Source organism: Actinokineospora diospyrosa (assembly GCF_024171925.1).
In the GTDB taxonomy this organism is placed as follows: Bacteria; Actinomycetota; Actinomycetes; order Mycobacteriales; family Pseudonocardiaceae; genus Actinokineospora; species Actinokineospora diospyrosa.
The window spans coordinates 224194-339289 of sequence record NZ_JAMTCO010000010.1 but is presented as its reverse complement, the minus strand read 5'-3'; the positions used below and the strand labels follow the sequence as shown (position 1 = coordinate 339289).

The window sequence follows — 115096 nt, the reverse complement described above, 5'->3', positions numbered from 1 at the left end:
GGCGCCGCGCCGGTCACGGTAGGGCCAAACAGGCGGGGTGTGATCGCGTGAGGCACCCCCGACAAGGCATTCTGTAGGGGTCGGGCGCAAGACTCAGGAGGGACGCCATGCTGGAGATGTCCACGGCCGACGGGTCGGACACGGTGGCGCGCGTGCAACGGGAACCCAAGTACTGGGGGCTCAAGCGCCACTTGCTCGACCTGCTCGGGTCGCTGCCTCCCGGCTCGCCCATCCCGACCGAACGTTCACTGGCCACCGAGTTCGACGTCTCCCGCACCACGGTCCGGCAGGCCCTCGCCGAGCTGACCGTCGAGGGCAGGCTGCTGCGGGTGCAGGGCAAGGGCACCTTCGCCGCCGAACCCAAGGTCGCCCAGCGGCTGCAGTTGTCGTCCTACACCGAGGACATGCGCGCGCAGGGCCGCGAGCCCTCCAGCAAGCTGCTGGAGGTCTCCGAGATCCCGGCCGAGGCCGATCTGGCCCGGCTGCTCGGCATCCGCGCGGGCGCCAAGGTGTTGCGGCTGCACCGGCTGCGGCTGGCCGACGGCGAACCCATGGCCATGGAGACCACGCACCTGCCGCTGGGCCGCTTCCGCGGCCTGCGCCGCTACGTCAGCGGTGGCGGCTCGCTCTACCAGGTGCTGCGTGAGCGGTTCGATGTCGAGATGGGCCACGCCGAGGAGACGATCGAGACCGCGTTGGCCGGTCCGCACGAGGCCGAGTTGCTCGGCGCGGATGTGGGCATGCCGATGCTGCTGCTGTCGCGGCACTCGTTCGACACGGAAGAGCGACCGGTCGAGTGGGTGCGGTCGGTCTATAGGGGAGACCGCTACAAGTTCGTCGCCACGCTCAACCGGCCGTCCTGACCGGTGGCCACCGAGGTCCGCTGGGGTTCGGCCAGTGCGCGCGGGGTGCTGGCAACCACGATCCTCGGATCGGGCATGGCGATGTTGGACAGCAGTGTTGTCAACATCGCCCTCCCCAGGTTGGGCCAGGAGTTGGGTGCGTCGGTCTCGGGCCTGCAGTGGGTCCTCGACGGGTACCTGCTCGCACTGGCCGCGCTGATCCTGGTGGCCGGGTCGCTGGGTGACCGGTACGGCCGCCGCCGGGTGTTCGTGGTCGGCGTCGTGTGGTTCGGGGTGGCGTCGGTGCTGTGCGGGCTGGCGCTGTCCACACCGATGTTGGTGGTATCGCGGGTTTTGCAGGGAATTGGCGGGGCGCTGCTGACGCCGGGGTCGCTGGCGATCCTGCAAGCGGTGTTCCACCGGGAGGACCGGGCGCGCGCGATCGGCACCTGGTCGGGTCTGGGTGGGATCGCCGCCGCGGTGGGGCCGCTGGTCGGCGGGTTGCTCGTGCAGCTGTGGTCGTGGCGGCTGGCGTTCCTGGTGAACATCCCGCTCGTGGTCGTCTGCGTGTGGCTGGCGCTGCGCTACGTGCCGGAGACGCGCGACGAGGAGTTCACCGGGCACCCGAACGTCCTGGACTCGGTGCTGGGCGCGGTCGGGCTCGCCGGGATCACCGCCGCGTTGGTGGAGGCACCGGTGCGCGGGGCGGATTGGCTGGTGGTCGGCTCCGGCGTGCTCGGCGTCGTGTCGTTCACGGCCTTCGTGCTCTTGCAACGGCGGCAGGCGAACCCGCTCGTGCCGCCCGCGCTGTTCGCCAACCACACGTTCGTCGTGGCCAACGCTTTGACGCTGGTCGTCTACGCGGCACTGACCGGCGTCATGATGCTGATGGGCCTGCAATTGCAGACCTCGCTCGGCTACTCGCCGACCGCGGCGGGCGTGGCCGGGCTGCCGATCACGCTGATCATGTTGGCCCTGTCGTCGCGGTCCGGGCAGCTGGCCGCGCGGTGGGGTCCGCGCTGGTTCCTGGTGCTGGGGCCGTTGCTGATCGCCGCCGCGATGCTGCTGATGACCAGGATCACCCCGGGCGCCTCCTACCTGGGGTCGGTGCTGCCCGCTGTCGCGCTGTTCGGCCTCGGGCTGTCCATTGTGGTCGCCCCGGTGACCGCGACCGTCCTGGCGGCGGCACCGGACCGCTACGTGGGTCTGGCGTCCGGTGTGAACAACGCGGTCGCCAGGACGGGTGGCTTGCTCGCTGTCGCCGTCCTACCGGCCGCGGCAGGTCTAACCGGTGCCGCTTATGCCGACCCGGCGGCGTTGACCTCGGGCTGGCGCACAGCCCTGCTGATCTGCGCTGGTCTTGCGGCTGTGGGCGGCTTCCTCGCGCTAAGCATCCGTGACAACGTGCTTGCGCCGTCGACCCCGCCACATTCGTGCGGGATCGACTCGCCACCCACCCAGGTCGCAAACAAGACCTGAGATCAGACCCGCAGCAGCTCGGCCAAGACGTCCGGGTCGATGTTGCCGCCGCTGAGCACGGCGACCGTGCGGCCCGCGGGCAGCTCGTCGGCGTGGTGCAGCACCGCGGCCGTGGTGACCGCCCCGCTGGGCTCGGCGACCAGGTGGGCCCGGCGGGCGAGCACCGCGACGGCCGAGCGGATCTCATCCTCTGAGACGGTGACGATCCCGTCCACCAGGGCCCGCTGGTGCGCGAAGGTCAACGGGGAGGGCTGGCTGCGCAGGCCGTCGGCGATGGTCCGGTTGCGGTCCTCGACCGGCCACGACACCAGCTCACCGCGCGCCAGGCTCGCTGCGGTGTCGGCGGCCAGTTCCGGCTCCACCGCCCACACCTGGGCCTGCGGCCGCAGCGCCTTGACCGCGGCAGCCACCCCGGCGATCAGCCCGCCGCCGCTGACCGGGAGCAGCACCAGGTCCACCTCGGGCAGGTCGGCGACGATCTCCAGGCCGATCGTGCCCTGGCCCGCGATCACGTGCGGGTCGTCGAACGGCGGCACCAGCGTCGCGTCCTGCCGCTCGACGATCTCGTACGCCTTCGACTCGCGCTCCCCGGTCCCGACCAGCACGACCTCGGCGCCGTAGGAGCGGGTCGCCTCGACCTTCACCGCGGGCGTGTCGTGCGGCACCACGATCCAGGCGGGCACCCCGAAGGCCTTGGCCGCGTACGCGACGGCCTGGGCGTGGTTCCCGCTGGAGTACGCCACGACACCGCGCTCGCGCCGCCCGGGCTCGATGCTGGCGACCGCGTTGTACGCGCCGCGGATCTTGAACGCGCCGACCGGCTGCAGGCTCTCCGGCTTGATCCACAGTGGCCGGTCCGCCCACGGCGCCGGGACCAGCGGGGTCCGCACGGCGTGCCCGGCGATCCGGTCGGCGGCTGCGGTGATGTCGGCAAGGGTGACCAGGTTCACCGCTCCAGTGTGGCCCCGGGCCGGGGCCCGCGCGGTGTCGCGCTGCTCACCCCGCACCGGTCACACCTCGTACCTCCACACCTGGTCAACATCACACTTCGTCGACCCAGTCGTAGTCGTCGTGGCTGGGCGGGGTGGTGCTCACCCCGATCGCGGCCAGGTCGTCCACGGTGAACACCCGGTCCGCCCGGTCGCCGAGCAGGTGCGCGACCAGGGTGTCCAGGATGTCCAGGTGCGCGGCCTTGGACTCGGCGTTGATCTCGGTGATCCGGCCCATGTCGCGCAGCACCACCTCGTGCGCGCCCACCTGCTCGAGGCGCTTGTGGATCAGGCCCGCCTCCAGGAAGCCGCTCATCGGCCCGGTGATCGCCAGGTACGAGCGGGCGGTGGCGCGGAAGAGCAGGAACAACGGCGGGTCCGGCGCTGCCTCGGCGGTCAGCTCGAGCTCGAACAGCCGCTCCAGCCCGGCGAGGAGCTCGGCCCGGTGCGTGCGCACCGCGTCGAAGTAGCCCCCGGGCTTCGGATCGGTGATGTCGGGGTCGTTGGCGTTCGCGTAGGCCAGCACGAACGCCTTGCGATCGTAGGTGTCCATTCCTCGCAGGCTAGGCCGCTCCCAGCCCGCGCGCCTGGGCTGAGCAGCGGGTTCACCCCTGGCGCAGTGCCGACGAGAGCGCCTCGGCCGCCGCTTTGGGGTCCTCGGCCTCGGTGATGGCGCGCACGACCACGGCCCGGCGCGCGCCCGCGGCCAGCACCTCGGGCAGCCGCCGCGCGTCGATGCCCCCGATGGCGAACCAGGGCAGTTCGGGCGCTGCGGCGGCGGTCGCCCGTACCAGGTCGAGGCCCGCGGCGGGCCTGCCCGGCTTGGTGGGGGTCGTCCAACAGGGACCGGTGCAGAAGTAGTCCACGCCCGGCTCGCCCGCCGCGGCGATGGCCTGCGCGAAGTCGTGCGTGGAGCGACCGATGGCCATCTCGTCGCCGACCACCCGGCGGGCGGCGGGAACCGGCAGGTCGTCCTGGCCCAGGTGCAGCACGTCCGCCTGCGCGGCCAAGGCGATGTCGGCGCGGTCGTTCACCGCGAGCAGCGCCCCGTGCGCGGCGCAGACCTCGGCGATCACCGACAGCGCGCGCAGCTGCGGGCCTGCCTCGAGCGACACCCCGGCCCGCTTGTCGCGCAACTGCACGACGTCGACCCCGCCCGCGAGCGCGGCGTCCACGAAGTCGGCGAGGTCGCCCTGCTCGGTCCGCGCGTCGGTGCACAGGTAGAGCCGCGCGTCGGCGAGCCTGCGCCTGATCTGGGTCCCGTCGAGTCCTGGCATGGAGTTGACGCTATCGCCTGCGCTACGGTGGGGGTCGGTCGCACGGGAGTCCGGGAACGGGCTGAGAGGGAGCTGAACCGCTCCGACCGTCGAACCTGATCCGGGTCATGCCGGCGCAGGGAGCGTGAGGACGTGGTGCACAGTGGCTGAACCAGCCGCCGCGGTCGTCGTCGTGGGCGGCGGGGTCATCGGGTTGTCGGTGGCCTGGGCCGTCGCCGACGCCGGGTACCGGGTGCGCTTGGTCGACCCGACCCCCGTGCGGGGCGCGTCGTGGCTGGCGGGCGGGATGCTCGCGCCGGTCACCGAGTCCTGGCCGGGGGAGGAGCACGTGCTCGAACTGGGCAGCGCGTCGCTCGCGAGCTGGCCGGATTTCGCCGCCCGGCTCACTGTGGCCGGTGGTGACCCGGGGTTGCGCCCGGACGGCACCCTCGCGGTCGCCTTGGACGCGGCCGACGCGGCCACCCTGGAGGTCCTCGCCGAGTTCCTGCGCGGACTCGGCCGCTCGGCGGTGCGGTGTTCGGCGCGGGAGCTGCGCGCGCTGGAACCCGGCCTGGGGCCAGGGGTCCGAAGTGGACTCCACGTGCCCGGCGACCTGGCGGTGGACAACCGGGCGCTGCTCACCGCGTTGCACACCGCGTGCCGCCGTTCGGGTGTGGAGTTCATCACGACCGCCGCCCGGCGGGTCCACCCGAACGCGGTGACCCTCGTCGACGAGTCCACTGTGGAATGTGCGGCGGTTGTCCTGGCCGCGGGCGCGTGGAGCGGGCAGCTGCACCCGGCGCTGGCGCCGCTGGTGCGCCCGGTCAAGGGCGAGATCCTCCGCCTGCGGGCCCGACCAGGAGCCCTGCCGGTCCCGACCCGCACGATCCGCGCGCACGTCGAGTCCCGACCGGTCTACCTGGTACCGAGGCACGACGGGGAGCTGGTCCTGGGCGCCACGCAGCTCGACGTCGGCTTCGACGAGGCCGTCACCGCAGGCGGTGTCCGCGACCTGTTGCGCGACGCCGAGCGGGTGCTGCCCGGCATCGCCGAATACGAGCTCACCGAGATCGCGGCGGGCCTGCGCGCGGGCAGCCCGGACAACCTGCCGCTGATCGGCACCCTCGAACCTGGCCTGCTGGTGGCGACCGGTCACCACCGCAACGGCCTGCTGCTGGCCCCGGTCACCGCGACCGCGGTGGTCTCGCTGCTGCGGGGGACCGCGGTGCCCGAGTGCGTGCGCGCCGCCGACCCCGCGCGGTTCACCGAGAGGAACACATGATCGTCACGGTCAACGGCGCCGACCGCGAGGTCGCCGAGGGGGCGACGGTCGCCGACGTCGTCGCGGCGCTCGGCTTACCCGGCAGCGGGATCGCGGTCGCGCTCGACGGGGAAGTGGTGCCGCGCGCGGCCCACGGCACGACCGCCGTGCCCGCCGGGTCCGCGCTGGAAGTGCTGACCGCGGTGCAGGGAGGCTGAGGTGGACGACCCCCTGGTCATCGCCGACCGGACCTACTCGTCGCGGCTGATCACCGGAACCGGTGGCGCGGCGAACCTCGCCGTGCTGGAGCGGGCGCTGGTCGCCGCCGGAACCGAACTCACCACGGTGTCGCTGCGCCGCGTCGACGCGCACGGCGGCACCGGTGTGCTCGACGTGCTGCGCAGGCTGGGCATCGACCCGCTGCCCAACACCGCGGGCTGCCGCACCGCGGCCGAGGCCGTGCTCACCGCGCGGCTGGCCCGCGAGGCCCTGGGCACGAACTGGATCAAGCTGGAGGTCATCGCCGACGAGCGCACCCTGCTGCCCGACCCGGTCGAACTCCTCGACGCCGCCCGCACCCTGGTCGACGACGGTTTCGTGGTGCTGCCCTACACCAACGACGACCCCGTGCTCGCCCTGCGCCTGGAAGAGACCGGCTGCGCCGCGGTCATGCCGCTCGGCTCGCCCATCGGCACCGGCCTGGGCATCCGCAACCCGCACAACATCGAACTCATCGTCGCCCGCGCAGGCGTCCCGGTCGTGCTGGACGCAGGCATCGGCACGGCGTCCGACGCCGCACTGGCCATGGAACTGGGCTGCGCCGCAGTGCTGTTGGCGACCGCGGTCACCCGCGCGAGCGACCCGGAAATGATGGCCTCCGCCATGCGCTCCGCCGTCCACGCAGGCCGCCTGGCCAGAGCAGCAGGCCGAATCCCGCAGCGCTTCTGGGCCCAAGCCTCCAGCCCACCCCGCTAGCGCTCGACCCAGAACGTCGACCAAGCCCCCGCCCCCCCACCACCTCTCACGTCCCGCCCTCACCCCCCCACCTCCTGTCCCTGCTCGATGGGGCGGACTTGTTTTGCGTGGGGGGACGGCACCCGTAGCGTTTCCTCGCGGCAGGGCCAGTCTTTTCGGCCCCTGCTGTGCGGACCTGTCACGGGTGTTGTAGGGGCCCCGCGCAAAACAAGTTCGCCCCATCGAGCCGACCGCATTCCCAACCCCCCCGCGGCCACACGCGATACCCATCCCATCGAGCCGACCGCACTCCCAACCCCAGCACGGACACACTGATACGTCGCTCCATCGAGCCGCACGCACTGTCAGCCACAGCGTGGACACACTGCTACCTCACCTCAGCGAGCCACACGCATTGCCAATCCCGGCGCAGACACACTGATCTTGGCCCCATCGGGCTCACCGCACTGCCAGTCACCCGTGGCCCCGCCACACACGACATCCCCCCGCGTCGAGCCACCAAGCACCCGTCAGCTTCCTGCCGGCGAAGCCCCCGGTGTGCTCATATGCGCGCCCGCGCACTTGTTGCGCCCCACGGGTGCGGGGCTCGCTGTGCGGCTCGGCGTGGGCCGGGTGGGGGTCGGGTCGTTGAAGTCCGCGGAGTTCCCGGCACAATGAGGTATGACGACATCGGCCGTTGAGCCCGCCGTCGGGGACGTGCCCGCCCGGTTGTACCTCGCGATCGGGCGGTTGTCCCGGGCGCTGCGCCGGTCAGGGTCCCCGGGCCTCGGGCACGGGTCCATCTCCGCTCTGTCCACTCTGGTCAACTGCGGCGAGCTGCGCCTCGGTGACCTGGCCGCCAAGGAGGGGGTCGCGGCGCCGACCATGTCCCGGATCGTGGCGAGCCTGGTCGAGTCCGGCTACGTCGGTCGCGAACCGGATCCGGTCGACCGCAGGGCGTGGCTGGTCCGGGCGACCGAGTCCGGTGAGCGCATCGTGTCCGGGGTGCGCTCGACGCGGGTGCTGGAACTGGGCAGGCGGCTCGACCGGCTGGCGCCGGAGGAACGCGAGCGACTGGTCGCCGCCATCCCGGTGCTGGAGTCGTTACTCGTCGACTGAGCTGTGCTCTGACCGGACCGGGTGCCCAGCCCGGCCAGAGCACGAACGCGCTAGCCCTCCAGCAGGAACGTGTCCGAGTCCGGCAGCCGCCACCGCGGCGACACCGGGCCGACGCCCGCGCCGAGCGGGTAGGCCTCCAGCACCGAGCGCTGGATGAAGGCCTTCGCCGCGCGCACGGCCGACACCATGTCCAGGCCCTTGGCCAGGGCCGAGGTGATGGTGGACGCCAGGGTGTCCCCGCTGCCGTGGGTGTGCTTGACGTCGTAGCGCGGGCCGACGAACTCGAAGAACTCCGACCCGTCGTAGAGCAGGTCGAGGCACTCGGTGTCGTCGAACAGGTGCCCGCCCTTGACCAGCACCCACTGCGGGCCGAACTCGGCCAGCGCCTTCGCCGCGTCCCGCTGCTCGCCCTGCGAGCGCACGTCGATCCCGGTCAGCAGCCGCACCTCGTCGAGGTTCGGCGTGACCAGGCTCGCCATCGGGAACAGCAGCGCGCGCAGCGCGTCGAGCGCGGCGTCGCTGAGCAGCGGGTCCCCGTGCATCGACGCCGACACCGGGTCGACGACGAACGGGGTGTCGCCGGACCGTCCGATCCGGACCCGCTCGCACGCGCCGGCGATGGCCTCGATGATCTCCGCGGTGGCCAGCATCCCGGTCTTGGCCGCCTGCACGCCGATGTCGGTGGCCACCACCTCGATCTGCGCGGCGACCACCTCCGGCGGGATGGTGTGGAACCCGCTCACCCCCAGCGAGTTCTGCACGGTCACCGCGGTGATCGCGGTCATCCCGTGCACCCCGCAGGCGAAGAACGTGCGCAGGTCGGCCTGGATGCCCGCGCCACCACCGGAATCCGACCCGGCGATGGTCAGCGTGCGCGGCGGTGTCGCCGGTGGGCTGGTCACCGGTCCACCACCGGGAGGTACACCTTGCCGCCGTGCTCGGTGAACTCGTCGGACTTGGCCGCCATGCCAGCCTCGATGGCCTCCACAGAGGACAGACCGTGCTCGTCGGCGTACTTGCGCACGTCCTGGGTGATCTTCATCGAGCAGAACTTGGGCCCGCACATGGAGCAGAAGTGCGCGGTCTTGGCCGGTTCGGCGGGCAGCGTCTCGTCGTGGAAGGCGCGCGCGGTGTCCGGGTCGAGCGCCAGGTTGAACTGGTCGGTCCAGCGGAACTCGAACCGCGCCCGCGACAGCGCGTCGTCGCGCTCCTGGGCCCTGGGGTGGCCCTTGGCCAGGTCGGCGGCGTGCGCGGCGATCTTGTAGGTGATCACCCCGGTCTTGACGTCGTCGCGGTTGGGCAGCCCGAGGTGCTCCTTGGGCGTGACGTAGCAGAGCATCGCGGTGCCCAGCCAGCCGATCTGCGCCGCGCCGATGGCCGAGGTGATGTGGTCGTAGCCCGGCGCGATGTCGGTGGCCAGCGGGCCGAGGGTGTAGAACGGCGCCTCACCGCACAGCTCCTCCTCCAGCCGCACGTTCTCCGCGATCTTGTGCATCGGCACGTGCCCGGGGCCCTCGATCATCACCTGCACGTCGTGCGCCCTGGCGATGTGGGTCAGCTCGCCGAGCGTGCGCAGCTCCGCGAACTGCGCCGCGTCGTTGGCGTCGGCGATCGAACCCGGCCGCAGCCCGTCGCCGAGGGAGAAGGTGACGTCGTAGGTGCGCAGGATCTCGCACAGCTCGGCGAAGTTGGTGTAGAGGAAGCTCTCCTTGTGGTGCGCCAGGCACCAGGCGGCCATGATCGACCCGCCCCGGGACACGATCCCGGTGACCCGCCGCGCGGTCAGCGGCACGTACCGCAGCAGCACCCCGGCGTGCACGGTCATGTAGTCGACACCCTGCTCGCACTGCTCGACGACGGTGTCGCGGTACACCTCCCAGGACAGCTTCGCCGGGTCGCCGTCCACCTTCTCCAGCGCCTGGTAGATCGGCACCGTCCCGATCGGCACCGGCGAGTTGCGCAGGATCCACTCCCGCGTCTCGTGGATCCGCTTGCCGGTCGAGAGGTCCATCACGGTGTCGGCGCCCCACCTGGTGGCCCACACCAGCTTGTCCACCTCGTCCTCGATGGACGAGGACACCGCCGAGTTGCCGATGTTGGCGTTGATCTTCACGTGGAAGTTCTTGCCGATGATCGCGGGCTCGGACTCCGGGTGGCACCGGTTCACCGGGATCACCGCCCGCCCGATCGCCACCTCGGCGCGGACGAACTCGGCCGAGACGCCCTCGCGCTCGGCGCAGAACCGCATCTCCTTGGTGGTGATCCCGGCCTTGGCGTAGGCCAGCTGGGTCACCGCACCGTTCACCGGCCCGCGCTCGGCCACCCAGTCCGCCCGCAGCTTCGGGAGTCCACTGTGGACGTCGATGGTGGCGTCCGCGTCGGTGTAGGGCCCCGAGGTGTCGTAGAGGTCCAGGTGCTCGCCGTTGGTCAGCTGGACCCGGCGGACGGGGATGCTCAGCCCGTCCTCGGTCCGCCGGTACGCCTTGGTCGAGCCGGAGATGGGCCCGGTGGTCACGGTGGGCCGCACGGAGCGGTCGTCAAGAGCGGTCACGAAAGATCCTCCCTACGCCGGCATTACCCGGTCAGGTTCATCGGTCGGCGGCACCGGGTCCTCGGATGGGACACCAGCCGCCCTCTCAGCCCGCCATGGCGCGAGCTCCCGCGCTGTGTTCACTTGTGCTGTGTTCATTTGTGGGGTGTTCGGTGTGTCGGGGCCGACCCTAGCCAGCGGCACCGGGGCTGCCAAGTAGCGGGCACGGGGGCAGCCGGGTGCGACGGCGCCGGGGCCGTCGCGGTGAGCACCAGAGCCGGGGTCGCCCAGTGCGCACTAAGGTTCCCCCATGCCGCCGTACCCGCCTGGAGCCCGGCTTCTGGCTAGACCCGAGGCGGTCGAGCCGTGCCCAACCTGCACGGATCCCCTCGGCCGCGGCTACCCGACCTGCCTGACCTGCGCCGACCGCGTGGACGCGCACTGGAAGGCGGACTGGGCGGTGCTGGCCGACGGCGCGGCCGACGAGCGCGAGCTCGCCGCCGAGGTGCTCGCCGCACCGCCGGGCACCCACCCGTGGACCTGCGTGGACTGGGCCATGCGGCTGCAGTCGTGCCCGGTGTGCCGGGCCGAGCTGGGCACCGGCCCGGCGTGCCTGCACTGCGCCAAGGCCGACCAGGTCCGCTGGGCCTGGGACCACGCCGCGCCTGCCGGGGCGATCACCGCCAACGAGCACGCGCTGCGCCTGGCCGTCGCCGCGCTGCGCGGTGCTGGCGAGCGGCGCGACACGGTGCTCGCGTTCTGGCGGCTCTCGTTGCCCTTCCTGCTGGTCGGCGCGGTCGCCACCCCGGTGCAGGTCGGCCGCATCCGGGTGCACCTCATCGCGGGCCGCGTCGACGAACTCGCCGAGGCGCCCGGCTTCGCGGCCATGGCCGCCCTCGCCGACCTGCCCTGGCGCAGCGACTAGCCCCGCCGCTGTGCCCGCCAGGCCGCTGTGTTCGCTAGGCCGCTGTTCGCTAGGCCTCGATGGCCAGCCGGATGCCCAGGCCGATCAGCACCAGCCCGGAGAGCCGCTCCAGCCGCACCCGCACCCCGGGTCGCTTCAGCCAGCCGAGCACCCGGCTCAGCAGCGCGATGATCAGCAGGTACCAGAGCGTGTCGATCACGACCCAGAGCCCGGCGAGGGCGACCAGCACCCACCTGCCCGCGCCGGGTTCGACGAACTGCGGCAGGAACGAGATCGCGAACACCGCGAGCTTCGGGTTGGCCACGTTGACCACCAGGCCCGCGCGGAAGCCCGACCCGCTGGTCGGTTCACCCAGCTCGACCTCCTCGTGCTTGCCGAACAGGGCCTTCACCCCGAACCACAGCAGCACGGCCACGCCGCCGATCCGCAGCCCCTGGTAGGCGACCTCCGAAGCGACCAGCAGCACCGACAGGCCGAACGCCGCGGCCACCGCCCACACCGCGACGCCGACCTCCATGCCCGCGACCGTGGCCAGCGCACCCCGGCGGCCGCCGCGGATCGACTGTCGCAGCAGCATCGCCGTGCCCACGCCGGGGACCATGGCGAGGATCAGGGAGGCCAACAGGAACGCGAGGAAGCCGGACCAGGTCATGGCGCGATGATGCGCCCGCCCCGCCGCTGATCGCGACCGGTTATCAGGCGAACGGGTCGTCGGAGACGGCCGGGTCCCAGGACAGGTCCGGCACGCCCCACTTGTTGGCCTTGAGCATCCGCTTGGCCTCGCGCTGGTTGCGCCCGACCAACCGGTCGAGGTAGAGGTACCCGTCCAGGTGGTCGGTCTCGTGTTGCAGGCACCGCGCGAAGAACCCGGTGCCCTCGACCTCGATCGCCGCGCCCTCGAGGTCCTGCCCGGTGACCTTGGCCCAACTGGCCCGCCCGGTCGGGAAGGTCTCGCCGGGCACCGACAGGCAGCCCTCGTAGTCGTCGTCCGGGTCCGGCATGCCCTCGGGGACCTCCGAGGTGCTCAGCACCGGGTTCACCACGACACCGCGGTGGCGCACCCCGTCGTCGTCGGGGCAGTCGTAGACGAACACCCGCAGGCCGACACCGATCTGGTTCGCCGCGAGGCCGACCCCGTTGGCCGCGGCCATCGTGTCGTACATGTCCTCGACCAGTGCCTTGAGCTCCTCGTCGAACCGCTCGACCGGCGTGGTCGGGTTGTGCAGGACCGGATCGCCGACGATGCGAATCGGGTGAACAGTCATGGCGCAAGGGTAGAGAGGCGGGTCGCCGGACGCGCCGTCGGACGTGACGATCACATCCGGCGGTGACGTGGTGTAATGGCCACCGGCGGGCGGTGCGCTGCTCCGCCGGAGCCGAACCGTGAGGCGAGGAGCCAGATGGACGCCGCTGAGTTGCCCCCCGAGCGGGTCGCGCCGCGCAAGGTCGCGGCCGAGGGGCTCAGTGAGCGCGACCGCGCGATCCTCGCCTTCGAGCGGCAGTGGTGGAAGTACGCGGGCGCCAAGGACCAGGCGATCCGCGAGCTGTTCGAGCTCTCCAGCACCAGGTACTACCAGGTGCTCAACGAGCTGATCGAGAAGACCGAGGCCCTGGAGGCCGACCCGATGCTGGTCAAGCGCCTGCGCCGGATGCGAGCCACCCGGCACCGCGCCCGAGCAGCCCGACGCCTGGGGATGGACCCGCGATGAGCACCGACTCCACCGGGCAGGCCCGCACCGCCCGCGTCGTAGGCCTGACCCTGCTGGCCGTGGCCGCCGCCGCCGCCGTGATCGGCGTGATCACCCTGTTCGACAGCGCGGAGGAAACCCCGCCCTCAGCCCAATCCGCGCTGCCCGCCATCACCACCACCCAACCCGCCCCACCCAGCGGCGACCTCACCAGCCTCCCCCCGCGCCCGACCTCTCCCGGCCAAACCAGCGCCCAGCCGACAACCACCCAACCCCCCGCCGTGACGTCAGCACCCCCCGCCAGCACAGCCCCACCCGCCGCCACCTCCAAGCCCGGCGGCACCGCCGACGCCCCCAGCGAACCGCTGCGCATCTACAACAACAGCACGATCACCGGCCTGGCCGCCCGAGCAGCCGAAGACATCGGCTCAGCAGGCTGGAACATCGCCCAAACCGGCAACTACTCAGGCGGCAAGATCCCAACCACGACCGTCTACTTCGAACCGGGAACGGGCCAGGAAGAAGCCGCTCGGCAACTCGCGGACCAGTTCGGCTTCCGCGTAGAAGCGCGGTTCGACGGGATCAAGGACTCTTCCCCCGGCTTGATCCTGATCGTGACGAACGACTACAAGGTCGTGAAGGAAAAGTAGAAGTTATCCACAACCCGGCCGCCTATCCACCGCCGCCGATTGCCGCTTCTGCTTTGTTGACGCTCCTCGGTAGGCTATATATCGGGGGCTCTTCATTCGGTTGATCTTGTTCGTCGGGCGGTTGTCCACAACGGCTTCTGCTGTCCACAGGTCCTGATCGCTGCTCCCGTTTTGTCAGCGCCCGTCGGTAGGCTGTGTATTCGGGGGCTCTTGGTGCGGATGATCTTGCGGGCGCTGGTTGCGGTTGTTGCTTGTCCACAACGTCTGCGGTTGTCCACAGGTCCCGTTCGCCGCTCCCGGGTTGTCAGTGTGCGGCGGTAAGCTGTGTATTTGGGGGCTGTCGATCAGGTTGATCTTGACGTAGGCCGTTGCTGGGAGTGCGTCGCAAGGGATTCGGGCCTCCGCCTTCGGCTCCGGGAAACGCCTCGTCGCCTGGCGGCAACATCGGCGGGAAACGCGACAATGCGACAAGCTCGATGGGGCGAACTTGTTTTGCGCGGGGCCCCTACAACACCCGTGGCAGAACCGCAAAGCAGGGGCCCAAAAGCAGGCCCTGCCGCGCGGAAACGCTACGGGTGTTGTCCCCCCACGCAAAACAAGTTCGCCCCATCGAGCCGGCCTGGCACCAGCGACTCCGACTGTCCACGCGCTGAGCAGGTGGGCTGAGGCGGACCTGACGGAAGGCCAGTTGGCACCGCCGGGTTCGACTGTCCAGGCGCTGGGTTGGCAGGGCCGACGAGAGCGGGCTGGGATGGCACCGCCAAGTCCGACTGTCCAGGTGCTGGGTAGGTGGGCTGGGGCGGACCTGACGGGGGGCGGGTTGGCACCGCTGCTTCCGAATGTCCAGGGGCAGGCGCCAACCTTGGCCCCTGCTCAACTCGCCAATCGGCCCCGCAAGGCTGACAGGTGCTATGTCCCTCGGTGACGGTCACTAGGCGCTTGAAGCTAGCGCCGCTGGGCCTTGCCCCCCACCTCGGGCAGCATTGCTGTTCTTTGGGCACTGGAGGGCAGATGATGCCGCCTCCCGGGAGGCGGCCAAGAATTCTCCGGAGCCCGGAGCCCGGAGCCCGGAGCCCGGAGCCCGGAGCCCGGAGCCCGGAGCCCGGAGCCCGGAGCCCGGAGCAGCGGCGAAAAGTCCTATAGGCGGTTGTTGGCGTAAGCCTCCAGGTCCGCCAGTTGCTGCGGATCCAGCGAAGGCCGGACGTTTTCGCGGGCGGATTCTAGGTGTTTGGCGGTGACCACGGTCGCGTCTAGGGATTCGCGCATGGCGGTTAGGGCTGCTTCGCGGATTAGGGCGGCGCAGTCGGCGGCGGAGTAGCCGGTGAGGGTGGTGGCGTAGTGGGCTAGGTCCACGTCTTCGGCTAGGGGGGTGTTTTTGCTGGTGGCGCGCAGGATCGCGGCTCGGGCTTCGGCGTCGGGTGGCGGCACGTAGATGAGGCGTTCTAGGCGGCCGGGGCGGAGGAGGGCGGGGTCTACGAGTTCGGGGCGGTTGGTGGCGCCGACCACCACTACGTCGCGGAGGGGTTCTACGCCGTCCAGTTCGGTGAGGAGGGCGGCGACGACCCGGTCGGCGACGCCGGAGTCGGAGGATTGGCCTCGGCGGGGGGCCAGGGCGTCGATCTCGTCGAGGAACACCAGGGCGGGGGCGGCTTCGCTGGCTTTGCGGAACAGTTCGCGGACGGCGCGTTCGGACTCGCCGACCCACTTGTCCATCAGTTCGGCGCCCTTGACCGACAGCACGTTCAGCTGACCGGTGCCCGCCAGCGCGCGGACCAGGAACGTCTTGCCCCCACCCGGCGGCCCGTACAGCAGCACACCCCGCGGCGGTGCGACGCCCAAGCGGGCGAAGGAGTCCGGGTAGCGCAGTGGCCACAGCACGGCCTCGGTGAGGGCCTGCTTGGTCGCCACCATGTCGCCGACGTCGTCGAGTTGGATGTCGCCGGTGCGGACTGAGGTTGTGCTGATAGAGGTCGGTCGGACCGACTGCAGTGCGCCGAGCACGTCGTCGAAAGCGATCGCGGTGGCCTCGCGGAGTGCGGCGCGGATGGCCGACTCGCGGCGCAACGCGATCAAGTCGGCGGCGACGAACCCCGGTGTGCGTTCGGAGATGACCGTGAAGTCCACTCCGGACTCGACCGGCAGATCGCGGTAGAGCACCCGCAGCAGTTCCGCGCGCGTCTTCGCGTCCGGTGACGGCAGCCGCAGTTCGCGGTCCACCAGGTCGACCCCGCGCAGCCGTGGATCTACCGCCTCCGGGTGGGCGGTGGTGACCACCAGCGCGACCCGCGCGACCCCGACCGCGGACCGCAGCGTGTCCAGCACGATCGTCGACAGCGGTGGCGGTGCCGTCGCGGGCAGCAGCACGTCGACGTCGTTGATCATCAGGACCGCGGCGCGCCCGGCCGCCGAGTGCCCCCGCACCTGCTCGACCGCGGCGCCGATCCTGGCCGCCGCCGCGTTCGCCTCCAGCACGGCGATCGTCGGACCGGCCAGCTCGACCACCGGCGCGTCGACCGAGTGCGCGACCGCCCGCACCGCGCTCGCCTTGCCGACCCCCTCCGGCCCGCTGACCAACACCCCGAGCTGGGGCGCCGCGCCGAGCCGTTCCAGCAGTTCCGGCCGCAGGAACGCCAACTCGAACCACTCGCCCAGGGTGCGAACCGCCTCCTGCGCGCCGACCAGGTCCGCCAGCGGCACCGGCTCGGGCGCCGCCACCGCGACCACCGCGGACTCCACCGGTTGCCCGGTCCGCACGACCACCTCGTCGCCGCCGACCGCGACGGCCGCCCGCTCACCCGTGCGCACGCCGTCCCGCCAACCGACCACAGTGGACGGGTGTACCGTCACCGCGCCTGCAGGCTCGACCGAGGTGACCGTCAGCAGCTCGTTGGTCCAGGTCATCCCGATCGCGCGGGACAGCTTGCCGCGCACCGCGGGCACGTCGGCGTCCGGCGGCGGCGCCAGGTCCTGCGGCAGCAGCGACACCGCGTCGCCGACGGTCAGCACCTTGCCGATCAGCGCCAGCCGCACCGTCTCCGGGGTCAGCGACGTGCTGGCCAGCCGGGAACCGGAGACCGTGACCGCCCGCGCCGCGGCGACCTCGACCGGCGACACCACGACTTCGGCCCCCTCGGTGACGCCGAGGTTGGTCAGGGTGACGTCGTCGAGCAGCAGCACCCCGGTGGCCCCCACCGGGTCACCCTCGGCGGCCAGCGCGGCGCTCACCCTGGCGCCGGTCAACCGCACCGCGTCCCACTGCCGCAGCCCGAGCGCGTCGAACACCTCGGGGTGCAGCCGGACGACGCCGCGGCGGGTGTCCAGCGCGGACGGCGTGAGCCGCGCGGTCAACGTGATCTGATTTCCCACGGGACCGAGAGTAGTTCCTCGGCGGAGATCACCGCGGAAGTTGTCCACAGCCGTCGACACGGCGGACTTCGCCAGCTCGGGTGGCCGACCGCGTCAACCCACGCCCACCCGGCTGGCCGCGACCCCGCCCAGATCAGCGGGGCTTGTTCTCGCCCGGCCGATCGTTCTTGCGCAGGCCCGTCCGCCGCCACGCTCGGCCTCGTGCGCCAGGTGGCCGGGGATCAGTGGGCAGTGAGATCCGCGGCCAGTCGCCGTTGCGCATCGGGCGCAAGACGGCACGTCGAGCTGCTCCGGCGACTCGGCGCAGTGGTGGGCGCAAGCCGAGCCTGCGACGCGAGCCATGCGCCCGGCGGATCGCCCGGCGTTCCCGGGGTGGTACGTCCCATGCTTCTGGGTGGTTCGCCAGCCAGTGCTTGCGCCGGACCGCGTAAGGGATGTGCAACAAGTAGACGACCAGAACCGCAGACAGGGTCACCAGCGGGTAGGTGATGACGGCAGCGGCAAGAAGTCCGACCAGGACCAACAGCGGTGCCACCGCGCGCGGTGACACGCGAACCGTCTTGACCGACAGCGTGGGAAGCCGGCTGATGGAAAGAGCAGCGACCGCGACCATCCACACCATCACCGCGGCCTTGGACTGCCACCAGTGGCCGTTGTCGCCGAACTCGTTGGTGAGGATCAGCGGCAGCAGCACCAAGAGCCCACCCGCGGGCGCAGGCACGCCGACGAAGAACTCCTTGGTATAAACCGGTTGTTCTGTGTCCTCTAGCAGCGTGTTGAACCGGGCAAGCCGCAACACCATGCAGACGGCGAAGAAGAGGGCGAACACCCAGCCGACCCGGTCACCGCCGAAGCGCCAGATGTAGAGCATGAGCGCGGGGGCGACCCCGAACGAGATGGCGTCCGCGAGCGAGTCGAGCTCCGCGCCCATCTTGCTGGTGGCGTCGAGCAGTCGGGCGATGCGCCCGTCGAGGCTGTCGAGCACGGCGGCGATGGCGATCGCTGCGATCGCGGCGTCGTACTGGCGGTTGAGGGTGAACTGGACGGCGGACAGGCCCGCGCACATGGCCAGGACGGTCAGCGCGTTGGGCAGCAGCCGCACACCGGGCGCGGTCGGGGCCATCGGTCAGCCCACCGGGGGCAGCTCGGCGAGCACGGTCTCCCCACCGATGGTCCGCTGGCCGGGCTCCACGAGGACGCGGCTACCGGCGGGCACGTAGAGGTCTACGCGCGAACCGAAGCGGATGAGCCCGTAGGTGGTGCCCGCGAGGACCTTGTCGCCATCGGACACGTGGCAGAGGATGCGTCGCGCGACAAGACCCGCGATCTGGACGACGGCGAGGTCGTGCCCCTCGTCCGTGCGCAGGTGCAGGCTGTTGCGCTCGTTGACCTCACTCGCCTCGTCGAGGTCGGCGGAGAGGAACTTGCCCGCCTTGTGCACAGCGCGGACGACCTGCCCGGTCCCGGGCGCGCGCTGCACGTGCACGTCGAAGACGGACAGGAACACGCTCACGCGCAGCATGGGCTCGTCGCCGAGGTCCAGTTCGGCCGGTGGGACCGCCTCGATGACGTGCGAGACCGTGCCATCAGCCGGTGCCACGGCGATGCCGGGGCGGCGCGGGGTGACGCGCTTGGGCTCGCGGAAGAACCACGCCAGCCACGCCGTGAACACGGCAGCGCCAACGCTGGCCCGCTTGGAAGCCAGTCGTACCGCCAGGGTCGCGCCGAGCGCGCCGAGGATGAACGGGCGACCACCCGGGTGCACCGGGGGGATGATGCTCTTGGTCAACTCGACGGCGTGCTGGAGCGCGCCTGCCTTCTTGGGCTGGTGAGCGGTCATCTGGTCGCGGTGTCCTCGTGTCTCGGCCGGATTTCCGCACACGCTACGCCAGACCGGGGTCAGCCCGGGGAGGTAGCCGCCACCTGGTCGGACGGGGGTTGCCCGGTGGCCGGGTATGCACCCCCCGACGGCACATACCCGGCCACCGGGCGCCCATCGTGGAACCCGTCCAGTGTAGCCGGCGGCCACCACGTGGATCAATGGCCGATTGTGAGGAATTGACTTGCTTGGCTCAGTATATGGTTACCTGGCGCCATCAGTCGAGTAGGACCAGGTCGACCTCGTCCCCGGCGGCCACCGCGGCGACCCCGGCCGGGATCTCGATCAGGCAGTTCGACGCGGCGAAGGACGCCAGCAAGTGGGAGCCGGGTCCACCCACTGGGACCACCTCGACGTGACCAGCGTCGTGGTGACCGCGGCGGTACTGAACTCGGGTCGGCGGCGACGACATCGCCGCGGTCGCGCGCGCCCGGGACCGAGGGCGCTCGGTCCGACTGTGGCCCATAGCGGCCAGCAGAGCGGGACGCACGAACAGCTCGAACGACAAGGCAGCGCTAACTGGGTTGCCCGGCAGCGTTAGCACCGGAAGCCCCGCGAACACCCCGCGTCCTTGCGGCCCACCGGGCTGCATCGCCACCTGCACGAACTCAACGCCATGCCCGGTCAGGGCATCCTTGACCACCTCATATGCGCCCGCGCTCACGCCACCTGAGGTCACCAGCACATCGGCTTCAGTGGCGTGTCGGGTGACAACGGCGCGGAACTCATCCACGTCATCCGGTACGAACCGGAGCACGGTGGCCTCGCCGCCGATCTCTTCCACCGCCGCGGCCAAGAGCACGCTGTTCGACTCATAGATCTGCCCCGGCGCCAACGACTCGCCAGGGGCGACCAACTCTGAGCCAGTGGAAAGCACAAGTACGCGCGGGCGCCTGCGCACGGGAAGCTCAGCCACGCCAACGGCCGCCGCTAGACCCAACTGCGGAGGGTGCAAAACCGTCCCCGCCCGCAGCACGACGTCCCCCGCGCGCACGTCCTCTCCGGTGAACCGCACGTGCGTGCGCGGGACCGCTGACGCGTCGATCCGCACGGTGTCGACCCCGCCGTCGGTCAACTCCACCTGGATGATCGCGTCCGCGCCCTCGGGTAGCGGTGCGCCCGTCATGATCCGCTGGGTCGTGCCGGGCGCGAGCGGGCGAACATCGGTCCGCCCCGCCGGGATGTCATCGGCGACCGGTAGCCGTACTGGGCTCTCGGCGGACGCACCGACCACATCGGACGCACGTACCGCGTACCCGTCCATGGCGGAGTTGTCGAACGGCGGTAGTGACACGCCCGCCACGACATCCTCGGCCAGTACCAGCCCCCTGCACCGCGCCAAAGGAAGCCGCACCACGGGGAGCGGTGGCACCAACGCCTCGACTTCGAGCCGGTACTCCTGCGGGGTCAGCACGCGCTTGGCCGTGTTCACCCCGTCAATCTTGCCCGCCCGTTGGTCGAACCGGGCGCGGCATTGGTCGAACCCGACGCGGCCGACACAACGCGGACGTTAGGCTCGTCTGCGTGTCGGAAGACCTAACCGGGCGTCGCCTCGGGCACTACCGCATCGACGGTGTGCTCGGTAAGGGCGGCATGAGCGTTATGTACCGGGCAACCGACATCCGCTTGGGCCGCAAGGTGGCCCTCAAAGTCATCGCTGAGCACCTCACCGAGGATCCCGAGTTCCGCGAGCGCTTTGTGGACGAGGCGCGCAACACCTCCGCCATCGACCACGCCAACGTCGTCCCGCTCTACGACTTCGGTGAGGTCGACGGCCTGCTCTACATCGCGATGCGGCTCGTCGACGGCTCTGACATGGCCAGCCTCATCAAGGACGGCCCGCTCGCGCCGCAGCGCACGCTGAACCTGCTCGCCCAGGTCGCCGAGGCCCTCGACAACCTGCACGAGCGCGGCCTGGTCCACCTCGACGTCAAGCCCGCCAACGTGCTGGTCACCACGCGCGAATCGGCGTCCGAGCACATCTACGTCGCCGACTTCGGCCTCACCCGCCGCGGCGCGACAGGCCACCGGACCCGGGGCGGGGACTTCCTCGGTTCCCCCACCTACGCCGCGCCGGAGCACCTACGCGGGGAGCCGGTCGACGGCCGCACCGACGCCTACTCGCTCGCGTGCGTCCTCTTCGCCTGCCTTGCCGGAAGGCCGCCCTTTTACGGTCAAGTGTCGGAAGTCATCCAAGGACACCTCAACCGTGACGTCCCGTCGCTGACCGACTACATCGCGCTGACCCCCGCGATCAACGACGTCATCCGCCGCGGCATGGCCAAGAACCCCGCGCACCGCTACGCGAGCTGCCGCGAGCTGGTCGCCGCCGCCCGGCAGGCGCTCTCCCGGCCCATGCCCCCGCCGCCGCGTGTGCCCAACCCCACCATCCCGGGCGTCCCGAACCAGACCCGCGTGACCAACCAGCCCCAGGGGCCCAACCAGACGCTGATGGTGCCCGTCGAGCCGGTCCGCCAGCAGTACCAGGCCCCGCAGCCGGAGCCGGTCCGATTGCGCCCACCCGCGCCGGTCCGCACGACCGCGTTCGACGAGAAGAAGAGCGGCACCCGCTGGATCGCCCCGGTGATCGTCGGCGTGGTCGCCATCGGCGCCATCATCGCCGCGATCCTGCTGCTCACGGGCGAGTCCGGGGGCGGGGACCCGGGGACCAGCACCGGACCGGCGGTGCCCTCGATCCCGGTGGGGCCCGCGACCGGCACGGTCAAGCCGAGCGCCCCGAGCTCGCCGCCGCGCACGACGACCGCGCGCCCGACCGGTCCGTCGTTCACGATCGTGCCACCCCCCTGAGCTGCATTTCTTGCACTCGCGTGCCCCGAGTGCTAAACACGAACTAGCACTCGGGGTCCCCGAGTGCCAAAAGGTCGGGACGGTGAGGCCGGTGTCGCAGCCGGTCGTCCGTCGCGGGCACCGAGCCTGGCCGCGCTTACGTGTATCCATCCGATGGAGGACCACACCGCAATGGCCAAGTTGATCGCGTTTGACGAGGAAGCGCGTCGCGGTCTCGAGCGCGGACTGAACACCCTCGCCGACGCCGTCAAGGTGACGCTCGGCCCGAGGGGCCGCAACGTCGTGCTCGAGAAGAAGTGGGGCGCGCCGACCATCACCAACGACGGCGTGTCGATCGCGAAGGAGATCGAGCTCGAGGACCCGTGGGAGAAGATCGGGGCCGAGCTGGTCAAGGAGGTCGCGAAGAAGACCGACGACGTCGCCGGTGACGGTACGACCACCGCGACCGTGCTCGCCCAGGCGCTCGTGCGCGAGGGCCTGCGCAACGTCGCCGCTGGCGCTGACCCGCTGTCGCTGAAGCGCGGCATCGAGCAGGCCGTCGAGGCCGTCATCGAGCAGCTGCACAAGTCCGCCAAGGAGGTCGAGACCAAGGAGCAGATCGCGGCCACCGCGTCCATCTCCGCTGGCGACACCACCATCGGCGAGCTGATCGCCGAGGCGCTCGACAAGGTGGGCAAGGAAGGCGTCATCACCGTCGAGGAGAGCAACGCCCTCGGCATGGAGCTCGAGCTCACCGAGGGCATGCGCTTCGACAAGGGCTACATCTCCGGTTACTTCGTGACCGACCCCGAGCGCCAGGAAGCGGTCCTCGAGGACCCCTACATCCTGCTGTTCGGCTCCAAGATCTCCTCGGTCAAGGACCTGCTCCCGCTGCTGGAGAAGGTCATGCAGTCCGGCAAGCCGCTGCTGATCATCTCCGAGGACGTCGAGGGCGAGGCGCTGGCGACCCTGGTCGTCAACAAGATCCGCGGCACCTTCAAGTCGGTCGCGGTCAAGGCCCCCGGCTTCGGCGACCGCCGCAAGGCGATCCTGCAGGACATCGCCATCCTCACCGGTGGCCAGGTCATCAGCGAGGACGTCGGCCTCAAGCTGGAGAACGCCGACATCGCGCTGCTGGGCAAGGCCCGCAAGGTCGTCGTCACCAAGGACGAGACCACCGTGGTCGAGGGCGCTGGTGACGCCGAGCAGATCCAGGGCCGGGTGAACCAGATCCGCGCCGAGATCGAGAAGTCGGACTCCGACTACGACCGCGAGAAGCTCCAGGAGCGCCTGGCGAAGCTCGCGGGCGGCGTGGCCGTCATCAAGGCCGGTGCCGCCACCGAGGTCGAGCTCAAGGAGCGCAAGCACCGCATCGAGGACGCGGTGCGCAACGCCAAGGCCGCCGTGGAGGAGGGCATCGTCGCCGGTGGCGGCGTGGCCCTGCTGCAGGCCGCCGAGGCCGCGTTCGCGGGCCTGAAGCTCGAGGGCGACGAGGCCACCGGTGCCAACATCGTCAAGGTCGCCGTCGAGGCGCCGCTCAAGCAGATCGCGATCAACGCCGGTCTCGAGGGTGGCGTCGTGGTGGAGAAGGTCAAGGGCCTCCCGCAGGGCCACGGCCTCAACGCCGCGACCGGTGTCTACGAGGACCTGCTCGCCGCTGGCGTGCCGGACCCGACCAAGGTGACCCGCTCGGCGCTGCAGAACGCCGCGTCGATCGCCGCGCTGTTCCTCACCACCGAGGCCGTTGTCGCCGACAAGCCGGAGAAGGCTTCGGCCCCGGCTGGCGGTGGCGACCCCACCGGCGGCATGGACTTCTGAGCCACGCCCCAAGCCGACAAGGCCCGGTCCCCTCGGGGACCGGGCCTTTCGCGTTGCCGGGGCAGCGCGCGAGCGAGCGGACAACGGTGGTTTCGGGACAGCACCGACCGGCGGGCGGCATACCAAGAATGGATGCGCTACATTGGGGAATCGGTGTGTGAATAGCCGAGACAAATGCGGCTAGTGGCGATTATAAGGCAATTGGAGGACGGTTGTCAACCGAGCTCGACGTGGAGCAGGACTACGTCAGCATGCTCTACGCGCACCTCGACCGGTTGCGGGCCGACACCGACTCCCGCCTGGCCAGGACCCTGCGGGAGACCAGCAGCAACCCGCAGGCGATGACCCAGCGGGACGCGGCGACCTCGCATTACAGCGAGCAGTTGGCGCAATACGGTGCCGCCGAGAACGGATTGTGCTTCGGCAGGCTCGATTTCGCTGATGGGGCCCGCAGCTATGTCGGCCGCATTGGGTTGTTCGACTCCGAAGGCGACTACGAACCGCTGCTGATGGATTGGCGCGCGCCGGCGAGCAGGCCGTTCTACCTGGCCACCGCCGCCTCCCCGGACGGGGTGCGCAGGCGCCGCCACATCCGCACGTCCCGGCGCAAGGTCACCGGCATCGACGACGAGGTGCTCGACCTCGTCGACGGCCAGGACGGCGCCGCCGCGGGCGTGGTCGGCGAGGCCGCACTGCTCTCGGCACTGAACGCCACCAGGACCGGCCGCATGTCCGACATCGTCGAGACCATCCAGGCCGAGCAGGACGAGATCATCCGTTCGGGACTCAACGGTGTTCTCGTCGTACAAGGCGGCCCGGGCACCGGTAAGACGGCGGTGGCGCTCCACCGTGCCGCGTATCTGCTCTATACCTACCGCCAGCAGTTGTCCCGCCGCGGTGTGCTGATCGTTGGTCCTAACGCGACATTCCTCAAGTACATCGGGCAGGTCCTACCGTCCCTCGGTGAGACCGGCGTGCTCCTTCAGACCGTTGGCGACCTCTATCCCGGTGTTCGCGGGCACCGTCCCGAACCAGCCCGGGCAGCGGAGATCAAGGGCCGCATAGAGATGGTGGAGGCCGTGCGCCGCGCGGTGGCGGACAGGCAAGAGGTGCCTGAGGACCCCATGGTCCTCATCGTCGAACGGGAAGAGATGGTGCTCGACCAGGCCACCATCACTGCGGCAAGAAGCCGGGCCAGACGCACCCGCCGCCCGCACAACGAGGCCCGCCCGCTGTTCGCCGAGGCCATCGTCGCGGCGTTGACCAGACAAGAGGCCAACCGACTCGGCGCCGAGTTCCTCGACGAGGGGGACATGGCCGACATCCGTCGCGAGTTGGCGGCCGATGACGCCGTGCAGGACGCGATTGAGGCTCTATGGCCGCAACTGACGCCGCAGCAACTGCTCACAGACCTCTACGCGTCCGCCGAACGGCTTGAGACGGCCCTACCTGACCTCAGCGAGGAAGACCGGGCGCTGCTGTTGAGGTCGCCCCGGCTCGGTTGGACCGCCGCGGACGCCCCGCTGCTCGACGAGGCCGCCGAATGGCTCGGTGTGGACGACCGGGCCGAGCGCGCCGCCGCCGAGCGCCGTCGCCGCGACGAGCAGGACTACGCGCAAGGCGTCTTGGACATCCTCCAGATGGAAGACGACGCCGACCCGGACATCCTCACCGCCTACGACCTCATCGACGCGAGCCGCCTCGCCGAGCGATACGACGACGAAGACCACCGCACCGCCGCTGAGCGTGCTGCGGCGGACCGGTCCTGGACGTTCGGACACGTCATCGTGGACGAGGCACAAGAGCTGTCCGCTATGGCCTGGCGGGTCCTGATGCGCCGTTGCCCTACAAGGTCGATGACGCTCGTCGGCGACGTTGCCCAGACCGGGGATCTAGCCGGTACCGACACCTGGGCGGGCATCTTGGCCCCGTATGTCGAAGACCGCTGGCGCCTCACGGAACTTTCGGTCAATTACCGCACTCCTGCGGAGATTATGGCCGTCGCCTCTGATGTACTTGCCGCGCTGAAGACGGGGTTGGTCCCACCCAGCTCGGTACGGGAAACCGGCGTCGAGCCGTGGTCGCGGCGAGTGGCCCACACCGACCTGCCTGGCACTGTGGCGGACTTGGCCGCTGAGGACCACCCCGGAACAGTGGCGGTACTCGTGCCTGCGGCGCTGGTCGAAGAGGTAGGTCAGACAGTGCTCGCGCGGATGCCCGACGCGGCAGTGGGAGAGCGACTCGAACTGGAGAGCCGGGTCGTTGTGCTGACTGTCCGGCAGTCCAAAGGCTTGGAGTTCGATGGCGTGCTCGTTGTTGAACCTGCTGCCATCGTCGACGAGTCCGAGCGCGGACTCAACGACCTCTACGTAGCGCTCACTCGGGCGACCCAGTGGGTCGGCGTAGTGAGCTCGACGGACCTGCCTGCTGCCCTGAGCAGGCTTGCCTAAGAGGCCGTTAGAGCTCGACGGTAGGGGTGACGACGGTGCGCGGCTTGCCACCGTTCATCCGCACCAGGATCTGCGTGGTGCCCCGCGGCACCTCCGTGAGCACGAACCGACCACCCTCGTCGGCCGTGGTCGCGGTCGAGCCGTGGTCGGCCACGCGGACCTCCACCCCGTGCTCACCCGCGGGCACCAGCCACCCGTCGATGCGCTGCTTCTCGCCGGTCCTGGTCACGTTGACCATGACGGTCAGGTCGCCGACGAAGAAGGTGATCGTCCCCGGCGCGCCGCCGCGGACACCGGCCAGCGGGCGCTGGTCGGCCCACCGCGCGGCCTCCAGCTCCACCTCGGCGTCGATGTCCTCGAGGTCGATGGCGAACTGGGCCCGCTCGACCAGACCCGATGGGACCGGGTCGAGCTCGTCGACCAGCCTGGCGACCTGGGCCAGCCAGTACTCCTGCTCGGCGGGGTCCATCTCGTAGTCGTCCATGGTCCTCATCTGCCACCATCCCCATTGTCGTACAGCGCGCGCAGTGCGTTGAGGCAACGACCCCGCGTCGGTCCGATGCTGCCGTGCGGCATCCGCAGCACCTCGGCAACGACCTTGTACTCCGCGCGACCGGCCAGCACGGTGAGCCGGAGCAGCTCCTGGCAGCGCTGGTCGAGCCGGTGGAACGCCGACCACAGGGTGTGGTCGCGCTCGGTGCGCAACGCCTCGGCCTCCGGCTGCGGCTCGGTGCTCGGAACGTGCTCGGCCACCTCCGGGGGCAGTTCGAACTGGGTGGCCGAGCGCTGCCTGGTGCGCTTGGCCTCGCGCCGGGTGGTGGTGATCAGCCACCCGACCACCGCCCTCGGCTCGGCGATCGAGTCGACGTGGCGCAGCAGCGCCAGCCACACGGTCTGGGCGACGTCCTCGGCCGCCGAGCGGTCCAGCCCGGCGCCTCTGGCGATGTGCCACACCAACGGGGTCAGTTCGGCCACCAGGACGTCGAGCGCCCCCTTGCGGCCCTCGCGAGCGGCGATCACGCACGCGGCGTGCCGCTCGGTACCCTCCAGGCCCTCCCACGGCGGGTTCGTCCTCGTCGCGTGGAGCTCGGTCACCGCTCCCACCCCATTCTCCGTCTGCCGGGGTCGTGCACCGTCGTGGCACTGGCTACATCGTCCGATGGCAGGTCTGTGCGTCCCGGCCCATCCTGACTCACTCGTTCGGGTGAAGGTGTACTCCACCAGTGTCACTAACGCGCGTGCAGGACGAACGTCAAGGCCTGTCGCGCTTGCCCTTCCCACGGTCTGGCCAGTTCGGCCCGGAGTTCGTGCTGCCCCGACGTGGTCACGTCGAAGGCGAGCCGCCGCTCGCCAGCGGAGCCCGGCGCACCCGCGCCGACCGTCGCCGGGATGTGCTCGTCGGCGATCATGCGCAGTGCTTCCGGGAGCCACCAGCGCCACCGGAAGCCGGTGGTCGCGGACTCCGGGAGTCGCAACTCGACGGTATCCCCCCGGTGCAACTCGGTTGGCCGCTCCGCGTCCTGAGCGGACAGCTGCACCAGCGCCACGACGTGCTCCCCCTCCGCTGCGGCCCGCACGGGCGACCCGGTGGCCGGACAGGTCCCCTGCACCCGTCCGGCCACCGGGGGCCGCCGTGGTCACGCCCGCGCCCGGTCGGTGTGACCGAGCGCGCCCGCGTGACCGTGTTCCCGCTGGTCGAACCCGGCGTGCGGGCTGGTGACCGCCAGGACCGCCGCCGTGCCCGCCCCGGGCGCCGCCAGCGGCCACGGGGTGCCCCGCGTGGTGGTGTGCTGGCTCATGGTGGCTCCGTGGGCGAGTAGTTCTACTCAGACACCGGTAAAGAGTCACGGCGGGCCCGCGGGATACAAACAAGCCTTGGCCGGTTTGTGACGTGGCACGTTTTTGTCACTCACCCGGTCATCAACCACACCATCGCTCCCGCGGCCACCAGCGTTCCCACCAGCAGGGCCGCGCAGCCGCCCAGGACGACCTGGCGGGCGCTGATGGCCCTAACGGCGATCGCCACCGCGGTGGCCGCGGTGGCGAGGCTGAGGACCGTGTACGCGACGGCCCCGGCGACGGGGTGACCGTCGCGGACCGCGGGGCCGAACAGCAGGACGAGGAAGCAGAGCACCCCACCGGCGGCGAACACCGCGGCCGAGGTGATCAGGACGAAGACCCGGGCGGTCCCGGTCCGCTGGTCGGCCACCCACCGACCCTAACCGCTCAGTCCTCCTCGGGGAGCAGGATCCAGCAGGCCAGGTAGATGACCGCGCCGGTGCCGAAGCCCAGCAGCGTCGCGGCGACCAGGCCGATGCGCACGATCGGCGCCTCGACCCCCATCGCCCGGGCGATGCCGCCGCAGACGCCCGCCACCATCCGGTCGGAGCGGCTGCGGCGGAACTTGCGGGTGTGCTCGTTGACCTTCGTGTACATGTCGTTCGTCATGACTCAAGAGTGGCTGGTCAGCGGCGTCCCGCCATCGGGGAGAGCCCGGGTTCCGGACTAGGGGTCGGGTCCGGGGCGGGGCTAGGGTGACCCGCATGCGGGTCCGGACTCCGGCGGAGATGGCCAGCGCGCTCGACCGGGTCGGGTACCTGGCCGACGAGGGTCTTGCCACGGCCGCCTACCTCGCCGTGGCGATGGGGCGTCCGCTGTTCTGCGAAGGGGAGCCCGGCACGGGTAAGACAGCCCTCGCGACGGCACTGGCCTCAGCGTTGGACGTCGAGCTTGTGCGGCTTCAGTGCTACGAGGGCATCGATGCCACGCAAGCGCTCTACGAGTGGGACTTCCCCCGGCAGCTTCTTGAGCTAAGAGCAGGTACGTCGGTCGAGTCGCTCTACACCCGGAAGTTCCTACTTGCCCGGCCGCTGCTGCGGGCGCTGGAGTCGCCTTGCGTGTTGCTGGTCGACGAGATCGACCGGGCGGACGACGAGTTCGAGGCGTTCCTGCTGGAGGTCTTGAGCGAGAGCGCCGTGACCGTGCCGGAGCTCGGCGAGATCCGCGCCGCATCTCCGCCGCTAGTGGTGCTTACGTCGAACCGGACGCGAGAGGTGCACGACGCTCTTAAGCGCCGATGTCTCTACCACTGGCTAGATCACCCCTCGCTGGATCGCGAACTCGCCATTCTGCGGAAGCGGTTGCCGGGCTTGGGAGAGCGGTTGGCGACGCAGGTTGTTACTGCCGTGCGACGGTTGCGTGAGATGGAGCTGTTGAAGCCGCCGGGGGTGGCGGAGACGATTGACTGGGCAGCCGCTCTTATCGCACTGGGACGCGACACGGTCGATGTGTCTACGGCCGCGCTGACGTTGGGCGCGGTTCTGAAGTACCGCGAGGACGTCGATCGGGTCGTGGCCGCCGGGTTGGACGCGCTCCTCGCGGGCTGATCACGCTAGGTCACGGGCTGCCGGCGCGGAAAATCGCTCGTCAGAGCGGGTTTCGGGGTGCATCATGGTGGTGGGAAACCAAGCCGGAGGTCACCGTTCGCGGTGGGTGGTCCGGGTGGGTGTTGGCGCGTGGCGGCGCCGTGGTGCGCTCATCCCGAGTGCGGCCCGACAGGGCCCCTCCGGTTTTCCCGAACGCCGTCACCGGTGCCTTTCGCGCCCGGCCTCATTAGCCGCGCGGCCGCGAAAGGCACACCTGGCGCGGATCAGTAACACTACTCCCGGTCCGCGCCAGGCGTTCGGCGTGGAAACGCGGGCAGGATGGGGGAGAGCAGCCAGCCCGCGAACAGTTCGGTCAACGGCCACGGGGTGTGCCGTTGCGCCAATGTGGTGAACTCGTCGGTCGTGACCGTGCTGTGCCGGTGCGCCGAGGTCCACACCCTCAGCAGTGCGAAGAACTGCTCGTCGCCTAGACGCAGGCGAAGGGCGTGCAGGGTGACGGCACCGCGTAGGTAGACGCGGTCGTCGAAGAGGTGACGGGTACCCGGGTCGGCGATGCGTAGGTCCTGCGGTAGCTCAGACAGTTGGCGCCACGCGCGTCGTGCGTGGAACTCGGCAGGCTCGCCGCCGGACACCTCTGACCACAACCATTCCGCGTAGTTCGCGAAACCCTCGTTGAGCCAGATGTGTCGCCACTGCGCCACTGTGAGGCTGTTGCCGAACCATTGGTGCGCCAACTCGTGCGCGACCAACCGCTCGCTGCCGCGCACACCGTCGACGTGGTTGCTGCCGAAGACCGACAGCGACTGCGCCTCGATCGGCGCGTCCAGTTCGGCGTCGACCACGACCACCCCGTACTGCTCGAACGGGTACGGGCCGAACATCCGCTCGAACTCGACCAGCATCCTGGGCTGGCGGCCGAAGTCGTGCTCGAACGGCGCGGCGAGCCGGGCGGGCACCGCGGCGTGCATCATCGGCACGGTCGCGAACGACGACTCGGTGTACCGTCCGATTTGGACGCTGACGAGGTAGGTCGGTGTCGGCTGGGAGAGCCGGAACTCCCATGTGGTCATGCTGGCCGAGGACTGCTTGGACTCTAAGACCCCGGTAGCCACCACCTGGTACGAAGAGGCGACTGCTACCGAGATCCCGTAGGTCGCCTTATCGCTGGGATGGTCGTTGCACGGAAACCACGAAGGCGCGCCTACCGGCTGGCTCGCGACGATCACGCCGTCGTCGAGGTAGTCCCACCCGATTTCGCCCCAGTGACTGGGAATCGGCGCCGGTGAGCCTACGTACCGGATCTCGACGGTGAACCTGGTTCCGTCTGGTAGAGCCCTGTTCGGGGTGATGTGCAGCTTCTTACCGCGCTGCGCGTGCCGGACGGGCTTGCCGTTGATGGTGACCTTGCTGCTGCGCAACCCCGCGAAGTCCAGGCTGAACCTCGACAGAGCTTGCGTGGCCACCGCGGTGATCCGGGCGCGACCGTCGAGCCTGCCCGGCCCGACGCGATAGGTCAGCTCCAGGTCGTAGTGCGAGACCTGGTAGCCACCGTTGCCGTGGTTGGGCAGGTAGGGGTCCAGTGACGTGCTCGCGCCGGGCTGCCCGGCGCGAGCCGGGTCAGCCTTGGCGCTCATACCCACATTCAACATGACGACCGGGGCCGGGGTCAGCGGTTGCCCGGCCACGCGGCGATCGGGTTGCCCAGCCAGCGGCTGCCGTCCGGTACCGATTCACCCCGCATGACCAGCGACGCCGGGCCCACCGTCGCCCGTTCGCCGATCGACGCGCCGGGCAGCACGATCCCGTGCGGGCCGAGCGTGCCGCCGTCGCCGACGGTCACCGGCGCCATGCTCATGACGCGGTCGTGGAACAGGTGGGTCTGCAGCACGCAGCCGCGGTTGACCGTGGCGCCGTCGCCGACGCGGACCAGGTCGGACTCCGGCAGCCAGTAGGTCTCCACCCACGCGCCCTTGCCGATCCGGGCACCCAGGCCGCGCAGCCACACCGACAGCAGCGGCGTGCCGTTCGTCCAGGTCGCGGTCCACGGCACGGCGAGCATCTCGACGAAGGTGTCCGCCAACTCGTTGCGCCAGACGAACGAACTCCACAGCGGACGGTCCACGGTGCCGAAGCGACCCACCAGCGCCCACTTCGCCGCGATGGCCACCACACAGGCGACAACACCGGCGCCGAACAGCAGAAGACCAGCGACCGCGAGGCCCAGCCAGAAACCGGCGTAAGTCAGACCTGCCGCGACGAGGAACAGCAGAGCGGTCGAAGCCATGACCGGCACTACGCGGCACACCTCAACCAGCGCGCGAGCGACCACAAGCCGCCGGGGCGGGTTGAAGGTCTTGCTCTCGTCGGCATCCTCAACGGTGCGCGGCAGCTTCATCGGTGGCATGCCGAGGTAGGACGAGCCTGCCTTGGCCTTCTTCGGCGTCGAAGACAGCACGCCGACCAGGCCACGCTTGGGAACGGCCCGACCTGGAGCGGTCATGCCGGAGTTGCCCAGGAAGGCACGCTTACCGATGCTCGCCTCGCCGATACGCAGCCAACCACCGCCGAGCTCGTAAGAGCCGATCATCGTGTCGTCGGCGAGGAAGGCCCCGTCGCCAACGGTGGTCATGCTCGGCAGCGCCAAGACCGTCGAGGCCTCGACCCGCTTGCCGACCTTCATGCCAAGCGCGCGCAGCCAGACCGGGGTGAGCAGACTCGCGTACATGGGGAACAGCCCAGAGCGAGCCATCTCCATCAGCCGCTCGGTAGCCCAAGCCTGCCACGCGACACGGCTGTGCACGGCGTGCTTGCCTGCCCGCAGACGGATGGACAGCAAGCGCACCAAGACCAGGATGAGCAGCGCATAAGCGGCCATCCACGTCAGCGTCACAGCAGGTACGGCCACCATCGCCTGGACAGTCGCCTCACCGAGCGTCGTCGTCCCGTCGAGGAACGCCGACAGCACGAGCAGCGCCGGTACGGCTGCCGCGATCGGCAGCACACTCAGCACGAACGACGTCATCGCGTAGATCGCCACCCAGCGGCGACGGCGCGCGGGGCGAGAGCCGGTCGCACCTGCCTTGCCGGTGCGGGTGGCCGGTGACCCTGACCAACGCTGACCAGCGGGAACAGCGCCAAGCACGCCAGAGCCCGCAGCGACCTCGGCACGCTTACCGACCCGCGAACCCGGGAACAGCGTGCTGCGCGCGCCGACCGTGGCGTGGGCATCCACCCGCACCTGGCCGATGTGCAGCACGTCCCCGTCCAGCCAGTGGCCAGATAGGTCTACCTCGGGCTCGATAGCCGCACCGCGGCCGAGACGCAGCATGCCGGTGACCGGCGGCAGGGAGTGCAGGTCGACCTCGTCACCGATCCGCGCGCCGAGTGCACGCGCGTAGTGGGTCATCCACGGCGCGCCTTGGAGCCCAGCGGCGCCGGTGAGGTCCACGATCCGCTCGGCTGCCCACAACCGCAGGTGGACGCTGCCACCACGCGGGTAGGAGCCCGGCTTCACGCCCCGCAGCAGCAGTCGTGCACTACCGGCCGCGAGGGTCATGCGGCCCCACGGGCTCAGGAAGACGAACCAGCCCGCGAGGACAAGCCACCACGACACGTGGGGCGCCCACGAGAAGCCCAAGATGTTGTTCACCGCGGCCAGCGCGACAACCCACCTGGCGCCGACGATCGTCAGCATCGGCAGGGTCAACAGGGTCTGGATGACCTGGGCGCTGCGCGGCGTCGGCATGACTACCCGGTCGATCTGGGTGCTGGCCGCAGCGGCATCGATGTGGTCGGCGAGCTTGCCCAGCGTGGGGTGCTGGTAGAGGTCGGCGACCGCGATGCTCGCGTACTGCTCGCGGATCTTCGAGACCAGCTGGGCCGCGGACAGGCTGCCGCCGCCGTTCGCGAAGAAGTCAGCCTTCGGGCTGCTCACCGCGACCCCGAGCAGGTCGCGCCAGAGCCCGGCCAGCCAGCGCTGCGTGTCGGTCAGCGCTGCCGTGTCGACCTCGGAGGTGTCGAGGTCCAGCGGCCACGGCAGGGCGTTGCGGTCGACCTTGCCGGAAGTGCGCGTCGGCAGCGTGTCGACCTTGGCGATCAGCGGGACCAGCGCCGCGGGCAGCTCTGTCCGCAGTCGCTCGACAGCGGCGTCGGCGTCGAAGCCTTCAGTCGCGACGACGTAGCCGACAAGGAGCTGGTTGCCCGCCGAGGTGGTGCGAACAGCGGCGGCAGCGCCTGCGACGTTCGGCAGGCCCTGCAGAGCGGCGTCCACCTCGCCGAGCTCGATGCGCCTACCGCCGAGCTTGATCTGCTCATCGGCCCGGCCGAGGAACAGCAGCCCTTCCGGTTCGGCCTTGACCATGTCGCCGCTGCGGTACGCGCGGTCCCACGACAGCGCGGGCAGCGGCGCGAACTTCTCGGCGTCCTTCACCGGGTCCAGGTAGCGGGCCAGGCCCGCGCCACCGATGACGAGCTGGCCGATGGCACCCATCGGCACCAGGTCGCCCGCCTCGTCGACGACGGCCAACTCCCAGCCGTCGAGGGGCAGGCCGATGCGCACCGGCCCCACACCCGTCATGCGGGCGCCACAAGCCACCACAGTCGCCTCGGTGGGGCCGTAGGTGTTCCACACCTCGCGGCCTTCGATCGCGAGCCGCTCAGCCAGCTCAGGCGGGCAAGCCTCGCCACCGAAAATCAGCAGCCGGACGTCGTCGAGGGCGTCGGCGGGCCACAGCGCGGCCAACGTCGGCACGGTCGACACCACGGTGATGGCCTTCTCGACCAGCCACGGACCCAGGTCGACGCCGGTACGCACAAGAGCGCGCGGCGCAGTTACGAGGCACGCCCCGTTGCGCCAGGCCAGCCACATCTCTTCGCAAGAGGCGTCGAAAGCGACAGATAGGCCTGCCAGGACGCGGTCGTCAGCGTTGATGGGCTCGTCCGCGAGGAACAGGTCCGCCTCAGCGTCTACGAACGCGGCAGCGCTGCGGTGGCTCACCGCGACGCCCTTGGGCTTACCGGTGGAGCCCGAGGTGAAGATGATCCACGCGTCGTCTTCGGGCGTAGGTGCGCCGGGGAGGCCGCGCGGGGTGGCCAGGACGGTGATGGAACGGTGCTCGCCGAGGACCACGCAAGCGTTTGCCTCACCGAAGACCAGCTCGGCGCGCTCGGCCGGGTCGTCGAAGTCGACCGGCACGTACGCGGCGCCCGCGGCCAGCGTGGCGAGGATGTTGATGTACAGGTCGGCGGTGCCGGACGGGGCGCGGACACCGACCCGGTCGCCGCGGCCGACACCCGCGTCGGCCAGCCGCGCGGCCAGGGCACCGACCTCGGTGAGCAGGGCGCGGTAGCTGAGCACGGTGGTGCCGTCGTCGATGGCGTCCGCGTCGGGGTTGCCCGCCGCGGTCGCGTTCAGCACGTCGATCAGGGTGCGCGGTGCGCTCTCGGGGCCCGCGCGGAACACGGCGAGCCCGAGCGCCGCGGCGTCGGCGAGGGGGTCGAGGGCGGTGAGCAGAGGAGCCGGGGGGTGGACCATCGTCATCGCGGCGAACGCATTTCTCACCTTTTCGGTGTGGCTTCCAGGGGCGGTTGTCCCTGGTCGTGGGCGTTTCGGCGCCCACGACCAGAGCACGTTACCGGTCATGACATCGACCTGTCTCGTCGATCTATTACCGACGTGTCGCGGTTCACACCCTTGTGCCACAACGTTTTTCTTATCGCGATCAGATATCGGTTCGCGATATTTAGCGCTGTTGACCGGTGTGTACTGGAGTTTTCCCCGGATATCCCACTCGATATCGTGATGCGATATCGTAGAGCGATGGATGTGGTCCGGGAGTTCGCCAACGGTGCCCTGCGGTTGCGGGTGCTGCGCTACGCGGCCAACGAGGAGGTTCACGGTGCCTGGCTGACCGAGGAGTTGGCGCTCAGGGGGCACCGGGTGTCGCCGGGCATGCTGTACCCGCTGCTGCACCGGCTGCAGGAGGCCGGGCTGCTCAAGTCGCGTATCGAGGTCGTCGATGGCAGGCGGGTCCGCCGCTACCGCACGACCAAGCGCGGCAAGAAGGTCCTTACGGACTGCAAGGCCGTGTTGGCGGAGTTGGCCGCGGACGTGGCGTGAGCAGCAGGTGGGTGACCTGGGGCACACTGCGGGGGTGAGTCAGATCGACCCGCTCCCCGGCCTCGTTGGGTTCGCTGTGGCTTTGCGAGCCGCTGGCGTGGCCTGCGGTCCTGAGCGCGTAAGGGGCTACCTGGCAGCAGTGGATCTGCTAGACCTTGCCGACGTCACCCAGGTCTACTGGGCAGGCAGGCTCACCTTGTGCTCGGAGCCGGACGACCTGCCGCGCTATGACAGCGCCTTCCACGCTTGGTTCACCGGAGACACCCCACGCGCTATCAGACCTACCCGAGACCCCCGACCCAAGCGAGGGCACATCGCCGCCCTGGTCGCAGGTAGTTCTGCCGATGGTGAGAGCGCTGTGCAAATAGACCCGCTGGCCAGCTCAGCCGAGGTCTTGCGTCATCGGGACATTTCCGACCTCACGGCGGCAGAGCGGGCTCACCTACGGGAGATGATCGACCTTCTTCGCCCCGAACCACCCCAGCGACCTGCGGTGCGATGGCGACCCAACCGGCGGGGGCGGGTCGACGAGCGCCGCACCTTGCGGATGATGCGGGCGACCGGCGGCGAGCCGATGCGCATCGCCCGCAAGCGCCGCGCCAGCAAACCCCGTCGCGTGGTCCTGCTGGTCGACGTGTCCGGCTCGATGACGCCTTACGCCGATGCGCTGCTGCGGTTCGCCCACGCCATGGCCCGCCGTGCGCCCACCGAGGTCTTCACCCTCGGGACCCGCCTGACGAGACTCACCCGCCAACTACGCCAGCGCGACCCCGAACAGGCTCTTACCGGTGCCGCTCGTGCCGTGCCCGACTTCGCTGGCGGTACCCGGCTTGGTGAGACCCTCCGGGCGTTCCTGGACAGGTGGGGTCAACGGGGCGTCGCGAGGCAGGCCGTGGTCGTGCTGTTCTCCGACGGGTGGGAACGCGGCGACCCCTCTCTGCTCGCCGCGCAGATGGCCAGGTTGAGCCGCCTCGCGTACCGGGTGTTCTGGGTCAACCCACACGCAGGGTCACCGGTCTACCAGCCCGTGCAGTCCGGCATCGCGGTAGCGCTACCGCACATCGACAGGTTGCTCGCGGGCCACAGCGTGGCCACACTCGATCTCCTGCTCCGGGAGGTTCGCCGTGCGTGACGTGCTCGACGAGGTCCTACGCCGCTACCAGTCGGGTGAGCCGGTAGCGCTAGGCACCGTCGTCGCCACCTTCTCTTCCGCGCCGAGGTCTCCCGGCGCGGCGATGGTTGTCGCCCCCGATGGCACCGTCACCGGCAGTGTCTCCGGAGGATGCGTGGAGGGGGCCGTCTACGAACTCGGCAAGGACGTTCTCGACACTGGCCACCCTGTCCTCCAGCGCTACGGCATCAGCGATGACGACGCTTTCGCAGTGGGTCTGACCTGCGGCGGGATCATCGATATCTACGTAGAACGCATCGCCGCCGACACCTTCCCCGAGTTCGAACAGCTCGCCGAGTCCGTCCAGGCAGAGGTACCTGTCGCCGTTGCCACTGTCGTCACCCATAGCGACCCCAAGAGGCTGGGTAGGCGGATCTTGGTCTGGACTGACCGGCATACCGGTAGCGCTGGATCCGACCGGGTCGACGCGGCCATCGTCGATGACGCCCGCGGCCTGCTCGCTGCGGGCCGCACCGCCATGCTCGGGTACGGCCCGGACGGGGAGCGGCGTGGTGAGGGCATGTCGGTGTTCGTGAACTCCTTCGAACCACCGCCCAGGATGCTGGTGTTCGGCGCGATCGACTTCGCCGCCGCTATGGCCAGGATGGGTGCCTACCTCGGCTACCGGGTCACGGTCTGCGACGCCCGACCGGTCTTCGCGACCACCAGCCGGTTCCCCAGCGCGCACGAGGTCGTCGTCGACTGGCCCCACCGCTACCTGGAGCGGCAGCTCGCCGAGGGGCGGGTCGACGAGCGCACCGTGGTCACGGTGCTCACCCACGACCCGAAGTTCGACGTCCCGGTCCTGCGGGTCGCCCTGCGCGCCGAGCTCGGTTACGTGGGGGCCATGGGCTCCCGGCGCACCCACGCCGACCGGCTGGCCCGCCTCCGCGAGGACGGCCTGACCGAGGGGGAACTGGCCGCGCTGGCCTCGCCGATCGGCCTCGACCTGGGCGCCAGGACCCCGGAGGAGACCGCCGTGTCGATCGCGGCGGAGATCATCGCGACCCGCTGGGGCGGCGGCGGGCAGCGCCTGTCAGTCCTGTCCGGACGTATCCACGGGTAGTCCGCTTGACGCGGCTATGGTCACGCTGACCTGCGGATACCTCCCTGGTCGGGACGAGGTGTCCACAGAGTTGTCCACAGGCTGGCTGATCGGGCTTGTCCGGACGGGCGAACCGGGGCAGGCTGGTTTGTGAGCCCGATCACGCACCGCGGGCTCACCCGGGCTGACCACCACGCCACCGCTGGGAGGCAGGATGCGCATCACCGTCACCGTCGACGGGACCACCTACACCGATGAGGTGGAACCGCGAAAGCTGCTGGTCCACTACCTGCGCGAGACCATCGGCAAGACCGGGACCGTCGTCGGCTGCGACACGAGCAACTGCGGCTCGTGCACGGTGCACCTGAACGGGCAGAGCGTGAAGTCGTGCTCGGTGCTCGCCGTGCAGGTCGACGGCGCCGAGGTCACCACCATCGAGGGCCTCGCCCGCGACGGCGAGCTGCACCCGGTCCAGCAGGCCTTCCACGACAACCACGCCCTGCAGTGCGGCTTCTGCACGCCGGGGATGATCATGCAGTCGATCGACCTCCTCGCCGACCACCCCGATCCGGACGAGGACACCGTCCGGCACGGCTTGGAGGGCAACCTCTGCCGCTGCACCGGCTACCAGAACATCGTGCGGGCAGTGCAAGACGCGGCGCAGAAGCTCAAGCCCGGATCTCAGCAGCCGGTTGGGGGCCAGTGATGACCGCGACCATAGAACCCGAGGTCGGCAAGGCAAGGCTGCGCAAGGAAGACGCGCGGCTGATCACCGGTCGTACCCGTTGGACAGACAACCTCACCGTCCCCGGGCTGCTTCACCTCGCCTTCCTGCGCAGCCCGGTCGCGCACGCCAAAATCACCTCTATCGACGTGGAGGATGCCCGGCGCAAACCTGGCGTCATCGCGATCTTCACGGGACGCGATCTCGCGGAGGCTCAAGGCAGTCTTCCCTGCGCGTGGCCGATCACTCCAGACCAGAAAGCCCCTGCCGCGCCGTCGCTAGCTGTAGACCAGGTCAACTTCGCTGGCGAGGCAGTGGCTGTCGTAGTAGCCCGAGGCAACGCTGAAGCGCACGACGCCCTAGAGGCAATTGAAGTCGAGTACGAGGACCTTCCGGTCGTGCTCGACATGACGGCCGCGGTCGCCGACGGCGCTGATCTCGTCCACGCGGACTTGGGCACCAACAAGTCGGCGCATTGGGTGTTCGACTCCGCGGAGGCGGGCACCGGCAGCGATGTCGAACAGGCCATCGCCGAAGCGGAAGTGCTCATCGAGCGCACCTATCGCCAACAGCGGCTCATCCCGGCGTTCATGGAGCCGCGCTCGGTGCTCGTCGACCCCACCGGCGAACAGACCACTGTCTGGTCTGCCACGCAGATTCCGCACATCTTGCGGTTGATGCTGGCGCTGACCACCGGCATTCCCGAGCACAAGCTGCGCGTCATCGCCCCTGACGTCGGCGGCGGGTTCGGCGGCAAGCTCCAGGTCACGCCAGAAGAGGTTGTCTCCCTCGTGGTCGCGACCCGGCTCGGCAAGCCGGTGAAGTGGACCGAGTCCCGTTCGGAGTCGCTGCTATCGGCCCACCACGGTCGCGACCAGATCCAGAAGCTCACCCTTGCCGCTCGCCGCGACGGTACGGTCACCGGCCTCAAGGTGGACCTACTCGCCGACATGGGCGCTTATCTTCGGTTGGTCACGCCTGGCGTACCGATCCTGGGTGCGTTCATGTTCAACGCCATCTACAAGTTCCCGGCGTACCGGTTCGCCTGTACCAACGTCTTCACCAACAAGACCCCCACAGACGCCTACCGGGGCGCGGGTAGGCCGGAAGCCACCTACGCCATCGAGCGGTTGATGGACGAGTTGGCCGCCGAACTCGGCCGAGACCCGATCGAGCTGCGCGAGCAGAACTGGATCAAGCACGACGAGTTCCCGTTCACCACCGTCTGCGGCCTGGAGTACGACACGGGCAACTACGAGGCCGCCACCGCCAAGGCCAAGGAGATGTTCGGGTACGACGCGTTGCGCGCGGAGCAGCGGGAACGCCGCGAACGCGGCGACGTGGTGCAGTTGGGGATCGGCACCTCGACGTTCACCGAGATGTGCGGGCTGGCCCCTTCGCGAGTGCTCGGGTCGCTGTCCTATGGCGCGGGTGGTTGGGAGCATGCAGCCGTCCGGATGCTGCCCAGCGGAAAGGTCGAGGTCGTCACCGGGTCGTCCGCGCACGGGCAGGGCCACGAGACGGCTTGGAGCCAGATCGTCGCCGACCAGCTGGGCGTGCCGTTCGAGGATGTCGAGGTCCTGCACGGTGATACCCAGACCTCACCAAGAGGACTCGACACCTACGGATCTCGCTCGCTCACTGTTGGCGCTATGGCGGTGCTTAAAGCGGGGGAGAAGGTCATCCGCAAGGCACGCCGGATCGCCGCGCACACAATGGAGTGCGCGGAAAGCGACCTCGAGTTCTCCGGCGGCAGGTTCACCGTCAAGGGCACCGACCGCTCAACCGGGCTCACGGATGTCGCCCTGGCGGTCTTCGCCGCGCATGACCTGCCAGACGGGGTAGAGCCATCGCTGGACTCTGAAGCCACCTTCGACCCGGAGAACTTCTCGTTCCCGCACGGCACCCACCTGTGCGCGGTAGATGTCGACACCGAGACCGGGTTCGTGAAGATCCGCAAGTACGTCTGCGTCGACGACGTCGGCGTAGTGGTGAACCCGATCATTGTGGAAGGCCAGGTACACGGTGGCCTTGCGCAAGGTCTCGCGCAGGCCCTCTATGAAGAGGCCGTTCATGATGAGAGCGGCACTCTGACGACGGGCACGCTGGCCGATTACCTCGTCCCGTCTGCGGTAGACCTACCGCACTTCGACACAGATCGCACCGAGACGCCATCGACCACCAACCAGCTTGGCGTCAAGGGCGTCGGCGAGGCGGGCACCATCGCCTCCACCCCAGCCGTGGTCAACGCCGTTGTGGACGCGGTGCGCCACTTCGGGGTCAACGACATCCAGATGCCGTGCACGCCGATGCGCGTGTGGACGGCGATCAACGGCGGCCCCACCGACGCGGGCGGCCTCGGCGGCGAGGCGGGCGGCGGCCTCGGCTCGATCGACACCAGCGGAGGTGCGGCGTGATCCCAGCGGCGTTCGACTACACCGCTCCATCCACAGTGGACGAGGCGGTGCGCGCCCTCGCCGACGCGGGCGACGACGCGAAGGTCATCGCGGGCGGCCAGAGCCTGATCCCGGTCCTGCGCATGCGGCTCGCCGCGCCCACCACCCTGGTGGACATCGGCCGGATCCCCGAGCTGCGCGGCATCCGCGACGACGGCGACGCCCTGGTCATCGGGTCGACCACCACGCACTACGAGGTCCAGCGCGATCCCGCTGTGCGCGACCACGCGCTGCTGCTCAAGGTCGCCACTGACACCGTCGCCGACCCGCAGGTCCGCCACCGCGGCACCTTCGGCGGGGCCATCGCGCACGCCGACCCCGCAGGAGACCTACTCGCGCCAGTCTTGGCCCTAGAGGCGGAACTGGTGCTGCACGGGCTAGAAGGCGAACGCACAGTCGCCGCATCCGACTTCTTCGTCGACTACTTCACCACCGCGCTGCGCCAGGACGAGATTCTCGTCGCGGTACGCGTACCGAAACACACCGGCTGGGGCGCGCACTACGAGAAGTTCAACCGAGTCGCCCAGGCATGGTCAATCGTTGCCGTTGCCGCTGCCGTGCGCACCGAAGGTGGGGTGATCGCCGAGGCCAGGGTCGGACTGACCAACATGTCCTCGGTTCCCGTGCGGGCTCGCGCGGTTGAAGAGGCGCTGGTTGGGCAACCAGCCACTGTCGAGGCCATCAAGGCTGCTGCGGCACACGCCGCGGATGGCACCAGCGCGACCGAGGACAGCAACGCCGACACCGCCTACCGCGAACACCTTGCCCGCGTCCTCACCTCGCGGGCCGTAACCGCCGCGGCGGGCGTCTAGGAGGTCATGCCGTGCAGTTGGAGCACCAGTTCACCGTCTCGGCCCCGCTAGCCGTGGTCTGGACGGCCCTGCTCGACCCGCAGCGGGTGGCGCCGTGCATGCCGGGCGCCACCCTGACCGAAGTCGACGGCGACAGCTTCACCGGGACGGTCAAGGTCAAGCTCGGCCCCATCTCCTTGCTCTACAAGGGGAACGGCCGCTTCCTCGACCGCGACGAACAAGCGGGCAAGCTCGTGATCAAGGCCACCGGCAAGGACTCCAGGGGCAACGGCACCGCCGCCGCCACGGTGACCGTCACCCTGGCCGAAGACGGCGCCACGACCACCGGCACCGTCCACACCGACTTGGCGATCACCGGCAAACCGGCCCAGTTCGGCAGGGGGCTGATAGTCGAGGTGGGCGGCAAGATCCTCGACACCTTCGCCACCTGCCTGGCCGATAAACTCGCCCCCGCCGCGGAGCCGCCCGCTGTGGAACCCCCAGCCGCGGAGCCACTCGCCGAGGATCCGGCCGAGCCCGACTCCGCTGACCTCGACTCCGCTGACCCCGAACCTGCCGGATCCGAGCCAGAACCTCAACAACCGGAACAGGTCAAGCCACCCACACCGGAGCCGCCTCGGGTTGAGGAGGCGGAACCGGTCGACTTGCTCGAGTACGCGGGCAAGTCAGTCGCTAAGCGCGCTTTGCCAGTAGTCGTGGCTCTGGTGGCGCTCGTGGTCGTCCTACTCGTTCGAAGGGGGCGCCGTTGAGGGTGCCGCCCTCCTGATCGGAGGCGCGACCGGGGGCCACTAGGGTTGGGTCGCAGCGACCGCTGCGGATCGGGCCTGGTCAACGGGAGTGCGTGTGCGGGACATCGCGTTGTTCGGTGGGAGTGCGCATCCGGCGCTGGCGAAGGAGATCTCCGAGCACCTCGGGGTACCACTGCACCCGGTGCGGGTCCAGCGCTTCGCCAACGACTGCCTCGAGGTGCAGTTGCAGGCCAACTGCCGCGAGCGCGACGTGTTCCTCATCCAGCCGCTCGTGCAGCCGGTGCAGGAGAACCTGGTTGAGCTGCTGCTGATGCTCGACGCCGCGCGGGGCGCGTCGGCCGGGCGCACCACCGTCGTGCTGCCGCACTACGCGTACGCGCGCTCGGACAAGAAGGACGCGCCGCGGATCTCCATCGGCGGCCGGTTGGTCGCCGACCTGATGGTCGCCGCCGGAGCCGACCGGGTGCTGACCATGACGCTGCACTCGCCGCAGGTGCACGGGTTCTTCAGCGTGCCCGTCGACCACCTGCACGCCCTGCGCGAGCTCGCGGGCCACTTCACCAACCTCGACCTGTCCAACACCACCGTCGTCTCGCCCGACCTGGGCAACGCCAAGGAAGCCGCCCGCTTCGCCCGGCTGCTCGGGGTCCCGGTCGCCGCCGGGGCCAAGCAGCGGTTCGCCGACGACCGGGTCGCCATCTCCTCGGTGATCGGCGACGTCGACGGTCGCGACGTCATCGTGCTCGACGACGAGATCGCCAAGGGCAGCACCGTGATCGAACTGCTCGCCCGGCTGCGCGAGCACGACGTGCGCTCGGTGCGGGTGGCCTGCACGCACGGTCTGTTCGCCGCGGGCGCGCTCAAGCGGATCGGCGACCAGCCGGAGGTGGTGGAGATCGTGTGCACCAACACGGTCCCGATCCACGAGCAGTCCGACAAGCTCACCGTCCTGTCCGTCGCGCCCGCGCTCGCCGAGGCGGTGCGCCGGATCCACAACGGTGAGTCCGTCAGCGCCCTCTTCGATGCCCCGTGAGGCGGCTGCCCGCCCTCGTAGGTGTCCTGTTCTTGGCGGCGTGCAGCGGTAACCCCACCGTCGGTGAGGTACCCGAAGACCCACAGGTCACCACGGCACCGTCAACTGCCGCCCCACCCACGCAAGCCAAGTCCGGCTTCACCTTGATCGCGGGCGGCGACGTCCTCATCCACCCCGCCCTCACCGAGCAGGCCACCGAGGACGGCGGCGGAACGCGCGACTACGCCCCTCTGCTCGAAGGCATCAAACCCGCAGTGGAAGCTGCCGACGTCGCCTTGTGCCACCTTGAGGTACCGATCGCGGCCGCCAGCGGCCCTTTCCGCGGCTACCCCAAGTTCAGCGCGCCCCCCGAGGTCGTCACCGCTCTTGTCGCTACCGGGTTCGACACCTGCTCCACCGCGTCCAACCACACCCTCGACCAGGGCCCTACCGGCGTCACCAGCACCCTCGACGCCTTGGACGCCGCCAAGATCACCCACACCGGCTCGGCCCGCTCGGCCGCCGAGGCAGCCCGCCCCCTGATCCGCGAGGTTGCGGGCGTGAAGGTCGGGTTCCTGTCCTTCACCTTCGGCCTCAACCAGGGCACCTCCCGCCCGGCAGGGTCACCGTGGATGGCGAACATGCTCACCCCAGAGGCAGTTAGCGCTGCCGCGGTCGCGGCGAGGGAGGCAGGCGCCGAGGTGGTCATCGCCAGCCTGCACTGGGGCATCGAAGGCAAGCACGATGCCAGCCCCGACCAACAACGCACCGCCAAAACCCTGCTCGCCGACCCGGCCATCGACCTGATCATCGGCCACCACGCCCACGTCGTGCAGCCCTTCGAGCGCATCAACGACAAGTGGGTCACCTACGGCTTGGGCAACATGGTCGCCCGCCACGAAACCCCCAAGGGCGACACCGAAGAAGGCGTCCTAGCCCGCTTCCACTTCACCAAATCCCCCACCGGCTGGACAGTCGACACCGCCGAGTACCTACCGATCCTCACAGACCTAGGCCCCCCGATCCGCCTCCGCGACCTAACCTCCGACACCAAGGTCGCCGCCACCCGCAAGACCGAGGCCCTTACCCGCACCGACGAAACAGTCCTCAGCCGAGGCGCCGCCACCGCAGGCCTCAAGCGCCCCTAGCGGTGGGTGTGGTGGCCGCTAAGGGCTGTGACGCGGCCTAGGCGGGAGAGCCAGCGGTCGCGAGTGCGGTCGTCGGCTTCGGTGAGGGCGTCGGGGGCTGGCGCGGTGCGGGGGACCGGTAGCCAGCCGTCGACGGCGCGGAAAGGGCGGGAGACGGCGTCGGTTGTGAGGAGGGACAGGGTGCCCAGGCCGCAGGCGTAGTCGAGGGTGGGGAGTGCTCCAGCCAAGGCCAGGCCAGCCGCGATGCCTACGCTGGTTTCCAGGGCGGAGGACACCACGCAAGGTAGGCCTGCCGACTCCGCCACGGCGAGGGCTCGACGGACCCCGCCGAGCGGCGCGACCTTGAGCACCGCGATGTCAGCCGCCCCCGCTACGGCGACCCGCAGCGGGTCCTCCGCGCGCCGGATCGACTCGTCGGCCGCGATGCGGACGTTCACCCGACGGCGTACGGCCGCCAGTTCCTCGATGGTCCGGCACGGCTGCTCGACGTATTCCAGTCCGCCCGCCGCCCGATCCAGTGCCGTGATGGCCGCCACAGCGCGATCTACGTCCCACGCGCCGTTCGCGTCCACCCGGACCTGCCCGGACGCCCCCAAGGCATCCCGCACCGCGGCCACCCGCTCGACGTCCTGGCCCAGCGTCGACCCCGGGTCGGCGACCTTGACCTTCGCGGTAGTGCAACCGGACGCGCGGACGATCTCTTGCGCTTGTTCCGGTGACACAACCGGCACCGTGGTGTTCACCGGGATCCGGTCGCGTACCGGCTCTGGCCAGCCGTGTTCGGCCGCTTCCCGGGCGCTGTTGAGCCACGGCACGGCCTCGGTGTCGGTGTAGTCGGCGAACGGGCAGAACTCCCCCCAGCCCGCGTCTCCGCGCAACAACAGCCCTTCCCGCACGGTGATGCCGCGGAATCGGGTGTTCATGGGAATGGCGTAGACACGCGTCTGCTCGGCGAACACACCTGCATCGTCGCAGACCAACCCGTAGGCCCGCTGAGGGAAGCTCACGCCCCTTAGGGTTGACAGCATGCTCAGCCTGGATGTGGTGCGGCAGTGGCCGGTGGACAACGCCGCCGCTGCGGTGGTGACAGCGGACGCGGTACTAGGGACGGTCGGCGACCAAGACCGCCAGTTCCCGCTGGCCTCGGTGACCAAACCGCTGACCTCTTACGCCGTCCTGGTCGCGGTAGAAGAAGGCGCCCTTGAGTGGGACCAACCCGCTGGTCCGGCGACCGTAAGGCACCTGATCGCGCACACCTCCGGCCTCGCCTTCGACTCGACCACCCAGCAGGCCGAGCCCGGTGCCCGCCGCATCTACTCCAACACCGGCTTTGGCGTCCTAGCCGAGGCAGTGCAAGAGGCCACCGGCATCCCGTTCGACCGCTACCTAGCCGAGGCCGTCTTCGAGCCGCTCGGTATGGCCAACTCCGCACTGACCGGTCCCGCCGGATCCGGGGCCGTGTCCACCTGCGCTGACCTGACCAAGTTCGCCGCCGAGCTCCAAGCGCCGACGCTCGTCGCTAAAGAGACCCTCGCCGAGGCCACCACCGTCGCCTTCCCCGGCCTCAACGGCGTGCTGCCCGGCTACGGCATGCAGAAGCCCAACGACTGGGGCCTCGGCTTCGAGCTCCGCGACGGCAAGAGTCCACACTGGACCGGGCAGCGCAGCTCGCCGCGCACCTTCGGCCACTTCGGCCAGTCCGGCACCTTCCTCTGGGTCGACCCGGACGCGGGCGTCGCCTGCGTCGCCCTCACCGACCGACCCTTCGGTGAGTGGGCCATCCAGGCATGGCCCACCTTCACCGACGGCGTCCTCGCCGACCTCAGCTAGGCAGTCTCAGCTGGGCAGGGCAGGGCCGAGCAGGTCGTCGGCGTCGCAGATCCGGTAGGCGTAGCCCTGCTCGGCCAGGAACCGCTGCCGGTGCGCGGCGTACTCGGTGTCCAAAGTGTCGCGCGCGACCACCGAGTAGAAGTGCGCCTGCCTGCCGTCGCCCTTGGGCCGCAGCAGCCGACCGAGCCGCTGGGCCTCCTCCTGCCGGGACCCGAACGTGCCCGACACCTGCACCGCGACCGAGGCCTCCGGCAGGTCGATGGAGAAGTTCGCCACCTTCGACACCACCAGCGTGCGCAGCTCGCCCCGGCGGAACGCGTCGAACAGCTCCTCGCGCTCCTTGTTCTTGGTCGCGCCCTGGATCACCGGCGCGTTCAGCGCCTCGCCGAGCTCGTCGAGCTGGTCGAGGTAGGCCCCGATCACCAGCGTCGGCTCGTCCGGGTGCCGCTCCAGGATCGACTTGACCACCGGGATCTTGGTCCGGGCCGTCGAGCACAGCTTGTACCGGGTGTCCGGCTCGGCCGTGGCGTACTCCAGCCGCTCGTTGTCGGTCAGCGTCACCCGGACCTCGGTGCACTCGGCTGGCGCGATCCAGCCCTGCTGCTCGATGTCGCGCCACGGCACGTCGTAGCGCTTCGGGCCGATCAGGGAGAACACGTCGCCCTCCCGGCCGTCCTCGCGCACCAGCGTCGCGGTCAGCCCCAGCCGCCGCCGCGACTGCAGGTCGGCGGTCATCCGGAACACCGGCGCGGGCAGCAGGTGCACCTCGTCGTAGACCACCAGGCCCCAGTCGCGGGAGTCGAACAGCTCCAGGTGCCGGTACTCGCCGCCGGACTTGCGGGTGATCACCTGGTAGGTCGCGATGGTGATCGGCCGGATCTCCTTGCGCTCGCCGGAGTACTCGCCGATCTCCTCCTCGGTCAGCGACGTGCGCGCGATCAGCTCGCGCTTCCACTGCCTGCCCGCGACCGTGTTGGTCACCAGGATCAGCGTCGTCGCCTGCGCCAGCGCCATCGCCGCCGCGCCGACCAGCGTCTTCCCGGCGCCGCAGGGCAGCACGACCACCCCGGAGCCGCCCGCCCAGAACGACTCGGCCGCCATCCGCTGGTAGCCGCGCAGCTCCCAGCCGTCCTCGACCAGGGTGATCGGGTGCGCCTCGCCGTCGACGTAGCCCGCCATGTCCTCGGCTGGCCAGCCGACCTTGAGCAGGACCTGCTTGAGGCGGCCGCGCTCGCTCGGGTGCACGATCACGTTGTCCGGGTCGATCCGGGCGCCCAGCATCGGGATGATCTTCTTGTTGCGCAGCACCTCCTCCAGCACCGCGCGGTCGATGGAGGTCATCACCAGGCCGTGCGCCGGGTGGTTGTGCAGCGTCAGCCGACCGAACCGGGCCATGGTGTCGACCACGTCGATCAGCAGCGGTTGCGGTACCGGGTAGCGCGAGTAGGTCGACAGCGCGTCGACCACCTGCTCGGCGTCGTGCCCGGCCGCGCGCGCGTTCCACAGCGCGAGCGGGGTGATCCGGTAGGTGTGCACGTGCTCTGGCGCGCGCTCCAGTTCCGCGAAGGGCGCGATGGCGGTCCGCGCGTCCCCCGCCAGGGGGTGGTCGATCTCCAACAGCAGGGTCTTGTCTGACTGCACGATCAGCGGGCCGTCGGTCACCTGTCCAGTGTCGCAAACCCGGCGACCGGGCATGGGCCGGGCACAGTTCGGTAACCGGATCGACCCCCGGCGGGGCTGGCCCGTTACCGTCCACGGGCCACCAGCACCCCCACCGCAGAGGCAGCGCATGAGCAAGCCGGAAGGGCCGGAAACCCCGGCCGAGCAGCCCACGCCCGAGGCCGACGAGCGGCCGTTGGACTTCCTGGAGGGCAAGGTCGAACCGGCCGGGCGACCGGTGCGCAAGATGTTGCCGCTGTGGGCGGTGGCGATCATCGCGGTGCTGATCGCCGGGATCGGGTTCGTCGTCTTCCGCTACGTGCTCGACGACGACGGCCCGGCGAACGCCGAGTGCGCCTCGGTCTCCGGCTCCGGTGACGACGCCAAGGTCGAGATCGTCGGGTGCGGCGATTCAGCCGCCTTCCGGGTCGCCGCGCGCAAGGACCTCTCGGCCACCGGGTGCGCCGAGGGCGCTTACCGCGAGATGCGCACCGACAAGGACCTGCTCTGCCTGATGCCGAACTTCCTGGCGGGCAAGTGCTACGTGCCCGACGACCCGAACCAGGCGTTCAAGGTCGGGTCGTGCGAGGCTCAGGACGCGATCCGGGTGACCGAGGAGCTGTCGAACACCTCCGACCCCTCCCCGTGCCCGGATGGCAACGGGCTGGGCTACCCGGAACCGCCGGTCGTGTTCTGCCTGGAGACACCGAACGCGCCCCGATCGTGACTGCCGGTAATCCCGGGTCCGATTGTGGGGTTTGTGTTACGTCCGATTGAGCGACAGGTTAGATTGCACCGCCGCACCGAGCGTATCCCAAAGGGGGGATGGTGTCGGCTTTGTCGCTTTCCAACGCCATTGAGGTGCACGATGTCCCACCCGCAGCAGCCGGGTCAGTTCCCACCGCCGCAGGGCGGTCAGCCCTTCCCGCAGGGTCCGGGAACCCCGCCGGGCGGTCAGCAGTACCCGCCGCAGGGCCCGGGCACCCCGCCCGGTGGCCAGCAGTACCCGCCGCAGGGCCCGGGCACCCCGCCCGGCGGCCAGCAGCTCCCCCCGCCGCCGCCCGGCGCGCCGCAGCCCGGCTTCGGCCAGGCGCCGCCCCCGCCGCACGGGCAGCAGCCGGTCGGCTTCCCGGCCGCCCCGCCGCAGGCCGACCAGCCGGTCAAGAAGAGCAACAAGAAGCTGATCCGGGTCGGCATCCTGCTCGTCCTGGTCGTCGCGGTCGGCATCTTCGCCTTCATCCAGTTCAACAAGTCCGCGGCCAGCGCCGCGGTCGGTGACTGCATCAAGGTCAACAACGACTCCTCGAGCGACGCCGACGTCGAGAAGATCGACTGCAACACCCCGGAAGCGGTGTTCAAGGTCGGCAAGAAGCTCGACAGCGGCAGCGCCACCTGCCCGACCGACAGCGACTACCTCGAGTACGAGGAGACCAGCCGCCGCGGTGGTGGCGGCGGCTTCTCGCTCTGCCTGGTGCTCAACGTCAAGAAGGGCGAGTGCCTGACCGGCCTCGACAAGCCCGCCAGCGCCAAGAAGGTCACCTGCGGCTCCCACGAGTTCGAGGTCCTCGACGTGGTCGACGGCCAGTCCGAAGCCACCGCCTGCGACGCGGTCGAGGGCACCAACGACGGCTACCGCTACAACGAGCCGAAGTTCGTGGTCTGCGGCAAGTCAGCCAGCTAGTCCCTAGACAGCAAGAGGGCCCTACCGGACTTCCGGTAGGGCCCTCTTCGCGTTCCTCAGCGGACAGTCACCGGCCCACCCTGAAGCAGCCCCGCCACCTTCGCCCGCAGCTCCACGAACTCCTCACCCGCCCGCGTCGTGATCTGGTCACGCACCGGCCCGAGTGGAACGTCCAGATCGGCCACCACCGTCGCAGGGGACTTCGACAGCACCAGCACCCGGTCTCCCAGGTAGACGCTCTCGTCGATGTCGTGGGTGACCAGAAGGACGGTCGTGTCCTGCTCGCGGCGGATCCGCAGCAGCAGGTCCTCCAGTTCGAACCGGGTTTGGGCGTCCACCGACGCGAACGGCTCGTCCATCAGCAGCAGGGACGGCCTATAGGCCAACGCCCGTGCGATGGCCACACGCTGCTGCATGCCGCCAGAGAGCTGCCACGGGTACTTACGGCCAGCTCCCGCCAGTCCTACCGCAGCCAAAGCCTCCGCCGCGCGCTGCTCCCGCTCCGTGCGCGACAGCGACCGCAGCGGGAACTCCACATTGCGGGTCACGGACAGCCAAGGGAACAACGACCGGCTGTAGTCCTGGAACACCACTGCGAGATCCGGTGGCACCCCGTCGACCCTGTTGCCGTGCAGGCTCACCGTGCCCCTAGAGGGCCGGATGAGCCCGGCGATCGTCCTGAGCAAGGTGGACTTACCGCAACCAGATGGCCCCACCACACACACGAGCTCGCCAGCCCCAACGGTGAAGTTGAGGCCGTCTATCGCGGTGTGCAGACCGTCTTTGCCCTTGTAGGTGTGGCCGAGCCCGTCGACCTCAAGCATGTTCACGTCAGCCTCCGGTGGCGAGCGCCTGCGCCTCGAGCGAGTGGCGCGGTTGCCAGGCAAGCGCGCGCCGCTCGAGCACCAGCAGCAGGGTGTTGAACAGGTAGCCGAGCACGCCGAGCAGCACGATCCACGCCCACATCGCGGTGGGCTCGTAGTCGCGCTGGGCCCGCACCAGCTGGTTGCCGATGCCGTTGGCCGACCCGATCAGCTCGGAGATCACCATCAGGATCAGCGCGATGGACAGGCTCAACCGCAGCCCGGCGAAGATCTTGGGCAGCGCCGAGGGCAGCACGACCCCGAGCGTCCACTGCGTGCGCGAGAGCCGGAACACCCTGGCCGTCTCGACCTTGGTCGCGTCCACCCCCCGCGCGCCGTCGACGGTGTTGAGCAGCACCGGCCAGATCGCCCCGAAGACGATCGTCGGGAACTGCATGTTCGTCGTCCCGACCGCGGCGACGAAGAAGGGCACCAGCAGCGGCGGCGGGATCGAGCGCAGGAAGTTGAACAGCGCGCCGAGGTAGGCCATCGCGCCGCGGGAGCGGCCGAGCAGGATGCCCAGCGCGATCCCGATCACCCCGGCCAGCGCCCAGCCCGCCAGCATCCGGCCGACGCCGGGCACGATGTGCTCGCCGAACGCGGGGGAGATCCACAGGTCCACCGCGGTGACCGCGATCTCCGACGGCGGCGGGAAGAAGAAGCTCTTGGGTGCCTCGGCCGTGCGCGCGAGCTGGGTGAGCAGCTCCCACAGACCGACCGCGACGACGAACACGACCCACCGCTGCGCGGTCCTGGTCAGCCGGTTCACTCGGCACCGCCCCGCGGCTGGGTCCAGCCGAACGCCCTGCGGTGCAGCCACTCCAGGCCCGCGTTCGCGCCGAACCCGATCAGTCCGGCGAGGACGGTCCCGGCCAGCACGGTGTCCATGTTGAACCCGCCGCCGCTGGCGGTGTTGACCACCTGGCCGAGCCCGATGGTGCCGCCGGAGAACAACTCGGTGCTGATCACCACCGCGAGCGCGATGGCGAAGGAGAGCCGGACCCCGGTGAGCACGAACGGCGCGGCGCTGGGCAGCGCGACCCGGCGCAGCAGGCCGAGCCGGGAGGTGCCGAACGCGCGCGCCGTCTCCACGTGCAGCGGGTCGACCTCGTCGAGGGCGTACATGGTGTTGAACAGGATCGGCCACAGCGCGCCGTACACGGCGAGGGTGACCTTGGTGTCCGGGCCGGTGCCGAAGGTCAGCAGGGCCAGCGGGATCAGCGCGACCGAGGGGATCGGCCGCAGGAACTCGACCAGCGTCATCACCGCGCGGCGGACCGGCGGGACGCTGCCGAGCACGAGTCCGGCCGGGACCGCGATCAGGACCGCGATCACCAGCGCGAGCAGGGTGGCCACCAGCGTGGCCAGCACCGCCCGGACGAACTCGACGTCACCGAGCAGGCGCACCATGGTCGGCAGCACCACGCTCGGCGGACGCAGGTAGTAGCCCGGAACGAGATCGGTCCGGCTGGCGACTTCCCAAACGGCGAAGAAGCCGGCCAGACCGATCAGGCTCGCGGGAACTCGTGGAGCTCCACTCACGGTGTGTTGAGGCCCCCGGGCGGGGGCCCGCCTCCAGACCTATTTGTTGCTGGTGGAGCTGGGGATCATCGAGGCGACGTCCAGGTGCCCCTTGATCACGCCGAACTCCTGCATCAGGTTGGCGACCCGCTGGATGCGGTTGGCCTCCAGCGAGGTCGAGTACGTGGCGATGGTGACCAGCTGGGCGGTCTGCTGGTCGATCTTGGCGTACTTGACGAACATCGGCTCGACCTTGGTGCGGTCGGTGGCCTCGGCCTGGGCCTTGGCCAGCGCGCGCTGGAAGGCGGCGACGGTGTTCGGGCTGGTGGTGGCGAACTTGCCCGCGCCGCCGATGGCGACGTAGCCCGACATCGGCATCTCGGCGGTCGGGCCGGAGGCGCCGTCGAACACCGGGACCGCGCCGAGCTTCTTCATCGCGGTGGTCACCCACGGCTCGACGACAACGGCACCGTCGACCTCGCCGCGCTCCATCGCCGGGATCATCTCGGCGAAGGTCATCTCGCGCCACTCGACCTGCGAGTAGTCCACGCCCTGGGTCTTGAGCACCGACATCGGGGCCAGGTCGGTCATGGTGTTGCGGGCGGTGATGGCGATCTTCTTGCCCGGCGCGTCGGTCGGCTTCTTCAGCGGCGAGTTCGGCGGCGCGACGACCACGATGTGGCCGGGCTTCGCGGTGAGCGCGTCGGCGACGATCTTGAAGTCGGCGACCTTCTTGCTCTGCGCGAGCAGCGGCGCGGGGTAGGACGAGAACGCGATGTCGACGTCCCCGCTGAGCACGGCGTTGATCGAGGCGGCACCGGAGGCCATGACCACCGGCTCGATCTCCAGGCCCTGCTCCTTGAAGTAGCCCTGCTCGATGGCCCGGTAGAACGGTGCGACGTCGACGACGGGCAGGACGCCAACCTTGACCTTGGCCTTCTCCACCGAGCCGGAGCCGGAGGCGGCGGGCGTGCTGCCGGACCCGGAGTCGTCCCCACCGAGCAGGCCGCACGCGCTGAGCGAGGCGAGCATGGCCATGGCGAGGGCGGCGATCGGCAGGCGGACGCCGGCGGTCCGTCTGGTGGCAACGCGTCGAAGCATTTGGAGCCTCTCCTCGTAGGAGGTTGGTTTTTGTCGAGGTGGGTGCGAGTCCCCCTGCGGCACCAAGGACGCACTCTAGAGACAGCGGGGGCCGGGTCACAATGAGTGCGCACAGGATGCCGTGCGGTGAACTCTCTCACTGATTCGGGCGGCCCTGTTGACCCAAGTGGGGGAACTCTGGCGAGGCCCTGACCTGGGGTTTACCGTCTGTAGCGGGACCTCCAAGTGGGTGGTGATTACTCATCCATATGGGCGATGGTGAACATAGGGAAAACCACCACTACATCACCCTGATGAAATGTTGTCGGTACTAACTATCCGATACTCGCTGTGATGATGCCCTGGAAGGGTTACATCGTGACGGCGAGTTCGCTACCTTCTGTGTCCACAGTGAGGCGCTCAACCGAGCGGTCAGCGGAGCTGGTCGACCGGCTCGCGAGTAACGTTGGACCGCCCAGGTCCGACATCTTGCGGGCGGCGGCTACTAGGCCGAACGTCCGTGACGTGCCGCGTCCCACTGGAGTAGGTGTCCGTTAGAGCAAGGCCTGCTGGACTACGGGCTACTGGCTCATGTGCAGGGAGAGTGCTGGCAGTGCCCGACCACACCACTGGGGTGGTTTCCGGCCCAGGGAAAGACGGTGGTGCCGCCGTGTCAGATCCAGACGGCAACGAGGTGGCGTCCGCGACCCCGAGGCCCTCCGGTCGCAAGACCGTGGAGGGTGGCTCTCGGTGGCGCCTGCGCAACTGGCGGTTGCGCACCAAGCTGGTCGCCGTCCTCTTGGTCCCGGTCATCACCGCGGTCGCCCTCGGCGTGCTGCGCGCGACCAACGAGTTGGACCGGGCGGAGACCTTCGACCAGGCGGCGACCGCCGTCACCGCGACGCTCGACGTCGTCGCCCTCGTGCACGAGATGCAGAGCGAGCGCAACGTCATGGTCGCCTACGTCGCGGGTGGCCGCGCCGGTGACCTCTCCCAGGTCCAGGGCCAGATCCAGAAGACCAACGCCACGCTGACCCGGCTCAACCAGGCCGTGGCCAAGGTGACCACCGACAACGGGCAGCTGCTCGACACCCTCGCCGACCGGCTCGCCGCCGTCGAGGCCGTCCGCTCCGCGGCCATCTCCAGCTCCTACCCCGACGTCGGCGTCTACTCCTCCTACACCTCGCTGCTGGAGGCCGTGCTCGCCGCGGGCTCGGAGTTCACCGCCTCGCTGGCCCAGCCCGAGATCGCCCGGCTCGCCGCCGCCTCGCTGTCGATCGTGGAGGCCAAGGAGTTCCTCGGCCGCCAGAACTCGATCCTGATGATCGCCGGGGCCCGCAACAGCTTCCCGTCGAGCATGCTCGACCAGGCCCGCGCCGCCGAGGCCAGCTACAACGCCTCGATCGCCAACTTCCGGGCCAACGCCGACATCGCCGAGGCGCAGTTCTTCTCCGACACGTTCTCCGGCGCCGAGGTCGACGACCGGGAGCGGATCAAGCAGACCGCCTTCGTGCACGCCGACCAGGGCAACCCCAACCTCGGCATCCAGATGGACCAGCTGGTCGCCGACGCCAAGGCCACCGCGACCGCGCTGCAGAAGGTCGAGGTGTCGCTGCTCGGCAAGCTGCGCAGCTTGGCGACCAAGGCCGCCGACGCCGCCAAGACCAACGCCTGGCGCGACGCGATCATCGTCCTGGTGGCGATCCTGATCGCGCTGATCGTCACCTTCATCGTCTCCCGCTCCATGCTGGTGCCGCTGCGCGTGCTGCGCCGCGACGCCCTGGACGTGGCGAACCGGCGGCTGCCGGAGACGGTGCAGCGCATCCTCGCCGACCCCGACCCGGTCGAGGCGTCGAAGAACGCGGTGGAGCCGGTGCCGGTGTTCACCCGGGAGGAGACCGGCCAGCTGGCCCGCTCCTTCGACGCGGTGCACGACCAGGCGGTCCGGATGGCGACCGAGCAGGCGCTGCTGCGCGACAACATCAACTCGATCTTCGTCAACCTGTCCCGCCGGTCGCAGACCCTCGTCGAGCGCCAGCTCTCGCTCATCGACCGGCTCGAGCAGGACGAGCAGGACCCCGACCAGCTCGCCAGCCTCTTCGAGCTCGACCACCTCGCGACCCGCATGCGGCGCAACTCCGAGTCGCTGCTGGTGCTCTCCGGCTCCGGCCTGTCGCGCCAGCTCTCCCGCCCGGTCCCCGCGGCCGAGGTCGTCGGCGCGGCGGTGTCCGAGGTCGAGCAGTACGCCCGCATCGAGGTGCTCTCCGCCCCCGAGGTCTCGGTGCAGGGCCGCGCGGTCTCCGACCTCGTGCACCTCATCGCCGAGCTGCTGGACAACGCGACCTCGTTCTCCGAGCCGGAGAAGAAGGTCTACGTCCGGATGGCGGTGACCCGCAAGAAGGAACTCGCCATCCAGATCACCGACTCCGGTGTCGGCATGAGCGACGAGGAGATCGAGACCGCCAACGGCCGCCTCGCCGACCCGCCCGACATCGACGTCGCGGTGACCCGCCGGATGGGCCTCTACGTGGTCGCGCGGCTGGCCAAGCGGCACGACATCAAGGTCCGGCTGCGCGACAACGAGGACATCGAGGGCGGCCTCATCGCCCGGATCACCGTCCCGGCGAACCTGGTCCAGACCTCCGGGTCGGCCCAGCCGACCAGCATCGTCGCGCAGACCCCCAGCCTCGGCGACACCGCCGCGAAGGCCAGCGGCATCGCGGGCGCCTTCACCGGCAGCATGCCGCGCACCCGGCCGGAGACAGCGGGCCCGCTCAGCGAGTCCGTCGTCGACCGCCCGGCCGAGGAGGTCGCGGGCTACCCGGCCTTCGACCCGGCGTCGTTCGCCAGCACCGGCAACCCGGAGGACACCGGCGGCTGGGGACCCCCCGCCTCGCCGGAGGAGATCCGCTCGCGGCTCAACGGCCACCTCGTCGACAACCAGGTCACCGGCTCGCTGTTCGGCCTCCCGCTGCCCGAGCCGACCGACCAGCCCGCCGAGGCCCCCCGCGGTGACGCGGCCCGCAACGGCACCGGTCTCTACCACCCGGTGTCCGAGCCGGAGCGGGTCGTCGACGCGCCGACCGAGCGGCTGCCGATCTACGAGGCGGTCCTGTCGCAGTGGTTCGAGGCTGGCGACACCGGCTCCACGCCGGTCACCACCATCGAGCCGGAGACCGAGACCGAGTCCGAGCCGGACACCGAACCGGCCGAGGCCGAGCCGAGCACCGAGGTCGAGCACCCGGTCGAGGTCGAGGCCGACTACCAAGACGAACCCGAACCCACCCCGGAACCGGCACTGAGCAGGGCGGACGCCTGGCACTCACCCGGTGACGACGGTTGGCAGCGGGCGAGGGCCCTGCTCGACAGCACGGCTGACACGATCACCACGGCAGGCCTGCCCAAGCGCGTCCCCAAGGCGCACCTGGTGCCGGGTTCGGCCGCACCGCGGGAGACCACGGCGGAGCAACCCGCCGTGCCCGCGCTGCCCCCACGTTCGGCGGACGCCGTCCGCGGCCGCATGTCCCAGTTCCAGCAGGGGGTCCGTCGGGGCAGGCACGCCCTGATCGACGCCTACGCTGGTGACCAGACCGGTTCAGACGAGAGCCGCCAAGACGAGGAGCAGGAGTGACAACCGCGTCCGTACACCAGCCCGGTAGCTTCGGGTGGCTCATCACCGACTTTGTCCGCCAGGTACCCGGCGTGGCGCACGCCGTGGTGGTGTCCGCGGACGGGTTGCTGCTCGCGGGCTCGCAGGGCCTGCCCCGCGACCGCGCCGAGCAGCTGTCCGCGGTCGCTTCCGGCCTGGTCAGCCTCACCGCGGGTGCCGCGAGGTGCTTCGAGGCGGGCGGGGTCAACCAGACCGTGGTCGAGATGGACCGCGGCTACCTGTTCCTGATGTCCATCTCCGACGGCTCCTGCCTCGCCGTGCTCGCAGCCCCCAACTGCGACATCGGCCTGGTCGCCTACGAGATGACCCTGCTCGTCGAGCGCGTCGGCCAGCAGATGACTCCTGAGCTGCGCGCGCAGCTGCAGGGCACGCAGCGCAGGTAAGACGGTGCGAGACAGCGGGGTGAGGACGCGATGACCACGGGCCGCAGACCCACTGGCAGACGCACCGAGGACGACTTCTCCTACCGGGACCTGTTCGAACCGGACGCGGCCTACGGCGGCCCGGACGGCGAACGACCCCGGGACCAGCTGGTGGACGAGCCGGAGCGGAGGCTGGCCGACATGTCGGATAGAGGGTGGGACGACCTGTCCGAACCCGGACTCGGTGACCCGCCGAACCGGTTCGACATCGACGGGTTCCGGGCGAGGCTGTTCGGCGGCCCCAGCGCGACCCTCTACGGCGACCCCGGCATCCCGTCGCAGTCGGACTGGGACAGCAAGGAGATCCCCGCGGTCGCCGACCTGGACCCGGAACCGGACCCGGCCGAACTGGCCCCGCACGAGACCGGTTCACTGGTCCGCCCGTACACCAAGACCGGCGGGCGCACCCGGTCCGACTACGATCTCGCGATCGAGGCGCTGGTCTCCACCAGCGACCGGGGCAGGCTGCCCGACGCCGCGGTCCGCCCCGAGCACAGGTCCATCTGCGGCCTGTGCCTGGACACCCGGTCCGTCGCCGAGGTCGCCGCGCACCTGCGGCTGCCGCTGGGGGTGGCCCGGGTACTGATCGGTGACATGGCGGGCATGGGCCTCGTCTCGATCCACCAGAGCGGCATGGTCGTAGGCGACCGGCCGTCGATCGAATTCATGGAAAGGGTGCTCAGTGGGCTCCGCAGGCTCTAGTCCTCTCAGCGCGCGCGGCGCTTCCCCCCAGCCGACCACCTCGGCCAAGATCGTGGTGGCGGGCGGCTTCGGTGTGGGCAAAACGACCCTGGTCGGCTCCGTCTCGGAGATCGTCCCGCTGACCACCGAGGCCGTCATGACCGAGGCCAGCGTCGACGTCGACGACCTGTCGTCGACCCCGAACAAGGTGACCACCACGGTCGCGATGGACTTCGGCCGCGTGTCGCTGGACTCCGACCTGATCCTGTACCTGTTCGGCACCCCCGGCCAGCACCGCTTCTGGTTCATGTGGGACGACCTGGTGCGGGGTGCGATCGGCGCCATCGTCCTGGTCGACACCCGCCGCCTCGCCGACGCCTTCGCCTCGATCGACTTCTTCGAGGACCGCGGCCTGCCCTACGTGATCGCCCTCAACTGCTTCGACCGAGTCCTCCACCACCGCATCGAGGACGTCCGCGAAGCCCTCACCGTGGAACCCTCGGTCCCGATCGTCACCACAGACGCCCGAGACCGCGACTCCACCAAGGAAACCCTCATCACCCTGGTCGAACACGCCATGCACCAACGCATGTCCCGCGCTGTCTGACCTGCTCTCTTCTCTCTCAAGTCCCCGCTGGGCCCTCGGCTGCACCGAGGGCCCTTCGCGTCTCCACGCCCTTGCTCGCCCCCCTGCGGCCCTCCCTCCGACCGCCCAGCTCACCTAGGCGATCCCTGGGTATCCATCGAGGCCACGCCCTCCCCAAAGCCGCTGGTGCCATCCCAACCTCCGTCAGGTCCGCCCCAGCCCACCTGCTCAGCACGTGGGCACTCGGACCCGGCGGTGCCATCCCAGCCCGCCCTCGTCGGCCCTGCCAACCCAACCCCTGGACACTCGGACTCGGCGGTGCCAACTCGCCCCCCGTCAGGTCCGCCCCAGCCCACCTTCCCAGCGCCTGGACAGTCGGACTCGCTGGTGCCAGGTGCTCGATGGGGTGGACCTGTTTTGTGTGGGGGTCGGCACCCGTAGCGTTTCCGCGCGGCAGGGCCTGCTTTTGGGCCCCTGCTTTGCGGTTCTGCCACGGGTGTCGTAGGGGCCCCGCACAAAACAGGTCCACCCCATCGAGCAAAGCTCGAAAATCGCGGATCAGATGCAATGCCGAAGGCGAGCCGTTCACCGGAGCCGAAGGCGGAGGCCCGAATCCCTTGCCCCGCATCCCCAGCAACGGCCTACGTCAAGATCAACCTGATCGAAAGCCCCCAAATACACAGCCTACCGACGCAGCCTGACAAACCGGCAGCAGCAACCAAGGCCCTGTGCACACCCACACCCGTTGTGGATAACCCGAACTCACGAAGACTCCACCACAGCAGCCCGCGTAATCCGGTGCAACGGAATCCGAGTAATCCCCTCCGTATCCGGATCCGTCCCCTCCAACACCCCACCCCCAATCCGCTGCGGTCGCAACAACCGCTCACTAGCCACCCCGTTGGCGTCCACCATCCCCACCCACACCGTCTGCTGCGCTCGCGCTGCCCCCTGCAACAACGCCAACGTGTCCGCCGTGTTCGCCGCAGGTGTCACCGGTCGACTCCGCTTGCTATCCGCCGCGCGATCCCCAGCCCGCATGCTCACCACGATGTCAATCAACTGGTCATCATCCGGCGCCTTAGTGGCAACCCGCCGCACCGCCCGTACTGGAGCCTGAACCCGCCGCCCAGTAGGCCGCAGATCCACAACCTGCCCCTCACTATCTTCCGCGGCAGGCGTAAACCCAGCAGCCCGCAACTCATCCAAGATCTCCACCAACGCCACCGGACTAACCAGCACCGTCGGCGCGATCTTGCGCAGCCGCAATGCTGCAGCGACCGGACTTGCGGCTACCTCAGCAATCAACGCCGGGTCGTCGCACCGCAAGAACGACGCGGTAGCCCCGCCGCGCAACCGGCCATGTCGCCGCGCAACGTCGTCAATCATGTAAGTCAACGACTGCGGTACCGGCGTCCGAGAGCTAGTGCGAAACAACTCGTGCAGATCACTAGCCGACTGACCGCCATCTAGCGCCCGTCGAAGCGATGTTTCGCTTACCCGGTACACGGTTGCGCTACCGGCCGATTCAACGTCCGCGACTTCGTTGATCCGCATGGCCAGGTGCGGCTCGAGTGGTCCTGGTGCGACCACCGTTAGGTCTGCCTGGACCAAAACGTGGTCGATCGGCTCTGGCATTACCTCGGCCATGCGCTTCGCCGCGGCCGCAGTGCCTTCTTCGAGGAGCGTGCGGCCAGGCCCGGTCAACGCGCCATGAGCGACGATCCCCAGCGCGGTCGCCTCTTGCAGCGTCCAGCGGACGATCTCGTCGCGCAGTCGCCCGCCACGCCTTGGTGCGCGCCACGCCAATAGAGCGGCCAACTCATCCACGTCGACGATGCCGGTGCCTGGCTTGAGGTCCGCCAACGCCCGCAACACCCGGGTCCGCTCAAGCGGCGCGACCGGGCGGCGGAGGTCTTCGGACAAGGGCGCCAGCAACCGCTCCTTGGCGTCGCGCATCCCGCCGATGCCAGGCAGGCGGGGGAGGTCCAGCCAGGCCGCCGCGAGGGTGGCCCACTGGTTGGCGGGGCTCGCGGTCACCCAGGTGTCGCTGTGGTGGGTCGGCACGTACTCGGGGTTCGTGGCCGCCTCGTTGTCCACCACGAGTGACGCCGCGACCGCGACCTCGACCAGCAGCACCCCGTCGCGCTCGCTGATGTCGAGCACCTTGGTGAGTTTGCGCAGGTCTCTAATGCCAAGACCACCGACCTTCAGCACCGGGGCAGGCTCCTCGGACCACGCCTGCAGCAGGGTCCGGGTGAACCGCAAGAACTCCAGCGCCGCCCCGGCCGCCGTCGAGTCAACCGCCTTGTGCGCCTTGGTCTTCGGCTTCGGCTCGTCCACGACGATCGCCGACTCCGGCCTAACGACCAGCCCGACCTGCCTAGGCAGCTCGACAGTGGTGGCGTCGACCCGGGTCAGCAGACCGCGCGCAAGCAGCCGTTGAATCGGCGTCTTGGCCTGCCCCAACGCAACGACAACCGCCGCGTCCCGCGTGTTGCCTATAGGCCCGTTGCTCGCCAACCGCGTCAAGACGTCCTGTTCATCAACAGGCAGCGCCGCCACCGCTTCGGCGACGTCAACGTCGTCGAGCGCGGGGGAGGGCCGCCCCAACCCGGTCGGGAACAGCCCACCCGCCTCCCGCGCCGCGGGCACGAGGGAGATGGCGTCGTCCTCGCCCCAGGCAACGGCGAGATCGCGCAGCTGCCGCACAGCCGCCCGAACCCGTTGCGCCGACACGTCGATGTCGACCACGGTCAACGGCACCGGCTCCCGATCGGCCCCCGCCGCGAGCAGTGCGTCGAGCACCGCGAGGGTGAAGGTGTCGAGGCCCTCGGCGACCCGGGCAACGGAGGCCCTCGTCGCCGCCCGGGCAGCGAGCACCCCGGTATTGGCCGGTCGAGGCGTGGCCAGGTCGGGCCTGGCCCGCAACACGGCCGCGAGTGCCTCGTCGCCCCGCGCGCGGAGCCAGTCGGTGAGCGTGGTGCCGGACACCCTGACCACGGTATACGCCACCACCGTCCAGTAACCTCAGCAGGCGAGCACTTCGTTGAGAAGAGGAGTCCCACCGTGGCCAAAGCAGCCAAGCCCGCCCGCGTAGACCCCACCTGGCGCGGCGACGACGACAACGGCTCGCACCCCGTCACCGAGCTGACCTCCGACCGCCAAGGCGCCCTCTCCCCCTTCGGTGACGTGACCTTCCCCCTGGACACCATCCCTTACGTCCACCCGGTCACCGAGATCAACCGCTAGACCCCCAGCTCCTCTTACGCCCCCGCGCCCCTCTTACCCGCGGGCTCCCAGCGCACCCCAAACCCCGCTCTTACACGCCCGCGCGCGGTCCGAGTCCAGCCCGGCCCCCACCCTCTCCGGGGGGCGTCCCCAGGCCAGTCTACCAGGGCAAACCCACAGTCGATCTTGATCGACGGACCGGGGACCCTCTCCTGTGGATAACTTCTGTCGCCCATCCGAGCGAACATTCCGCGGCCTCCCTCAGCGCACCCCCAGGTAAAGCCCCCCAACCCACCCTCGACGGCCCGCCCAGACCCCGCCGCCACCCAAGTTCACCTTGCGCCACCCCGGACCCGGCAAAGCGACCTCGCAACACCTTCGAGACCGCATCCCTGAGCTCAGCGCGCCCCTCAAGCCCGGCAACCCAGCCGCTCGGACCCGGACCCCCTGCCGCTCGAGCTCAACAACCCTCGCCCGGCTCAATGCCGCCCCGCTGCCACCCGGCCTACCAGTACGCCGCCTGGGCTCGTAGCCCCGTCGCTTGGACCTCAGGACTGCCACTCGAGCTCGGCCCCCGCACTCCCGCAGCTTGGTTCAGGCGCCGCCGCGTGGGCCGCACCCCCCGCAAGGGCCCGGCAACCCGCACTGCCACTCAGAGTCGGCAATCCCGCCCTGGCCTCGACACTCCGCATCCTGAGCCCGGCAGCCCCGCAGCCTGGTCCGCACCGCCGCTCAAAGCTGGCAACCCCGCCTGGCCTCGACACTCCGCACCCTGAGCCCGGCACCGCTACTCGATGCCAGCAATCCCCACGCAACCCCGCAACCTGATTCCGGCGCCGCCGCGTAGGGCCGCAACCCCCGCGTGAGCCTGGCAATCCCGCAGCCTGGTCCGCATCGCCGCTCATAGTCGGCAACCCCGCCTGGGTCCGACGCCCCGCATCCTGAGCCCGGCGCTGCTGCTCGATGCCGGCAATCCCGCAAGCTCCGCAGCCTGATTCCGGCGCCGCCGCAAGGCCCGCAACTCCCGCATGGCCCCAGCAGCCCCGCAGCCTGGTTCGCCTCGCCGCTCAAAGCTGGCAACCTGCCTGGGCCCGACACCCCGCAGCCTGAGCCCAGCACCGCTGCTTGATGCCAGCAATCCACGCAGCCCCGCAGCCTGATTCGGGCGCCGCTGCGTAGGGCCTCAACCCCCGCGTGACCCCGGCAATCCCGCAGCCTGGTCTGCATCGCCGCTCAAAGTCGGCAACCCGCTTGGGTCCGACGCCCCGCATCTTGAGCCCGGCACTGCTGCTCGATGCCAGCAATCCCCCTGCAACCCCGCAGCCCGGCTCCGGCGCCGCCGCGTGGGCCGCAACCCCCGGCAACCCGCCTGGGTCCGACACTCCACAGCCTGAGTCGGCACTGCTGCTCGATGCCAGCGATCTCCCCGCAACCCCGCAGCCTGATCTGCACTGCCACTCAAAGTCGGCACCCACCTGGGTCCGATACCCCGCATCCTGAGCCCGGCACCGCCACCCTGAGCAGCCCGCGGCCCCTACCTGAGTCCGCCAGCCTCGCCGCTCAAGTCCCGCATTGCTGTCTAGGCCAGCAACTCCCACCCGAGTTCAGCGCCGCCGCAGCCTGGCCCGGCACCGCCGCCTAGGCCTGCGAAGCCCCCGCGGTCCCAGCATCGGGTCTGCAACTCTCGCTCAGGCCAGACGTCCAGCCGCTGAGCCCGGCACCGCAACCCGGCATTGCCGTTCAAGGTCGACAACCCCACCCAAGCCCGGCACCCCCGCCGCCCGCCTCTTACGCGCCCGCGCGCGGTAACGGGTCCAGCCCAGCCCCCACCACTCCCGGGGGGCGTCCCTGGGCCAGTCTACCAGCGCATACCGACAGTCGATCTTGAAAGGGGGAGCGGAGGCCCCCTCCTGTGGATAACTTCTGTACCCCACAAGAGCGAATCCGCGCCCGCCCGAAAACCAAGATCCCCAGCAAGACCCGCACACCGCCCGCGCCCGCCCCGTCCCCGGCGCAAACCCCTCGATCAACGACCAACCCGGCCGGGTCTAGGCTCACCCCCGATTCTGTGAATAACGTCCCACCTGGAGTGAAGCTCATGCCCGTCCCCGGCCCCGGTTACTCGATCACCGTCCGGGTCGAAGCGCCGCCGAGTGCTAGTGCGGCGGGGGACCTGACCAGCGCGGTCGGGCGGGTTGGTGGGGTGATCACGGCGTTCGACGTGGTCGAGTCGCACAGTGATCGGGTTGTGGTGGACATCACGTGCAATGCGATGTCGGCCAATCACGCGCGGGACATCACCGACGCGATCGAGGCGTTGCCGGGGGTGGCGGTTCGCAAGGTCAGCGACCGGACCTTCCTGATGCACCTCGGCGGCAAGATCGAGGTCACCGCCAAGGTCGCCCTGCGCAACCGCGACGACCTCTCCCGCGCGTACACCCCCGGTGTCGCGCGGATCTGCCAGGCGATCGCCGAGAATCCTGACGATGCGCGGCGGCTGACCATTAAGCGCAACACCGTCGCTGTGGTGACTGATGGCTCTGCCGTGCTCGGGTTGGGCAACCTGGGGCCCGCGGCCGCGTTGCCGGTCATGGAGGGCAAGGCGGCGCTGTTCAAGAAGTTCGCCGGGGTCGACGCCTGGCCGGTGTGCCTGGACACGCAGGACACCGAGGAGATCATCCGGGCGGTCGAGCTCATCGCTCCCGTCTACGGGGGGATCAACCTCGAGGACATCGCCGCGCCGAGGTGCTTCGAGATCGAGGCCCGGCTGCGCGAGAAGCTCGACATCCCGGTGTTCCACGACGACCAGCACGGCACGGCGATCTGTGTGGTCGCAGCGTTGCGGAACGCGCTGCGGGTTGTCGGCAAGGACATGGCCGACTGCAAGATTGTGGTGTGCGGCGTCGGTGCTGCGGGCTCGGCGATCATCCGGCTCCTGTTGCAGCGCGGACCGGCGGATGTCGTCGCCGTCGACATCGATGGCATCGTCAACCGGGACCGTCGCAACATGGACGCCAACCTCGCATGGGTTGCGCAGAACACCAACAGGGACAACCAGACCGGCCGGTTGCACGACGCGCTCGTCGGCGCCGACGTCTTCATCGGCGTCTCCGCGCCCAACCTGTTCGGCGCGGCGCAGGTCGCCACCATGGCCAAGGGCGCCGTCGTGTTCGCCCTGGCCAACCCGGACCCGGAGATCGACCCGGTCGAGGCGCACCAGCACGCCGCCGTCGTGGCCACCGGCCGCTCGGACTACCCGAACCAGATCAACAACGTGCTCGCCTTCCCCGGCGTGTTCCGCGGCCTGCTCGACGCCCAGGCGAAGACGATCACCGACGCGATGCTGCTCGCCGCGGCCGACGCGATCGCCGACACCGTCGACGGCGACCGGCTCAACCCGTCGTTCATCGTGCCGAGCGTGTTCGACGCCGCCGTGGCGCCCGCGGTGGCCGACGCCGTGCGCAAGGCGGCCCAAGCCTGAGCGGGCCAGCCTGACTAGCATCGCCACGTGGGAGAACTCAGCCATGTGGACGCGTCCGGTTCCGCGCGGATGGTCGACGTCTCCGCCAAGGCGGTGACCGCGCGCACCGCGGTGGCCAGCGGCGTCGTACGCACCACCGAGGAAGTCATCGCACTGTTGCGCCGCGACGGCCTGCCCAAGGGCGACGCGCTCGCCACCGCGCGCATCGCCGGGATCATGGGCGCAAAACGCACCCCGGAGCTGATCCCGCTGTGCCACCCGCTGCCGATCTCCGGCGTCCGCGTCGACCTCGGCCTCGGCGACCGCGAGATCACCATCACCGCGACCGTGCGCACCACCGGCCAGACCGGCGTCGAGATGGAGGCGCTGACCGCGGTCGCGGTGGCGGGCCTGACCCTGCACGACATGATCAAGGCCGTCGACCCGGCCGCCGTCCTCGACGCGGTCCGGCTGGACCACAAGGACGGCGGCAAGTCCGGCACCTGGAACAGGGGGACGCCATGACCGACCGCACCGCCCGGGTGATCACCGCGTCCAACCGCGCCTCGGCCGGGGTGTACGAGGACCGCACCGGCCCGGTCATCGCGACCTGGCTGCGCGGCCGCGGCTACCAGACCCCGGACCCGGTCGTCGTCCCCGACGGCCTGCCGGTCGAGCAGGCGTTGCGCGCCGCGGTCGCCGAGGCCGTCGACGTCGTGATCACCACCGGCGGCACCGGCATCAACCCCACTGACCGCACCCCCGAAGCCACCCGCGCCGTCCTCGACCACGAGATCCCCGGCCTGGCCGACGCCATCCGCGCCGCGGGCCTGCCGAAGGTGCCGACCGCGGTGCTGTCCCGGGGCGTCGCCGGGGTCGCCCAGCGCACGCTGATCGTCAACCTGCCCGGCTCGACCGGCGGCGTCCGCGACGGCCTGGCCGTCCTCGAGCCGGTCCTCGACCACGCCGTCGACCAACTCCACGGCGGCGACCACCACCGCCAACCAGACCACCAACACCAGCCAGACCAGCCGGGCCACCAACACCAGCCGGACGAGCGGCACCAGCAAGACGAGCAAGCCCGGCCAGACCCCCGCGCCAATGTCCTGCGCGCCGACATCTCCGAAGCCGAGATCTCCGTCGACGAGCACGCCGACCTGGTGGCGCACAACGCCGCGGGCGCCGTGGTCAGCTTCGGTGGCGTGGTCCGCGACCACGACGGCGGCCGGGGCGTGCACAGCCTCGCCTACGAGGGCCACCCCAGCGCCAAGGAGATCATCGCCGAGATCGCCGCCGAGGTGGCGCGCGCGGACGGGGTGCGCGCGGTCGCCGTCACGCACCGGGTCGGTGAACTCGGCATCGGCGCGGTCGCGCTCGCGTGCGCGGTCGCCGCGGAGCACCGGGTTCAGGCGTTCAGCGCGTGCGCGCGGCTGGTCGACGAGGTCAAGGCGCGGTTGCCGATCTGGAAGCACCAGCGCTTCACCGACGGCACCGACGAGTGGGTCAACTGTCCTTAGAGGACTAGCGGGCCCACAGGCAGAACGGGTGCCCGGCCGGGTCGAGGTAGACCCGGACGTCGTGCTGCGGCTGGAAAGCGGCCAGCTCCGCCCCCGCGGCGACGGCGTGCGCACCGGCCGAGGCCAGGTCGGCCACCTCGATGTCCAAGTGCGACATCATCTGCTGCGCACCGGGCCGCGACGGCCAGGTCGGGCGCACGTAGTGCGGTTCGCTCTGGAACGACAGCCCGGTCCCGCCACCCGGCGGCCGCAGCGTCACCCACTCCGGCTCGTCGGCGCCCCTGGGCCAGCCGAGCAGCCGCTGGTAGAAGGCAGCCAGTTCGCGGGCGTCCGGCGAGTCGAGCACGGTCGCGGTCAAGGTCATCCACGGTCTCGATCCCATGCAGCCAGGCTATGCCGACCCGCGCGGGCCCACCGGGTGGTGCGGTCAGGCCCCCGTCGCGCGTGGCGGCGGGGGCCTGTACCGGATCGAGCGGACTTACTTGGTGGCGATCTTCTGACCCACGAGGATCAGGTTCGGGTCGCCGATGAAGTCCTTGTTCTTCGCGTGCAGCGCCTGCCAGCCGCCGCTCACGCCCTGCGTGGTCGCGATCTTCGACAGGGTGTCACCCGCGACGACGGTGTAGTCGCCGTTGGGGTTGGACGCGCTCAGCGCGGCCACCGGGGCGGCGGTCGTCACCGGCGCGGTCGCCTTGGGGGCGGCCTTCGGCGCGGTCTTGGTGACCTTCTTCGCCGACGTGCTCTGCTTCGGCGCGGTGGCCTTCTTCGGGGCGGCGGCGGACTTGGCGCCCGACTTCTTGCCGCACACCGGCCACGCGCCGATGCCCTGGGACTTGAGCACGTTCTCCGCCACGCGGATCTGCTCCTCGCGGCTGGCGTTGTGGGCGCTGCCGGAGCCGCCGTTCGCGCGCCAGGTGCTCGGGGAGAACTGCAAGCCGCCGTAGTACCCGTTGCCGGTGTTGATGTTCCAGTTGCCGCCGCTCTCGCACTGGGCGACAGCGTCCCAGTTCACCGGGTCGGCAGAGGCGGGTGACGCGGCGATCGCCATCGGGGCGCCGACCGCGACTCCTGCTACGAGGACGCGGGCGATGGTGCGCTGGGTGGCGGTCTGCTTGCGGTGCTTGCCTCGGTACGACATTTGGGTCTCTCCTCCCGCGCCTGCGCTCGTGACGCTGCGGGTGTGGGCCAGAGATCGGCCCGACCTGGTCCTGCTGGACCCGGCCGCCACGCCTGGCACCTGTCGTGCTCGTCGTGGCCCCTCGCCCCTGTCCGAGAGTTCGCTTTCGCTCGGGGTTGGTTCCCAAGAGCCCGCCGGACAGGGTTCGGCACTACGAACTCTCGGGTCATACGTGGCTGGTCGGGGCCAGCCGGAAGCGACGGTACGTAACCGCGGCGGGAATCGAAAACTCCGAGGTGCGTGACCGTCATCACAGTAACGCCCCGCTACTTCCCGCGATCATGACGTTTCCGCTGGTCAGTGCGACGAACCTGGACGTTACTTGGCCGTGTCCTGGCCGAGATATTTCACCGTCGGTGAGGGCTGGCTCACGTTGAATTCTGCCGCTGGGCCATCCGGGAACGGTGGGTCAGCCGCCCGCGAAGGGGGGTAGGACGTCGAGGGCGGTGCCTTCCGGAAGCCGGGCAGCCCTGTCCCGGACAGCCACCCCGTCGAGCAAGAAGCTCGCCGACAGCATGACCCGGCCGAGAACGTCCCCGTGGAGAGTCGCGATGGCCGTAAGAGCGTCTTGGACGGTCGCGTCGGTCGGTAGCTCCACCTTCTCTTCGTGCACGCCCGCGGCCGCGCGCGCGCCCGCGAAATACCGCACCGTCACCAGACCCATTAGAGCTACCCCCCGATCGCACTCATCGGCCTGAGCGGCTGCGCGAACCCGGCCTCGTTGATGGTGTGGCCGGCGAGCTTGGCCCACATCGCCCCGCGCCACAAGTCGGCGATCTCCTCGTCGGCCGCACCGCCGCGCATCGGTGCCCGCAGGTCGGTCTCCGTTTGGCTGAACAGGCACGAGCGGAGCTGGCCGTCGGCGGTGAGCCGGGTGCGGTCGCAGTCGCCGCAAAAGGGCCGGGTGACCGACGCGATGACGCCGACCTCGCCCTCCCCGCCATTGACCTGCCACCTCTCGGCAGGCGCGGCACCCCGCGGTACGGGACTTGGCGTTAGGTCAAACTCCGCGCGCAACGCGGTGAGGATCTCTTGCGCGGTAACCATATCCGCGCGATTCCACCCATGTTGCGCGTCGAGCGGCATCTGCTCGATGAACCGCAGCTCGTACTTGTGCTCTAGGCAGTACCGCAGCAGTTGAGCCGCTTCATCGTCGTTGCGCCCCCGGACCAAGACAGCGTTGACCTTCACCGGGGTCAAACCGGCATCCCGTGCTGCGGCAAGGCCTTCAAGGACGTCGTCGAGCCTGTCGCGTCGCGTGAGCGCGGTGAACCTATCGGGCACGAGAGTGTCGAGCGAGACGTTGATCCTGTCTAGACCGGCATCCTTAAGATGCCGCGCGCGCGTAGCGAGGCCTATCGCGTTCGTGGTCATGGAGATCCGCGGCCGGGGTTCGAGCGCGGCGGTCTTGGCGATGATCGCCTCGAGCCCCTTGCGCAGGGTCGGCTCGCCGCCGGTGAACCGCACGTTGGTCACCCCGAGCAGCACGACCGCGATCCGGATGACCCGCGCCAACTCGGCGTCCGACAGCATCTCGCCGCGCGGCATCCAGTCCAGGCCCTCGGCGGGCATGCAGTAGGTGCAGCGCAGGTTGCAGCGGTCGGTCAGCGAGACCCGCAAATCGGTCGCGACCCGGCCGAAGCTGTCGACCAGTCGGGCGTCGTCGGGGCGGTCCGCACCGGGGGAGGCCACCCGGAGCCGGGGAAAGCCCAGGTGGACCGGTGGGGGTACCCGTTCCGCCGTCACCCGATCCAGGGTAGTCGCTGTCACCGGACCGGGGGCCATTCGGCGCAGCCGACACCACACTGTCGCCGATCTGTCCACATCGGGGGATCCACCGCGGGCACCCCACGCGCCGCGGTTGCGGGGATATCGTCGGACCCATGCCGTATTTCAGGGTCGCCGAGGCGGCCCGGTTGCTCGGGGTCAGCGATGACACCGTTCGCCGCTGGATCGACCAGGGCCACCTCGCCGCCGAGACCGACGGCGCGGGCCGCAAGGTCGTCGAGGGGGCCGCGCTCGCCGTGTTCGCCAAGGCCCAGGCCACCGAGATCCCCGACCCGAGCGACATCGGCCGCTCGGCCCGCAACCGGTTCGTCGGCCTGGTCACCGAGGTCATCACCGACACGGTCATGGCGCAGGTCGAGTTGCAGTGCGGCCCGCACCGGGTGGTGTCGCTGATGAGCGCCGAGGCGGTGCGCGAGATGGGGCTGACCCCCGGCGTGCTCGCTGTGGCGCTGGTCAAGGCGACGCAGGTCATCGTCGAGACGCCTGGGTAGCCTCTCGCCATGACCGGCCGGTGGACGTACCTGATGGACATGGACGGGGTCCTGGTGCACGAAGAGCACCTGATCCCGGGTGCCGACGAGCTGATCGCCGAGCTCACCGCGACCGGCACGCCCTTCCTCGTCCTGACGAACAACTCGATCTACACCCCGCGCGACCTGCGGGCCAGGCTGCTGCGCACGGGCCTCGACGTGCCGGAGACCGCCATCTGGACCTCCGCGTTGGCCACCGCGCGCTTCCTCGACAGCCAGCGCCCCGGCGGGTCTGCCTTCGTCATCGGCGAGGCCGGGCTGACCACCGCACTGCACGAGATTGGCTATGTTCTAACTGACCGCGATCCTGACTATGTGGTCCTCGGCGAGACCCGCACCTATAGCTTCACCGCGATCACCCGGGCCATCCGGCTGGTCGAGGAGGGTGCCAGGTTCATCGCGACGAACCCGGACGCGACCGGCCCTAGCCGCGAAGGCTCGCTACCGGCCACCGGCTCCGTCGCCGCACTTATAGAGCGCGCCACCGGCCGCGCCCCGTACTACGTGGGCAAGCCGAACCCGCTGATGATGCGCTCAGCGCTGCGCTCGCTAGGTGCGCACTCGGAGACCACGCTGATGATCGGCGACCGGATGGACACCGACGTGCGCAGCGGGCTGGAGGCGGGCCTGCACACGATCCTCGTGCTGTCCGGCATCTCCGGCGGCTCCACCGCCGAGCAGTACCCGTACCGGCCGACCCGGGTGATCGGGTCGGTCGCCGACCTGGTCGGCCGCACAGCCGACCCGTTTCCAGAGGTTTAGCTTCTCAGGTGGAAGGTGGTCACGGTGAGTCGTCGTCGCCGGTCACGGTTACCGATCGCTGCGCGTCGCCGGGGTGGCTCCCCTAGGGTCGTGGCTGTGGAGAAGGACAGGGCGACCTACGTCGTCGGCGACATCCACGGCCACCGCGCGGAGCTGACCGCCGCCCTGCACGCCGAGGGGCTCGTCACCCCGGGCGGCGACTGGTCGGGCGGCCGCGACCACCTGTGGTTCCTCGGCGACTTCGTCGACCGGGGGCCGGACGGCATCGGCGTCATCGACCTGGTCCGCACCCTGGCCGACCAGGCGGCGGAGGCGGGCGGCAAGGTCGAGACGCTGCTGGGCAACCACGAGATCCTGCTGCTGGGCATGCACCGGTTCGGCGACGAGCCGATCCCGTCGGAGTTCGGCCCGCGCAGCTTCGCCCGCAGCTGGAGCATGAACGGCGGCATCGACACCGACCAAGAAGCCATCACCGACGAGCACGTCGAGTGGCTCATCAGCAGACCGGTCATCGACCTGGTCGACGACCACCTCTTGATGCACTCCGACACCACGCAGTACCTCTTGTGGGGCGAAGACATCCCCACCATCAACGAGGCCGTTCAGGATGTCCTGCGCTCTGATGACGCTGCCGAGTGGTGGGAGGTCTGGCGGCGCATGACGACCCGGTACGCCTTTCGCGGCCCCGAAGGTGAGACGGCCGTGGACGAGCTGCTGACGACACTTGGCGGTAAGCAGGTCGTGCACGGGCACAGCGTCATCGCCGACCAGCTAGGGGTCCTGCCGACGCAGATCGAAGGCCCGCACCTCTACGCGAACGGCAAAGCGCTCGGTGTCGATGCGGGCCTGTTCGTCGGTGGGCCTTGCCTGGTCGTGTCGTTGCCGTGGAGCTCGGCGAGCTAAGAGGTCGGCACGATCCGGGAGCCGAGTGGGATCAGCGACACCGGGATCATCTTGAAGTTGGCGATGCCCAGCGGGATGCCGATGATCGTGACGCACAGCGCGATGCCGGTGACGACGTGGCCGAGGGCCAGCCACCAGCCCGCGAAGATGATCCAGATGAGGTTGCCGATCGCCGACGCGGCCCCGGCGTCGCGGTGCGGCTCGATGGTGCGACCGAACGGCCACAGCGCGTAGTTCGCGATGCGGAACGACGCCAGGCCGAACGGGATGGTGATGATCAGGATGCAGCAGATGATGCCCGCGATCACGTACCCGATGGCCATCCAGAAGCCGCAGAGGAACAACCAGATCAGGTTCAGCAGAAGTCGCACGCCACCCAGTCTGTCGCACCGATCGATCGGCGGGTGTCCGGATTGGCCGCACGGATGCAAGATGGTGACCTTGCCCACAGCGTGGAGGAGCGGCCATGGCACTGCCGAGCTATTCGTCCGGGACCTCGACCGTGCCCCTGCTCGGCGACACCATCGGCGAGAACCTGGCGCGCACTGTCGCTGCCCACGGTGAACGAGATGCCCTGGTCGACAGAGCTACCGGCAGACGGTGGACCTACCGGGAGTTCTCCACCGAGGTGGATGCCGTCGCGCGCGGGCTTCTGGAACTCGGTGTGGTTAAGGGCGACCGGGTAGGGATCTGGGCGCCGAACTGTGCTGAGTGGGTCTTCGTGCAATACGCCACCGCGCGGATCGGCGCGGTTCTTGTGAACATCAACCCCGCGTACCGGGTCCACGAGCTGAAGTACGTCCTCGACCACGCAGGCGTCCGCACCCTGATCGCTGCCCCCAGCTTCAAGACGTCCGACTACGCGGCCATGATCGAGGAGGTCCGCCCCGGGTGCGCCGCGCTGCTGGACGTCATCCTCATCGGCCACCAGTCCTGGCACGACCTCGTCTCGCACGGCCATGACCTGCCTGAGGTAGCGCTATCGCCGGACGACCCCATCAACATCCAGTACACCTCGGGGACGACCGGCTTCCCCAAGGGCGCCACACTCTCTCACCACAACATCCTGAACAACGGCTACTTTGTCGGCGAACTGTGCTCTTACACCGAGCAGGACCGGATATGCCTGCCTGTGCCGCTGTATCACTGCTTCGGTCTTGTCATGGGCAACCTTGCCGCTACTACGCACGGCGCTTGTATTGTCCTCCCAGCGCCTGGATTCGATCCTATTGCGACTCTCAACGCTGTTGCCGAAGAACGGTGCACGTCCCTCTATGGCGTGCCGACGATGTTCATCGCGATGCTGGCCGAGGCCGGTGACCTGGACCTGAGCTCTTTGCGTACAGGCATCATGGCGGGCTCGCCGTGCCCGGTCGAGGTCATGAAGCAGGTCATTGACCGGCTCGGGATGGACGAGGTCACCATCTGCTACGGGATGACCGAAACTTCCCCGGTGTCAACGCAAACCCGCGCCGACGACTCTCTAGACCTACGAGTGTCGACGGTCGGCCGTGTGCACCCACACCTGGAGATCAAGGTCGTTGACCCGGAGACAGGGCTAACTGTCCCGCGCGGCACACCCGGCGAGTTCTGCACTAGAGGCTATTCGGTGATGCTGGGCTACTGGAGCGAACCGGATAAGACGGCCGAGGTCATCGATAGCGCTCGGTGGATGCACACCGGCGACCTCGCGGTGATGACCGAGGACGGCTACCTCATGATTACCGGCCGCATCAAGGACATGGTCATCCGCGGCGGGGAGAACATCTATCCGCGAGAGGTGGAGGAGTTCCTCTATACCCACCCGGACATCCTTGACGCGCAGGTCATCGGCGTCCCGGACGAGCGCTATGGGGAGGAGTTGATGGCGTGGATCCGCATGCGCGAGGGAGCGTCACCGCTGGATGCTGACGCTGTCCGGCTGTTCTGCACCGGCAAGCTCGCCCACTACAAGATCCCCCGCTACGTCCACGTGGTCGACGAGTTCCCGATGACGGTGACCGGGAAGGTTCGTAAGGTCGAGATGCGCGCCGCTGCTCTTGAGCTCCTCAAGTAGCTTGGACCCCGTGCCCTTAGCGGTTGGTTTCGACCTGGACATGACCCTCATCGACCCACGCCCCGGCATGGTCGCCGCGATGGCAGCCCTAGCCGCCGAAACCGGCCTCCCCCTGGACGGCGAGTACTTCGCCGCCAACCTGGGCCCACCCCTCGACATGATCTTCCGCGGCTTCGAAGCCCCCGAAGAACGAATCCCCTGGCTAGTAGACCGCTTCCGCGCCCTCTACCCCGAAATCGTCATCCCAGCGACGGTAGCCCTACCAGGCGCCACTGAGGCTTTAGCCGCCGTCCACGAAGCTGGCGGCCGCACCCTGGTCGTCACCGGCAAGTACGGCCCCAACGCCGCCAAACACCTAGCCCAGTTCGGCTGGACCGTGGACGTCCTAGTGGGCGAACGCTGGTCCACCGCCAAGGGCGAAACCCTCTTAGAACACGGCGCCACCATCTATATCGGCGACCACGAAGGCGACATGGCAGGTGCTCTAGCAGCGGGCGCCCTAGCTATAGGCGTCCCCACCGGCCCCCACTCCGCCGCCGATCTACGGGCCGCCGGAGCAGACGTGGTCCTAACCAACCTCACCGAGTTCCCCGCCTGGCTCAAGTCCCACCTGGCCGCTCACTAGGCACGACCTGCCCGTTCAACGGGTCTGATGATCGACCGAGCCTCGATTTCCCCGTAGTGGGGGCCGCCGTGACTCGTTGTGCGAGATACAGGGTGTAACTCGCACAACGAGGGGGTTGTTGGTGATGTGGCCATGGGTGCTGCTCGGGTATGCGATCTTCGTTGGCCTGCTGTTGGGCGCGGCCGTGTTCGTCGCGCTCTTCGGCAGGGACCAGGAACACCGGGCTGCCGGGTACCGGGTCCTCAAGCTCATCTGGTTCGGTGTGACCGGCCCCGGCGGCGCGGCCGCGCTGGTCGTCAAGCTGAGCGAGATCGGCGCCTGGTGAGCGGTTTGGGCCCCCGCGGCGAAACGGGGGCCCAACCGGTCAAGAGGACTGCGGCGTCGATTCGATGATGAAGTACTCATCGAACTTGTCGTCCACCTCCACGGCGTGACCTGTTTGCTCCGCCTGGTCCGCCATCGTGCCGGGTGCGTGCGCCTGTTCGACGTTGTCGAGAGAGGGCGCGGAGAGGAGCTGGACAGCTTCCTGCCCCAACGTCTCGATCGCGGCGGGCTTCATATCCCCGAGTTTCATCACCCCGTGACCGCCGCCCGCCCGGCGGTACACCACGGTGGGCTGCCCGGTCTTGGCGTCGGTGAACACGATGTGATCGCACCCGGTGGACGTCAGCTCCCGCCGCGCGTCGTCGACTGTGCGCGGCTCGCTGGACTTGTCGTTCTCCTTGGTGGGTTCATTCAACTCGGTTGACTCGCCTACGGCGGAAGGTCCAGGAAGACCGTTGACCGGCGGATTGGCGCCCTCCACACGTCGGCTCCCGACCTCTGTGGTGTTCCAATGTTCTCGATGGACCGAGATGTCGAGATGTAGCTCATGGTCACTTCCCTTCGGGTGTTCGTACCTCTGGCGAGGTAGGTACGAGATCTGGGTGTGGTGGTCTGGGATGAAGATCCGCGCATCAACCGCGAGAGCCTCGGTGAGTCGTGAATGGCCCGAGCTTTCGTTGATCTGATGTGCGTGGAACCAGGACGCTGCTCGGTTGTCCTCGGATCTCCCATCGTGTTCCACGACGTCTTGTAGGACTTCCAGGAGCAAGCGCAGAGCGCTCTCGGATGACAGGCCGTGCCCGGGTAGTAGATGTTCGATCAAGGCACTGAGTAGAGCTGACGGGTGGGCGCCTGGTTTGCGGTCCGTCGCGTGTGGGAAGGCGACGACCCAGCGGTAGGAGTTGACCTGGTGAAGTTGGTCAAAACCATCGAGTTGATCTTCATCTGGCACGTGCTTTCGCCAGAGTTTGATCTGGTGGATGCGTTCGAATGGGCTCCTGGCCGGTGTTGTGGGCGGAGGTGGCTGCCGAACTCCGCTCACCTCAGGAGGCAGGAGGAACAGTTTGAAGGCGATTCCAGACTCATCGTCAATGGCTGGACCGGTCTTCGTGGTGGGGGACAGCAAACTTGCCAGGGCGCTCCCGCGTGCGACACGAACCGTTCTTATCCTGGCGGTATCGTTGGCGGGTTGAGCTACTCGCACGCCGGTGCTGTCCAGTAGGAACCAGAGCAGCCAGAGCAGGGTTGGACCGCGGTTCTTTCTGCCGGGCTCCACTCTGGTCAGATCGGCAAGTCGCTCAGCCAGTTCGTACTTGGCAGCCGAGTAGCGGGTGTGGTCCAGCATCCGTTGCACTCTGGACAGAGCGACGTCGACTATTTCATCGGAGTCGGCGCGCGCCTTCTTCAGGATCTGCCGCGCCTTTTCCATCGCCGCCGTGACGATGCGTTCTGCCTTGCCGTACTCGTCTTCGAGGGCTACTGGCCAGTTGTGCGGCATCCCGGCCAATTCGTCGAGCAGTTCGCGCGCCTCTGGCACGTGGTTGTCCTCGGCCACGATCAGCCACTGCTCGGCGTCCTCGAACCGACCCTGGTCGAGTAGTCCTTTGGCCAGCGATAGCGCTGTCGCGCCGAGGTCGGCCCTGGTCGCGTCGCGTTCGGCGGCAGCCCGTTGCTGCGGGGTGAACCTGCGGACGCGATCGCGGATCTCGCCGGGGGAGGCGATGACCAGTTCGTCCGCCCAACTCGTGTCAGGCGTCAGTTCGGAGACCAGACGAGCGATGTCGTCACCGGGCGGTCCGTCGCCCGTGGCGCCGCCCGGCTCGAGGTGCTTGTGTGGATCAAAGCTCATCGCGCCTCCTTGGTGACGATGTAACCGACCTTGGCCAGAGCCTTTCTGGCATTGGCGATTCCCCGTTGGATGTGTTTTTTGACGCCTGTCCTGCTCACTCCCATGATTGAGGAGATCTCCGATAGTGTGAGCTCATCGATGTACCTCAGAATTATTGCTTGTCTCTGTGGTGGGGTCAGACTGTCCCTGATTGCCAGGAGGAGCGCGGCCCGGAGGGCCCTGCGTTCAGCTGTTTCAGCGACGTCTGCCTGCGCGGTGCGGTCGTCCGCTGCTTTGCCGAGATCATCTGGCGAGAGGTGGAGAAGGGTGGGGCTCCGACTGGAGTTGCGAAACCAGTCGGCCACCTTGTTCTGCGCCACCCGCCACAGGTAAGCGTTCCAGTCCCTCGGATGCCGCTCTTCGTCAAATCTGACACATACGACCTCCCATGTGTTCTCCACTACTTGAATGGTTGCCTCTTGGTCGTAGCTCATGCGCCGCGCGACGTAGTGCGTCAACTTGCGGTTGTGGCGCTCATAGAGCACTTCCAGAGTTACTGGCCCCGCGTCGGCCAGATCGTCGTTGTGCGGGGAGTCGATCACGACTGGGTGGCCTCCAACTTCGACCCGGCTGGGACGGCTGCGCATGTCGACGGGGCGTCGGGACGCCTCGCGGAGTGGGCGACAGTCACGTGAGGCTCCTTCGCTTCCAGTGGGGACTGCGCACCCACTACCTCGTTGGCGGAGGCGGAGGAGACCCCAGGGGGAGTCGAAAAAGTTGGCGGAGCCGGTTTTCGGCTCAACAGCCACGCCACAGAAGAGTGGTCGTGCGCGTCCGGGGTAGTCCCCTGATCAGCCCGTTCGGTGCCCGCAGGGCGTAGCAGGTCCGAACGTCACCACCGCGGATCACTCGATGTGGTGCGTGTCACACTCAGTTGCGGGACTCGGAGTGCGCGCCAAGAGGCGAAGAGTGGGGCGGTGGGGGAGCCGAGGGCGGTAGGGCTATCGGCGGCGGATTACGTGGACTAGGGCTAGGGCCAGGCCTGTGGGGAAGGCCATGGAGACCGCCCAGAGCCACGGCGCTGTGTGGCCAAGAGCGGCCAAAACGAAGATGGCGACTACCGCTAGCAGGCCCACGCCGAACAGCAGGAACGCGACGTGGAGGGTGCGGGTGGGGTGGGATTGGGCCGCCATGGGAACAGGATAGGCGTTCCATCCGTTTCGCCCTCAGCGGTAACGCTCGGGCGGGGCTGGGGCGACCTAACGGCTGGCTTAGGCTTGGGGGACGCGTCCAGGGTGAGCCCGGGGCGCGTTCGTCTTGCGCGGACCAAACGGGGCGCGCGGGGCGGACTGGACGACTAGGGAACGGTGAGATCTGTGCCGACCGGCAAGGTCAAGTGGTACGACTCGGAGAAGGGCTTCGGGTTCGTCACGCAGGACGGTGGCGAGGACGTCTACGTCCGCGCCTCCGCGCTGCCCGCTGGCGTCCCCGGCCTGAAAGCCGGGCAGCGGATCGAGTTCGGCGTCGCGGACGGGCGGCGGGGGCCGCAGGCCCTCTCGGTCCGGCTGATCGACGCGCCGCCGTCGGTGGTCGAGGCTCGGCGCAGGCCAGCCGAGGAGCTGCACGGGCTGGTCGAGGACATGATCAAGATGCTGGAGTCGGTCGTCCAGCCGGACCTGCAGCGCGGGCGCTACCCCGACCGCAAGGTCACCAAGCGGATCGCCGAGGTCGTCCGGGCCGTGGCCAGGGAGCTCGACCCGTAACTCACGGCCGCTGGCTGGTGCCCAGCGCCCACACCCCGGCCTGGACCAGCTTGCCCCGCACCACCTGCAGCTTCTGCACTTCGACGTAGACCAGCCGCTCGGCCTCGGGTGGCGGCGTCAGCGTGTACGACAGGTCCTTCGTGATCAGCGTGCTGCTCGCCGCCATCTGCTGGCCGTCTTTGTCGATGTAGGAGAACACCACGCCCCACGGGCTGTCGGCGACGCCGGACGACACCGAGATCTGCACGGGCTGGCCCTTGCGCGTCGGTAGCGTCACCATCGCGTGCAGGTCTTGCAGGCACTTCTCCTTGCCGACCTCACATAGCCACATCGGGCTCGCGTTGGCGGTCTCGCCGTCGGTGTAGAAGGTGACGTCTGGCGGCGGGGGTGCTGAGCAACCGGCGAGGACGATGGTGGCACCGGCGAGTGTCGCGGTGATGGCTCTGCGCACGCCAGCGACCCTACGTGTCGTTCCTAGTGGACCTCGGCGCGGGGCGGAACCGTCGCACTGCGGCGGCCATCCGCTCGCTTGCGTGTTGCCCACCGAACCCGGGGATGAGGCTGCCGCCCTTGCGAGTGAGCAAGGTCTGCGTAAGACCCAGTGCCAGCATCACGGAGACAACGAGGAACCCCACCCACCAGATCGGCGGTAGGAGTACCCCGACCGCGCCGCCGAACACCCAGCCCAGCTGCAAGACCGTCTCTGACCTGCCGAAGGCGGACGCGCGAGATTCCTCCGGTAGGTCATCTTGGATGACAGCGTCGAGGCTGTTCTTAGCCAAAGCGCTGGCGATAGCGCCTACGAGGCCAACGATGGTCGCAGCGAAGATGCTCGCGGTGAGGGTCGCCACCACGGTCGTCGCCAACGCGGCGATCAAGCAGCCCAGTACCACCTGCTCGTGGTTGCCGATGTGGATGCGAGCGCCGACAGCGTTACCGGCGAAACTGCCCAAGCCCGCGGCGCCTGCGATAAGCCCCAACAAGAGCAACTGCTGAACCGGCTCAGCCTCGTTCTGGGCCCGCACCGCGAACGCCGCGAACATCATCAAGAAGCCGGTGAGCACCCGGATCGACCCGTTGCCCCACAGCGACACCACCACGTGTCGCCCCATGGGTGTTCGTTTCGTGGTCGGTAGCGGCATCTTCGCACTGATAGAAGCCGGAACCTCGCCCTCGGTCACCTCTACCCAAGCAGGGATCCGAACAGCCTGCGCGGCGCCAACAGCGCAGATCAGGACCGTGAACCACAGCGCGCCCGGCGATCCGAAGAGGTTCGCGAAGAGGGCGGCTATGCCACCCGCGACCGCGCCTGCCGCTAGGCCGAAGACGGTCAACCGAGCGTTGGTCTTCGCCAGCGTTATGTCCGGCGGTAGGACTCTTGGTGTGATCGCCGCTTTAAGCACCGTGAACGATTTGGACAGCACCATCTTCCCGAGTGCTGCCGGGTAGAGCATCCAGTCGTCGAAGTGCATGGCCATGATCACGCACATCAGCGCCTGACCGGCCGACGCGACGCACATGGCCAGCCTGCGGCCGCGCTGCAACCGGTCCAGCATCGGGCCGATCACCGGCGCGAGCAGGGCGAACGGCGCCACCGTGATCAGCAGGTACAGCGCGACCTTGCCCTTGCTCTCCCCGCTCGCCGCGGAGAAGAACAGCGTGTTCGCCAGTGCGACCGCCATCGCGGCGTCGCCCGCGTAGTTGAGCATCGTGGCGTAGGTCAGCGACGTAAGGCCGGACTTGTCGGCACCGTCGGCGTTCGCGGCCTTACGGAACGCGGTCATCGCCTGCGAGGTCAGCTGCCTGCTGCGCATCGCGGCTACCCGGGTCACGGTCAGCTTCTTCGGGTACCCGGGCGGAGGACCTTCACGCCGCGCGATCTCCGTCGGCGGCTCTTCCTCGTATCGCGTGCCGGTGTCCCGGTAGCGCGGCTCCGGGTAGTCGTCCCGGTACTCGGGCTCTCTACGCGGGGGATGTCCGTACCGATCGGGGTCGCGGTCGCCGTAGGTCTCGTACCTGGGCTCGTCCGGCGGCTCAGGCCGGGTGCGCGGGGGCGGCAACGGGTTGCGGCGGTGCGGTGCGTGCGGGGGCAGTTGCGGGTTCTGCCGGGGGATGCCGGTGGTGGGCGGCTCGGGGGTCCGCCAGCTGGGCTGTTGGACATCCGCCCAGCCCCGCTTCGCCTTCCGGCCCGAGCGGCGGCCAGACGGCGGCTGATCAGCGGGGCCGTTGCGAATCACGTGTTCCATCCTGCCGTACCGGGGCCTGATCCGGGGTGGGGTTGACTGGCCGGTTCATGGTCAAGTGGACAGTCTTGGTCACCTAGCCCGAGGTCGCGAATCGGACCCGGAACAGCTTCGGCCACAGCTTGCCCGTCACAAGGAACTCATCGGTCCCAGGCACCGCGGCGATACCGTTGAGCACGTCGGTGCCCGCGCGTTCATCCGCAGGTAGCAACCCCGCGAGGTCTACGACCGCGGTAACCCCGCCGGTGGCCGGGTCAATCCGCACAATCCGGTCGGTCTCCCACACGTTCGCGTAGACAGCGCCATCGACGCACTCGAGCTCATTGAGCTTGACGACCGGCCCCTGCGAGTCGCGGACCCGCACCTCTCCCGTCGCGGCGAAGGTAGCCGGATCGCGGAAGGTGAGCTTGTCTGTGCCGTCGCTCATGATGAGCCTGCCGCCGTCGTGGCAGATGCCCCAACCTTCACCCTCATAGGTGACTTGGCGCTTCTCGGCGAGAGTGTCGCGGTCGCGCTCTATAGCCACCCCGTTCTGCCAGGTGATCTGCCAGATCCGGTCGCCTACGACGGTGATGCCCTCGCCGAATAACTCGTCCGGCAGCTCTACCCGCTCCCGCACGGACCCGGTAGCCGGATCGGTCGCCCTCATCTGGGACCGACCCTCTAGCCCGGTGCCCTCGTAGAGGACGCCGTCAACCAGCTCCAGCCCTTGGGTGAACGCGGTCCCGTCGTGGGGGATCTCGGCGAGCACCTGCGGCTTGAGCGTCGGGACACCGGAATTGGTCGGCGCCGCGGGGCTGGTCGCGGGCTGACGTCCTGACGTGCCAGAACACCCCGTGGCCAGGCAGGCGACGACTGCGATAAGAGCGGTCAGACGGGCGCGCACCCCACTAGCGTGACACGGCTGTGTCACCCGCTTCGGGCGTGGGGCACAATCAGCGGTGATGACCTCGACGCCTGCACCAGAAGCCGTGACCGACCCCGCGCTGCTCGCGGCGGTCGAGTTCGCGCGCGCCGCCGCGCGGGAGCAGGCCGGGTCCGAAGTCGGCACGCACGTAGAGGTGCGTTCCGAGGACTCGGCGTCGGCGACCCACCTCTTCGAAGCGGACAAACCCGGCTACCGGGGTTGGCGGTGGGCGGTTACCGTCGCCGCCGCCAGCTCGGACGACGCGGTCACCGTCAGCGAGGTCGTGTTGCTGCCCGGCCCGGACGCCCTCGTCGCGCCCGCCTGGATCCCCTGGCAAGACCGGGTCCGCGCCGGTGACCTGGGGGTCGGCGATCTCCTGCCGACCGACCCGGACGACCCCCGGCTCGCCCCGGCCTACCTCGGCTCGGACGACCCCGAGGTCGAAGCGCTGGCGATGGAGGTCGGCCTAGGCCGCGTCCGCGTCCTATCGCGCTTCGGCCGCGTTGACGCTGCCGACCGCTGGAAGGTCGGCGACTACGGTCCCGGCTCCGAGATGGCGCGCAGCGCCCCCGCGGCCTGCGGCACCTGTGGCTTCTACCTGCCCGTGGCTGGCTCTCTTGGCGCTGCCTTCGGTGTCTGCGGAAACGAGATCTCTCCCGCTGACGGGCGGGCTGTGCACGCGGCCTACGGCTGTGGGGCGCACTCCGAGAACGAGGTCGAGCAGATCTCGCCGGTCTTGGTGGCCGACCTGATCTACGACGACGCCCGGCTCGACATCGAGGTCACCCCGGTAGCGGAAGCGCCCGCTGATGACGCTGCCGTGGCTGATGACGCCGTGGCTGATGACGCTGCTGCGGCTGGCGGCGCTGTCGTGGATGGCGGCGCTGCCGTGGCCGATGAAGCTGCCGGTGAAGCTGCCGCCGATGAGCCTGCCGCTGGTGAGGCGCAGGCCGAGGCGGGTGAGCAGCCCGATGCGGAGTCCGTCGAGCAGGCCGTGGATGCTGTGGCTCAAGGTGAGCAGGCAGCCGAACCGTCCGGTCAGCCCGAGTCCGACCTGCACGGGTGAGCGCCGCCGACCCCTTCGGCACTGCCGCGCTGCGCGCAGCTGTGCTGAGTGCCTGGACCACGTCCCCGACCCGGTTCCGCGAGGACGCCAACGCCGAGGAAGACCTCTACCTCGGTGGCTACCGCGACCGTCTGCTGGTGGAGCTCGCGCAAAACGCTGCCGACGCCGCCGAGGGCACCGGAACGCTGCGCCTATCGCTGGTCGATGGCGAACTACGCGCCGCCAACACCGGCCGGCCGCTAGACGCTGACGGTGTTGCTGCCCTCGCCTCCTTACGAGCGTCCGCTAAGAGCGCCGCGCAGGGCGTTGGCCAATTCGGTGTCGGCTTCGCTGCGGTGCTCGCCGTGACTGACTCCCCGAGCGTCCTATCGCTCAACGGTGGCGTCGCTTTCTCCGCTGAGGACACTCGCGCCGCCATCGCCGACCACCCCGATCTAGCCGCAAGGGCCGCTGAGCGTGGTGGACGCGTTCCTGTCCTGCGGATGGTTTGGCCTGTCGACACCGGCGTTCCCGCCGGGTTCGCGACCGAGGTACGCCTACCGCTGCGTGCTGACGTCAACGGTCGCAAGCTGCTCGCCGACTTCGCTGCGCAGGCCGCTGATCTTCTTCTTGCCCTGCCTGGCCTGGACCGCATCGAGATCGGCGACGACGCTTGGTGGCGTGTCGACCAGGGATCCCGCGTTGAGGTCCACGGGCCGGACGGCGTTGTGTCTTGGCTGGTCCACCGCGTCAACGGCAGCCTCGCCGACGACCTGGTTGAGCACCTGGGCGTCGAAGCTCGCCAACGGCGGCAGTGGACTGTCTGCTGGGCTGCCCGAGTCGACTCCGAAGGCATCCCGCTCCCCTTGGGCGACGATGTGCTGCACGCCCCAACGCCTACCGACGAGCGGTTGTCGCTACCTGCCCGCCTCGTCGCGACCCTGCCTATAGAGCCGAGCAGGCGCAGGCTGCACTCAAGCGCTGCCGCCGAAGCTGTGCTCGCCGAAGCAGCCCGCGCCTACCCGGAGCTGGTTCGCCTAGCTCCCTCCGAGCACCGGACCGCACTGGTCCCGCTGGCCGGGTTCCCGCTCTCTGAAGTGGATGAGCGCCTACGCGAGCTGCTGATCACCGCGCTGCGCAAGGACACCTGGCTACCCGCCGCCGAGGGCGACGACCTCGCCCCCGCCCGCACCCAGGTCCTCGACGCCGAAGCCGACGGCCTGGCCGAGCTGCTCGCCGAGATCGTCCCGAACCTGGCCGCCGGGTGGCTGTCCGCGCAACGGCACTCCGGCGCGCTGGCCGCGCTCGACGTGCCCCGCCTCGGCCTGGCCGACGTGGTCGAGACGATCACCGGTCGCGCCCGGCCGCCGCAGTGGTGGCACGACCTGTACACCGCGCTCGCCCCGGTCGTGGAGACCGACGGGACCGCCCGGCTGGAGCTCGGCGCGCTGCCGGTCCCGCTCGCCGACGGTCGCACGCTGCCCGGACCGGCCGGTGTCGTGCTGGTCGAGGACGCGGAGCTGCTGGACCTCCTCGCGCACGCCGAGGTCGGCGTCTTGCACGTGGTGCACGCCGAGGCCGCGCACCCGGTCCTGGAACGGCTCGGCGCCCACCGCGGCGGCCCGGTCGACCTGCTCGACGCCGGCGGCCTGCAGGACGCGGTCGAGCGCAGCCTGGACGACGTCGAGTCCGGTGTGGACATCAGCGGTCTGGTGTCGGTCGTGTTGCGGCTGGCCAGGGACGCGGGCGTGCGCACGGGTGAGCGGCCGTGGCTGGGCGCGTTGGCGCTCAAGGATTCCGTGGGGGACTGGCGGCGCGCCGACGAGTTGGCGCTGCCCGGTTCGCCGTTGCTGGATGTACTCGACGAGGACGCGCCGGTCGGCGTGCTCTCCGCCGAGGTCGCCGCCGAGTGGCCGGACCACGTGCTGGCCGCGGTTGGCGTGTTGGACGCGTTCGCCCTGGTCGTCGACGAGGCGCCCGCGGGACCGGACCACGCGCTCGCCGACGAGGCCGAGTGGTGGGACAGCCGGGTTGAAGCGCCCGCCCGGGTCCTGGCCGTGCGCGACCTCGACCTGGTCACCGACGACGCGTGGCCGCGCGCGTTGGCCCTGCTCGCCGCGGACCCGGACACCTGGCGCGCCCTGCTCGAACCCGACGGCTACACGGGCTGGTGGATCGCCCGCCACGCCGTCATCGCGGGAGCCGCCCCCTCCGACTGGCGGCTGCCCGACGCTGACGACCTGGCTGGGTTGTACGACGTCGTCCCCGACATCGGCGTTGACCTGCGTGTCCTGGCTGCGATCGGCGTTCGCTCGGGCCTCCGGGTCGACAATGCCGATGACGCGGAAGACCTGCTGATCCGCCTAGGTGACCCTGACCGTGGTTTGCACCCCGGCGCGGTCTTGCGCACCCATGCGGCTCTTGCCGAAGCAGCTGCGGACGAGCTGTTTGACCCAACTGACGTCCGACTCCCGGAAACCACCCGCACCTTGGCTGGCACTGTCGCGTCGGACTGCGTCGTACTCGATGCCCCCTGGCTGCTGACCGTCTTGCCAGAAGACCAGGTTGTGTCGGCGGGGCCTGATTTCGCGCTTGCCGAGCCGCTGGCTGAGCTGTTGGACCTACCGCTTGCGACAGAGGAAACCGGTGGGGAGATCGTTTCCGCTGCCGAGCCAGTGCCGTGGTCTGAACTTGGTGCTGTTGCCGCTGCCTGCGAGCTGTTGGACGTACCGACGCCGTTCGGCAGCCTCTTGGTGCACGACAAGCTGATGATCCGCACGCCTACCGGCGACCACAACGTGCCATGGTGGGTCATCGATGGCGTAGTGCACTGCGAGGACACCCCGGAAGCGCTGGCCCGGGCCCTCGCTTGGACTACCGACTGCTGGACGGATCGACACACGTTCACGGCTCTTATCGAGGAGCCCGCGCACTACCTGACCTAGTCGATGCGCTGCGCGGCCTTCGAGCCGCGCTTGCCCGCCTGCCGCTGCCACAACATGATCAGCGCGCCGATGATCCCCAGCCCGCCCCCCGACCAGGCCGTCCACATGTAGATGGATCCCCTGTCGGCGAACGTCAGCACCACCGCGACGACGAACCAGATCGCGGTACCGATGTAGACGATCGGCCCCATCGCCAGCAGAGCCGGTGGCAGGGGTGGGGTCTCGCGCTGGGACATGCCCGCAAGGCTAGCGCGCCACCGCGAACTCCTCGCGGGCCTGCTTGATCAGCCGCTCCAAGGCGTCGAGCGCGTCCTCGTCGACCACCAGCCGCAGGGGCGCGGTGGGGTCGCCGAGCTTGAGGGCGACCTGGTGCGGGTCCAGCCGGTCGACCTCGACGGTGGGGTTGCGGTCGATCCAGACCCAGACCTCGGGGGTGACGCCGCCGTTGTTGATGTAGGTCATGTGAGGTGCCTCCGGGTGGTTGTGGGATAACTACGGCCTCAGGAAGGGATGATAATGGCCGTTGAGTCGCACAGTAGCGAGCGCGCAGCGCGGGTCGCAATACGCGTTCGGGTGATGGTCGTTGGTCCGTTCGGCTCGCTAGGGTGACCGCCATGCCGCCCGAGCAGACCCGACGCAAGCGCATGGTGGGCCGGTACATGGAGGCCCTGCGCAAGCGGCACGACCCGGCCCTGATCCCCGAGCGCGCCGCCGCCCTCGCCGACACGTCGAGAACCACGATCTCCAGACTGGAGAACGGCCAACAGCTACCGAACAAGCACCTCTTCGCCGCCCTGCTCACCGTCTACGGCGCCACGCCCGAAGAACGCGCCGAGGCTGTGGCCCTGTGGAACCACGCCAAACAGGGGACCGTCACTGTCGAACACGCCGCTGACATGCCGTCGAAGTACGTGGCGTTCCGGCGGGACGAGGCCGATGCCGTTGCTGAGTTCACCATCAACTACTCGGCCATTCCTGGCCTGCTGCAGACAGCGGACTACGCGATGGCGATCTCGGATGATCTCGGCGGTGATGACACGAGGCGAAGTCGGATGACCGAGGATCGCCAAGCGCGACAACGGCTTCTGGGTGCTTCGCGGCCACTGCACACACACGCGATCTTGAGTGAAGCCGTGCTGCACTTCGCCGTTGGAGGCCCCACTGTCCTAGCGGAGCAACTCGCGCACTTGGTCGCTGCGGCCAGTTCGGGCACGGCCACCATCCAGGTGGTGCCGTTCGTCGCGGGGAGCTTCGGAACGATGAACGGCCCCCTGACGATCCTCCGGTTCGATGACGACTCACATGTCGTCTACCTGGAGTACCCCGCAGGCGGTGAGCTGGTTGACAGCCCATCGGATGTTTCCCGATTTGTGCGCATGTTCGAGAATGTTCGGGGAATCGCCCTGACTCCTGAGGAGTCAACCGCGTTCATCCAGCGGACACTCGATGTGATCAAGGAGTAACTGTGAACAGCAACGCGTGGCGGAAGAGCTCCCGCAGCGCACCGGACAACGCCTGCGTTGAGCTGCGGGTTCAGGTGGAGGTGGCGGGTGTTCGCGACTCCAAGAACCCCGCCGCTGGCAGTCTTGGCTTTGGTCGCCCGGCCTTCGATGCCTTCCTCACCACCGTGAAGGCCCGCTAGAGCTCCTGCACGTACCGCAACTCCCGCAGCGGCGGCGACTCCCGTTCGTCGTCCATGACCTCGCCGTCCGGTGACCAGCCGCGGTTCGCGTAGAACGTGATCGCGCGCTGGTTGCCGTCGGCGACCCATAGGTACGCCGACGTGTAGCCGAGCGTCCGCAGCTCGTCCTGCAGCCGCTCCAGCATCGCCGTGCCCGCGCCGGTGCCCCAGGCGTCCGGGTGCACGTTCACCATGTGCACCTCGCCCGCGGGTACCGGCTGCCGGGGCGGTCCGGCCGAGCCGATCGCCACGATCTGCCGGTCGCGCTCGACCACGAAGTTGCGCACCTCACCCGGGCTGGTCACGATCGACTCCCAGCGCTGCGCGAACGTGCGCTCGGACAGGCCCGCGAGCCGGTCGTCGGTCATGATCCCCTGGTAGGCGGCCCGCCAGGCGGCGACGTGCACCCGGGCCATCCCGGCACCGTCCCCCGGCCGCGCGCGGCGTACCTGCATAGATCAACAGTAGCGCGGCGGTAAGTTCGTCGACCGACGATTGCTTAGTAAGGTATGCTAAACATTATGTCCGAGTCCGAGCGCGTGCTGACCAGCCGGTTGCGGCTGGCGGTGGTGCGGCTCAACCGCAGGCTCCGGGCGCAGCGGACCAACTCCGCCACCACCCTCACCCAGCTCTCGGCGCTGTCGTGCCTGCACAAGTGCGGCCAGCTGACGCCGGGGGAGCTGGCGGCCAAGGAGGGGGTCCAGCCGCCGTCGATGACGCGGGTCATCACGGCGCTGGAGGAGTTGGGGTACGCGACCCGCAGCCCGCACCCCAGCGACGGCAGGCAGGCGATCGTCGCGCTGACCGACGCGGGCCGGGCCTACATCGAGGCGGACATCTCCGCCAGGGAAGCGTGGCTGGACAAGCGATTGGCGGAACTGACCGACGAGGAACGGACCGTCCTCGCCAGGGCCGCCGAGATCATCGACAGGATGGCGGGGAACCAGAACTAGGATGCCGACGTACGCGGGTGGTACCCGAGAGCAGCAGACCGAACGCACCTCGACGACACCCCCGCCGCCGCGGCACGCGCCACCACCCGCACCAGAACCCAAGCCTGGCATGTTCTCCTCGTTGCGCGTGCGCAACTACCGGCTGTTCGCGACCGGTCAAGTCGTGTCCAATGTGGGCACTTGGATGCAGCGGATCGCCCAGGACTGGCTGGTTCTGGTCCTCACCGACAACAACCCGCTCGCCCTCGGCATCGCCGCGGCGCTGCAGTTCCTGCCGACGCTGATCTTCTCGCTGTGGGCCGGTGTGCTCGCCGACCGGTTGGACAAGCGCAAGCTCCTGATCGGCGTCCAATTGGGACTCACCGCGTGCGCGCTCGTCCTCGGTCTGCTCGACGTCACCGGGGTCGTGCAGGTGTGGCACGTGTACGTGCTGTGCTTCGTGCTCGGTGCGTTCGCCGCGGTCGAGGTCCCGGTGCGCCAGTCGTTCGTCGCCGAGATCGTCGGCCGCGACCAGGTCACCAACGCCGTCGCGATCAACTCGACCAGCTTCAACCTGGCCCGCATCGTCGGCCCGGCCATCGCGGGCGTGATGATCATCCTGATCGGCACCGGCTGGCTGTTCCTGGGCAACGCGCTGTGCACCGTCGCGGTGATCATCGGTCTGCTCCGGATGGACCCGGCGAAGCTGATCCGCGGCCCGAAAGTGCCGCGCGCCAAGGGACAGCTGCGCGAGGGCCTGCGCTACGTGCGCGGCCGCGCCGACATCCTCACCGTCATGGTCCTGGTCTTCTTCGTCAGCACCTTCGGCATGACCTTCTTCGTCACCCTCGCCGTCGTCGCCGCCACCGTCTTCGGCAAGGACGCCGACGGCTACGGGCTGCTGTCCACGACCCTGGCCATCGGCACCCTCGGCGGCTCTGTTTTGGCGGTCCGGCGCAGCTCCCGGGGGCGGCCGCGGACCAGGGTGCTGCTCGGCTCCGCGCTCGCCTTCGGCCTGCTCGAAGTCGTCGTCGGCCTCATGCCGTCGTACTCGACCTTCGCCATCGCCCTGATCCCGGTCGGTTTCTGCCTCATGACCTTCATGACCACGGCCAACTCCACCGTCCAACTCGCCGTCAGCCCGGAGATGCGCGGCCGCGTGATGGGCCTCTACATGCTCGTCTTCGTCGGCGGAAACCCCCTGGGCGCGCCCATGGTCGGCTGGATGGCAGACCAATGGGGCGCCCGCTCCCCCTTCATCATCGGCGGCGCGATAGCCGCCCTAACCGCCGTCCTCTGCGGCGTGGTCCTCCTGATCCGCGGCGGAATCCAACGCCCCACCACCGGCTGGGGCCGCCTCCTCCTGCGTCGGCCGGGCTACGAGCGCTAGCCCGGCACAGGTCGGTCGCAAAGAACAGGGAGAACGCCGGTCATTCCTGCTCGGCTTCCTGCCATTCGATGCAGGTGGGGCGGGCTCGGGTGGTGAGGAACTCGGCCAGCGCCTGGTATGCGACCTCAATCGGCACCTCGGCGTGCGGCGGCACCGGGGTTTCGTCGAGACCGGCCAGGTAGTACGTCTTCCAGCCCGCGTTCGTGCCGACCAGGGGGACCAACCTCTGCTCACCCGCGATCCAGTCCAAGGCACCGATGTCGCCGTTCACGCCGACCCCCAGTTCGGCGTGCTCACCCGAGGTGAAGTCGGTGGACCCCGTCGCGATCACCCACACGCTCGGGATGTCGAACTTCACCTCGCGAAGGGCGGCCACCAGGTCGAAGTGGGCGGGGAGTTGGTCCACGTGCAGCCAAGCGTGCCGCAGGAGATCGTCCGTCATCGCGTTGCCTTGCCCTTGTAGGTGCGGAAGAAGGGTTCGCCCCGCGCGTCGGTGCCCAGCACGGTGAGGCTGCTGCCCTCGGGGATGAAGTCCGGCAGAACAGAGTGGCACCCTATCCACGCACCCGGCTCGGAGCCGCACGGCGCGTGGTTGATGATCACTCTCGCCTGCCTGCCGCGAGTGCGCACCATCACCACGACGGCCTTCATCTCGACGTGGTTGGCCACACGGTCGGCCCGCCTGGCCAGGCCGAGCGCGCGGATCCGGGCCCGCGACTCCACTGTCCAATCGTCCTGCACGGTCGCGGACAGCTCGCCGAACGACTGGCCGTCGATCTCCAGGATGGCGACGATCGGCGCGTTGCGCCGGCCTTGGCGAACCCGTGGCGGCAGGACGTCCTGGTAGGGCATCGCGGCTGCCGGGTATCGGTCGCCGTGCCGATTGGCGACACCTGGTCGAGGACTGGTTACCGGTGTTGGCGGGTCCGCGCGGGCCAGCACCGCGGCGAGCAAGGCCTCCGCCTCGCTGATCGCTGCCAACAACCTTTGCAGGCAGTCGTTGGCGGCGAGCACGGAGAGGGCTGGCGCGGTGAAGGTGTTCGTGCCCCAGAGCACCTGGTGCACGGTCCGGCGCGCCTCGTCGAGCCAGGTCACGACCTGCTCGACCTTCGAACGCAGCTCGGCGAGCCCTTCGGTCACGCCCCTGAGCTGCCGATACTTGTCATCGAGGGCCACAACCCCAAGTCGTACACCGTACCTACGACAACTCCCGCGAACGGGGCTTGCAGGGTCGGAGAGGTTAGGCTAACCTAACTCTCGTCCGCTTCGTGGTGGGAGCGGCAGTCAGTTCGGGAACGGCGAGACCCCCCGCGCCAAGCGTCCGGTGCGGGGGGTCTCGCTTGTGTTCGGCGAGGAGGCTTGTCGGAGCATCCCGCCGAAGTGCTCAGCCCTGGGGTGCGGGCGGGCGCAGGCCGTTGACGCCCGCGCGGGCCTCGTCGAAGCGGGCCGTCACGTCGGCCCAGTTGACGATGTTCCAGAGGCGGTCGATGTAGTCGGTCTTCACGTTCTTGTACTGCAAGTAGTACGCGTGCTCCCAGGTGTCGAACACCAGCAGTGGCGTGGTGGCGATCGACAGGTTCGAGTGGTGGTCCTTGAGCTGCTGGGTGATCAGCCGCGACCCGATCGGGTCCCAGGCGAGCACGCCCCAGCCCGAGCCCTGGATGGTCCCCGAGACGGCGTTGAGCTGGGCGCGCAGACCGTCGAACGAGCCGAAGTGCTCGTCGATGGCCGCCGCCAGCTCCCCGGTCGGCTTGTCGCCGCCGTCGGGGCTGAGGTTGCGCCACCACTGGTTGTGCAGCGTGTGCCCGGCGAGGTTGAACGCCAGCGTCGTCTCCAGGCCGACGATCGAGCTGAAGTCACCCGCGTCGCGGGCCGCCGCGATCTTCTCCAGCGTGTCGTTGGTGCCCTTGACGTACGCGGCGTGGTGCTTGCTGTGGTGGAGTTCGTTGATGTCGCCGATGATCACCGGCTCGAGCTGCCCGTAGTCGTAGTCGAGATCGGGCAAGACGTACGGAGCCACGCGCTCTCCTTGAGTTGATGCCAGTCAGTTCTAACTGCAACATACTGGCAACTGGCTGACCGCGTCGGACGGGTCCACCCCTCGGTCAGACCTCCCAGGTGTGAACCGGCTCACCCGCCGCGCTCAGCTCGATGTACCGGCGCAGCATCGCCACCAGCGCCGCGTCCCGGTCCAGCCCGCGCGACTCCAGGTCGGACACGACCGCCCGCTGCCAGATCGACCCGGTCCGCCGCGCCAAGCAGCGCGCCTCGATCACCCCGAGGTAGCGCTCGCGCGACTCGTCGGACACCCCGCAGTCGCGCAGGCCCTCGTGCGCCATCGGCAGCAACACTCGCAGCACCAACTCATCCGGCGGTACCCAGCCGATCCCCGGCCAGTACAACTGCGCGTCGAAGGCGTGCCGCGCCCCCGCGTGCAAGTTCTCCTCCGCGGCCTGGAACGACATGCGCGTCCATAGTGGACGTTCCTCGGCCGTCAGGGCCCGCTGCGCGCCGTAGAAGAACGCGGCGTTCGCGATCAGGTCCACCACCGTCGGACCCGCTGGCAGCACCCGGTTCTCCACCCGCAGGTGCGGCACGTCGTTGGTGACGTCGTACACCGGGCGGTTCCAGCGCCAGATCGTCCCGTTGTGCAGCCGCAGCTCGGCCAGCCGGGGCGCCCGACCGGAGTCCAGCGCCTCGAACGGGTCCTCGTCGTCGACCTCCGGCAGCAGACCGGGGAAGTAGCGCACGTTCTCCTCGAACAAGTCGAAGATCGAGGTGATCCACCGCTCGCCGAACCACACCCTCGGTCGCACGCCCTGGTTCTTCAGCTCCTGCGGGCGGGTGTCGGTCGCCTGCAGGAACAGCGGGATCCGGGTCTCGTGCCACAACGCCTTGCGCAGCAGGAACGGCGAGTTCGCCGCGATCGCGACCTGCACGCCAGCCAGGGCTTGCGCGGCGTTCCAGTTCGCCGCGAACTTCTCCGGCGGCACTTGCAAGTGCAGCTGCGCGGACGTGCACGCCGACTCGGCCAGGATCGAGTTCTGCAGGCAGCGCAACCGTTCCGCGCGCTGGCCGGGCAGCGGGATGCCTTCCATGTGCAGCAGCATCTCCTCGCCGCGGATGGCGAAGATCTGGTCGTTCAGCTTGCGGTAGCGCGGGTTCTGCGTCAGCCAGCGGATGTCGAAGTGCTCACTGCGCAGCGTCGGCAGCGACCCGATCATCACCAGCGTCGCGCCCGCGTCCTGCGCCTTGAGGCCCGCGTCGGCGAGCGAGTGGCGCAGTTCGTGCTCCAGCTCGATGGACTCCTCATCGCGCAGCGGCCGGGGCCGCACGTTGAGCTCCAGGTTGTGCTGGCCGAGTTCGGTCGTGTAGCACGGGTCGTTGATCTTCTCCAGCACCGTGCGGTTGAGCATGGCGGGCGCCAGCGCGTCGTCGACCAGGTTGAGTTCGATCTCCAGGCCCATTCTCGGGTGCTCGTCGGCAAAGCCGCCCTCGGCCAGCATGCGCTCGAGCGCGTCCAGGCACCGACGCACCTTCTGGCGATAGCGTTGCCGGTCTTCTCGGCTGAAAGCGTCGATTTTCACGTCTTGCCCCATGCCGCCCTCCCGTCTGGCCGGATCGGCGTCCGGCACACGCGCGGGAGGCCAACGTTCGCACAGCCAACCCGGTCGGGCTAGCGCCCAAACTGGTGCAGTGCGTTATCGCCCCGTGACACAGAGCGAGCGGTGGGTCATGGCGCTACCCGTTCGCCGCAGACGTGCGAGACTGCCCCCGTGGCGCAGGTGATCGAGGTGAACGACCCGGCGGACCCACGGCTGGACGACTTCCGCGACCTGTCGACCGCCGACCGCCGCCCGGACCGCCCGGGCGGCCGCGGCCTGGTCATCGCCGAGGGTGTCGTCGTCGTGCGGCGGCTGCTCGCCTCCGCCTACCCGGTCCGCGCCCTGCTCGGTGTTCGTCGACGCGTGGAGGAACTCCAGGGCGAGCTCGCCGGTCGTGACGTGCCCGCTTACGTGGCCAGCGCCGAAGTCATGGCCGAGGCGGTCGGGTTCCACCTGAACCGGGGGATCCTCGCGACCGCCGACCGGGCCCCCGCGCCCTCGCCCGAGCACCTGGCCGAGAACGCCCGCACGCTGGCGGTATTGGAAGGTGTCGGCGACCACGAGAACCTGGGCGCCCTGTTCCGCAACGCCGCCGCGCTGGGGGTTGACGGCGTCCTCCTCGCCCCCGGCTGCAGCGATCCGCTCTACCGGCGCAGCGTCCGGGTGTCCATGGGGCACGTGCTCTCGGTGCCCTTCGCCGAGGTCGAGCCGTGGCCGGACGGGCTGAAGTGGTTGCGCGACAGCGGGTTCCGGGTGCTCGCGCTCACCCCGGCGGCCGGTGCGGTACCGCTGTCCGAGGCCGTGCGCGCCGACGAACGGGTGGCGGTGCTGCTGGGCTCGGAAGGGCCGGGGCTCACCGAAGAGGCCATCGCCGCCGCCGACGCCGCGGTGCGCATCCCGATGTCGCGCGAGGTCGACTCGCTCAACGTGGCCACCGCCGCCGCGGTCGCCTTCTACGCGCTCGCAGAAAGGGGAACCGGTGGAACTGCGCGCCAAGGATGACCGCGCCATCCTCATCGGCGACGACGGGACCGGTGAGCGCGAGGTCGACCCGCACACCCTCGCCATCGGCGCCGACCTGTCGACCGCGCTGCACGAGTGGGCCAAGGTCGCCTCGGCCGTGCGCGGCGGCGACCCGGCCGACCCGGCGTCGGCGCTGGTGACCCGGCGCGGTCAGCAACTCGCCGAACGCGTCGCGGCGATCATGGGTACGCCAGTCAGCTACGTGGATCCCTTGTCCGGAGAGGTGTCGATCGTGCAACCACCCGAGGTCGTTGAAGTCCCGGTCGCGGAGGAGATCGTGCAGGAGCCGACGCCGTGGGGGGTCGGGCTGCTGGTCGCGGGCTTCACGGGGGCGCTGGTGCTGTTCGCGATCATCACGTTGGCGGTGACGTTGTACGACACGACGCCGCTGTTGGCTGTTGCGTCGAACCTGGTGGTTAGTGCGGGGTTGTTGCCGTCGGTGTGGTTGGCGCGGAAGGTGCCTACTTGGCGGTGGGTCGCGGTGGGGGTTGCCGGGGGGATCGCGTTGGGGTGGTTGACGTTGCCGTTCATTGTGTTCGGGTGAGTGGGGCAGGTCGCCTACGTCTTGGCGACGTGCGAGGGTCGGCCTCGTCGCCTGGCGGCGAGCTCGGCGACCCCGGATCGGACGCCTCGTTGCCTGGCGGCAACCTCGGGCCCGATCCGCGACAATGCGGAAAAGCTCGATGGGGTGGACCTGTTTTGTGCGGGGCCCCTACGACACCCGTGGCAGAACCGCAAAGCAGGGGCCCAAAAGCAGGCCCTGCCGCTGAACGACGCTACGGGTGCCGTCCCCCCACGCAAAACAGGTCCACCCCATCGAGCAGTTGGCACCAGCGAGTCCGACTGTCCAGGCGCTGGGTTGGCAGGACAGCCGAGAGCGGGCTGAGATGGCACCGCCAAGTCCGACTGTCCAGGTGCTGATCAGGTGGGTTGGGGCGGACCTGACGGGGGCGGGATGGCACCGCCGAGTCCGAGTGTCCGGGGGCTGGGCTGGCGGGTGGTTGTCCACAACGTGTTCTGTTGTCCACAGGCCCTGGTCGCTGACCCGGTTCTGTCGGGCTTCATCGATAGGCTGTATATCGGGGGCTATTGTGGCAGATGATCTTGCGCGAGAAGGGCAGTGCTAGGCCAGGGAGTCGCGCCAGGCGGTGTGTAGTGCGGCGAAGTGGCCTTCGCCGGTGATCAGGTCTTGGGGGTGGCCGTCTTCGGTTATTTGGCCGTTGGTGACCACTAGGACTCGGTCGGCGATTAGTACGGTGGATAGGCGGTGGGCGATGATCAGGGCGGTTCGGTCGGCTAGGACTGACTCCAGGGCCCGTTGCACCACGCGTTCGGTGGGGAGGTCGAGGCTTGAGGTTGCCTCGTCGAGGACCAGGACGGCGGGGTTGGCGAGGAAGGCGCGGGCGAAGGCGATCACCTGGCGCTGGCCCGCGGACAGTCTGCCGCCGCGTTTGCGGACGTCGGTGTCGTAGCCCTGGGGGAGGGCGGTGATGAAGTCGTGTGCGCCCACGGCGCGGGCGGCTGACTCGACCTCGGTGCGGGTCGCGTCCGGTTTGCCGAGCAGGATGTTGTCCGCGACCGAGCCGGAGAACAGGAAGTTCTCCTGGGTCACCATGACCACCGATCCGCGTAGCTCCACATCGGACACATCGCGGATGTCGACGCCCGCGAGTTGGACGGTGCCGCCGGTTGGGTCGTAGAAGCGGGCTACCAGCTTGGCGATTGTCGACTTGCCAGCGCCCGTCGGGCCGACCAGAGCGACCGTTTGACCGGCTGGGATTGTGAGGTCCAGGGACGTCAGCACGATTGGTGTGTCCGGTCGGTACCGGAACTCGGTCCCGGTGAACTCGATCGGTAGCCCGCCACGGTGTGGGGGCAACGGCTTGGGCTGCTTCGGTTCGCGGACGTCTGGTTCTTCTTCTAGCAGCCCGGAGATCTTCTCCAGTGCGGCGATCGCCGACGAGTACGAGTTGGCGAACATCGCGATGTCGTCGAGGGGTTCGTAGAACCGGCGCAGGTACAGGGTGAACGCGGTCAACACGCCCAGTTCCAGCGTCCCGTCAGCGACCCGGAACGCGCCGAAAGCCAGCACGACCGCTAGTGACAGGTTGCCGACCATCCGCACCGACATGGTGAAGGTGGCGACGACGTCGAGCGAATCGCGGGCGGCTGAACGCAGTCTCGTGTTCAGGCCGTCCATGATGGACCGGTTGCGGTCCTCGCGGCGGTACGCCTGCACCGCGCGCATGCCGTTCATCGTCTCGACGTAGTGCACGATCACCGTCGCGGTTCGGCCGCTGACGCCGCGGTAGGCCTGGTTCGAGCGGCGCAGGAACCAGCGGGTCACGAAGAACAGCGGTAGCGCGGTGGCAAGTGTGAGCGCGGCGAGGTCCAAGTCGAGCGTCAGCAACAGGATTGTGATGCCCACAATGGACAGGACCGAGGTCAGCAGGTCGTCGATGCCGACCTCGAGCAGGTCGGTGAACGAGTCGATGTCGCTGGTCTGGCGGGAGATCACCTTGCCGGAGGTGTAGTGCTCGTGGAAGGACAACGACAACCGCTGCGAGTGCCGGAACATCCGTTGTCGCAGGTCGAGCACGAGGTCCTGCCCGATGCGCCCGGAGATGTTGAGGAACGTCGCCCACAACCCGGCCGAGGCGACGCTGCAGAACGCGTAGGCGACCACGCACCACGCCATCACGGTCGTGTCGCCGCGGATCGCGTTCGGGATCCCGGTGTCGATCACGACGGCGATCAGCAGCGGTCCGGCCAGGCGCGCGGCGTTCTCCAGGAAGACCAGGACGAGGCCGATGACCGCCCAGCGCAGGTGCGGGCGCAGCAGCGTGCCGAGCAGGGCCCGGGACCGGCGCTTGAGCTTGAGACCGACCTGGCGGTCGAGCTCCTCGGTGTCCTCGGCTGCTACTCCGCGCCACTGCTCGTCCGAAACGGTGCTCACGACGCCACCTCCGCGGGCTCGTCGTCCAGAGTGGACAGTTGGTCGCGGTAGGCGGCGCTGGTCTTGAGCAGCTGCTCGTGCGTGCCGATCGCCGCGATCCGCCCTTCGTCGAGCAGGGCGACCCGGTCCGCGAGCCGGACCGTGCTCGGCCGGTGCGCCACGACCAGGGCCGTCACGGTGGACAGCACGCTGCGCAGGGCGCGTTCGACCTCGGCCTCGGTGTGCACGTCCAACGCCGACAACGGGTCGTCGAGCACCAGGACCTTGGGCTTGCCGACGACCGCGCGCGCCAGGGCGAGGCGTTGCCGTTGGCCGCCGGACAGCGACAGGCCCTCCTCGCCGATCCGGGTGTCGAGCCCCCACGGCAACCGGTCGACGAACTCCTCCGCCTGCGCCACCCGCAACGCCTCGCGCACCTGCTCGTCGGTGACGTCCTCGGCGCCCAGCGCGACGTTCTCCCGCACGCTCGCCGAGAACAGCACCGGCTCCTCGAACGCCATCGCGACGACCGAACGCAGATCCGCCAACCGCAGGTCGCGCACGTCGACGCCGTCCACGGTGACCCGGCCGCCGGTGACGTCGGCCAACCGGGGGACCAGCATGGTCAAGGTCGACTTGCCCGACCCGGTCGAGCCGACCAGCGCCACGGTCTCGCCCGGGCGCAGGTCGATGTCCACACCGGACAGGATCTCGCGATCGCTTCCCGCGTGGGCGAAGCGAACCCCCTCGAACCGCACCGCCCCAACCCCGTCGGCGGGCAACTCCTCGGGGCGCAGCGGATCGGTGATCGTCACCTCCGCGTCGCGCACCTCCCAGTACCGCGCGGCCGCCGTCGCCGCCTGGTTCGTCTCCGCCAGCAGCCAACCGATCGAGTCGGTCGGCCACCGCAGGTAGGTGGCGACGGTGACGCCCGCGACCAGCGTGCCCACGGTCAGCGACCCGTTGGCGACGCCGAGTGAACCGAAGAGCAGCTGCGCGGCGATCCCCAGCTCGGGCAGCATGATGATGGCGCCCCACAGCAGTGCGAGCAGGCGGATCTTGGCCAGCTCGGTGCCGCGCAGCTCCCTGGCCTGCGCGGCGAACCGCTTGGCCAGGTGCGGGCCGCGGCCGAACGCCTTGAGCACCCGGATGCCGAGCACGGACTCCTCGACCACCGTCGCCAGGTCGCCGACCTGGTCCTGCGACCGCCGGGTCAGCGTCGCGTACTTGGACTCGTACTGCGTGGAGATGAACACCAGCGGGGCGGCGCAGATCAGGGTGATCACGCCGAGCACGGGCGCGAGGAAGAACAGCACGGCCAGGCCGAGCGCGAGGGTCAGCGTGTTCACGATCAGGAAGATCCCGGCGAACGCGATGAAGCGGCGCAGGGTGGACAGGTCGCTGACCGCGCGGGAGAGGAGTTGGCCGGACTGCCAGCGGTCGTGGAAGGAGATCGGCAGCCGCTGCAGGTGGGCGAAGATGTCGGCCCGCATCCGCGCCTCGATCAACGTGCTCGGCCCGGCGACGAGCTTGCGCCGCACGTAGAACATGAGCGCCTCAACCGCCCCCAGCACCGCCACCGCGATGATCAACCACGGCAGCGGCCCGGTCTCCTTGCGCGCCACGGGGCCGTCGAGGATCTGCTGGAGGACGAGCGGGATCGTCAGGCCGCAGATCATGGAGCACAACACGGCCACACCGGAGACGATGAGCCTGCCGCGGACCGGCTTTAGGTAGGGGAGAAGCCTGCGAAGTGCCGTCATAGTCGGTGTCTGGTCCATCCCGCCCCCCGAGGTCGCGCCCGACGGTAGCGACCGGACGCGGCGCGGGCATCCGAGTTTCGGTCATGACGGTGTCAAGGTCACCGCCGACCACCACCCCCGCGGTGCATCATGTTGCCCATGACCCGGCCACCCCAAGTCCGGTTCCTCCGGTCCGCCCCCACCATGGCCTACCCGTCCGGCCGCCTCTTGGCCCACCAACCCACCACCCTCCACGTCCTAGCCCCCGACGGTTGGATCCACCTGGGCCACACGCCACCCGCGGGCGCGGTCTGGATCACCCAGGAGGCCGCGGAACAGTGGTGCCACGACGCAGGGCTCCCCGCTGACACCCTCGCGACCCTGCCCGCCCCCTAACCCACCTTCCCCTCCCCGTCTCCGATCGTCATATTGTTCAACAATCCGCACCTGAGAGCACTGCTCACAACAGCGAGCACCGCTCTCCGTGGCCACCGCTCCAGTCCGAGAACGCTGCTGTCTGATGTGAGCGCCGCTCTCGACAGGAGGGGCTCGGTGGAGCGCCGCTGGTGGGTGTGGGTAGTGCTCTGAGCGGAGTGGGCTCACCGAGAGCACTGCTCTCGGTGGTGGGTGAGCGGTGCTCTCGGCGGACGTAGGAATGCCAAGAGCGGTGCGCCCCGGGGAGGGGGCGCACCGCTCTGGGGGAGAGCTGTGGGTCAGCCGCGGTTGGAGCGGGTGCCTAGGAGCACGTCTTCCCAAGACGGAACGATGGGCCTGGCCTTCTTGGCCTTCGGGCGGCGCGGGGGTTCTGGTTTGCGGGTGGGCTCCTCGATCAGGGCGTCCTGTTCGGGGATCTCCGCAACCGGCTGCTTGTCCTCGGCCACTGGCTCTAGCTCCTCCTCAACCTCAGGCTCCTCCGGCTCCGGCGTCAACTCGAAGTCCGCCACGAAATCCGGCTCGTCCACCACCGGCACCGCCACCTGGGCCGTGACCGGCGCCGCGACCGGTGCCACCGGCGGTGCGAACACCGCGGCGTCCAGTTCCGGGTCCGGCTCGGGTTCCAGCGAAGCCGGGACCGGCCGCGGCGACTCCAGGTTCAGGGCCGCTTGGGCCAGTTCCGTCACCGGGCGCACCGTGCGCAGGGGGCGGTTGGGCTGGGGGTCGAGCAAGTCGTGCGCGTGCTCGTCCATCGGCGACACCGTGCCGCCGTGGGCGCCGGGGTGGAAGGACCAGTGGGCGCGGTTGAGGGAGCGGCCCGCGGTCCACGACAGCTGGACCACCCACTTGCCGTCCTCGCCGCGCCAGGAGTCCCAGGCGGCGGCCGCGTAGTCCTGGCCGCGCAGGCCGAAGGCGTGCGCCACGACCTCGCCCAGGGTTTGCAGGTCCGGCCCGTCCTCGCGCACCGGGTGCGCCCGCTGCGCCAGTTCCGCGGTGCGCGAGCGCTCCAGCAGGACCGGGTAGGCGAAGCGCTCGACCTTGTGCGCGGGGATACCCGCGGCCTCGCTCACCTGCTCGACTGACTCACCCGCGCGGATGCGGGTCTGGATCTCCCGAGGACGCATCTGGCTCTCCAGCTCGATCTCGATCTGGCCGAGTCGGGTGACGTCACCGCGCGCGGCCGCGCGCAGGCGCTCGTCGGCGGGGAGCGTGAAGCGCTCGCCGCGTGCCGAGTCCTCACAGATGACGGTCTTGCCGTCATCCGAGAGCCCGACGACCCGCAGCGCGCGCATCGCGAACCTCCCCTGCGACCTGAGCGGACTTCACTCGCCAGCGTCCCACGGTAGATCGGCGTTGCCGCGAAACGCGCTAGGCGCGCCGCGATCCCCGTGACATCTGGCCGTGATCTTGCCGTATCCAGGGCACTGCGCGCGACCGAGTTGGTACAGCGTTCACCCATTCGCGCAAAGGCGGACCAACGAAAGTGACGCTACCGGCGCGGTCGATCACGCAGCGGGTGCGTCCAACGGTGAACGCACCCGCCGCGGCGATCAAAGTCGCTCGACGATCCAGTCGATCGCGCTGGTCAGCGCGGTCACGTCGGTCGGCTCGACGGCGGGGAACATCGCCACCCGGAGCTGGTTGCGGCCCAGCTTGCGGTAGGGCTCCACGTCGACGATGCCGTTCGCGCGCAGGGCCTTGGCCACCGCGGCCGCGTCGACGTCGTCGTTGAAGTCGATCGTGCCGACCACCTGGGACCGGTGCGCCGGGTCGGCGACGTACGGCGAGGTGTACGCCGTCTTCTCCGCCCACGAGTACAACCGGTCCGAGGAGTCCTTCGTGCGCGCGACAGTCCACTCAAGACCGCCGTTGCCGTTCATCCAGTCGATCTGCTCGGCCAGCAGGAACAGCGTCGAGATCGCGGGCGTGTTGTACGTCTGGTCCTTGAGCGAGTTGTCCAGCGCGGTCGGCAGCGACAGGAATTCCGGCACCCACCGGTCCGACGCGCCGATCTCGTTGATCCGCTCCACCGCTGCCGGGCTCACCAGCGCCAGCCACAGGCCACCCTCGGCGGCGAACGACTTCTGCGGCGCGAAGTAGTACACGTCGAAGTCCTCGGCGCGCACCGGCAGCCCACCGGCACCCGAGGTCGCGTCGATCGCCACCAGCGCGCCCTCGGACCCGGCAGGCCGGACCACGGGGACCGCGACACCGGTCGAGGTCTCGTTGTGCGCCCAGCCCACGAGGTCGGCGCCCGCCTGGTAGGCGATCTCCGGCGCGCTGCCCGGCTCGGCCGAGACCACGATCGGGTCCTCGAGGAACGGTGCCTTCTTGTTCACCGTGGCGAACTTCGCGGAGAACTCGCCGTAGGTGAACAGCTGCGCGCGCGAGCGCACCAGGCCGAACGCGGCCGCGTCCCAGAACGCGGTGGTGCCGCCGTTGCCGAGCACGACCTCGTAGCCCTCGGGCAGCGAGAACAGCTCGCGCAGACCAGAGCGGACCCGGCCGACCAGGGACTTGACCGGCTTCTGCCGGTGCGAGGTGCCCAGCAGCGCGGCACCGGGGCCCGCGAGCGCGGCGACCTGCTCCGCCCGGACCTTGGACGGGCCGCAACCGAAGCGGCCGTCGGCGGGCTTGAGCCCGGCGGGGAGCTCCAGCGTGCTCGGATCGGCGGTCTGCGTCATCTCTGGGGCGCCTTTCTCCGAAAGGGGTGACTGGGGACGACACCGGCGGCGTTGGCGGAGCGTGCGTCCCCAGTCTGGCACCCGTCAGCCGCCCAGGGTTCGCCAACCCCGGTCGTCGACCCCACCTGGGATCGATTCAGGGACGCCGTACGGCTCCCGGGTGAACACGAACGTCGCGAGGTCCAAGTGGGTCACCGCGCCGGTGGTGTCCCGGTACGCGCGCAGCGTCTCGCCCGCGTAGTACCCGTCGAGACCGGTCCACGAGTCCTGACCGTCCGGGCGGAACCGCGACTGCCGACCGCGACCGGTCACCGGCGCCAGGTTGACCCAGCCGTCGGGCAGCAGCTTGAGCACGTACGGGGTCGGACCCCAGTGCCACTGACCGGTGAGCGCCAGCAGGACCGGGTCGGCCTCGCCCATCGGCTCCCACTCGGTCGGCAGGGTCGGCTCGTGCTGCTCGGTGAGCTCGATCAGCTCGGCCGCCACGCCGCCGATGTTCACCCCGGAGGTCGAGTTGGCCATGATCACGCCGCCGGTGCCGGTCTTCGGGTCGACCAGGTTCATCGCCAGGAAGCCGGGCATGGACCCGCCGTGGCCGACCAGCCTGCGGCCGTTGACCTTCAGCACCTGCAGGCCCAGGCCGTAGGCCGAGCTCCAGTGCGCGTCGTCGTCGATGTGCGCCGGTTCGCGCATCTCGGCGACGGTGTCGGGGTTGAGCACGTCGCCGGTGTCGCCGCCGACGAACCGGTTCCAGCGCGCCAGGTCGAGCACGCTGCACCACAGCTGACCGGCCGGGGCCATCGCGCCGGCGTCCGGGGTCGGCTCGTACATCAGCACGTCGGCGTAGGGGTGGACGGCCCACCCGGTCGCGGCCGGGGTCACCGGGTGCGCCGTGGTGCGGTTGAGCTCGAGCGGCTTGAGGATCTCGGCCTCGAGCACCTGCAGCCAGCTCGCCCCGCGCAGCCGGGCGACCAGCTCGCCGAGCACGCCGTAGCCGACGTTGCTGTAGTGGAAGCGCGCGCCGGAGCGGTGCCGCAGGGCGTCGGTGGCCAGGCTCTTGTCGAGCGCGCCGAAGTCCGCGCCCTCCGCCCGCTCCCACCACACCCCCGGCGACTCGGAGGTCAGGCCGCTGGTGTGCGCGAGCAGCTGGGCGATGGTGACCGCGCCGATCGCGGTGCCCGGCACGTGCTTGTCCAGCGGGTCGTTGAGGTCGAGCCTGCCCTCGTCGCGCAGGCGCATCACCAGCGCGGCGACGAAGCTCTTGGTGATCGACCCGATTCGGTACTGGGTCTCGGTCGTGGGGGTCGTCCCGTCGACCTTGCCCCGCGCGCCGGTCCAGACGAGCTCGTGGCCCCGGACGACGGCCGCCACGAGCGAGGGCGCCCGGCTCTCGGCCTGTTCGACCGCGATCCGGCGCAGCAGCGCGTTCTCAGTGGTGTGCAGCATGAAGGAAATTGTGCGTCATAACTCAACCCAATAAGCCTCGGGCCATGGCCGTCGTGACCGCGGCCGTGCGGTCGGATACGTCGAGTTTCGTGAATGCGCGCAACAGGTGGGTTTTCACCGTGGCCTCGCTGATGTGCAGGGATGCCCCGATCTCGGCGTTGGTGCGGCCTTTCGCCACCAATCCGAGTACCTCGATCTCCCTACCGGAAAGCGCCTGTTTGGCGGGTTGACGAACCTGTCGGACCAATCTTCCGGCTACGGAGGGTGCGAGTACGGTCTCGCCCCGGTTCGCCGCTCGAACCGCGCCTGCCAATTCCGCGCGGGAGGCGTCTTTCAGCAAATAGCCCGAAGCGCCCGCTTCGACCGCGCGCAGGATGTCCGAATCGGTCTCGTAGGTGGTGAGCACGACGACCCGGCTCGCCGCGCCGCCGCCGACGATCCGCTCGGTCGCGCCGACCCCGTCCAGGCCGGGCATCCGCAGGTCCATCAGCACCACGTCCGGGCGCAGCGCGGCGACCACCGCGACCGCCTCGTCCCCGGACCCCGCCTCGCCGACCACGCTCAGGTCCGGTTCGGCCTCGAGCATGCCGCGCAACCCCTCGCGGACCACCGGGTGGTCGTCGACCAGCACGATCGTGATCATGTGGGTACCTCCACGGTCACCGTCGTCCCCGCTCCTGGCGCGCTGTGCACGGTCACGGTGCCCGCCACCTGCTCGGCGCGCGCCCGCATCCCGCGCAGACCGTAGCCGCGCGCCTGCTCCGCCGGGTCGAAGCCGCGCCCGTCGTCGGTCACCGTCAGCGTGACCCCGGTCGGCGCGTGGCACAGGTCGACGGTCACCGCGGCCGCACCGGCGTGCTTTCCGGTGTTGGCCAACGCCTCCTGGGCCGCGCGCAGCAGCACGACCTCGACCCCGGTCGGCAGCCCCGACGGGTCGCCAGCGGTGTGGAAGCTCGCGTCCACACCGGTCTGCGCGCCGTGCCGCTCGACCAGCCGCTGCAGCGCCTCGGTCAGCGTCGCGCCGTCCAGTGCGCTCGGCGTGAGCGCGGCGACCAGGGCCCGCGCCTCGGCCAGGTTCTCCCGCGCGGTGCGCGCCGCCAAGTCCAAGGCGTGCCGCACCTTCGCGCTGTCGCGGTCCACTTCGGACTCCGCGGCCTGCACCAGCGTGACGATGCTGGTGAACCCCTGGGCGAGCGTGTCGTGGATCTCGCCTGCCAGCCGCGCCCGCTCCTGGGCGACGCCCGCCTCGTGCGAGAGCGCGGCGACCCTGGCCCGGCTCGCCTCGAGTTCGGTGATCAACGCGGCCCGCTCGTGGCTCTGCGCGACCACCCGGTGCACGTAGGTCCCGATCAGCAGCGACAGCGCCACCCCGAGGAACGAGGTCGGCAACTGGGCGTACCAGCCGCGCAGCGACTCGTCGCGCAGCCCGCCGAGCACCGGCGGCAGGATGTTGAGCAGCACCACCAGCGGCGCCGAGATCGGCAGCGGCAGCGACATGAAGATCAACGGGCACATGACGAACAGCAGGTAGGTGCTGTTCCCGACGAACCAGACCGCGGTCAGGAACAGCACCGTCGACACGGCGGCGAACACCGTGGCGTGCACCCGGCGCTCCAGCAGGATCGCGTGCCGCCTGCCGTAGAGCAGGTAGAACAGGGCGATGGCGGCCATCGCGGCCACCGAGCCGATCCGGTCGGGCAGGGCGGCGGGGCTGAGCAGCACCAGGGCGGTGACGAACACGTACCCGACCGAGAAGTACAGGTCCCAGATCCAGAAGCTGCGGGTGCTCGCCTCGACCTGCTGCCGCACCCGGCGCCCAGCCGCCCCACCCTGCTCGCTCAGCCCAGCCATCCCGCCCTGCCCGGTCTGTTCAGCCATCCCGCCCTGCCCGGTCTGTTCAACAACCCCGCCCTGCTCAGCTATCCAGTCCTGCCGCGCGGCCACCGGGCTCACCCCGCCCGGCGCTCGGTCCAGCGGAAGGTCACCAGGCACAGCAGCAGGCCGACCACGCACCACGCGCCCAGCACCAGCGCCACCGTCGGCAGCTCCCACGATCCCGACACCTCTCCCGCGGTCATGCTGTCCGGCAGGAACACCGAGCGGAAGCCCTGCCCCATCCAGCGGACCGGGAAGAACGCCGCGACCTTGACCATCACGTCCGGCAGCGAGCTTATGGCGACGAAGACCCCGGAGGTGAACTGCAGCGCGATGACCGGGAGGTTCAGCACCGTCGCGGCGTTCTTGCCCGACTTGGCCAGCCCGCTCGCGGCGATCCCGACCAGGGTGCACGCGACCACCGACAGCAGCAGGATCCAGCCGAGCGTCAGCCACTTGGTCGGGTCGGTCGGCAGTTGCAGGTCGAACACCACCACGCCGACGGCCAGCAGCAGCGCGACCTCGGCGAGGGTGGTCACCGCGACCAGGATGATCTTGCCGATGAAGTAGGCGCTCGCGGTGATCGGCGTGCCGCGCAGCCGCTTGAGCGTGCCGTCCTCGCGGTCGGCGGCGATGCCGACGCCCACGCTGGTGAACGCCGTGTTCAGGATGCCGTAGGCGATCATGCTGGCGGCGAACACCTGGCTCATCGACGCCCCGCCCGGCATCGTCTCGCCGGTGTCGAAAATGGACCCGAGCAGCAGCAGCACGAAGGCGGGGAAGGAGAAGGTGAAGATCACCGCCTCCTTTGAGCGGAAGAACATCTTGATCTCCGCGGCACCCCGCGACAGCCCGTTGCGCAGTGTCGACGGGAGCGGGGCGAGCGGGCGGTTCTGGGGCGCCCGGCGGGCGGCACCCTGGGTCGTGGTGGTCATGCCTTCGCTCCGATCAGGTCGAGGTAGACGTCCTCCAGGCTGGGCTGGCGCACCTGCAGCTGGCTGATCCGGCCGCGGGCGGCGAGCTCGGTGACCGCGCGCACCGGGTCGGTGGTGCGCAGCTCGTGCGGGCCGCCCGCGTCCACCCAGGACACCGTCGCGGGCGCCCGGTCGCGGCCGCCGACGGTGCGCGGCGTCCCCTCGGCCACGATCCGGCCCGCGGCGATCACGGCCAGCCGGTCGGCGAGGGCCTCGGCCTCGTCGAGGTAGTGCGTGGTGAGCAGGATCGTGGTGCCCTCCTCGGCCAGCGACCGGACCAGGTCCCAGAACTGCCTGCGCACCTCCGGGTCGAAGCCGGTGGTCGGCTCGTCCAGGAACAGCAGCCGGGGGCGGCCGATGATGCCCAGCGCCACGTCCACCCGGCGCCGCTGCCCGCCCGAGAGCGAGCTGATCCGGGCCCCGGCCTTGGCGGTCAGCCCGCACACGTCGATGACCTCGTCGACGCCGCGCGGGTCGGGGTAGTACCCGGCGAACTGGCTGATCGTCTCCCGCACGGTCAGGTCGGCGGCGTCGGTGGCGGTCTGCAGCACGATCCCGATGTCGGCGCGCCACCGCCTGCCCGCGGTGGCCGGGTCGACCCCGAGGACGGCGACCTCGCCGCCGTCGCGGTCGCGGTGGCCCTCGAGGATCTCCGTCGTCGTGGTCTTGCCCGCGCCGTTGGGACCCAGCAGGGCGAACACCTCGCCCTCGCCGACCGCCAGGTCGACCCCGGCGACGGCGTGGTTGGCGCCGTAGCTCTTGCGCAATCCGCGCACTTCGATCGCGTTCATGCCAATAATGCTGCGCTGACCTGGGCGCGGGCGCGACGATCGAGTAGTTGAACCTGGCTGTCAACCGAACGGTGGACAGCCTGTCCTACGACCGGGTGCTCTCCGTCTCGGTCTCGGGCCCGGTCTTGGGCTCGAACCGGAACCGCCAGAACGCGGGCACCCAGGCGACCGTCGCCACGGTCAGCACGATCACCAGCAGCCCGCCGACGGTCGCCGCGGCCGCGGTGCTGAACGCGGCGGCACCCCAGCCGTGCACCAGGTCGGCGATGCGCGGCCCACCGGCGACCACCACGGTGAACACGCCCTGCATCCGGCCGCGCATCTCGTCGGTCGCCTCGGTCTGCAGCATGGAGCTGCGGTGCACGGCGCTGATCAGGTCGGCCCCACCGCCGATGGCCAGGAAGATGACCGCGAGCACCAGCGAGCCGGTCAGCCCGAAGGCGGCCATCGCCAGGCCCCAACCGATGATCGACACCGTGATCGCCGCGCCCTGCCTGCGGATGCGGGCGAACGCCCCGGAGAACAGGCCGAACACCGCCGCCCCGATCGGGACAGCCGCGTACAGCCAACCGAGGGCAACACCGCCGCCCGGCGGGTCACCGAACGTGCGTTCGGCCATCTCCGGGAACAGCGCGCGCGGCATCCCGGCCACCATCGCGATGATGTCGACCAGGAAGGACACCAGCAGCAGCTTCTTGAGCGACAGGTAGCGGAACCCGTCGGTGATGTCGCGCAGCCCCGCCCTGCGCGAGGATCCCCCGCCCGGCGGGATCGGCGGCAGGAACCACACCGAGGCGAAGGCGACGACGAGCGCGACGGTGTCGATCAGGTACAAAGTGGACAGACCGATCACCGGGATCAGCGAGCCCGCGAGCAACGGGCCGAACACCATGCCGAAGGTGAACGTGGTGAAGCTGAGCGCGTTGGCCGGTGGCAGCAGCTCCGGCGGCACGACCCGGGCCACTGCGGCGCTGCGGGCGGGCATGTTCACCGCGACGCAAGCCTGTTGCAGGCCCAGCAGCACCAGCACGATGGCCACCGACTTGAGGCCCGCGAACGCCTGCAACCAGAGCAGCCCGGAGGTCACCGCGACGCCCAGGTTGCTGTAGAGCATGACCTTGCGCCGGTCCAGCGCGTCGGCGATGGCCCCGCCCCACAGGCCGAACACCAGCAGCGGGACCAGCCCGACCGCGCCGGTCAGGCCGACGTAGCCGGAGGACCCGGTCAGGTCGTACACCTGTTTGGGCACCGCGACCGCCGTGAGCTGGCTGCCGACCGCGGTGACCACGGTGGACACCCACAGCCTGCGGTAGTCGCGGATGCGCAGCGGCCTGGTGTCGATGACGACCTTGCCGAGCAAGCCGCGGACCCGGCCGCGCGGCGGCTCGGTGGTGCTCGGTGTCTCGGTGCTCACGACTGGTTAGCTTAGGCTTGCTAAGCACCTGTGGGCCTGTGATTTACCCCGGGCTCACGGACCGAGGCGCTCGACCTTCCAGCCGTCGCGGCCGAGCTTGAAGCGCAGCCGGTCGTGCATCCGGTCCTGGCGCCCCTGCCAGAACTCCACGACCTCCGGCTGGATCCGCCAGCCACCCCAGTGCGGCGGTACCGGCACCTTCTCCGCGTCGGCGAACCGGCGCTCCACATTGGCCAGTGCCGACTCCAGCGTGTTGCGCCCGGTCACCACGATCGACTGCGGCGAGGCCCAGGCCCCCAACTGCGAGCCGCGCGGGCGCTTGGCCCAGTACGCGGCGGTCTCGGCGGGGCTGACCTTCTCCACGGTGCCGCGCACGGTCGCCTGCCGGTGCAGCCCGTACCAGGGGAAGGTGGCCGAGGCGGCGCGCGTGGCCATCAGGTCGTGGCTCTTGGCCGAGGTGTAGTTGGTGAAGAAGACCAGCCCCCGCGCGTCGAGCCCCTTGGCCAGGACGGTCCGCGAGGACGGGTAGCCCTCGGCGCCCGCCGTCGCCAGCACCATGGCGTTGGCCTCGGCCAGCCCGGCGCGCTTGGCGTCGTCGAGCCAGTTCCGCAGCTGTTCGTGCCAGGTCGCGGCGAGGTCGCTCTCATGCAGGTCGCCGTGCTCGTAGGACACCCGCATGGTCGGAAGGTCCAAGACGATCTCGCCGTCAGCCATACCGCATCTCTCCTCACCGAGGGCGTGGGGGGCCACTTGACGGTACGGGGAATCCAGGTGAACGGAAACCGCCCGCACGGTGACAGCCGACACCCGGGCGTGCGCAATGGAGTCCACCGACAATCTGGATCGTTTCACTGGATCGTGACCGAAGACACCGGGGTGAACGATTGCTAACCGCCGGGGGGAGGAGCAATGTGTGCGAAAAGCCGTGCAGTGGTGCCCGGCGTGGGCGATCTGCCTCGAAGTGCCGCTGCCGACGCGAACCCCGCGATACCCATCGTGGACATGGCGTGAAAGGCGAGGCACATGCAGAACGCGGTGCAGGACACCAAGCAGCCCCCACCCCCGGCCGCCGAACCGGACGACGGTTTCCGGCCCGGTCTGGAAGGCGTGGTCGCGTTCCGCACCGAGATCGCCGAACCCGACCGCGACGGCGGCGCGCTGCGCTACCGCGGGGTCGACATCGAGGACCTCGCGGGCAAGGTCACCTTCGGCGACGTCTGGGCCCTGCTGGTCGACGGCCGCTTCGGCTCCGGCCTGCCGCCCGCCGAGCCGTTCCCGCTGCCGGTGCACTCCGGCGACGTCCGGGTCGACGTGCAGGCCGGGCTCGCCATGCTCGCCCCCATCTGGGGCTACCGCCCGCTGCTGGACATCACCGACGACGAGGCCCGCGAGCAGTTGGCCCGCGCCTCGGTCATGGCGCTGTCCTATGTGGCCCAGTCCGCCCGCGGCATCCACCAGCCCGCGGTCACCCAGCGCCGGGTCGACGAGTGCAACACCATCACCGAGCGCTTCATGACCCGCTGGCGCGGCGAACCCGACCCGGCCCACGTCGCCGCGATCGACGCGTACTGGGTATCGGCCGCCGAGCACGGCCTCAACGCCTCCACCTTCACCGCCCGGGTCATCGCCTCGACCGGCGCCGACGTGGCTGCTTCATTGTCGGGTGCGATCGGTGCGATGTCCGGCCCGCTGCACGGTGGTGCGCCCGCGCGGGTGCTCCCGATGATCACCGAGGTCGAGCGCACGGGTGACGCGCGGGCCGTGGTGCAGGGGATCTTGGACCGCAAGGAGCGGTTGATGGGCTTCGGGCACCGGGTGTACCGGGCTGAGGACCCGCGTGCGCGCGTGTTGCGCCGCACGTGCAAGACCCTCGGTGCGGCGCGCTACGAGGCTGCTGCGGCGCTTGAGCAGGCCGCGCTGTCGGAGCTGCGCGAGCGCCGCCCGGACCGCGCCATCGAGACGAACGTCGAGTTCTGGGCGGCGGTGATCCTGGACTTCGCGCAGGTACCGCCGCACATGATGCCCGCGATGTTCACCTGTGCGCGGACTGCCGGGTGGTGCGCGCACATCATGGAGCAGAAGCGCACGGGGCGCCTGGTTCGCCCTGCTGCCAAGTACATCGGGCCTGCACCGCGCCGTCCGGAGGACGTTGAGGGCTGGTCGTTGATCGCTTAAGTCCTATGTGGAGAGCGGGTCCGCTGCGGCGGGCCCGCTCTTTTGTTTCTGCTTAGTCTGCGTCGTCCAGACCGGCCTCTTCGCGCCAGTAGGCGAGTCTGTTGCGGGCGCGAAGCGTGACCGGGTGGTCGGGGCCAAGCACTCGAAGCAGATCTTCTAGTAATTCGGCAACACTCTGTGTCGTAGTCGCTGCATCGCCAGTTCTTCCCTGCCACTCGGCAAGATTCATGCGAGTAGTGAGTGTCGCTGGGTGGTCAGGCCCAATAGTGCGAACTTGGTCGGCGAGTAGTTCAGCGTAGGCCCGTGATGCCTCGGCCCAATTTCCTGCCGTGCCTTGCCACTCGGCGAGGTTGTTGCGGATGGTGAATGTGGTGGGGTGATCTAGGCCAAGGAGAAGTTCTCCGGTAGCGAGAAGCGACTTGTGGTAGCTGATGGCGGTGTGGATCTGGCCGGTTGCGCCAAGACTTCTTCCTACCCTGAGCAGCACGTCATGGCAGCCTGGAACCCAAAGTTGTTGTTTGGCGTGCTCGACGAGAGCGGTGGTGTTGTTTCTGAGCGCCGCCGCGTGCTCGGCGTCGCGTTCTACGTCTGGCCAGCATTCCATCAGTGCGTCGGCGATCATGCGGCTGAGTAGGGGAAGTCGGTCTTGGGGGAGTAGGGCTCTGGTGGCCTGCTGTACCAGTGCATGCACACGAGCAACGGGTTCGCCCTCGATGGAGATCAGGCTCAGGCGTCGGAGGTTGCCCAGGGCTTGGGTTGCGGCGTCTTCGTCTACGGACTCCCCGCTGCCGTCGGACAGGTACTTTAGTACGGGTTCCGAAGTGAGCACGGACAACGGGATGCCGTTGGGGTCTAGCAACGACATCACCGTCAGCAGGGGCCGTGCTAGTCCTGCGGGCTGCAACAGGTCCGCCGCCTCGATGGAGATCGACCAAGTGGTCGCCACCGTGTCGCGACGGCCGTCAACACCGACCCAGTCGCCGGGGAACATGTCCTTCAGTGAGCGGTTCTGCCATTTCCGTATGTAGTCCGAGCAGCTCATACCTGGCCGCATCAGCATGAAAGCGGCCGCCTGGCCCAAGGCGAGTGGCAAGTGCCCCAGCAGCGCCGCCAACTCTTCGATGCCCTCTACGTCGCCGAGTACGCCGCGCAGGTAGGCAGCCGATTCCTGTTCGGTGAACACCCCCAACGGAGTCAGCCCGCGACCGTCAGCCTCCAATGCCCAGGGCTCGTTGCGGCGGGTTGTCACAACGAATCGCCCGGTCGTGCCGGTGTCCGGCCAGAGGCCCGCCAGCTCGGCGGGGTCCTCGACGTCGTCGAAGACCAGTAGCCAGGGGTGGGTCGTGCTGGTGCACCAGTCGAGGAAGCGGTGGGCGGCCAGCTCGGCGTCGTCGATCACCGTTTCGGTGACCACCGCGTGCAGCTCCGCGAGGCCACTCACCACGTTCGACCTGGTCGAGGCCGTGATCCACCCCATCAGCTGCACTTCACCAGCCTTGCGCCGCACATACTCCGCCGCCGTCTGGGTCTTGCCCACCCCGCCCAGCCCCGACAGCACCACACCACCGCTGACCAGCGACTCCAACTCCGCCACCGCCCGCGGCTGAAACCCCCGCACCACCGGCGGCACCGATCCAGCCCGATACGGCAACCGCCCCGACCGCCCACCCCCCACGGTCACCGCCCCGTACACCGCCCCGATCTGCGCGGCCGCCCCCGACACACCACCGGTCAGCTGGTTGTCGCTCATACCCACCATCATCCCGTACGCACTACCGCTCGCGGAGGACAGCCGCTCAGTGCCTAAACGACGTCAGGTAGGCCTATGTGATTGCGCCAGTAGGAGAGCTTTCTGCGGGTGAGCAACGTGTCCGGGTGGTCGGGGCCGAGGGTGCGGAGTTGGTCTGTGAGGAGTTCCGCGAGAGCCTGAGCGGCCCCGGTGGGGTCGCCTGCTCGACCGCGGCAGGAGGCGAGGTTGCTGCGGGTGGCGAGGGTGTGCGGGTGGTCTGGGCCGAGGATGCGGGTCCGGTCCAGGAGCAGCTCGGCGAGCGCCGCTGCCGCTCCTGCGGGGTCGCCTGATTGGCCGCGTGTCACGGCGAGGTTGTTGCGGGTGGCGAGGGTGTGGGGGTGGTCTGGGCCGAGAACGCGGAGTTGGTCGGCGAGCAGATCTGTGAAGGCCCGTAGCGCCCCCGCGCTGTCGCCTGCTCCGCTGAGCCAGTCGGCGAGGTTGCCGCGGGTGGCGAGGGTGTGGGGGTGGTCTGGGCCGAGGATCCGGAGCTGATCGGTGAGGAGTTCGGCGCAGGCTTGGGCTGCTCCGGCGGGGTCGCCTGATTGGCCCCGGGATGAGGCGAGGTTGTTGCGGGCGGTGAGGGTGTCGGGGTGGTCTGGGCCGAGGATGCGGATTCGGTCGGCGACGAGTTCGGCGAAGGCGGAAGCGGTTCCGAAGGGGTCTCCTGCCTCACCGCGGGCGACGGCGAGGTTGTTGCGGGTGCGGAGGGTGTCTGGGTGGTCGGGGCCGAGGATGCGGATCCGGTCGGTGAGGATTTCGGCGAAAGCCGAAGCCGCCCCGGCTGCGTCGCCCGATACGCCGCGCCAGTGGGCCAAGTTGTTGCGGCTGCGGAGGGTTCGCGGGTGGTCGGGGCCCAGGATGCGCAGGTGGTCGGCGAGCAGTTCGACGAATGCCTGGACCGCCCCGACCGCGTCCCCCGCGTCGCCGCGCCAGTAGGCGAGGTTGTTGCGGGCGATGAGCGTGTCCGGATGGTCGGGGCCGAGGCGTTGAATCGCTTTGGTGACAAGGGATTCGTGGTAGGGGACGGCCGCGTGGACCTGCCCCGACGTGCCGAGGCTCCTGCCCGCACGGAACAGCACCGGATGGCAGTGGGGTTCCCACAGGTACTGGTCGGTGAGCGCGGTGGCGTTGTTCCTCAGCATGGCCGCGTGCTCGGTGTCGCGCTCCACCTCCGGCCACCGGTCGACCAGCGCATCGGCGACCACGTGGCTCAGCTTCGGGAGCCGGTCTTGGGCGAGCTGGGCCCGGGTTGCCTGCTGCACCAATGCATGCACTCGCGCCACGTTGTCGACGGCGATCAGGTTCAACCGCCGCAGGTTGCCCAAGGCCTGCGCGGCGGCGTCCTCATCCACAGGATCCCCGTTGCCGGTGGACAAGTACGCCAGCACGGGCCCCGATGTCAGTACGGACAATGGAATACCGTTGGGGTCCAGCAACGACATCAGCGTCAGCATGGGCCGCGCCAGGCCCTCGGGTTCGAGCTGGTCCGCGGCCTCGATGGAGATCGACCACGTCGTCGCCACCGTGTCTCTACGGCCGTCGACGCCCACCCAGTCGCCGGGGAACATGTCTTTCAGGGCACGGCTGCGCCACTTCCGCACGTAGTCCAGGCAGCTCATCCCCGGCCGCATGGACACGTACGCTGCCGCCTGACTCAACGCGAGCGGTAAGTGACCCAGCAACTCAGCCAACTCGTCGATGCCGTCGACGTCCCCCAGCACGCCACGTAGGTAGGCCGAGGATTCCCGCTCGGTGAACACCCCCAACGACGTCATCCGCCGGGTGTCGGTCGCCAAAGCCCAGGGCTCGTTGCGACGGGTCGTCACCACCAACCGCCCGGTCGTGCCGGGCTGCGGCCACAGCCCAGCCAACTCCCCGGGATCCGCGACGTCGTCGAGCACGATGAGCCAGGCGTGGGCGGTGCTGGTGCACCAGTCCAGGAACCCCCTCGCGGCCCGCTCGGCATCGTCGACCACCGCACCGGTGACTGCCGCGTACAACTCGGCAAGCCCACCCACCACGTTGGACCTACTGGTGGCGGTAATCCACCCCACCAGCTCAACCTCACCCGCCTTGCGCCGCACATACTCCGCCGCAGCCTGGGTTTTGCCCACCCCGCCCAGCCCCGACAACACCACACCACCGGTGACCAACGACTCCAACTCCGCCACCGCCCGCGGCTGAAACCCCTGCACCACCGGCGGCACCGCCCCCGACCGGTACGGCAGCCTTCCCCCGCTCATCCCCACCACCTCCCCGCCCGGGCCACTAGACACCTGCCACCTCAGTCTCCCGCAGAAGCCGACTCCGCCTCGCCCGCAACCATTTCATCCGCGCCGCTCAGCCCCGCCTGCTTTCGCCATCGCGCCACGGCCAAGCGGCTCAGTTGGACGTTGGGGTGGTCGGGTCCGAGCACCCGGATCCGATCAACCAGCAGCTCGGCGTGTGCCTGTGCCGCTGCTGTGGGGTCACCTGCTTGACCTGTCCATTCGGC

General features: G+C 69.5%; 108 protein-coding genes and 1 riboswitch. Of the genes, 50 read left to right on the top strand and 58 right to left on the bottom strand.

All coding sequences use genetic code 11. The annotated features are described in order from the left end of the window. Positions 1-107 precede the first annotated feature (107 nt). Positions 108-863, top strand: coding sequence for a GntR family transcriptional regulator (locus LV75_RS21855; RefSeq protein ID WP_026423015.1), 756 nt, complete (start codon positions 108-110; stop codon positions 861-863). Between the two features lie 3 nt (positions 864-866). Continuing rightward, positions 867-2321, top strand: coding sequence for an MFS transporter (locus LV75_RS21850; RefSeq protein ID WP_308211018.1), 1455 nt, complete (start codon positions 867-869; stop codon positions 2319-2321). A 2-nt stretch (positions 2322-2323) separates the two neighbouring features. Here the strand turns inward: LV75_RS21850 and LV75_RS21845 are convergent, their stop codons facing one another. From LV75_RS21845 to thiE, 3 genes are all read right to left on the bottom strand, one after another. Further along, positions 2324-3271, bottom strand: coding sequence for a threonine ammonia-lyase (locus LV75_RS21845; RefSeq protein WP_253888938.1), 948 nt, complete (start codon positions 3269-3271; stop codon positions 2324-2326). A 91-nt stretch (positions 3272-3362) separates the two neighbouring features. Continuing rightward, the gene (locus tag LV75_RS21840) at positions 3363-3863 is read right to left on the bottom strand and encodes a hypothetical protein (RefSeq protein ID WP_253888845.1); all 501 of its coding nucleotides are present in this window, start codon (positions 3861-3863) and stop codon (positions 3363-3365) included. Between the two features lie 52 nt (positions 3864-3915). Beyond that, positions 3916-4587 (bottom strand): thiamine phosphate synthase, encoded by a 672-nt coding sequence (gene thiE, locus LV75_RS21835; RefSeq protein WP_253888844.1) that lies wholly within the window; start codon positions 4585-4587, stop codon positions 3916-3918. A 32-nt stretch (positions 4588-4619) separates the two neighbouring features. Then, positions 4620-4726, top strand: a riboswitch (TPP riboswitch). A 3-nt stretch (positions 4727-4729) separates the two neighbouring features. Here thiE and thiO point away from each other — a divergent pair. From thiO to LV75_RS21815, 4 genes are all read left to right on the top strand, one after another. After that, positions 4730-5848 carry a glycine oxidase ThiO gene (thiO, locus tag LV75_RS21830; protein ID WP_253888843.1) on the top strand — a complete coding sequence of 373 codons (1119 nt, stop codon included), beginning with the start codon at positions 4730-4732 and terminating at the stop codon, positions 5846-5848. Then, positions 5845-6045 carry a sulfur carrier protein ThiS gene (thiS, locus tag LV75_RS21825; RefSeq protein WP_253888842.1) on the top strand — a complete coding sequence of 67 codons (201 nt, stop codon included), beginning with the start codon at positions 5845-5847 and terminating at the stop codon, positions 6043-6045. The genes thiO and thiS overlap by 4 nt, the downstream gene beginning before the upstream one ends. Position 6046: 1 nt before the next feature. After that, positions 6047-6802 (top strand): thiazole synthase, encoded by a 756-nt coding sequence (locus LV75_RS21820; protein ID WP_253888841.1) that lies wholly within the window; start codon positions 6047-6049, stop codon positions 6800-6802. Between the two features lie 660 nt (positions 6803-7462). Beyond that, positions 7463-7900 carry a MarR family winged helix-turn-helix transcriptional regulator gene (locus LV75_RS21815; RefSeq protein WP_253888840.1) on the top strand — a complete coding sequence of 146 codons (438 nt, stop codon included), beginning with the start codon at positions 7463-7465 and terminating at the stop codon, positions 7898-7900. Positions 7901-7950: 50 nt separating this feature from the next. Here the strand turns inward: LV75_RS21815 and thiD are convergent, their stop codons facing one another. Further along, positions 7951-8802 (bottom strand): bifunctional hydroxymethylpyrimidine kinase/phosphomethylpyrimidine kinase, encoded by an 852-nt coding sequence (gene thiD / locus LV75_RS21810; protein ID WP_253888839.1) that lies wholly within the window; start codon positions 8800-8802, stop codon positions 7951-7953. Continuing rightward, positions 8799-10451 carry a phosphomethylpyrimidine synthase ThiC gene (thiC, locus tag LV75_RS21805; protein WP_308211017.1) on the bottom strand — a complete coding sequence of 551 codons (1653 nt, stop codon included), beginning with the start codon at positions 10449-10451 and terminating at the stop codon, positions 8799-8801. Before thiC ends, thiD begins: the two co-directional genes overlap by 4 nt. Before the next feature lie 289 nt (positions 10452-10740). Between thiC and LV75_RS21800 the strand changes: the two genes are divergently transcribed. Next, positions 10741-11355 (top strand): hypothetical protein, encoded by a 615-nt coding sequence (locus LV75_RS21800; protein ID WP_253888838.1) that lies wholly within the window; start codon positions 10741-10743, stop codon positions 11353-11355. A gap of 49 nt (positions 11356-11404) precedes the next feature. On the opposite strand, the gene LV75_RS21795 is transcribed toward LV75_RS21800, so the two are convergent. Further along, positions 11405-12007 (bottom strand): LysE family translocator, encoded by a 603-nt coding sequence (locus LV75_RS21795; RefSeq protein ID WP_253888837.1) that lies wholly within the window; start codon positions 12005-12007, stop codon positions 11405-11407. Between the two features lie 43 nt (positions 12008-12050). Then, entirely contained in the window at positions 12051-12620 is a 570-nt protein-coding gene (locus LV75_RS21790; RefSeq protein WP_253888836.1) for a peptide deformylase, read from the bottom strand. Positions 12621-12755: 135 nt separating this feature from the next. On the opposite strand from LV75_RS21790, the gene LV75_RS21785 reads away from it, so the two are divergent. Continuing rightward, a complete protein-coding gene (locus LV75_RS21785; protein ID WP_253888835.1) occupies positions 12756-13064 on the top strand; it encodes a DUF3263 domain-containing protein in 309 nt (102 codons plus the stop codon). After that, entirely contained in the window at positions 13061-13693 is a 633-nt protein-coding gene (locus tag LV75_RS21780) for a LytR C-terminal domain-containing protein (protein WP_253888834.1), read from the top strand. The genes LV75_RS21785 and LV75_RS21780 overlap by 4 nt, the downstream gene beginning before the upstream one ends. 1137 nt (positions 13694-14830) lie before the next feature. On the opposite strand, the gene LV75_RS21775 is transcribed toward LV75_RS21780, so the two are convergent. From LV75_RS21775 to moeA, 4 genes are all read right to left on the bottom strand, one after another. Next, positions 14831-17059, bottom strand: a complete 2229-nt coding sequence (locus LV75_RS21775; protein ID WP_253888833.1) for an AAA family ATPase — start codon at positions 17057-17059, stop codon at positions 14831-14833. A 133-nt stretch (positions 17060-17192) separates the two neighbouring features. Then, positions 17193-18182 (bottom strand): CDP-diacylglycerol--serine O-phosphatidyltransferase, encoded by a 990-nt coding sequence (pssA, locus tag LV75_RS21770; protein WP_253888832.1) that lies wholly within the window; start codon positions 18180-18182, stop codon positions 17193-17195. 3 nt (positions 18183-18185) lie between these two features. After that, positions 18186-18899, bottom strand: coding sequence for a phosphatidylserine decarboxylase (locus LV75_RS21765; protein WP_253888831.1), 714 nt, complete (start codon positions 18897-18899; stop codon positions 18186-18188). Positions 18900-19155: 256 nt separating this feature from the next. Then, the gene (gene moeA / locus LV75_RS21760) at positions 19156-20352 is read right to left on the bottom strand and encodes a molybdopterin molybdotransferase MoeA (protein ID WP_253888936.1); all 1197 of its coding nucleotides are present in this window, start codon (positions 20350-20352) and stop codon (positions 19156-19158) included. A 110-nt stretch (positions 20353-20462) separates the two neighbouring features. Between moeA and LV75_RS21755 the strand changes: the two genes are divergently transcribed. The 3 genes from LV75_RS21755 to LV75_RS21745 all read left to right on the top strand — a co-directional run bounded on the left by LV75_RS21755 (position 20463) and on the right by LV75_RS21745 (position 25993). Further along, on the top strand, positions 20463-21746 hold the full coding sequence (locus LV75_RS21755) for a serine/threonine-protein kinase (protein ID WP_253888830.1): 1284 nt from the start codon (positions 20463-20465) through the stop codon (positions 21744-21746). A gap of 171 nt (positions 21747-21917) precedes the next feature. After that, entirely contained in the window at positions 21918-23543 is a 1626-nt protein-coding gene (gene groL, locus LV75_RS21750; protein WP_253888829.1) for a chaperonin GroEL, read from the top strand. Positions 23544-23755: 212 nt separating this feature from the next. Next, entirely contained in the window at positions 23756-25993 is a 2238-nt protein-coding gene (locus tag LV75_RS21745; protein ID WP_504923480.1) for a HelD family protein, read from the top strand. Positions 25994-26000: 7 nt separating this feature from the next. On the opposite strand, the gene LV75_RS21740 is transcribed toward LV75_RS21745, so the two are convergent. From LV75_RS21740 to LV75_RS21715, 6 genes are all read right to left on the bottom strand, one after another. Next, the gene (locus LV75_RS21740; RefSeq protein ID WP_253888934.1) at positions 26001-26477 is read right to left on the bottom strand and encodes a carboxypeptidase regulatory-like domain-containing protein; all 477 of its coding nucleotides are present in this window, start codon (positions 26475-26477) and stop codon (positions 26001-26003) included. A 5-nt stretch (positions 26478-26482) separates the two neighbouring features. Continuing rightward, positions 26483-27088, bottom strand: coding sequence for an RNA polymerase sigma factor (locus LV75_RS21735; RefSeq protein WP_253888828.1), 606 nt, complete (start codon positions 27086-27088; stop codon positions 26483-26485). Between the two features lie 134 nt (positions 27089-27222). Beyond that, positions 27223-27540: a protease inhibitor I42 family protein gene (locus tag LV75_RS21730; protein ID WP_253888827.1), complete on the bottom strand. Its 318-nt coding sequence runs from the start codon at positions 27538-27540 to the stop codon at positions 27223-27225. A 90-nt stretch (positions 27541-27630) separates the two neighbouring features. Continuing rightward, complete coding sequence (locus LV75_RS21725; RefSeq protein ID WP_253888826.1) at positions 27631-27792, bottom strand: hypothetical protein; 162 nt, start codon at positions 27790-27792, stop codon at positions 27631-27633. A 110-nt stretch (positions 27793-27902) separates the two neighbouring features. After that, a complete protein-coding gene (locus tag LV75_RS21720; protein WP_253888825.1) occupies positions 27903-28202 on the bottom strand; it encodes a hypothetical protein in 300 nt (99 codons plus the stop codon). Between the two features lie 17 nt (positions 28203-28219). Next, positions 28220-28441, bottom strand: coding sequence for a PspC domain-containing protein (locus tag LV75_RS21715; RefSeq protein WP_253888824.1), 222 nt, complete (start codon positions 28439-28441; stop codon positions 28220-28222). Positions 28442-28536: 95 nt separating this feature from the next. Here LV75_RS21715 and LV75_RS21710 point away from each other — a divergent pair, with 95 nt between their 5' ends. Next, positions 28537-29379 carry an AAA family ATPase gene (locus LV75_RS21710; protein ID WP_253888823.1) on the top strand — a complete coding sequence of 281 codons (843 nt, stop codon included), beginning with the start codon at positions 28537-28539 and terminating at the stop codon, positions 29377-29379. Positions 29380-29651: 272 nt separating this feature from the next. Here LV75_RS21710 and LV75_RS21705 read toward each other — a convergent pair whose 3' ends face one another. Next, positions 29652-31013 (bottom strand): M1 family metallopeptidase, encoded by a 1362-nt coding sequence (locus LV75_RS21705; protein ID WP_253888822.1) that lies wholly within the window; start codon positions 31011-31013, stop codon positions 29652-29654. A gap of 32 nt (positions 31014-31045) precedes the next feature. Continuing rightward, complete coding sequence (locus LV75_RS21700) at positions 31046-34918, bottom strand: Pls/PosA family non-ribosomal peptide synthetase (RefSeq protein ID WP_253888933.1); 3873 nt, start codon at positions 34916-34918, stop codon at positions 31046-31048. A gap of 279 nt (positions 34919-35197) precedes the next feature. On the opposite strand from LV75_RS21700, the gene LV75_RS21695 reads away from it, so the two are divergent. The 9 genes from LV75_RS21695 to LV75_RS21655 all read left to right on the top strand — a co-directional run bounded on the left by LV75_RS21695 (position 35198) and on the right by LV75_RS21655 (position 44614). Next, the gene (locus LV75_RS21695) at positions 35198-35497 is read left to right on the top strand and encodes a PadR family transcriptional regulator (RefSeq protein ID WP_253888821.1); all 300 of its coding nucleotides are present in this window, start codon (positions 35198-35200) and stop codon (positions 35495-35497) included. A gap of 34 nt (positions 35498-35531) precedes the next feature. After that, on the top strand, positions 35532-36629 hold the full coding sequence (locus LV75_RS21690) for a vWA domain-containing protein (RefSeq protein ID WP_253888820.1): 1098 nt from the start codon (positions 35532-35534) through the stop codon (positions 36627-36629). After that, a complete protein-coding gene (locus tag LV75_RS21685; protein ID WP_253888819.1) occupies positions 36622-37734 on the top strand; it encodes an XdhC family protein in 1113 nt (370 codons plus the stop codon). Before LV75_RS21690 ends, LV75_RS21685 begins: the two co-directional genes overlap by 8 nt. Positions 37735-37927: 193 nt before the next feature. Next, on the top strand, positions 37928-38419 hold the full coding sequence (locus LV75_RS21680) for a (2Fe-2S)-binding protein (protein ID WP_253888818.1): 492 nt from the start codon (positions 37928-37930) through the stop codon (positions 38417-38419). Then, positions 38419-40854 (top strand): xanthine dehydrogenase family protein molybdopterin-binding subunit, encoded by a 2436-nt coding sequence (locus tag LV75_RS21675; protein WP_253888817.1) that lies wholly within the window; start codon positions 38419-38421, stop codon positions 40852-40854. The genes LV75_RS21680 and LV75_RS21675 overlap by 1 nt, the downstream gene beginning before the upstream one ends. After that, positions 40851-41705 carry an FAD binding domain-containing protein gene (locus LV75_RS21670; protein ID WP_253888816.1) on the top strand — a complete coding sequence of 285 codons (855 nt, stop codon included), beginning with the start codon at positions 40851-40853 and terminating at the stop codon, positions 41703-41705. Before LV75_RS21675 ends, LV75_RS21670 begins: the two co-directional genes overlap by 4 nt. A gap of 11 nt (positions 41706-41716) precedes the next feature. Next, positions 41717-42454: an SRPBCC family protein gene (locus LV75_RS21665; protein ID WP_253888815.1), complete on the top strand. Its 738-nt coding sequence runs from the start codon at positions 41717-41719 to the stop codon at positions 42452-42454. 94 nt (positions 42455-42548) lie between these two features. Then, positions 42549-43487, top strand: a complete 939-nt coding sequence (locus LV75_RS21660; RefSeq protein WP_253888814.1) for a ribose-phosphate diphosphokinase — start codon at positions 42549-42551, stop codon at positions 43485-43487. Beyond that, positions 43484-44614, top strand: coding sequence for a CapA family protein (locus LV75_RS21655; RefSeq protein ID WP_253888813.1), 1131 nt, complete (start codon positions 43484-43486; stop codon positions 44612-44614). Before LV75_RS21660 ends, LV75_RS21655 begins: the two co-directional genes overlap by 4 nt. Here the strand turns inward: LV75_RS21655 and LV75_RS21650 are convergent. Beyond that, complete coding sequence (locus tag LV75_RS21650) at positions 44611-45573, bottom strand: o-succinylbenzoate synthase (RefSeq protein WP_308211019.1); 963 nt, start codon at positions 45571-45573, stop codon at positions 44611-44613. The two genes, LV75_RS21655 and LV75_RS21650, sit on opposite strands and share 4 nt — an antisense overlap. A 67-nt stretch (positions 45574-45640) precedes the next feature. Between LV75_RS21650 and LV75_RS21645 the strand changes: the two genes are divergently transcribed. Next, entirely contained in the window at positions 45641-46444 is an 804-nt protein-coding gene (locus LV75_RS21645) for a serine hydrolase domain-containing protein (RefSeq protein WP_253888812.1), read from the top strand. A 6-nt stretch (positions 46445-46450) separates the two neighbouring features. Here the strand turns inward: LV75_RS21645 and LV75_RS21640 are convergent, their stop codons facing one another. Further along, the gene (locus tag LV75_RS21640; protein ID WP_253888811.1) at positions 46451-48106 is read right to left on the bottom strand and encodes a DNA repair helicase XPB; all 1656 of its coding nucleotides are present in this window, start codon (positions 48104-48106) and stop codon (positions 46451-46453) included. 127 nt (positions 48107-48233) lie between these two features. Here LV75_RS21640 and LV75_RS21635 point away from each other — a divergent pair, with 127 nt between their 5' ends. Next, complete coding sequence (locus tag LV75_RS21635; protein WP_253888810.1) at positions 48234-48830, top strand: LppU/SCO3897 family protein; 597 nt, start codon at positions 48234-48236, stop codon at positions 48828-48830. Between the two features lie 141 nt (positions 48831-48971). After that, entirely contained in the window at positions 48972-49784 is an 813-nt protein-coding gene (locus LV75_RS21630) for an LppU/SCO3897 family protein (protein ID WP_253888809.1), read from the top strand. Positions 49785-49840: 56 nt separating this feature from the next. Here the strand turns inward: LV75_RS21630 and LV75_RS21625 are convergent, their stop codons facing one another. The 4 genes from LV75_RS21625 to LV75_RS21610 are packed head-to-tail and all read right to left on the bottom strand — an operon-like array spanning position 49841 to position 53269. After that, entirely contained in the window at positions 49841-50608 is a 768-nt protein-coding gene (locus tag LV75_RS21625; RefSeq protein ID WP_253888931.1) for an ABC transporter ATP-binding protein, read from the bottom strand. 7 nt (positions 50609-50615) lie between these two features. Then, entirely contained in the window at positions 50616-51416 is an 801-nt protein-coding gene (locus tag LV75_RS21620) for an ABC transporter permease (RefSeq protein WP_253888808.1), read from the bottom strand. Continuing rightward, positions 51413-52189, bottom strand: coding sequence for an ABC transporter permease (locus LV75_RS21615; RefSeq protein WP_253888807.1), 777 nt, complete (start codon positions 52187-52189; stop codon positions 51413-51415). The genes LV75_RS21620 and LV75_RS21615 overlap by 4 nt, the downstream gene beginning before the upstream one ends. Before the next feature lie 39 nt (positions 52190-52228). Beyond that, complete coding sequence (locus LV75_RS21610; protein ID WP_253888806.1) at positions 52229-53269, bottom strand: ABC transporter substrate-binding protein; 1041 nt, start codon at positions 53267-53269, stop codon at positions 52229-52231. Positions 53270-53918: 649 nt separating this feature from the next. Between LV75_RS21610 and LV75_RS21605 the strand changes: the two genes are divergently transcribed. The 4 genes from LV75_RS21605 to LV75_RS21590 are packed head-to-tail and all read left to right on the top strand — an operon-like array spanning position 53919 to position 58628. Then, positions 53919-56879 carry a sensor histidine kinase gene (locus tag LV75_RS21605; RefSeq protein WP_253888805.1) on the top strand — a complete coding sequence of 987 codons (2961 nt, stop codon included), beginning with the start codon at positions 53919-53921 and terminating at the stop codon, positions 56877-56879. Then, positions 56876-57301 (top strand): roadblock/LC7 domain-containing protein, encoded by a 426-nt coding sequence (locus LV75_RS21600; protein WP_204450110.1) that lies wholly within the window; start codon positions 56876-56878, stop codon positions 57299-57301. The genes LV75_RS21605 and LV75_RS21600 overlap by 4 nt, the downstream gene beginning before the upstream one ends. A gap of 30 nt (positions 57302-57331) precedes the next feature. Continuing rightward, complete coding sequence (locus tag LV75_RS21595; protein ID WP_253888804.1) at positions 57332-58042, top strand: DUF742 domain-containing protein; 711 nt, start codon at positions 57332-57334, stop codon at positions 58040-58042. Further along, positions 58023-58628: a GTP-binding protein gene (locus LV75_RS21590; protein ID WP_204450112.1), complete on the top strand. Its 606-nt coding sequence runs from the start codon at positions 58023-58025 to the stop codon at positions 58626-58628. Before LV75_RS21595 ends, LV75_RS21590 begins: the two co-directional genes overlap by 20 nt. A gap of 741 nt (positions 58629-59369) precedes the next feature. Here the strand turns inward: LV75_RS21590 and LV75_RS21585 are convergent. After that, positions 59370-61601 carry a helicase-associated domain-containing protein gene (locus LV75_RS21585; RefSeq protein ID WP_253888803.1) on the bottom strand — a complete coding sequence of 744 codons (2232 nt, stop codon included), beginning with the start codon at positions 61599-61601 and terminating at the stop codon, positions 59370-59372. 75 nt (positions 61602-61676) lie between these two features. Here LV75_RS21585 and LV75_RS21580 point away from each other — a divergent pair, with 75 nt between their 5' ends. The 4 genes from LV75_RS21580 to LV75_RS21565 all read left to right on the top strand — a co-directional run bounded on the left by LV75_RS21580 (position 61677) and on the right by LV75_RS21565 (position 66815). Further along, positions 61677-61859, top strand: coding sequence for a hypothetical protein (locus LV75_RS21580; protein WP_253888802.1), 183 nt, complete (start codon positions 61677-61679; stop codon positions 61857-61859). A gap of 2077 nt (positions 61860-63936) precedes the next feature. After that, entirely contained in the window at positions 63937-65319 is a 1383-nt protein-coding gene (locus LV75_RS21575) for an NAD-dependent malic enzyme (protein ID WP_253888801.1), read from the top strand. A gap of 27 nt (positions 65320-65346) precedes the next feature. Beyond that, positions 65347-65823 (top strand): cyclic pyranopterin monophosphate synthase MoaC, encoded by a 477-nt coding sequence (gene moaC / locus LV75_RS21570; protein ID WP_253888800.1) that lies wholly within the window; start codon positions 65347-65349, stop codon positions 65821-65823. Next, positions 65820-66815 (top strand): molybdenum cofactor biosynthesis protein MoaE, encoded by a 996-nt coding sequence (locus tag LV75_RS21565; RefSeq protein ID WP_253888799.1) that lies wholly within the window; start codon positions 65820-65822, stop codon positions 66813-66815. The genes moaC and LV75_RS21565 overlap by 4 nt, the downstream gene beginning before the upstream one ends. 4 nt (positions 66816-66819) lie before the next feature. Here the strand turns inward: LV75_RS21565 and LV75_RS21560 are convergent, their stop codons facing one another. The 4 genes from LV75_RS21560 to moaA all read right to left on the bottom strand — a co-directional run bounded on the left by LV75_RS21560 (position 66820) and on the right by moaA (position 69738). Beyond that, complete coding sequence (locus LV75_RS21560; protein WP_253888930.1) at positions 66820-67179, bottom strand: VOC family protein; 360 nt, start codon at positions 67177-67179, stop codon at positions 66820-66822. A gap of 114 nt (positions 67180-67293) precedes the next feature. After that, positions 67294-67953: a LysM peptidoglycan-binding domain-containing protein gene (locus tag LV75_RS35070; RefSeq protein ID WP_301319524.1), complete on the bottom strand. Its 660-nt coding sequence runs from the start codon at positions 67951-67953 to the stop codon at positions 67294-67296. A gap of 448 nt (positions 67954-68401) precedes the next feature. After that, positions 68402-68656, bottom strand: coding sequence for a MoaD/ThiS family protein (locus tag LV75_RS21545; RefSeq protein WP_253888798.1), 255 nt, complete (start codon positions 68654-68656; stop codon positions 68402-68404). A gap of 5 nt (positions 68657-68661) precedes the next feature. Next, positions 68662-69738: a GTP 3',8-cyclase MoaA gene (gene moaA / locus LV75_RS21540; protein WP_372504206.1), complete on the bottom strand. Its 1077-nt coding sequence runs from the start codon at positions 69736-69738 to the stop codon at positions 68662-68664. Between the two features lie 137 nt (positions 69739-69875). Between moaA and LV75_RS21535 the strand changes: the two genes are divergently transcribed. The 3 genes from LV75_RS21535 to LV75_RS21525 all read left to right on the top strand — a co-directional run bounded on the left by LV75_RS21535 (position 69876) and on the right by LV75_RS21525 (position 71975). Further along, positions 69876-70271: a TOBE domain-containing protein gene (locus LV75_RS21535; RefSeq protein WP_253888797.1), complete on the top strand. Its 396-nt coding sequence runs from the start codon at positions 69876-69878 to the stop codon at positions 70269-70271. A gap of 9 nt (positions 70272-70280) precedes the next feature. Beyond that, positions 70281-71072, top strand: a complete 792-nt coding sequence (locus LV75_RS21530) for an HAD-IIA family hydrolase (RefSeq protein ID WP_253888796.1) — start codon at positions 70281-70283, stop codon at positions 71070-71072. Positions 71073-71168: 96 nt separating this feature from the next. Then, positions 71169-71975 carry a metallophosphoesterase family protein gene (locus LV75_RS21525; protein WP_253888795.1) on the top strand — a complete coding sequence of 269 codons (807 nt, stop codon included), beginning with the start codon at positions 71169-71171 and terminating at the stop codon, positions 71973-71975. On the opposite strand, the gene LV75_RS21520 is transcribed toward LV75_RS21525, so the two are convergent. Next, positions 71972-72346, bottom strand: a complete 375-nt coding sequence (locus LV75_RS21520) for a YccF domain-containing protein (RefSeq protein WP_253888794.1) — start codon at positions 72344-72346, stop codon at positions 71972-71974. The two genes, LV75_RS21525 and LV75_RS21520, sit on opposite strands and share 4 nt — an antisense overlap. A 95-nt stretch (positions 72347-72441) precedes the next feature. Here LV75_RS21520 and LV75_RS21515 point away from each other — a divergent pair, with 95 nt between their 5' ends. The 3 genes from LV75_RS21515 (at position 72442) to LV75_RS21505 (ending at position 74981) form a co-directional block, all read left to right on the top strand. Further along, a complete protein-coding gene (locus LV75_RS21515; protein ID WP_253888793.1) occupies positions 72442-74031 on the top strand; it encodes an AMP-binding protein in 1590 nt (529 codons plus the stop codon). 10 nt (positions 74032-74041) lie between these two features. After that, on the top strand, positions 74042-74656 hold the full coding sequence (locus LV75_RS21510) for an HAD family hydrolase (RefSeq protein ID WP_253888792.1): 615 nt from the start codon (positions 74042-74044) through the stop codon (positions 74654-74656). A gap of 124 nt (positions 74657-74780) precedes the next feature. Then, positions 74781-74981 (top strand): hypothetical protein, encoded by a 201-nt coding sequence (locus LV75_RS21505; RefSeq protein ID WP_253888791.1) that lies wholly within the window; start codon positions 74781-74783, stop codon positions 74979-74981. A gap of 39 nt (positions 74982-75020) precedes the next feature. On the opposite strand, the gene LV75_RS21500 is transcribed toward LV75_RS21505, so the two are convergent. From LV75_RS21500 to LV75_RS21490, 3 genes are all read right to left on the bottom strand, one after another. Then, the gene (locus tag LV75_RS21500) at positions 75021-76829 is read right to left on the bottom strand and encodes a sigma 54 modulation/S30EA ribosomal C-terminal domain-containing protein (RefSeq protein WP_253888790.1); all 1809 of its coding nucleotides are present in this window, start codon (positions 76827-76829) and stop codon (positions 75021-75023) included. Then, positions 76826-77410, bottom strand: a complete 585-nt coding sequence (locus LV75_RS21495; RefSeq protein ID WP_253888789.1) for an RNA polymerase sigma factor — start codon at positions 77408-77410, stop codon at positions 76826-76828. The genes LV75_RS21500 and LV75_RS21495 overlap by 4 nt, the downstream gene beginning before the upstream one ends. A gap of 399 nt (positions 77411-77809) precedes the next feature. After that, the gene (locus LV75_RS21490; protein ID WP_253888788.1) at positions 77810-78001 is read right to left on the bottom strand and encodes a hypothetical protein; all 192 of its coding nucleotides are present in this window, start codon (positions 77999-78001) and stop codon (positions 77810-77812) included. A 183-nt stretch (positions 78002-78184) separates the two neighbouring features. On the opposite strand from LV75_RS21490, the gene LV75_RS21485 reads away from it, so the two are divergent. Continuing rightward, the gene (locus LV75_RS21485) at positions 78185-78571 is read left to right on the top strand and encodes a cold-shock protein (RefSeq protein ID WP_253888927.1); all 387 of its coding nucleotides are present in this window, start codon (positions 78185-78187) and stop codon (positions 78569-78571) included. A gap of 1 nt (position 78572) precedes the next feature. Here the strand turns inward: LV75_RS21485 and LV75_RS21480 are convergent, their stop codons facing one another. From LV75_RS21480 to LV75_RS21470, 3 genes are all read right to left on the bottom strand, one after another. Beyond that, a complete protein-coding gene (locus LV75_RS21480) occupies positions 78573-79022 on the bottom strand; it encodes a DUF2771 family protein (protein WP_253888787.1) in 450 nt (149 codons plus the stop codon). Positions 79023-79032: 10 nt separating this feature from the next. Further along, positions 79033-80808: an MFS transporter gene (locus tag LV75_RS21475; RefSeq protein ID WP_253888786.1), complete on the bottom strand. Its 1776-nt coding sequence runs from the start codon at positions 80806-80808 to the stop codon at positions 79033-79035. An 82-nt stretch (positions 80809-80890) separates the two neighbouring features. After that, complete coding sequence (locus LV75_RS21470) at positions 80891-81700, bottom strand: glutaminyl-peptide cyclotransferase (protein ID WP_253888785.1); 810 nt, start codon at positions 81698-81700, stop codon at positions 80891-80893. A gap of 58 nt (positions 81701-81758) precedes the next feature. Here LV75_RS21470 and LV75_RS21465 point away from each other — a divergent pair, with 58 nt between their 5' ends. After that, complete coding sequence (locus LV75_RS21465) at positions 81759-82787, top strand: DUF3027 domain-containing protein (protein ID WP_253888784.1); 1029 nt, start codon at positions 81759-81761, stop codon at positions 82785-82787. After that, positions 82784-85711 carry a sacsin N-terminal ATP-binding-like domain-containing protein gene (locus LV75_RS21460; protein ID WP_253888783.1) on the top strand — a complete coding sequence of 976 codons (2928 nt, stop codon included), beginning with the start codon at positions 82784-82786 and terminating at the stop codon, positions 85709-85711. The genes LV75_RS21465 and LV75_RS21460 overlap by 4 nt, the downstream gene beginning before the upstream one ends. On the opposite strand, the gene LV75_RS21455 is transcribed toward LV75_RS21460, so the two are convergent. Next, on the bottom strand, positions 85708-85947 hold the full coding sequence (locus LV75_RS21455) for a DUF2530 domain-containing protein (protein WP_253888782.1): 240 nt from the start codon (positions 85945-85947) through the stop codon (positions 85708-85710). The two genes, LV75_RS21460 and LV75_RS21455, sit on opposite strands and share 4 nt — an antisense overlap. A 10-nt stretch (positions 85948-85957) precedes the next feature. Next, positions 85958-86173, bottom strand: a complete 216-nt coding sequence (locus LV75_RS21450) for a hypothetical protein (protein WP_253888781.1) — start codon at positions 86171-86173, stop codon at positions 85958-85960. 152 nt (positions 86174-86325) lie between these two features. On the opposite strand from LV75_RS21450, the gene LV75_RS21445 reads away from it, so the two are divergent. Then, on the top strand, positions 86326-87174 hold the full coding sequence (locus LV75_RS21445; RefSeq protein WP_253888780.1) for a helix-turn-helix domain-containing protein: 849 nt from the start codon (positions 86326-86328) through the stop codon (positions 87172-87174). 2 nt (positions 87175-87176) lie between these two features. Next, positions 87177-87353, top strand: coding sequence for a DUF397 domain-containing protein (locus tag LV75_RS21440; RefSeq protein ID WP_253888779.1), 177 nt, complete (start codon positions 87177-87179; stop codon positions 87351-87353). On the opposite strand, the gene LV75_RS21435 is transcribed toward LV75_RS21440, so the two are convergent. Next, positions 87350-87847, bottom strand: a complete 498-nt coding sequence (locus LV75_RS21435; RefSeq protein WP_253888778.1) for a GNAT family N-acetyltransferase — start codon at positions 87845-87847, stop codon at positions 87350-87352. The two genes, LV75_RS21440 and LV75_RS21435, sit on opposite strands and share 4 nt — an antisense overlap. A 66-nt stretch (positions 87848-87913) precedes the next feature. Between LV75_RS21435 and LV75_RS21430 the strand changes: the two genes are divergently transcribed. Both LV75_RS21430 and LV75_RS21425 read left to right on the top strand, forming a co-directional pair. Beyond that, entirely contained in the window at positions 87914-88345 is a 432-nt protein-coding gene (locus LV75_RS21430) for a MarR family winged helix-turn-helix transcriptional regulator (protein WP_253888777.1), read from the top strand. Positions 88346-88454: 109 nt separating this feature from the next. Then, positions 88455-89714 carry an MFS transporter gene (locus tag LV75_RS21425; protein ID WP_253888926.1) on the top strand — a complete coding sequence of 420 codons (1260 nt, stop codon included), beginning with the start codon at positions 88455-88457 and terminating at the stop codon, positions 89712-89714. A gap of 40 nt (positions 89715-89754) precedes the next feature. On the opposite strand, the gene LV75_RS21420 is transcribed toward LV75_RS21425, so the two are convergent. The 4 genes from LV75_RS21420 to LV75_RS21405 form a co-directional block, all read right to left on the bottom strand. Next, a complete protein-coding gene (locus LV75_RS21420; protein ID WP_253888776.1) occupies positions 89755-90156 on the bottom strand; it encodes an Imm1 family immunity protein in 402 nt (133 codons plus the stop codon). Next, complete coding sequence (locus LV75_RS35590) at positions 90153-90854, bottom strand: DddA-like double-stranded DNA deaminase toxin (protein WP_253888775.1); 702 nt, start codon at positions 90852-90854, stop codon at positions 90153-90155. Before LV75_RS35590 ends, LV75_RS21420 begins: the two co-directional genes overlap by 4 nt. A gap of 244 nt (positions 90855-91098) precedes the next feature. After that, positions 91099-91734, bottom strand: a complete 636-nt coding sequence (locus tag LV75_RS21410) for a superoxide dismutase (RefSeq protein ID WP_253888774.1) — start codon at positions 91732-91734, stop codon at positions 91099-91101. A gap of 85 nt (positions 91735-91819) precedes the next feature. Beyond that, entirely contained in the window at positions 91820-93313 is a 1494-nt protein-coding gene (locus LV75_RS21405) for a glutamate-cysteine ligase family protein (protein WP_253888773.1), read from the bottom strand. Positions 93314-93490: 177 nt separating this feature from the next. Between LV75_RS21405 and LV75_RS21400 the strand changes: the two genes are divergently transcribed. Continuing rightward, positions 93491-94321 carry a TrmH family RNA methyltransferase gene (locus tag LV75_RS21400; protein ID WP_253888772.1) on the top strand — a complete coding sequence of 277 codons (831 nt, stop codon included), beginning with the start codon at positions 93491-93493 and terminating at the stop codon, positions 94319-94321. Next, positions 94299-94886, top strand: coding sequence for a DUF2537 domain-containing protein (locus tag LV75_RS21395; protein WP_253888771.1), 588 nt, complete (start codon positions 94299-94301; stop codon positions 94884-94886). Before LV75_RS21400 ends, LV75_RS21395 begins: the two co-directional genes overlap by 23 nt. A 579-nt stretch (positions 94887-95465) precedes the next feature. Here the strand turns inward: LV75_RS21395 and LV75_RS21390 are convergent. Both LV75_RS21390 and LV75_RS21385 read right to left on the bottom strand, forming a co-directional pair. Next, complete coding sequence (locus LV75_RS21390) at positions 95466-97298, bottom strand: ABC transporter ATP-binding protein (RefSeq protein ID WP_253888770.1); 1833 nt, start codon at positions 97296-97298, stop codon at positions 95466-95468. Beyond that, positions 97295-99040 carry an ABC transporter ATP-binding protein gene (locus tag LV75_RS21385; RefSeq protein WP_253888769.1) on the bottom strand — a complete coding sequence of 582 codons (1746 nt, stop codon included), beginning with the start codon at positions 99038-99040 and terminating at the stop codon, positions 97295-97297. Before LV75_RS21385 ends, LV75_RS21390 begins: the two co-directional genes overlap by 4 nt. Positions 99041-99178: 138 nt before the next feature. Here LV75_RS21385 and LV75_RS21380 point away from each other — a divergent pair, with 138 nt between their 5' ends. Beyond that, the gene (locus LV75_RS21380; RefSeq protein WP_253888768.1) at positions 99179-99415 is read left to right on the top strand and encodes a hypothetical protein; all 237 of its coding nucleotides are present in this window, start codon (positions 99179-99181) and stop codon (positions 99413-99415) included. 317 nt (positions 99416-99732) lie between these two features. On the opposite strand, the gene sepH is transcribed toward LV75_RS21380, so the two are convergent. The 9 genes from sepH to pdxH all read right to left on the bottom strand — a co-directional run bounded on the left by sepH (position 99733) and on the right by pdxH (position 109352). Further along, the gene (gene sepH / locus LV75_RS21375; protein ID WP_253888767.1) at positions 99733-100746 is read right to left on the bottom strand and encodes a septation protein SepH; all 1014 of its coding nucleotides are present in this window, start codon (positions 100744-100746) and stop codon (positions 99733-99735) included. 258 nt (positions 100747-101004) lie between these two features. Continuing rightward, positions 101005-102138 carry a phosphoserine transaminase gene (gene serC, locus LV75_RS21370; protein WP_253888766.1) on the bottom strand — a complete coding sequence of 378 codons (1134 nt, stop codon included), beginning with the start codon at positions 102136-102138 and terminating at the stop codon, positions 101005-101007. Between the two features lie 84 nt (positions 102139-102222). Next, positions 102223-103584, bottom strand: coding sequence for a serine hydrolase domain-containing protein (locus tag LV75_RS21365; RefSeq protein WP_253888765.1), 1362 nt, complete (start codon positions 103582-103584; stop codon positions 102223-102225). 22 nt (positions 103585-103606) lie between these two features. Beyond that, complete coding sequence (locus tag LV75_RS21360) at positions 103607-104227, bottom strand: response regulator (protein ID WP_253888764.1); 621 nt, start codon at positions 104225-104227, stop codon at positions 103607-103609. Further along, entirely contained in the window at positions 104224-105528 is a 1305-nt protein-coding gene (locus tag LV75_RS21355) for a sensor histidine kinase (protein WP_253888763.1), read from the bottom strand. The genes LV75_RS21360 and LV75_RS21355 overlap by 4 nt, the downstream gene beginning before the upstream one ends. A gap of 5 nt (positions 105529-105533) precedes the next feature. After that, positions 105534-106394 carry an ABC transporter permease gene (locus LV75_RS21350; protein ID WP_253888762.1) on the bottom strand — a complete coding sequence of 287 codons (861 nt, stop codon included), beginning with the start codon at positions 106392-106394 and terminating at the stop codon, positions 105534-105536. Then, positions 106391-107224, bottom strand: a complete 834-nt coding sequence (locus LV75_RS21345; protein WP_253888761.1) for an ABC transporter ATP-binding protein — start codon at positions 107222-107224, stop codon at positions 106391-106393. Before LV75_RS21345 ends, LV75_RS21350 begins: the two co-directional genes overlap by 4 nt. Before the next feature lie 85 nt (positions 107225-107309). Further along, on the bottom strand, positions 107310-108638 hold the full coding sequence (locus LV75_RS21340; protein ID WP_253888760.1) for an MFS transporter: 1329 nt from the start codon (positions 108636-108638) through the stop codon (positions 107310-107312). A gap of 54 nt (positions 108639-108692) precedes the next feature. After that, positions 108693-109352, bottom strand: a complete 660-nt coding sequence (gene pdxH / locus LV75_RS21335) for a pyridoxamine 5'-phosphate oxidase (protein ID WP_253888759.1) — start codon at positions 109350-109352, stop codon at positions 108693-108695. Positions 109353-109661: 309 nt separating this feature from the next. Here pdxH and LV75_RS21330 point away from each other — a divergent pair, with 309 nt between their 5' ends. Beyond that, positions 109662-110813 carry a citrate synthase 2 gene (locus LV75_RS21330; protein WP_253888758.1) on the top strand — a complete coding sequence of 384 codons (1152 nt, stop codon included), beginning with the start codon at positions 109662-109664 and terminating at the stop codon, positions 110811-110813. 52 nt (positions 110814-110865) lie between these two features. Here the strand turns inward: LV75_RS21330 and LV75_RS21325 are convergent, their stop codons facing one another. The 3 genes from LV75_RS21325 to LV75_RS21315 all read right to left on the bottom strand — a co-directional run. Beyond that, positions 110866-112563, bottom strand: coding sequence for a tetratricopeptide repeat protein (locus LV75_RS21325; protein WP_253888757.1), 1698 nt, complete (start codon positions 112561-112563; stop codon positions 110866-110868). 53 nt (positions 112564-112616) lie between these two features. After that, positions 112617-114845: a tetratricopeptide repeat protein gene (locus LV75_RS21320; protein ID WP_253888756.1), complete on the bottom strand. Its 2229-nt coding sequence runs from the start codon at positions 114843-114845 to the stop codon at positions 112617-112619. Positions 114846-114886: 41 nt separating this feature from the next. Further along, positions 114887-115096: hypothetical protein (locus LV75_RS21315; RefSeq protein ID WP_253888755.1), on the bottom strand; the 210-nt coding region annotated here is incomplete at its 5' end.

Excerpts from the sequence above, each read along its gene's own strand:
- LV75_RS21490 (WP_253888788.1), bottom strand. The coding sequence starts at position 78,001 with ATGGCGGCCCAATCCCACCCCACCCGCACCCTCCACGTCGCGTTCCTG.
- LV75_RS21725 (WP_253888826.1), bottom strand. The coding sequence starts at position 27,792 with ATGAGCCAGCACACCACCACGCGGGGCACCCCGTGGCCGCTGGCGGCG.
- LV75_RS21625 (WP_253888931.1), bottom strand. The coding sequence starts at position 50,608 with ATGCTTGAGGTCGACGGGCTCGGCCACACCTACAAGGGCAAAGACGGT.
- LV75_RS21710 (WP_253888823.1), top strand. The coding sequence starts at position 28,537 with ATGCGGGTCCGGACTCCGGCGGAGATGGCCAGCGCGCTCGACCGGGTC.
- LV75_RS21530 (WP_253888796.1), top strand. The coding sequence starts at position 70,281 with ATGACCGGCCGGTGGACGTACCTGATGGACATGGACGGGGTCCTGGTG.
- LV75_RS21545 (WP_253888798.1), bottom strand. The coding sequence starts at position 68,656 with ATGGGTCTGGTGACGGTGCGGTATTTCGCGGGCGCGCGCGCGGCCGCG.
- LV75_RS21455 (WP_253888782.1), bottom strand. The coding sequence starts at position 85,947 with ATGTCCCAGCGCGAGACCCCACCCCTGCCACCGGCTCTGCTGGCGATG.
- pssA (WP_253888832.1), bottom strand. The coding sequence starts at position 18,182 with ATGGCCCCGACCGCGCCCGGTGTGCGGCTGCTGCCCAACGCGCTGACC.
- LV75_RS21765 (WP_253888831.1), bottom strand. The coding sequence starts at position 18,899 with ATGACCGCTCACCAGCCCAAGAAGGCAGGCGCGCTCCAGCACGCCGTC.
- LV75_RS21800 (WP_253888838.1), top strand. The coding sequence starts at position 10,741 with ATGCCGCCGTACCCGCCTGGAGCCCGGCTTCTGGCTAGACCCGAGGCG.
- LV75_RS21500 (WP_253888790.1), bottom strand. The coding sequence starts at position 76,829 with ATGAGCTTTGATCCACACAAGCACCTCGAGCCGGGCGGCGCCACGGGC.
- LV75_RS21695 (WP_253888821.1), top strand. The coding sequence starts at position 35,198 with ATGGATGTGGTCCGGGAGTTCGCCAACGGTGCCCTGCGGTTGCGGGTG.
- LV75_RS21405 (WP_253888773.1), bottom strand. The coding sequence starts at position 93,313 with ATGGGGCAAGACGTGAAAATCGACGCTTTCAGCCGAGAAGACCGGCAA.
- LV75_RS21345 (WP_253888761.1), bottom strand. The coding sequence starts at position 107,224 with ATGAACGCGATCGAAGTGCGCGGATTGCGCAAGAGCTACGGCGCCAAC.
- LV75_RS21420 (WP_253888776.1), bottom strand. The coding sequence starts at position 90,156 with ATGACGGACGATCTCCTGCGGCACGCTTGGCTGCACGTGGACCAACTC.
- LV75_RS21535 (WP_253888797.1), top strand. The coding sequence starts at position 69,876 with ATGCCGTATTTCAGGGTCGCCGAGGCGGCCCGGTTGCTCGGGGTCAGC.
- LV75_RS21330 (WP_253888758.1), top strand. The coding sequence starts at position 109,662 with ATGCAGAACGCGGTGCAGGACACCAAGCAGCCCCCACCCCCGGCCGCC.
- sepH (WP_253888767.1), bottom strand. The coding sequence starts at position 100,746 with ATGCGCGCGCTGCGGGTCGTCGGGCTCTCGGATGACGGCAAGACCGTC.
- LV75_RS21380 (WP_253888768.1), top strand. The coding sequence starts at position 99,179 with ATGACCCGGCCACCCCAAGTCCGGTTCCTCCGGTCCGCCCCCACCATG.
- LV75_RS21795 (WP_253888837.1), bottom strand. The coding sequence starts at position 12,007 with ATGACCTGGTCCGGCTTCCTCGCGTTCCTGTTGGCCTCCCTGATCCTC.
- LV75_RS21425 (WP_253888926.1), top strand. The coding sequence starts at position 88,455 with ATGTTCTCCTCGTTGCGCGTGCGCAACTACCGGCTGTTCGCGACCGGT.
- LV75_RS21780 (WP_253888834.1), top strand. The coding sequence starts at position 13,061 with ATGAGCACCGACTCCACCGGGCAGGCCCGCACCGCCCGCGTCGTAGGC.
- LV75_RS21680 (WP_253888818.1), top strand. The coding sequence starts at position 37,928 with ATGCGCATCACCGTCACCGTCGACGGGACCACCTACACCGATGAGGTG.
- LV75_RS21715 (WP_253888824.1), bottom strand. The coding sequence starts at position 28,441 with ATGACGAACGACATGTACACGAAGGTCAACGAGCACACCCGCAAGTTC.
- LV75_RS21365 (WP_253888765.1), bottom strand. The coding sequence starts at position 103,584 with ATGCTGCACACCACTGAGAACGCGCTGCTGCGCCGGATCGCGGTCGAA.
- pdxH (WP_253888759.1), bottom strand. The coding sequence starts at position 109,352 with ATGGCTGACGGCGAGATCGTCTTGGACCTTCCGACCATGCGGGTGTCC.
- LV75_RS21325 (WP_253888757.1), bottom strand. The coding sequence starts at position 112,563 with ATGAGCGACAACCAGCTGACCGGTGGTGTGTCGGGGGCGGCCGCGCAG.
- LV75_RS21450 (WP_253888781.1), bottom strand. The coding sequence starts at position 86,173 with ATGACCTACATCAACAACGGCGGCGTCACCCCCGAGGTCTGGGTCTGG.
- LV75_RS21350 (WP_253888762.1), bottom strand. The coding sequence starts at position 106,394 with ATGACCACCACGACCCAGGGTGCCGCCCGCCGGGCGCCCCAGAACCGC.
- LV75_RS21790 (WP_253888836.1), bottom strand. The coding sequence starts at position 12,620 with ATGACTGTTCACCCGATTCGCATCGTCGGCGATCCGGTCCTGCACAAC.
- LV75_RS21445 (WP_253888780.1), top strand. The coding sequence starts at position 86,326 with ATGCCGCCCGAGCAGACCCGACGCAAGCGCATGGTGGGCCGGTACATG.
- LV75_RS21785 (WP_253888835.1), top strand. The coding sequence starts at position 12,756 with ATGGACGCCGCTGAGTTGCCCCCCGAGCGGGTCGCGCCGCGCAAGGTC.
- LV75_RS21575 (WP_253888801.1), top strand. The coding sequence starts at position 63,937 with ATGCCCGTCCCCGGCCCCGGTTACTCGATCACCGTCCGGGTCGAAGCG.
- groL (WP_253888829.1), top strand. The coding sequence starts at position 21,918 with ATGGCCAAGTTGATCGCGTTTGACGAGGAAGCGCGTCGCGGTCTCGAG.
- LV75_RS21675 (WP_253888817.1), top strand. The coding sequence starts at position 38,419 with ATGACCGCGACCATAGAACCCGAGGTCGGCAAGGCAAGGCTGCGCAAG.
- LV75_RS21515 (WP_253888793.1), top strand. The coding sequence starts at position 72,442 with ATGGCACTGCCGAGCTATTCGTCCGGGACCTCGACCGTGCCCCTGCTC.
- LV75_RS21635 (WP_253888810.1), top strand. The coding sequence starts at position 48,234 with ATGAGCAAGCCGGAAGGGCCGGAAACCCCGGCCGAGCAGCCCACGCCC.
- LV75_RS21645 (WP_253888812.1), top strand. The coding sequence starts at position 45,641 with ATGCTCAGCCTGGATGTGGTGCGGCAGTGGCCGGTGGACAACGCCGCC.
- serC (WP_253888766.1), bottom strand. The coding sequence starts at position 102,138 with ATGACGCAGACCGCCGATCCGAGCACGCTGGAGCTCCCCGCCGGGCTC.
- LV75_RS21815 (WP_253888840.1), top strand. The coding sequence starts at position 7,463 with ATGACGACATCGGCCGTTGAGCCCGCCGTCGGGGACGTGCCCGCCCGG.
- LV75_RS21505 (WP_253888791.1), top strand. The coding sequence starts at position 74,781 with ATGTGGCCATGGGTGCTGCTCGGGTATGCGATCTTCGTTGGCCTGCTG.
- LV75_RS21855 (WP_026423015.1), top strand. The coding sequence starts at position 108 with ATGCTGGAGATGTCCACGGCCGACGGGTCGGACACGGTGGCGCGCGTG.
- LV75_RS21320 (WP_253888756.1), bottom strand. The coding sequence starts at position 114,845 with ATGAGCGGGGGAAGGCTGCCGTACCGGTCGGGGGCGGTGCCGCCGGTG.
- LV75_RS21705 (WP_253888822.1), bottom strand. The coding sequence starts at position 31,013 with ATGAGCGCCAAGGCTGACCCGGCTCGCGCCGGGCAGCCCGGCGCGAGC.
- LV75_RS21385 (WP_253888769.1), bottom strand. The coding sequence starts at position 99,040 with ATGACGGCACTTCGCAGGCTTCTCCCCTACCTAAAGCCGGTCCGCGGC.
- LV75_RS21360 (WP_253888764.1), bottom strand. The coding sequence starts at position 104,227 with ATGATCACGATCGTGCTGGTCGACGACCACCCGGTGGTCCGCGAGGGG.
- LV75_RS35070 (WP_301319524.1), bottom strand. The coding sequence starts at position 67,953 with ATGTCGTACCGAGGCAAGCACCGCAAGCAGACCGCCACCCAGCGCACC.
- LV75_RS21840 (WP_253888845.1), bottom strand. The coding sequence starts at position 3,863 with ATGGACACCTACGATCGCAAGGCGTTCGTGCTGGCCTACGCGAACGCC.
- LV75_RS21610 (WP_253888806.1), bottom strand. The coding sequence starts at position 53,269 with ATGCTTCGACGCGTTGCCACCAGACGGACCGCCGGCGTCCGCCTGCCG.
- LV75_RS21700 (WP_253888933.1), bottom strand. The coding sequence starts at position 34,918 with ATGACGATGGTCCACCCCCCGGCTCCTCTGCTCACCGCCCTCGACCCC.
- LV75_RS21435 (WP_253888778.1), bottom strand. The coding sequence starts at position 87,847 with ATGCAGGTACGCCGCGCGCGGCCGGGGGACGGTGCCGGGATGGCCCGG.
- LV75_RS21630 (WP_253888809.1), top strand. The coding sequence starts at position 48,972 with ATGTCCCACCCGCAGCAGCCGGGTCAGTTCCCACCGCCGCAGGGCGGT.
- LV75_RS21740 (WP_253888934.1), bottom strand. The coding sequence starts at position 26,477 with ATGGACGACTACGAGATGGACCCCGCCGAGCAGGAGTACTGGCTGGCC.
- LV75_RS21595 (WP_253888804.1), top strand. The coding sequence starts at position 57,332 with ATGACCACGGGCCGCAGACCCACTGGCAGACGCACCGAGGACGACTTC.
- LV75_RS21465 (WP_253888784.1), top strand. The coding sequence starts at position 81,759 with ATGACCTCGACGCCTGCACCAGAAGCCGTGACCGACCCCGCGCTGCTC.
- thiS (WP_253888842.1), top strand. The coding sequence starts at position 5,845 with ATGATCGTCACGGTCAACGGCGCCGACCGCGAGGTCGCCGAGGGGGCG.
- LV75_RS21565 (WP_253888799.1), top strand. The coding sequence starts at position 65,820 with ATGACCGACCGCACCGCCCGGGTGATCACCGCGTCCAACCGCGCCTCG.
- thiE (WP_253888844.1), bottom strand. The coding sequence starts at position 4,587 with ATGCCAGGACTCGACGGGACCCAGATCAGGCGCAGGCTCGCCGACGCG.
- LV75_RS21560 (WP_253888930.1), bottom strand. The coding sequence starts at position 67,179 with ATGACCTTGACCGCGACCGTGCTCGACTCGCCGGACGCCCGCGAACTG.
- LV75_RS21430 (WP_253888777.1), top strand. The coding sequence starts at position 87,914 with ATGTCCGAGTCCGAGCGCGTGCTGACCAGCCGGTTGCGGCTGGCGGTG.